At 58.3% G+C, this 104,040-nt stretch carries 97 protein-coding genes, 1 other RNA gene and 2 riboswitches (1 of these 100 running past the window's edge); of the genes, 48 read left to right on the top strand and 50 right to left on the bottom strand.

What is annotated here, in order from left to right:
* A protein-coding gene (locus ABJM11_RS18855; protein WP_348292521.1) for a zinc-dependent alcohol dehydrogenase family protein crosses the window boundary here: on the top strand, positions 1-824 show its 3' portion. It extends 307 nt beyond the left edge of the window; the window shows 824 of its 1,131 coding nt (coding positions 308-1,131); its start codon lies off the left edge, out of view; it ends in the stop codon at positions 822-824.
* 36 nt (positions 825-860) lie between these two features.
* Entirely contained in the window at positions 861-1,280 is a 420-nt protein-coding gene (locus tag ABJM11_RS18860) for a thioesterase family protein (protein WP_348292523.1), read from the top strand.
* A 66-nt stretch (positions 1,281-1,346) separates the two neighbouring features.
* On the opposite strand, the gene purD is transcribed toward ABJM11_RS18860, so the two are convergent.
* The 10 genes from purD to ABJM11_RS18910 all read right to left on the bottom strand — a co-directional run bounded on the left by purD (position 1,347) and on the right by ABJM11_RS18910 (position 12,272).
* A complete protein-coding gene (gene purD / locus ABJM11_RS18865; RefSeq protein ID WP_348292525.1) occupies positions 1,347-2,642 on the bottom strand; it encodes a phosphoribosylamine--glycine ligase in 1,296 nt (431 codons plus the stop codon).
* A 21-nt stretch (positions 2,643-2,663) separates the two neighbouring features.
* Positions 2,664-4,244, bottom strand: a complete 1,581-nt coding sequence (gene purH, locus ABJM11_RS18870; RefSeq protein WP_348292527.1) for a bifunctional phosphoribosylaminoimidazolecarboxamide formyltransferase/IMP cyclohydrolase — start codon at positions 4,242-4,244, stop codon at positions 2,664-2,666.
* Between the two features lie 85 nt (positions 4,245-4,329).
* Positions 4,330-4,647: a DNA-binding transcriptional regulator Fis gene (fis, locus tag ABJM11_RS18875; protein ID WP_250089262.1), complete on the bottom strand. Its 318-nt coding sequence runs from the start codon at positions 4,645-4,647 to the stop codon at positions 4,330-4,332.
* Entirely contained in the window at positions 4,644-5,642 is a 999-nt protein-coding gene (gene dusB, locus ABJM11_RS18880) for a tRNA dihydrouridine synthase DusB (RefSeq protein WP_348292529.1), read from the bottom strand. Before dusB ends, fis begins: the two co-directional genes overlap by 4 nt.
* Positions 5,643-5,858: 216 nt before the next feature.
* The gene (locus ABJM11_RS18885) at positions 5,859-7,070 is read right to left on the bottom strand and encodes a DUF3426 domain-containing protein (protein ID WP_348292531.1); all 1,212 of its coding nucleotides are present in this window, start codon (positions 7,068-7,070) and stop codon (positions 5,859-5,861) included.
* 62 nt (positions 7,071-7,132) lie between these two features.
* On the bottom strand, positions 7,133-8,029 hold the full coding sequence (gene prmA / locus ABJM11_RS18890) for a 50S ribosomal protein L11 methyltransferase (RefSeq protein ID WP_348292532.1): 897 nt from the start codon (positions 8,027-8,029) through the stop codon (positions 7,133-7,135).
* 38 nt (positions 8,030-8,067) lie between these two features.
* Positions 8,068-9,414, bottom strand: coding sequence for an acetyl-CoA carboxylase biotin carboxylase subunit (accC, locus tag ABJM11_RS18895; protein WP_348292534.1), 1,347 nt, complete (start codon positions 9,412-9,414; stop codon positions 8,068-8,070).
* Between the two features lie 16 nt (positions 9,415-9,430).
* The gene (gene accB / locus ABJM11_RS18900; RefSeq protein ID WP_348292536.1) at positions 9,431-9,892 is read right to left on the bottom strand and encodes an acetyl-CoA carboxylase biotin carboxyl carrier protein; all 462 of its coding nucleotides are present in this window, start codon (positions 9,890-9,892) and stop codon (positions 9,431-9,433) included.
* Between the two features lie 27 nt (positions 9,893-9,919).
* On the bottom strand, positions 9,920-10,360 hold the full coding sequence (gene aroQ / locus ABJM11_RS18905; RefSeq protein ID WP_348292538.1) for a type II 3-dehydroquinate dehydratase: 441 nt from the start codon (positions 10,358-10,360) through the stop codon (positions 9,920-9,922).
* A 298-nt stretch (positions 10,361-10,658) separates the two neighbouring features.
* Positions 10,659-12,272 (bottom strand): diguanylate cyclase, encoded by a 1,614-nt coding sequence (locus tag ABJM11_RS18910; protein WP_348292540.1) that lies wholly within the window; start codon positions 12,270-12,272, stop codon positions 10,659-10,661.
* A 198-nt stretch (positions 12,273-12,470) separates the two neighbouring features.
* On the opposite strand from ABJM11_RS18910, the gene ABJM11_RS18915 reads away from it, so the two are divergent.
* On the top strand, positions 12,471-14,459 hold the full coding sequence (locus ABJM11_RS18915; protein WP_348292542.1) for an EAL domain-containing protein: 1,989 nt from the start codon (positions 12,471-12,473) through the stop codon (positions 14,457-14,459).
* 110 nt (positions 14,460-14,569) lie between these two features.
* Positions 14,570-15,622 carry a DUF2333 family protein gene (locus ABJM11_RS18920; RefSeq protein ID WP_348292544.1) on the top strand — a complete coding sequence of 351 codons (1,053 nt, stop codon included), beginning with the start codon at positions 14,570-14,572 and terminating at the stop codon, positions 15,620-15,622.
* 82 nt (positions 15,623-15,704) lie between these two features.
* Here the strand turns inward: ABJM11_RS18920 and ppa are convergent, their stop codons facing one another.
* The 3 genes from ppa to rpiA form a co-directional block, all read right to left on the bottom strand.
* Positions 15,705-16,232 (bottom strand): inorganic diphosphatase, encoded by a 528-nt coding sequence (gene ppa, locus ABJM11_RS18925; protein WP_348292546.1) that lies wholly within the window; start codon positions 16,230-16,232, stop codon positions 15,705-15,707.
* A 94-nt stretch (positions 16,233-16,326) separates the two neighbouring features.
* A complete protein-coding gene (locus ABJM11_RS18930) occupies positions 16,327-17,466 on the bottom strand; it encodes an acyl-CoA dehydrogenase family protein (protein ID WP_407070015.1) in 1,140 nt (379 codons plus the stop codon).
* A 236-nt stretch (positions 17,467-17,702) separates the two neighbouring features.
* Entirely contained in the window at positions 17,703-18,383 is a 681-nt protein-coding gene (gene rpiA, locus ABJM11_RS18935) for a ribose-5-phosphate isomerase RpiA (RefSeq protein WP_348292551.1), read from the bottom strand.
* A 142-nt stretch (positions 18,384-18,525) separates the two neighbouring features.
* On the opposite strand from rpiA, the gene ilvA reads away from it, so the two are divergent.
* Both ilvA and ABJM11_RS18945 read left to right on the top strand, forming a co-directional pair.
* Positions 18,526-20,061: a threonine ammonia-lyase, biosynthetic gene (gene ilvA, locus ABJM11_RS18940; protein WP_348292553.1), complete on the top strand. Its 1,536-nt coding sequence runs from the start codon at positions 18,526-18,528 to the stop codon at positions 20,059-20,061.
* Positions 20,062-20,250: 189 nt separating this feature from the next.
* Positions 20,251-20,418: a hypothetical protein gene (locus ABJM11_RS18945; RefSeq protein WP_348292554.1), complete on the top strand. Its 168-nt coding sequence runs from the start codon at positions 20,251-20,253 to the stop codon at positions 20,416-20,418.
* Here the strand turns inward: ABJM11_RS18945 and ABJM11_RS18950 are convergent.
* The 6 genes from ABJM11_RS18950 to ABJM11_RS18975 form a co-directional block, all read right to left on the bottom strand.
* Positions 20,393-21,076, bottom strand: coding sequence for a 5-formyltetrahydrofolate cyclo-ligase (locus ABJM11_RS18950; protein ID WP_348292555.1), 684 nt, complete (start codon positions 21,074-21,076; stop codon positions 20,393-20,395). The genes ABJM11_RS18945 and ABJM11_RS18950 overlap by 26 nt on opposite strands.
* Before the next feature lie 3 nt (positions 21,077-21,079).
* Positions 21,080-21,259, bottom strand: a non-coding RNA gene (gene ssrS, locus ABJM11_RS18955) — 6S RNA.
* 64 nt (positions 21,260-21,323) lie between these two features.
* Positions 21,324-21,620 carry a cell division protein ZapA gene (locus ABJM11_RS18960; protein ID WP_348292557.1) on the bottom strand — a complete coding sequence of 99 codons (297 nt, stop codon included), beginning with the start codon at positions 21,618-21,620 and terminating at the stop codon, positions 21,324-21,326.
* Entirely contained in the window at positions 21,620-21,826 is a 207-nt protein-coding gene (locus tag ABJM11_RS18965) for a TIGR02449 family protein (RefSeq protein ID WP_007153200.1), read from the bottom strand. The genes ABJM11_RS18960 and ABJM11_RS18965 overlap by 1 nt, the downstream gene beginning before the upstream one ends.
* A 102-nt stretch (positions 21,827-21,928) precedes the next feature.
* Positions 21,929-23,203, bottom strand: coding sequence for an ABC transporter permease (locus tag ABJM11_RS18970; protein WP_348292558.1), 1,275 nt, complete (start codon positions 23,201-23,203; stop codon positions 21,929-21,931).
* On the bottom strand, positions 23,200-23,913 hold the full coding sequence (locus ABJM11_RS18975) for an ABC transporter ATP-binding protein (RefSeq protein ID WP_348292653.1): 714 nt from the start codon (positions 23,911-23,913) through the stop codon (positions 23,200-23,202). The genes ABJM11_RS18970 and ABJM11_RS18975 overlap by 4 nt, the downstream gene beginning before the upstream one ends.
* Positions 23,914-24,064: 151 nt before the next feature.
* On the opposite strand from ABJM11_RS18975, the gene ABJM11_RS18980 reads away from it, so the two are divergent.
* Complete coding sequence (locus ABJM11_RS18980; RefSeq protein WP_348292654.1) at positions 24,065-24,541, top strand: DUF3299 domain-containing protein; 477 nt, start codon at positions 24,065-24,067, stop codon at positions 24,539-24,541.
* Here ABJM11_RS18980 and ABJM11_RS18985 read toward each other — a convergent pair whose 3' ends face one another.
* Positions 24,542-25,135, bottom strand: coding sequence for a DUF2796 domain-containing protein (locus ABJM11_RS18985; protein ID WP_348292559.1), 594 nt, complete (start codon positions 25,133-25,135; stop codon positions 24,542-24,544).
* Positions 25,136-25,276: 141 nt separating this feature from the next.
* Here ABJM11_RS18985 and ABJM11_RS18990 point away from each other — a divergent pair, with 141 nt between their 5' ends.
* From ABJM11_RS18990 to ABJM11_RS19010, 5 genes are read left to right on the top strand one after another with little or no spacing between them, the layout of a single operon-like run.
* Positions 25,277-25,873, top strand: a complete 597-nt coding sequence (locus ABJM11_RS18990) for a UPF0149 family protein (RefSeq protein WP_348292561.1) — start codon at positions 25,277-25,279, stop codon at positions 25,871-25,873.
* A gap of 25 nt (positions 25,874-25,898) precedes the next feature.
* Entirely contained in the window at positions 25,899-27,221 is a 1,323-nt protein-coding gene (gene pepP / locus ABJM11_RS18995) for a Xaa-Pro aminopeptidase (RefSeq protein WP_348292562.1), read from the top strand.
* A gap of 2 nt (positions 27,222-27,223) precedes the next feature.
* The gene (ubiH, locus tag ABJM11_RS19000; protein ID WP_348292563.1) at positions 27,224-28,504 is read left to right on the top strand and encodes a 2-octaprenyl-6-methoxyphenyl hydroxylase; all 1,281 of its coding nucleotides are present in this window, start codon (positions 27,224-27,226) and stop codon (positions 28,502-28,504) included.
* Complete coding sequence (locus tag ABJM11_RS19005; RefSeq protein ID WP_348292564.1) at positions 28,497-29,720, top strand: UbiH/UbiF/VisC/COQ6 family ubiquinone biosynthesis hydroxylase; 1,224 nt, start codon at positions 28,497-28,499, stop codon at positions 29,718-29,720. The genes ubiH and ABJM11_RS19005 overlap by 8 nt, the downstream gene beginning before the upstream one ends.
* Before the next feature lie 52 nt (positions 29,721-29,772).
* Positions 29,773-30,687, top strand: a complete 915-nt coding sequence (locus ABJM11_RS19010) for a DUF808 domain-containing protein (protein WP_348292565.1) — start codon at positions 29,773-29,775, stop codon at positions 30,685-30,687.
* Position 30,688: 1 nt separating this feature from the next.
* On the opposite strand, the gene ABJM11_RS19015 is transcribed toward ABJM11_RS19010, so the two are convergent.
* From ABJM11_RS19015 to ubiE, 9 genes are all read right to left on the bottom strand, one after another.
* Positions 30,689-31,408 (bottom strand): 16S rRNA (uracil(1498)-N(3))-methyltransferase, encoded by a 720-nt coding sequence (locus tag ABJM11_RS19015; RefSeq protein WP_348292566.1) that lies wholly within the window; start codon positions 31,406-31,408, stop codon positions 30,689-30,691.
* Positions 31,405-32,199, bottom strand: coding sequence for a twin-arginine translocase subunit TatC (gene tatC / locus ABJM11_RS19020; RefSeq protein ID WP_348292567.1), 795 nt, complete (start codon positions 32,197-32,199; stop codon positions 31,405-31,407). The genes ABJM11_RS19015 and tatC overlap by 4 nt, the downstream gene beginning before the upstream one ends.
* On the bottom strand, positions 32,196-32,651 hold the full coding sequence (gene tatB, locus ABJM11_RS19025) for a Sec-independent protein translocase protein TatB (RefSeq protein WP_348292569.1): 456 nt from the start codon (positions 32,649-32,651) through the stop codon (positions 32,196-32,198). Before tatB ends, tatC begins: the two co-directional genes overlap by 4 nt.
* Before the next feature lie 10 nt (positions 32,652-32,661).
* Entirely contained in the window at positions 32,662-32,901 is a 240-nt protein-coding gene (tatA, locus tag ABJM11_RS19030; protein WP_348292571.1) for a Sec-independent protein translocase subunit TatA, read from the bottom strand.
* A 100-nt stretch (positions 32,902-33,001) separates the two neighbouring features.
* Positions 33,002-33,331 carry a phosphoribosyl-ATP diphosphatase gene (locus ABJM11_RS19035; RefSeq protein WP_348292573.1) on the bottom strand — a complete coding sequence of 110 codons (330 nt, stop codon included), beginning with the start codon at positions 33,329-33,331 and terminating at the stop codon, positions 33,002-33,004.
* Complete coding sequence (gene hisI / locus ABJM11_RS19040) at positions 33,324-33,761, bottom strand: phosphoribosyl-AMP cyclohydrolase (protein ID WP_348292574.1); 438 nt, start codon at positions 33,759-33,761, stop codon at positions 33,324-33,326. The genes ABJM11_RS19035 and hisI overlap by 8 nt, the downstream gene beginning before the upstream one ends.
* Before the next feature lie 14 nt (positions 33,762-33,775).
* The gene (gene ubiB, locus ABJM11_RS19045) at positions 33,776-35,425 is read right to left on the bottom strand and encodes a ubiquinone biosynthesis regulatory protein kinase UbiB (protein ID WP_348292575.1); all 1,650 of its coding nucleotides are present in this window, start codon (positions 35,423-35,425) and stop codon (positions 33,776-33,778) included.
* Entirely contained in the window at positions 35,422-36,063 is a 642-nt protein-coding gene (locus ABJM11_RS19050; RefSeq protein ID WP_348292577.1) for an SCP2 sterol-binding domain-containing protein, read from the bottom strand. Before ABJM11_RS19050 ends, ubiB begins: the two co-directional genes overlap by 4 nt.
* Positions 36,063-36,854 carry a bifunctional demethylmenaquinone methyltransferase/2-methoxy-6-polyprenyl-1,4-benzoquinol methylase UbiE gene (ubiE, locus tag ABJM11_RS19055; protein WP_348292655.1) on the bottom strand — a complete coding sequence of 264 codons (792 nt, stop codon included), beginning with the start codon at positions 36,852-36,854 and terminating at the stop codon, positions 36,063-36,065. Before ubiE ends, ABJM11_RS19050 begins: the two co-directional genes overlap by 1 nt.
* Positions 36,855-36,992: 138 nt before the next feature.
* On the opposite strand from ubiE, the gene ABJM11_RS19060 reads away from it, so the two are divergent.
* Positions 36,993-37,271 carry a polyhydroxyalkanoic acid system family protein gene (locus tag ABJM11_RS19060; RefSeq protein WP_348292578.1) on the top strand — a complete coding sequence of 93 codons (279 nt, stop codon included), beginning with the start codon at positions 36,993-36,995 and terminating at the stop codon, positions 37,269-37,271.
* A gap of 15 nt (positions 37,272-37,286) precedes the next feature.
* On the opposite strand, the gene ABJM11_RS19065 is transcribed toward ABJM11_RS19060, so the two are convergent.
* Both ABJM11_RS19065 and ABJM11_RS19070 read right to left on the bottom strand, forming a co-directional pair.
* Positions 37,287-38,036 carry an FFLEELY motif protein gene (locus tag ABJM11_RS19065; protein ID WP_348292579.1) on the bottom strand — a complete coding sequence of 250 codons (750 nt, stop codon included), beginning with the start codon at positions 38,034-38,036 and terminating at the stop codon, positions 37,287-37,289.
* Positions 38,037-38,109: 73 nt separating this feature from the next.
* Positions 38,110-39,033, bottom strand: coding sequence for an alpha/beta hydrolase (locus tag ABJM11_RS19070; RefSeq protein ID WP_348292581.1), 924 nt, complete (start codon positions 39,031-39,033; stop codon positions 38,110-38,112).
* 339 nt (positions 39,034-39,372) lie between these two features.
* On the opposite strand from ABJM11_RS19070, the gene ABJM11_RS19075 reads away from it, so the two are divergent.
* From ABJM11_RS19075 to ABJM11_RS19090, 4 genes are all read left to right on the top strand, one after another.
* Entirely contained in the window at positions 39,373-40,767 is a 1,395-nt protein-coding gene (locus ABJM11_RS19075) for a WS/DGAT domain-containing protein (protein WP_348292583.1), read from the top strand.
* 181 nt (positions 40,768-40,948) lie between these two features.
* Entirely contained in the window at positions 40,949-42,052 is a 1,104-nt protein-coding gene (locus ABJM11_RS19080; protein ID WP_348292584.1) for a porin, read from the top strand.
* A 252-nt stretch (positions 42,053-42,304) separates the two neighbouring features.
* Entirely contained in the window at positions 42,305-43,474 is a 1,170-nt protein-coding gene (gene nosP, locus ABJM11_RS19085) for a nitric oxide-sensing protein NosP (RefSeq protein WP_407070019.1), read from the top strand.
* Entirely contained in the window at positions 43,452-45,713 is a 2,262-nt protein-coding gene (locus tag ABJM11_RS19090) for a NahK/ErcS family hybrid sensor histidine kinase/response regulator (RefSeq protein WP_348292657.1), read from the top strand. The genes nosP and ABJM11_RS19090 overlap by 23 nt, the downstream gene beginning before the upstream one ends.
* Before the next feature lie 4 nt (positions 45,714-45,717).
* Here ABJM11_RS19090 and ABJM11_RS19095 read toward each other — a convergent pair whose 3' ends face one another.
* Positions 45,718-46,398, bottom strand: coding sequence for a response regulator transcription factor (locus ABJM11_RS19095; protein ID WP_150991671.1), 681 nt, complete (start codon positions 46,396-46,398; stop codon positions 45,718-45,720).
* 265 nt (positions 46,399-46,663) lie between these two features.
* Between ABJM11_RS19095 and ABJM11_RS19100 the strand changes: the two genes are divergently transcribed.
* The 5 genes from ABJM11_RS19100 (at position 46,664) to ABJM11_RS19120 (ending at position 51,898) form a co-directional block, all read left to right on the top strand.
* Positions 46,664-47,689 carry an ABC transporter substrate-binding protein gene (locus ABJM11_RS19100; protein ID WP_348292586.1) on the top strand — a complete coding sequence of 342 codons (1,026 nt, stop codon included), beginning with the start codon at positions 46,664-46,666 and terminating at the stop codon, positions 47,687-47,689.
* The gene (locus tag ABJM11_RS19105) at positions 47,686-48,462 is read left to right on the top strand and encodes an ABC transporter permease subunit (protein WP_348292588.1); all 777 of its coding nucleotides are present in this window, start codon (positions 47,686-47,688) and stop codon (positions 48,460-48,462) included. Before ABJM11_RS19100 ends, ABJM11_RS19105 begins: the two co-directional genes overlap by 4 nt.
* Positions 48,455-49,129, top strand: a complete 675-nt coding sequence (locus ABJM11_RS19110) for an ATP-binding cassette domain-containing protein (RefSeq protein ID WP_348292589.1) — start codon at positions 48,455-48,457, stop codon at positions 49,127-49,129. The genes ABJM11_RS19105 and ABJM11_RS19110 overlap by 8 nt, the downstream gene beginning before the upstream one ends.
* Before the next feature lie 91 nt (positions 49,130-49,220).
* Complete coding sequence (locus tag ABJM11_RS19115) at positions 49,221-51,299, top strand: DUF2235 domain-containing protein (RefSeq protein ID WP_348292590.1); 2,079 nt, start codon at positions 49,221-49,223, stop codon at positions 51,297-51,299.
* Positions 51,296-51,898 (top strand): DUF2931 family protein, encoded by a 603-nt coding sequence (locus ABJM11_RS19120; protein ID WP_348292592.1) that lies wholly within the window; start codon positions 51,296-51,298, stop codon positions 51,896-51,898. The genes ABJM11_RS19115 and ABJM11_RS19120 overlap by 4 nt, the downstream gene beginning before the upstream one ends.
* A gap of 59 nt (positions 51,899-51,957) precedes the next feature.
* Here the strand turns inward: ABJM11_RS19120 and ABJM11_RS19125 are convergent, their stop codons facing one another.
* The 4 genes from ABJM11_RS19125 to ABJM11_RS19140 are packed head-to-tail and all read right to left on the bottom strand — an operon-like array spanning position 51,958 to position 55,658.
* Positions 51,958-52,761 (bottom strand): ABC transporter permease, encoded by an 804-nt coding sequence (locus ABJM11_RS19125; protein ID WP_348292594.1) that lies wholly within the window; start codon positions 52,759-52,761, stop codon positions 51,958-51,960.
* 1 nt (position 52,762) lies between these two features.
* Positions 52,763-53,485, bottom strand: a complete 723-nt coding sequence (locus tag ABJM11_RS19130) for an ABC transporter ATP-binding protein (RefSeq protein ID WP_348292595.1) — start codon at positions 53,483-53,485, stop codon at positions 52,763-52,765.
* Positions 53,482-54,456, bottom strand: coding sequence for a YVTN family beta-propeller repeat protein (locus ABJM11_RS19135; protein ID WP_348292597.1), 975 nt, complete (start codon positions 54,454-54,456; stop codon positions 53,482-53,484). The genes ABJM11_RS19130 and ABJM11_RS19135 overlap by 4 nt, the downstream gene beginning before the upstream one ends.
* 32 nt (positions 54,457-54,488) lie before the next feature.
* Positions 54,489-55,658 carry an ABC transporter substrate-binding protein gene (locus tag ABJM11_RS19140; protein WP_348292598.1) on the bottom strand — a complete coding sequence of 390 codons (1,170 nt, stop codon included), beginning with the start codon at positions 55,656-55,658 and terminating at the stop codon, positions 54,489-54,491.
* Positions 55,659-55,835: 177 nt separating this feature from the next.
* On the opposite strand from ABJM11_RS19140, the gene ABJM11_RS19145 reads away from it, so the two are divergent.
* Together ABJM11_RS19145 and ABJM11_RS19150 are read left to right on the top strand one after the other, a co-directional pair.
* The gene (locus tag ABJM11_RS19145) at positions 55,836-57,047 is read left to right on the top strand and encodes a HAMP domain-containing protein (RefSeq protein WP_348292599.1); all 1,212 of its coding nucleotides are present in this window, start codon (positions 55,836-55,838) and stop codon (positions 57,045-57,047) included.
* Between the two features lie 25 nt (positions 57,048-57,072).
* On the top strand, positions 57,073-57,729 hold the full coding sequence (locus ABJM11_RS19150; RefSeq protein WP_348292600.1) for a response regulator transcription factor: 657 nt from the start codon (positions 57,073-57,075) through the stop codon (positions 57,727-57,729).
* Between the two features lie 2 nt (positions 57,730-57,731).
* Here the strand turns inward: ABJM11_RS19150 and ABJM11_RS19155 are convergent, their stop codons facing one another.
* Positions 57,732-58,385, bottom strand: coding sequence for a pentapeptide repeat-containing protein (locus tag ABJM11_RS19155; RefSeq protein WP_407070020.1), 654 nt, complete (start codon positions 58,383-58,385; stop codon positions 57,732-57,734).
* Positions 58,386-58,465: 80 nt separating this feature from the next.
* Complete coding sequence (locus tag ABJM11_RS19160) at positions 58,466-60,325, bottom strand: methanol/ethanol family PQQ-dependent dehydrogenase (RefSeq protein ID WP_407070016.1); 1,860 nt, start codon at positions 60,323-60,325, stop codon at positions 58,466-58,468.
* A 363-nt stretch (positions 60,326-60,688) separates the two neighbouring features.
* Here ABJM11_RS19160 and pedF point away from each other — a divergent pair, with 363 nt between their 5' ends.
* The 3 genes from pedF (at position 60,689) to ABJM11_RS19175 (ending at position 64,063) form a co-directional block, all read left to right on the top strand.
* Complete coding sequence (gene pedF / locus ABJM11_RS19165) at positions 60,689-61,117, top strand: cytochrome c-550 PedF (protein WP_248181419.1); 429 nt, start codon at positions 60,689-60,691, stop codon at positions 61,115-61,117.
* 47 nt (positions 61,118-61,164) lie between these two features.
* The gene (locus tag ABJM11_RS19170) at positions 61,165-62,097 is read left to right on the top strand and encodes a transporter substrate-binding domain-containing protein (protein ID WP_348292603.1); all 933 of its coding nucleotides are present in this window, start codon (positions 61,165-61,167) and stop codon (positions 62,095-62,097) included.
* A gap of 190 nt (positions 62,098-62,287) precedes the next feature.
* Positions 62,288-64,063, top strand: coding sequence for a PQQ-dependent methanol/ethanol family dehydrogenase (locus tag ABJM11_RS19175; protein ID WP_348292604.1), 1,776 nt, complete (start codon positions 62,288-62,290; stop codon positions 64,061-64,063).
* 83 nt (positions 64,064-64,146) lie between these two features.
* Here the strand turns inward: ABJM11_RS19175 and ABJM11_RS19180 are convergent, their stop codons facing one another.
* The 3 genes from ABJM11_RS19180 to ABJM11_RS19190 all read right to left on the bottom strand — a co-directional run bounded on the left by ABJM11_RS19180 (position 64,147) and on the right by ABJM11_RS19190 (position 67,143).
* Positions 64,147-64,932 (bottom strand): ABC transporter ATP-binding protein, encoded by a 786-nt coding sequence (locus tag ABJM11_RS19180; RefSeq protein ID WP_348292605.1) that lies wholly within the window; start codon positions 64,930-64,932, stop codon positions 64,147-64,149.
* Complete coding sequence (locus ABJM11_RS19185) at positions 64,932-65,747, bottom strand: ABC transporter permease (protein ID WP_348292607.1); 816 nt, start codon at positions 65,745-65,747, stop codon at positions 64,932-64,934. Before ABJM11_RS19185 ends, ABJM11_RS19180 begins: the two co-directional genes overlap by 1 nt.
* Before the next feature lie 66 nt (positions 65,748-65,813).
* A riboswitch (guanidine-I (ykkC/yxkD leader) is annotated at positions 65,814-65,927 on the bottom strand.
* A 184-nt stretch (positions 65,928-66,111) separates the two neighbouring features.
* Positions 66,112-67,143, bottom strand: a complete 1,032-nt coding sequence (locus ABJM11_RS19190; RefSeq protein ID WP_348292609.1) for an alpha/beta fold hydrolase — start codon at positions 67,141-67,143, stop codon at positions 66,112-66,114.
* Positions 67,144-67,302: 159 nt separating this feature from the next.
* Between ABJM11_RS19190 and glnT the strand changes: the two genes are divergently transcribed.
* The gene (gene glnT / locus ABJM11_RS19195) at positions 67,303-68,661 is read left to right on the top strand and encodes a type III glutamate--ammonia ligase (RefSeq protein WP_348292611.1); all 1,359 of its coding nucleotides are present in this window, start codon (positions 67,303-67,305) and stop codon (positions 68,659-68,661) included.
* A gap of 181 nt (positions 68,662-68,842) precedes the next feature.
* Here the strand turns inward: glnT and ABJM11_RS19200 are convergent, their stop codons facing one another.
* The 5 genes from ABJM11_RS19200 to ABJM11_RS19220 form a co-directional block, all read right to left on the bottom strand.
* Positions 68,843-69,454, bottom strand: a complete 612-nt coding sequence (locus ABJM11_RS19200; protein ID WP_348292612.1) for a TetR family transcriptional regulator — start codon at positions 69,452-69,454, stop codon at positions 68,843-68,845.
* A 222-nt stretch (positions 69,455-69,676) separates the two neighbouring features.
* The gene (locus ABJM11_RS19205; RefSeq protein ID WP_348292614.1) at positions 69,677-70,744 is read right to left on the bottom strand and encodes a putative urea ABC transporter substrate-binding protein; all 1,068 of its coding nucleotides are present in this window, start codon (positions 70,742-70,744) and stop codon (positions 69,677-69,679) included.
* 64 nt (positions 70,745-70,808) lie between these two features.
* Positions 70,809-74,444: an urea carboxylase gene (gene uca / locus ABJM11_RS19210; protein WP_348292616.1), complete on the bottom strand. Its 3,636-nt coding sequence runs from the start codon at positions 74,442-74,444 to the stop codon at positions 70,809-70,811.
* Positions 74,435-75,073: an urea amidolyase associated protein UAAP2 gene (locus tag ABJM11_RS19215; RefSeq protein WP_348292617.1), complete on the bottom strand. Its 639-nt coding sequence runs from the start codon at positions 75,071-75,073 to the stop codon at positions 74,435-74,437. Before ABJM11_RS19215 ends, uca begins: the two co-directional genes overlap by 10 nt.
* Positions 75,074-75,085: 12 nt before the next feature.
* Entirely contained in the window at positions 75,086-75,811 is a 726-nt protein-coding gene (locus tag ABJM11_RS19220; RefSeq protein WP_348292618.1) for an urea amidolyase associated protein UAAP1, read from the bottom strand.
* Between the two features lie 58 nt (positions 75,812-75,869).
* A riboswitch (guanidine-I (ykkC/yxkD leader) is annotated at positions 75,870-75,994 on the bottom strand.
* Positions 75,995-76,368: 374 nt separating this feature from the next.
* On the opposite strand from ABJM11_RS19220, the gene ABJM11_RS19225 reads away from it, so the two are divergent.
* The 12 genes from ABJM11_RS19225 (at position 76,369) to ABJM11_RS19280 (ending at position 88,548) form a co-directional block, all read left to right on the top strand.
* Complete coding sequence (locus tag ABJM11_RS19225) at positions 76,369-77,889, top strand: aldehyde dehydrogenase family protein (protein WP_150990242.1); 1,521 nt, start codon at positions 76,369-76,371, stop codon at positions 77,887-77,889.
* A gap of 336 nt (positions 77,890-78,225) precedes the next feature.
* Positions 78,226-78,297 (top strand): pyrroloquinoline quinone precursor peptide PqqA, encoded by a 72-nt coding sequence (gene pqqA, locus ABJM11_RS19230; protein WP_007153157.1) that lies wholly within the window; start codon positions 78,226-78,228, stop codon positions 78,295-78,297.
* 53 nt (positions 78,298-78,350) lie between these two features.
* Positions 78,351-79,280 (top strand): pyrroloquinoline quinone biosynthesis protein PqqB, encoded by a 930-nt coding sequence (gene pqqB, locus ABJM11_RS19235; RefSeq protein ID WP_348292619.1) that lies wholly within the window; start codon positions 78,351-78,353, stop codon positions 79,278-79,280.
* The gene (gene pqqC, locus ABJM11_RS19240; RefSeq protein ID WP_348292620.1) at positions 79,277-80,032 is read left to right on the top strand and encodes a pyrroloquinoline-quinone synthase PqqC; all 756 of its coding nucleotides are present in this window, start codon (positions 79,277-79,279) and stop codon (positions 80,030-80,032) included. Before pqqB ends, pqqC begins: the two co-directional genes overlap by 4 nt.
* A complete protein-coding gene (pqqD, locus tag ABJM11_RS19245) occupies positions 80,032-80,307 on the top strand; it encodes a pyrroloquinoline quinone biosynthesis peptide chaperone PqqD (RefSeq protein ID WP_348292622.1) in 276 nt (91 codons plus the stop codon). The genes pqqC and pqqD overlap by 1 nt, the downstream gene beginning before the upstream one ends.
* Positions 80,304-81,458, top strand: a complete 1,155-nt coding sequence (pqqE, locus tag ABJM11_RS19250; RefSeq protein ID WP_348292624.1) for a pyrroloquinoline quinone biosynthesis protein PqqE — start codon at positions 80,304-80,306, stop codon at positions 81,456-81,458. The genes pqqD and pqqE overlap by 4 nt, the downstream gene beginning before the upstream one ends.
* A gap of 376 nt (positions 81,459-81,834) precedes the next feature.
* Entirely contained in the window at positions 81,835-83,334 is a 1,500-nt protein-coding gene (locus tag ABJM11_RS19255) for a prolyl oligopeptidase family serine peptidase (RefSeq protein ID WP_348292659.1), read from the top strand.
* A 50-nt stretch (positions 83,335-83,384) separates the two neighbouring features.
* On the top strand, positions 83,385-84,548 hold the full coding sequence (gene ercA / locus ABJM11_RS19260) for an alcohol dehydrogenase-like regulatory protein ErcA (protein WP_348292625.1): 1,164 nt from the start codon (positions 83,385-83,387) through the stop codon (positions 84,546-84,548).
* A complete protein-coding gene (locus ABJM11_RS19265) occupies positions 84,532-86,283 on the top strand; it encodes a NahK/ErcS family hybrid sensor histidine kinase/response regulator (RefSeq protein ID WP_348292626.1) in 1,752 nt (583 codons plus the stop codon). Before ercA ends, ABJM11_RS19265 begins: the two co-directional genes overlap by 17 nt.
* Positions 86,284-86,332: 49 nt before the next feature.
* A complete protein-coding gene (locus tag ABJM11_RS19270) occupies positions 86,333-86,617 on the top strand; it encodes a hypothetical protein (RefSeq protein ID WP_348292627.1) in 285 nt (94 codons plus the stop codon).
* Positions 86,618-86,644: 27 nt separating this feature from the next.
* The gene (locus ABJM11_RS19275; RefSeq protein WP_348292629.1) at positions 86,645-88,021 is read left to right on the top strand and encodes a class II fumarate hydratase; all 1,377 of its coding nucleotides are present in this window, start codon (positions 86,645-86,647) and stop codon (positions 88,019-88,021) included.
* A 44-nt stretch (positions 88,022-88,065) separates the two neighbouring features.
* On the top strand, positions 88,066-88,548 hold the full coding sequence (locus tag ABJM11_RS19280) for a CDP-archaeol synthase (RefSeq protein WP_348292631.1): 483 nt from the start codon (positions 88,066-88,068) through the stop codon (positions 88,546-88,548).
* A gap of 10 nt (positions 88,549-88,558) precedes the next feature.
* Here ABJM11_RS19280 and ABJM11_RS19285 read toward each other — a convergent pair whose 3' ends face one another.
* Positions 88,559-89,533, bottom strand: coding sequence for a metallophosphoesterase (locus ABJM11_RS19285; protein ID WP_348292632.1), 975 nt, complete (start codon positions 89,531-89,533; stop codon positions 88,559-88,561).
* A 144-nt stretch (positions 89,534-89,677) separates the two neighbouring features.
* Here ABJM11_RS19285 and chrA point away from each other — a divergent pair, with 144 nt between their 5' ends.
* The 3 genes from chrA (at position 89,678) to msrB (ending at position 92,054) form a co-directional block, all read left to right on the top strand.
* Entirely contained in the window at positions 89,678-90,871 is a 1,194-nt protein-coding gene (chrA, locus tag ABJM11_RS19290) for a chromate efflux transporter (RefSeq protein ID WP_348292633.1), read from the top strand.
* Between the two features lie 96 nt (positions 90,872-90,967).
* Positions 90,968-91,615, top strand: a complete 648-nt coding sequence (msrA, locus tag ABJM11_RS19295; RefSeq protein ID WP_348292635.1) for a peptide-methionine (S)-S-oxide reductase MsrA — start codon at positions 90,968-90,970, stop codon at positions 91,613-91,615.
* Positions 91,616-91,625: 10 nt separating this feature from the next.
* Positions 91,626-92,054: a peptide-methionine (R)-S-oxide reductase MsrB gene (msrB, locus tag ABJM11_RS19300; protein ID WP_348292637.1), complete on the top strand. Its 429-nt coding sequence runs from the start codon at positions 91,626-91,628 to the stop codon at positions 92,052-92,054.
* 42 nt (positions 92,055-92,096) lie between these two features.
* Here msrB and ABJM11_RS19305 read toward each other — a convergent pair whose 3' ends face one another.
* Complete coding sequence (locus ABJM11_RS19305; protein WP_348292639.1) at positions 92,097-93,068, bottom strand: calcium/sodium antiporter; 972 nt, start codon at positions 93,066-93,068, stop codon at positions 92,097-92,099.
* 239 nt (positions 93,069-93,307) lie between these two features.
* Here ABJM11_RS19305 and mqo point away from each other — a divergent pair, with 239 nt between their 5' ends.
* The 5 genes from mqo (at position 93,308) to ABJM11_RS19330 (ending at position 100,878) form a co-directional block, all read left to right on the top strand.
* Entirely contained in the window at positions 93,308-94,789 is a 1,482-nt protein-coding gene (gene mqo, locus ABJM11_RS19310; RefSeq protein ID WP_348292641.1) for a malate dehydrogenase (quinone), read from the top strand.
* Positions 94,790-94,941: 152 nt separating this feature from the next.
* Positions 94,942-96,174 (top strand): carboxylate--amine ligase, encoded by a 1,233-nt coding sequence (locus ABJM11_RS19315; RefSeq protein WP_348292643.1) that lies wholly within the window; start codon positions 94,942-94,944, stop codon positions 96,172-96,174.
* 53 nt (positions 96,175-96,227) lie between these two features.
* Positions 96,228-98,252, top strand: a complete 2,025-nt coding sequence (locus ABJM11_RS19320) for a hypothetical protein (RefSeq protein ID WP_348292645.1) — start codon at positions 96,228-96,230, stop codon at positions 98,250-98,252.
* Between the two features lie 32 nt (positions 98,253-98,284).
* Complete coding sequence (locus ABJM11_RS19325; protein ID WP_348292646.1) at positions 98,285-99,955, top strand: acetolactate synthase large subunit; 1,671 nt, start codon at positions 98,285-98,287, stop codon at positions 99,953-99,955.
* A gap of 50 nt (positions 99,956-100,005) precedes the next feature.
* On the top strand, positions 100,006-100,878 hold the full coding sequence (locus tag ABJM11_RS19330; RefSeq protein WP_348292647.1) for a hypothetical protein: 873 nt from the start codon (positions 100,006-100,008) through the stop codon (positions 100,876-100,878).
* A 9-nt stretch (positions 100,879-100,887) separates the two neighbouring features.
* Here the strand turns inward: ABJM11_RS19330 and ABJM11_RS19335 are convergent, their stop codons facing one another.
* Both ABJM11_RS19335 and ABJM11_RS19340 read right to left on the bottom strand, forming a co-directional pair.
* Positions 100,888-101,487, bottom strand: coding sequence for an exopolysaccharide biosynthesis protein (locus tag ABJM11_RS19335; protein WP_348292648.1), 600 nt, complete (start codon positions 101,485-101,487; stop codon positions 100,888-100,890).
* A 1,157-nt stretch (positions 101,488-102,644) separates the two neighbouring features.
* Entirely contained in the window at positions 102,645-103,970 is a 1,326-nt protein-coding gene (locus ABJM11_RS19340) for an IS1182 family transposase (protein ID WP_053113971.1), read from the bottom strand.
* Positions 103,971-104,040 lie beyond the last annotated feature (70 nt).

Raw genomic sequence — 104,040 nt, forward strand, 5'->3', positions numbered from 1 at the left:
CACCTTGCGCAGAAGGCCGTCCGGCCCTGTGCGAGCCGGCGGCAAAAACCAACAACGCCGGTACCCTGGTCAGCGGTGAACACCGGCTGCATCGGGCAGATGGCACCCCGGTTAACCACCACCTGGGGGTGTCCGCCTTTGCCGACCATGCGGTGGTGTCGCGGGATTCGCTGGTCAAGATCGATGCTGATCTGCCGCTGCACCACGCGGCCCTGTTCGGTTGCGCTGTACTGACGGGTGTGGGGGCTGCGATTAACTCGGCGAATATCAAGGCGGGCCAGACTGTCGCTGTCATCGGCTTGGGTGGCGTTGGTCTTAACAGCGTGTTGGGGGCGTTGGTGGCAGGCGCCGGTGAGGTGATTGCCATTGATCTGGATGACAGCAAACTGGCATTGGCCAAAGAGCTCGGCGCCACCCACGCCTTTAACTCCCGTGAAGAAGGTTGTGTCGACAGGATCAAGGCACTGACCAATGGCGGTGTTGACTGTGCCATTGAAATGGCCGGGTCTGAAAAGGCCCTGGAATTCGCCTACCAGATCACTCGGCGCGGCGGAACCACGGTCACGGGCGGCCTGGCCCACCCGGAAAAGAAGGTGTCTATCCAGCAGGTCAGCCTGGTGGCAGAAGAGCGCACGCTCAAGGGGAGCTATGTCGGTAGCTGTGTGCCGGTTCGCGATCTTGCCCGTTATGTCACCCTGTTTCGCCAGGGCAAATTACCGGTGGACAAATTGCTCAGTGACACCCTGACGCTGGATGAGATCAATGACGGATTCGAGAAACTGGCATCCGGTAGGGCCGTTCGTCAGGTTGTGCTGTTTGATTAGGCCATAACGCCATAAAACTGGTAAACGGAGACATCTGTGGAACGAGATGAGTTCGGTGTTTTTTACCCTATCACCACCCGGTGGATGGATAATGATATCTACGGGCATGTGAATAACGTGACCTACTACTCCTACTTTGACACCACCATCAACCGCTACCTGATCGAGGTTGGCGGTCTGGATATCAATAACGCGCCAGTGGTTGGCTACGTGGTCAGCTCCAACTGCCAGTTCAGGAAACCGGTGGCCTATCCGGACGCGCTGGACGCCGGGCTGAGGGTCATCAAGATTGGCAACAGCTCAGTGACTTACGAGCTGGGTCTGTTCAGAGGCGGGGACTTGGAGCCGTCTGCGCTTGGTCAGGTTGTCCACGTGTTCGTTGACCGGGAACAGAATCGGGCCGTTGCGATCCCTCAAAATATTCGCGAGGCGCTTGAGCGCATTCTGGTTTCCTGACTCCCCCTCGAGAGACCAGTCACTGAGAAGCCCGGCGAGACCGGACTTCTCAGTGATATTCTGACATCAGTCACTGGCCGCATTTTCCCGGGCGATGGCCCGATAGGCTATGTCCTTACGGAAGAAGGCGCCTTCCCACTGAATGCCTGCGGCGACCCTGTAAGCGCGTTGCTGGGCTTCAGTAACGGTCTTTCCAAGGGCTGTGGCACAAAGCACGCGGCCACCGTTGGTAAGAACCTGCTCGCCATTTAGACGGGTACCGGCATGGAACACTTTCTCCCCGTCGGCTTCCCTCTCGGGTAGCCCGGCAATAACGTCCCCTTTGTTGTAGCTGCCGGGATAGCCGCCCGCTGCGAGCACAATGCCTACGGCCGGGCGGTCGTCCCAGTCTGAGCTGCACAGGTCGAGTTTGCCGTCGATCGCGGCGCCGCAGAGCTCAACCAGATCGGATTTCATCCGCAGCATGATGGGCTGGGTTTCCGGGTCGCCAAAGCGGCAGTTGAACTCGATCACCCTGGGTGCGCCCTGGGTATCGATCATCAGGCCGGCGTAGAGAAAGCCTTTGTAAGGATGACCTTCGGCAGCCATACCGCGAACGGTGGGATAGATGACTTCATCCATGATGCGCTTATGGACATCAGCTGTGACCACAGGAGCCGGAGAATAGGCCCCCATGCCACCGGTATTGGGGCCGGTATCACCGTCGCCCACGCGCTTGTGATCCTGTGAAGTGGCCATCGGCAATACGTGCTCACCATCGACCATGACGATGAAGCTGGCTTCCTCGCCGTCCAGGAACTCCTCGACCACCACACGGCTGCCGGCGTCACCAAACGCGTTTCCGGCCAGCATGTCGCGAATGGCGGCTTCGGCTTCTTCCAGGGTCATTGCTACGATAACACCTTTGCCGGCCGCCAGGCCGTCGGCTTTAACGACGATAGGCGCACCCTGCTTGCGTACATAGGCCAGAGCCTGATCGACATCCGTGAAGTTACCGTAAGCTGCGGTGGGGATTTTCTGACGTTCCAGGAAGTCCTTGGTAAAGGCTTTGGAGCCTTCCAGTTGAGCCGCGCCGGCGCTGGGGCCGAACACCCTCAGGCCACGCTCCTCAAACAGGTCGACAATGCCGGCCACCAGAGGGGCCTCCGGCCCTACAATCGTCAACCCAACCTTGTTGGCGGCGGCAAAATCCGCCAGGCCGTTGAGGTCCATCACGTCGATGTTGATGTTTTCCAGGCCCGGCTCGCGAGCGGTGCCGGCATTGCCTGGTGCGACAAACACCCGGTCTGCATCCGGGGACTGGGCGGCTTTCCAGGCAAGGGCGTGTTCGCGGCCGCCGGAGCCTATGACGAGAATGTTCATGGTCGGTTCCTGTCTGTCGGATTAATGCCTGAAATGACGCATCCCGGTAAAGACCATGGCGATGCCATGCTCGTTGGCCGCATCAATGACTTCCTGGTCCCGCATGGAACCACCCGGCTGGATAACGGCGGTGATACCGGCCTGTGCGGCGGCGTCGATACCATCCCGGAACGGGAAGAACGCATCGGAAGCCATCACCGAGCCTTTCACTTCAAGGCCCTCATCGGCGGCCTTGATGCCGGCAATCTTCGCGCTGTAGACCCGGCTCATCTGGCCAGCCCCAACACCAATGGTGCGGCCGGCCTTGGCGTAGACGATGGCATTGGATTTCACATACTTGGCCACTTCCCAGGCAAACAACAGGTCATTCAGTTCCTGCTCGGACGGCTGGCGCTCGGTAACGACCTTGACGTCTTCCATGGCCACCATGCCCAGGTCACGGTCCTGCACCAGAAGGCCGCCGGTCACGCGCTTGTAATCCATGGATTTCGCGCGCTCGCCATCGAATTCGCCGCAGGCCAGCAGGCGCACGTTCTTTTTGGCGGCCACGAGTTCCACAGCCTCCGGGGCTACGGTCGGGGCGATGATGACTTCCACGAACTGGCGGTCGATGATGGCTTTTGCGGTTTCGGCGTCCAGCTCACGGTTGAAGGCAATGATGCCTCCGAAAGCCGATGTCGGGTCTGTGGCAAAGGCCAGGTCGTAGGCCTGCCGTATATCCGCGCCAATCGCCACACCGCAGGGATTGGCATGCTTGACGATAACGCAGGCGGGGTCGGCGAAAGGCTTGACACACTCAAGTGCCGCATCGGTATCGGCCACATTGTTGTAGGACAGCTCCTTGCCCTGCAGCTGTTTGGCGGTGGCAATACAGGCTTCCCGGGGATGACGCTCGGTGTAGAAAGCCGCCCTCTGGTGCGGGTTTTCGCCATAGCGCATGTCCTGAACCTTCACGAACTGGCTGTTGAAGGTGCGGGGAAAATCCGCGTTGTCGTTGTCGGCGGTGCGTCCGCCCAGGTAGTTGGCAATAGCGCCGTCGTAGCCGGCAGTGTGTTCGAAGGCTTTCACAGCGAGATCGAAACGGGTCTTGTGGGTCAACTGGCCGTCGTTGGACTCCAGTTCTTTCAGCACGCGGCTGTAATCCGACGTGTTCACCACAATGGCGACATCATTGTGGTTCTTTGCGGCAGCCCGCACCATGGTAGGCCCGCCGATATCGATGTTTTCAATCGCCGTTGCCAGGTCGCAGTCCGGTTTCGCTACGGTTTCCTCAAAGGGGTAGAGGTTCACAACGACCATGTCGATGGGGGCAATGCCGTGCTCTGTCATCACCGCGTCGTCAGTGCCGCGCCGCCCGAGGATACCGCCGTGAATTTTCGGATGCAGGGTTTTGACGCGGCCATCCATCATCTCCGGGAAGCCGGTGTGGTCACTGACCTCGGTGACAGGGACCTGGTTTTCTTTCAACAACCGGAAGGTGCCACCGGTGGAGAGCAGTTCGATGCCGCGATCGGTCAGCGCACGGCCGAATTCTACGATACCGGTTTTATCGGACACGCTGATCAGCGCGCGACGAACGGGGGTATTAGCCTGATTTGCCATGGGTCACTTATTTCTGCTGGGTATGAACGAATGAAGGCCTCGCGAATGTTGTCCGGGAGGCCCTCGTTTCAATCGGGTAGCTGGATTATAGCAGACCGTACTGCTTAAGCTTCTTGCGCAGGGTGCCGCGGTTCAGGCCGAGCATGGTCGACGCCTTGGTCTGGTTGTTACGGGTATACTTCATCACCTGCTCCAGCAGCGGTGCTTCCACCTCGGACAATACCAGCTGGTAGACCTCGGTAACCGGTGCGCCATCAAGCTGCGCGAAATAGTTTTTCAGCGCAACTTCCACGCTGTCACGCAGGGTAACGGTGTTGCCGCTGCTGTTCACCGTCTGCAACTGATGAATGTCATCGTTGGCGGGTGCTGTCAGATTGTCATTAGCCAAAGTCTCAGCCGTCATGCTGCGAATACCTCTCTATTTCGTAAGCCTGCAAAGTACTGTTGAATACTGTCTTTCTGCTCCAGCGCGCAGTCTATGGCGTTGAAGCGTTTGCGGAATCGTTTGTCTTCGTCGTGGGACTGCAGGTACCAGCCCACATGTTTCCTGGCGATGCGCACGCCCATGGTTTCGCCATAGAACCCATGCAGTGCTTCAAGGTGCTCGCTGAGCACCTGTTCCACCTCGTCTATCGGCGGTTCAGCCAGATGCCTGCCGGTTTCCAGAAAATGCAGAATTTCCCGGAAAATCCAGGGCCTGCCCTGGGCGCCACGCCCAATCAGCAAACCATCGGCACCGGTATGGCTCAATACATGCCTCGCCTGTTCCGGCGAGGTGATATCACCGTTGGCAAACACCGGGATTCCGACCCGGGATTTAACCTCGGCGATGGTGTCGTACTCCGCTTCGCCCTTGTATGCGTCAGCCCGGGTGCGACCGTGGATTGCCAGGGCCTGAATGCCGGCATCTTCCGCCATACGGGCAATCAGCGGTGCGTTCCGGTGTTTGCGGTCCCACCCTGTTCGCATCTTCAGGGTTACCGGGATGTCCACAGCGGCCACAACAGCTTCCAGAATCTCCCGCACCAGGGTTTCATCTTTCATCAGTGCGGAGCCGGCGGCCTTGTTACACACTTTTTTAGCCGGGCAGCCCATATTGATATCGATGATCTGGGCGCCGAACTCGGCATTCAGTCTGGCGGCATTGGCCAGCATGTCAGGGTCGCCGCCGGCAATCTGCACCGACCGGGGCTCGGGTTCACCCTGATGGTTCATCCGCGTTCGTGACTTGCGTGTGTTCCAGAGTTTGCTGTCCGCAATGACCATTTCCGAGACTGCCAGCCCGGCACCCATGCGCCGACAGAGCAGGCGAAAGGGACGATCAGTTACACCGGCCATGGGCGCAACGATCAACGGATTGGGCAGGGTGTACGGCCCGATTTTTGCCGTTGGCAGCATGGTCTGAGTCCGTGTTACAGCGGGTTGAGCAAACGCCGGATCTGAATGATTGCTCAATAAGTAACCGATTCTGATCCGAAGGGCGGTAATGATACCGCTGGGAGAGATGCTATTGAAGGGGCGAAGTGATGAAAAAGTTGATTATTTTTCGTTCTTTCTGGTTGACTTTCAGGCAATTCGATGGCGGTCCCCACTCTTTGGCAAGTGAGGACCCGCTTACTCCGGATTGGCGCGAAAGGCGATATTGTAGTTCACCGCGTCCCTGCCCGGGTCCCGGATATTAATGACGATTCGGACCGGCGTATCCGTTGGCATGGCCTCCATTTCCCGGCCCTCGCCGGCCAGATATTCGTCCGGCGCGAAGATGCTCTGGGCGACCACATCCCCATTCAGGTTGGAGAAGGTCAGGGCAATGGCCGGAAAAGGCTGTTCGAAAGCCGCCCGGTTGATGATGACGGCGTCGACCACCAGTTGGTTGCGGTTCTCGGGGTTCGTTCTTACCACCAGTTTGCGGCTCTGAATGGCGTCAACGTTCACAAGCGGCTTCAACTCGCACCCGACGATCTCGCAGCCTTTTTCATAGAAAGGGCGCAGTTCAGGTATTGACGACAGGCGACCGAACTGGAACCAGGTGACCTGGGCCACCAGAACGCCGATCAGTGCCAGCACCACCAGTGTCCAGAGTGTTGTTCTGAGGCGGCCGCCGCCGTTGTCGCCAACGGAAACAGGTTCTCTGCGAAGATTGGTATAGGGGGATCCTGCCGCCGTCATGGGTTCGTCAACAAAGAATTCGTCAGATTCCTCCGTCGGTTTCAGGCTCAGATCTTCCTCTTCCCGATCCGGTGTTGTCCTGGTGTGCTGGGACTGCGACGGCGTCTGTTCTTCCCGGAATTCTTCCTTTTCCACTGGAGAATCGGCTATCTGAGGCTCTGGGAGCTCCTCAGGCTGCTTCTCAACCGGCCTGGGGGCAGGCTCCTGGTTGGGTGACGGTGTATCGTCAGAGAGCATTGCCTCCGCCCAGCTTTCGTCTATTTTTTCCTGGCTGTCGTCGTCTTCCGTCTCGAAACTGCCGCTCTTGCTTTCATTGACGGTACGGAAACTGTCACTCAGTTCATCATCGGAAAACGTCAGCTTGGTACCGGCGTAGGGACCTTCAGCTGCATCTTCTTCCGGATTGTCGGCGAAAATCAGGTCGTCATCTGCGGTAAAGTTCTGGTTGGCTCGGTGATCCTGTTTTTCAGCCGTCTGGGAAGGGGGTGTTTTTTCTGCGACGGATGCACTGCCACTGACCTGGTGTTCCACTGCATTGAAGACCGCCATGCAGTTGCCGCAACGCACTTTGCCGCCGGCTACGCTAAGCTGGGCGTCGGTCACCCGAAAGCGGGTTTCGCATTTCGGGCATCGTGTCTGCAGGCTGCTCTGGGTCATGCTTCATTCCTGTAAGCGACGTCGCTACGAGTCACGGAGTTTAGTAGGTTCAGCCGTTTCCGTCACCTGTCGTTGCGCCGTCCTGTGAGCCGTATCCACTCTTCACGCTGTTCCGGTTCGTCCATGACAAACCAGGGTTCGTAAGCTTCCATGACTTCCCTGGCCTGGTTGGAAAGTATGCCGGACAACACGATATCGCCACCCGGTTTCACCTTCGCAGACAGCCTGGGCGCCAGGCCGATCAGGGGCTGGGCAAGAATGTTGGCCAGCATGATATCAGCCATCGCATCGGGTTCATCCGCGGGCAGGAACAGATCAAGCCGGTCTTCTTCAACCCGGTTGCGGCGCGCATTTTCGCGGCTGGCTTCCAGTGCCTGGGGATCGGTGTCAACGCCGATGACATGATCAGCACCCAGCAGCAGGGCTGCAAGGCCAAGAATGCCCGAGCCGCAACCGTAGTCGATGACCTGACGGGACATGATGTCATGGCCGTCCAGCCATTCCAGGCAAAGGGCCGTGGTGGGATGGGTTCCGGTGCCAAAAGCCAGCCCCGGATCCAGTAGCAGATTGGCCGCGCGGGGGTCAGGAGCGTCGTGCCAGCTGGGCACGATCCATAACCGCTCGCCAAAACGGAGTGGCTTGAAGTCCGCCATCCACTCGCGTTCCCAGTCCTTGTCTTCCACCAGGGTGACGTCGATGTCTGGCAGCGATTGTTGTGTCTGCTGGTGCCAGGCATCCTTTACCGCGGCGCAAAGCTCTTCGATGTCCCGCTCGGAGCCGAACAGCCCGGTCACGCTGGTCTGGTGCCACAGCGGCGTGGTGCCGGGGTCTGGCTCATACAGTGGCTGATCGGCGGCATCTTCCATGGAGACGGCTTCCGCGCCTATCTCCATAAGCAGATCCTCTAGCTGATCCGCGTTGTCGGGATCAGCCGGGATCTGTAATTGTATCCAGGGCATGTTGGTGTCCTGTCGGGTAGACGAATTTGCTGAGCGGGTCAGTCCCGTATCAGCTTCTCCAGATAATGAATGGTGAAGTCTACCTGTTTGAAACCGCCATCGCGTACCAGTTTCCGGTGCAGCGCCTGATTGGTCTTGATGCCCTCGACAAGCAGTTCGTCCAGCGCGTTCTTCATGCGGCGACGGGCAATTTCCCGATCATCGCCCCAGGTGATCAGTTTGGCCACCATGGAGTCGTAGAAGGGTGGCACGGTGTAGCCGCTGTACAGGTGCGAATCCACCCGGATGCCGTTGCCCCCGGGGGCATGGAAGTGCTTGACCTTGCCGGGGCTGGGCACGAAGGTTTTCGGATCCTCGGCATTGATACGGCATTCCAGTGCGTGGCCGGAAATCTTGATGTCGTCCTGGGTGTATTGCAGGGGCAGGCCACTGGCAATGCGCAGCTGCTCGCGAACAATGTCCACGCCAGTCACCATCTCCGACACCGGATGCTCCACCTGTACCCGGGTGTTCATCTCGATGAAGTAGAAGGCGCCGTCCTGGTACAGGAACTCGAACGTGCCGGCCCCCACATAGCCGATTTTCTTGCAGGCATCGACGCAGGCCTTCAGTGTTATTTCCCGTGCTTCCGGGTCGATATTCGGTGCGGGTGCTTCTTCCAGTACTTTCTGGTGCCGGCGCTGCATGGAGCAGTCCCGGTCGCCCAGGTGAATCACGTTGCCATGGGTGTCCGCCAGAACCTGGACCTCCACATGGCGGGGGCGCTCCAGGTATTTCTCGAGGTAAACCGTGGCATCGCCAAAGGTGTTCTTTGCCTCGCTCTGGGTGATCTGCACGCTTTTCAGCAGCGCTGCCTCGGAATGAACCACCTGCATGCCACGGCCGCCGCCACCGGAGGCTGCCTTGATGATCACCGGGTAGCCGATTCTCCTGGCCACTTCCAGAGTGCGCTCGTCATCATCGGTGATTGGGCCATCGGAGCCCGGAACAGTGGGAACACCGGCTTCGATCATGGAATTGATGGCCGAGACCTTGTTACCCATAAGGCGAATGGTTTCAGCCCTGGGGCCGATAAAGCGAAAGCCGCTTTTTTCCACCTGTTCGGCGAAATCGGCGTTTTCCGCAAGAAATCCATAGCCGGGATGAATACCGACGGAATCCGTAACTTCCGCTGCGCTGATGATCGCGGGGATGTTCAGGTAGCTTTCAGTAGCGCTGTTGGGGCCGATACAGACAGATTCATCCGCCAGGCGCACATGCATCAGCTCGCGGTCAATCTGCGAATGGACGGCCACGGTCTTGATGCCCAGCTCCTTGCAGGCTCGCAGGATGCGCAGGGCGATCTCGCCGCGGTTTGCGATCAGAACTTTTTCTAACATAGCCATGAGGGTATCACCGGGTTCAGGAAATGATGATCAGTGGCTGGTCGAATTCGACCGGCTGCCCGTTCTCTACCAGGATCTCGGCGATGGTACCGCTCTTGTCCGCCTCGATCTGGTTCATCATCTTCATGGCTTCCACAATGCACACCACGTCACCGGCCTTAACCGACTGCCCGACTTCCACGAACGACTTGGCCGTGGGTGAGGGCGAACGGTAGAACGTGCCTACCATGGGCGATTTCACGGCGTGGCCGGAGGGTTCCACCGGCTTGGCGGGTTCGTCGGCTGCCGGCGCGGACGGCTGCGGGTATGACCCGGGCTGCGGCGCCGGAGACGGGTACTGGGCCATGTACTGCGGTGCGGCCAGTTGTTCGCGACGGCGGGAGATACGAACGGAGTCATCACCCTCGTGAATCTCCAGCTCTTCGACGTCGGATTCCTCCAGCAGCTCGATAAGTTTCTTGATCTTGCGAATGTCCATAGTCAGTCCGATCCCGTTTAATCAGTTCTATCGATGAATTCGTTGCAGGGAAGCTTCGAGTGCGAGGTCGTACCCCTGGCTGCCCAGCCCGCAGATAACGCCTTCGGCGATATCGGAAAAATAGGAGTGATGGCGGAAAGCTTCCCGCGCATGCACGTTGGAAAGATGTACTTCAATAAACGGAATGCCCGATGCCAGCATGGCATCCCGCAGCGCAACACTGGTGTGGGTGAATGCCGCCGGGTTGATAATGATGAAATCCACCCCTTCCGATCTGGCTTCATGTATCCGCTCAATCAGCTCATATTCCGCGTTTGACTGTAAATGTAGCAGGTGATGGCCACTTTCGGCGGCTTTCCGGTGTAATCGTTCATCAATGTCGGCCAATGTCTCATGCCCATAGACCTCGGGCTCGCGGGTACCGAGCATGTTCAGGTTGGGTCCATGGAGGACAAGTATAGTCGCCATGATTGCATCTGCCTTGCTGACTTATTTACAGGATCGCCGACTTTAGCGACATTTTCAGCCAATGGTGCGTGCTTGAGGCCTTCAGATCAACACTTTTTGACATTCCGCTTTGTGTCGAAAAGTATCCCGGCAACAAGAACCCGTTCTTCTCCGATTGCGCGCCTATTGTCGTGAACGATGAGAAAGAGCGCTATAAGACGTTGGTTTCATGTTCGGTTTTTGCCGTATGCGGAAACGGCTGGAGACTTTGCCAGAGGTTTCTTTGGGGTGGTGCGCCATGACGACTGAGCAGGGGTGCTCAGTCGCCGGCAGCCGTAACGCAGTTCCGTCCCTGTTCCTTGGAGCGATAAAGCGCCCTGTCCGCCCGTTCACACAATGCCTGGGAGGTGTCGCTCTTCCAGGCGGCAACACCGCAACTGAAAGTGACGTTGAACTCCCTGTCACCGGCGGGCTGAAGCAGTTCAGAGAAGCGTTCACGGATTTCGTTCAGAACGTTGCGGGCGTCACTTTCGCGGGTGTCCGGAAGAATAATGGCGAACTCCTCGCCACCATACCGGCCTATGTGGTCGGTCTTGCGCAGGCGCTGTTTCAGGAACATCGACAGGCTCCGGAGTACGCGGTCGCCAATGGGATGGCCGAAGGTGTCATTCACTTTCTTGAAGTAATCGATGTCGATCATCGCAAAGCACAGCGGCTGGTCTTTCTGCCGGCACTTCACGATCTCCTGGTCCAGCAGGTGCAGTGTGTGGGTGTGGTTGAACAGGCCGGTCAGACTGTCGCGGATCATCAATGCCAACAGCGAGCGGGCACGCCGGCCCCGATTGTGAATGGTGGCGATCAGATGTTTGGGATCTATGGGTTTGGTGAGGAAGTCATCACCCCCCAGGCTCATGGCATGGAGTTGCTTGCTGACGTCTTCTTCGGCAGAGAGGTAAATAATGGGAACGCTGTGGAAGCGGTCCTGCTGGCGAATGACCCGCGCGATCTCCATGCCGGTGCAGCCGGGCATGTACATGTCCAGAATAATGATCTCTGGCGAGAAAGATTCCAGTGCATGGATGATGTCCATGGGGTTGGTGATGATATGGGCGTTCATCCCGGCTTTCTTGAGCACTGTTTCCATGAACTTGGCCTGGGCGCGGGAGTCATCCAGTACCAGGACCTTGTAGGGTTCTACCGTGTTGCCGTGTGTGTAGGTTTCGATCTTCTCGATCAACTGCCCCGGGTCGACTGCCGGATAGAAAAATTCCTCGCCACCACAGCGGGAAGCCCGCAGCCGGGTTTCAATGGTGCCATCCTCATCGCTCATGAAAATAATGGGAATGGGGGTGTCGTGACGCTCCTGAAGGCGTTCGATAGTGGCGATGCCGCTAAGTGGTTCGCCACTGTAGTTGACGTCCATCAGGATGGTTTCGGGCTTGTGGAGGGCGCAGGCTTCTATCAGTTTTTCCGACGTGTGGAACGCGGACGCGCGGAAACCGAAAAACTCAAGCTGGCGAATAAGCCGGCCGGCCATTTCCTCGCTGGACAGCGCGATATAGACCGGGGTGCGGCGGTATTGCTGGGGCGCTTCGCTGGCGGTCTGGTCTGTGCGCCGGAGGGTGCACCTGGAGAGCTGTTCAATGGCATCCTGGAGTTTGCGGTCAAGGCCGTCCGGCAGCGCCTCGCCCTCGGGCCACTCGCCAATAAGCTCGAACACTTTTTGCCCGGAGTCCGCATGGCTCTCCATTTCGAAGCGTTTGGCATAGCGAACCAGTTTGTCAGCCGCTCTGGCAAAATCAGACCTGAACGCGGCAGACTCGCTGATGTCTTCGTGGACCTTCTGCCAAGTATCCAGGACAACGCGCGCCTGGGTCGTGACGCGGCGAGCAAAGTGCTGCCTGAGTTTGTCTTTCTGGCTTTCGTCGTTCATTGTGCTCCGGCCTGTATTTTTTCGTTCCTGGCCGCCCGTCTCCAATACAGGCAGATATTTTCAACATTAGTCGTTTTGCAGAGTCTATAGTGTTTAATGTTGTCGGCGTAGGTGACTCTATGTAAATGTTTGTCAACTATGCGGCGCAGGTCACATCAGCTCCCCGGTAACCGATACTCCAGGCAGGGGTTGCCTCTTATGGCACGGATGCAGGAAACAACACAATTCGCCCGGCAGCAGGGAGTGATCACCCTGCGCACCCTGCTTTTGCTGTTTACCGGTGGGCTGTTGCTGCTCGTGCTGGTTGCCGCCGTCAGCGTGAGCTTCGATCGTTTCCGGGATTACATGACCGACCAGCTTCGCGGGCACTCACAGGATGGCGCCACTGCTGTCGGTCTCTCCCTTTCCAATGCTATCGACGGCCGCGACCCCGTGGCTGCTTCGTCCCTCATTGATGCCGTGTTTGACAGTGGTCGTTACCTGTCAGTGGTTTACCTTGATAACGAAGGCGAGGAAATTGCGGGCAGGGAAACATCCCTTCGTGATGTCCGTGCGCCAGCCTGGTTTGTCTCTCTGGCCGACCTGCCCCTTCCCGCCGGAGAGGCAGAGGTGGTGCGTGGCTGGAGCCGGCTGGGCAAGGTCAGGGTGGTCAGCCATCCCGGCCGTGCCTATGAGGATCTCTGGAAGGTAACTCTGCGTACTATCGCCGGTTCTGTGCTGGTTGCCGGCGTTGGCTTGATAGGTCTGTACTGGATGATGACCCGCCTCCTGCGACCACTCAGGGCTGTGGAAATACAGGCCAGGGCTCTTGGGCGGCGTGATTTCCGGCGCAGGGTTGATAACACGTCCACCCGTGAGCTTAATCAGGTTACTCATGCCATGAACCAGATGGCGGATGACCTTGGCCAGTTGTTCGAAGGCCAGGCCAAGCTTATTCAGCATCTGCGCAAGGTCAATAACGAAGACAGCGTGACCGGGCTGGCCAGCCGCCGGGCGTTCGAGCAGAGGCTCAAGGTGGAGGTGGAATCCGAGGAGCGTGCTGCACCGGGGGTATTGTTCCTGCTCCAGCTGGCGGATTTTGCCCATTACAACCAGAGCTATGGGCGCGAAGAGGCGGACCGTCTGCTTGTCAGCATTGGTGACGCCATTGGTGCTTTTACCCGCCGTCATAGTGACTCCTTTGCAGGGAGACTGAATGGTGCCGGGTTTGCCGTCTTTCTGCCCGGCGTTTCCCGGGCAGACGGTGTGATATGGTGCCGCCAGTTGTTGGAGGAACTTGATGGCATCTATTCCGACTTCTCGGCACCGATGGTCGCTTCGGTTCACGCAGGTATTGCCCAGGCTGCCGGCAACAGCAACGTCCGTGATCTGATGGCTGCGGCCGACGAGGCACTTCGGCAGGCCCAGGCGGAAGAGTCGTCCGCGTGCCATGCCGCCGACACCGACCGGCTTGAGCACTACAACAGCGAAACCTGGCGTGCGATTATCAAGCAGGCTGTCCGGGACGGCAGGTTGTCGCTCTGGCTGCAGCCAATGGTTCGCGAAGGTGACAGCGAGGTGCTGTTCCACCAGGTGTTCTCCCGCATGAAGACGCCCGACGGCTGGGTCAAGGCAAACATCTTTGTGCCCATGGCAGAGCGTTTTGGCCTGACCCCTGATATTGACCGCTGGGTTCTGACACGTTCCCTCGCGTTGCTGCGGGAGCGAACAGGGGAACGGCTGGCCATGACCCTGGGGTTGGTGTCGGTGGCCAGCGACGACTTCCGGAAGGAGCTTCTGGGGCAATTGACGAAGGCGGGGCCGGAACGCCAGCGGTTGCAGATCGGAGTATCCGAGCATGCTGTGCATCATCACCGTGTTCAGGTGGGGCTTCTGGTCCGCGCCCTGAACCGCCTGGAGGTGCCGGTGATCGTCGACCGCTTCGGGGTTGGCGGCGTGCCATTCAGTTACCTGAGGAATCTGAGATTCCAGGCGCTGCGTATTGATAGCAGCTTTATTCACGATATCGACACCCACGTGGATAATCGGTTCTATCTTGAATCCGTGGCCACCATCGCGCGCAGCAGGGGCGTGAAGGTTTACGTTACCGGTGTGGAGACAGAGAGCGAGTATTCAGCGCTGGGTGGAATCGGTATTGACGGCGCTATGGGTTACCATCTGGGGCGCCCGTTTGAGGCGGGGCGCTGATACTGGCTTCGGCGCCGCAAATTGCATATGGCCCGCCTATGCGTCATGGTAATTGAAGCTCTCAGGTGGGCTGGCCAGAACCAACGACAGACCAGGGGAAAAAACAACCAATGTCAGGAAAAATCAGACAGTACTTCAGTGATCGCAAAGACGACCTTCGGGATTTCTCCGGCGGTGGCGGGGTTGTCGGCAAATTCATCCTGGCTGTCCTTGTCGTCTATTTGCTGGTTGCGCTGGTGCTGGGAATGATCTGGAGCAGTGAGCCGGATGTGTTCTCGGTTCGGGAGCATACACGGACAGTTGCCGATAATATGCAACGTGAGCCCGTTACCGGTTTCGCGACCACAGTGACCATGATTCGTGTGGCAGAAACGTTGCTCGACAAGCCTGGAGGATACGTTTCCAACGATGTAGCCCCGCCAGGGCTCTGGCTGGACAACATGCCCAACTGGGAGTTTGGGGTGCTGGTGCAACTCCGCGACTTTTCCCGCGCCATGCGCCGGGACATCAGCCGCTCCCAGAGCCAGTCGGCTGAGGATCGGGACCTGGTAATTGCCGAACCTCAGCTGCACTTCGACAGCGGCAGCTGGGCGCTTCCGTCCACCGAGGCTGAGTACCGCCGCGGCATCCAGGCGCTTTACAGCTATCTCGACCGTCTGTCACGCCCGGATCGGCCTGACGCCCAGTTCTTTGCCAGGGCCGACAACCTGGCCAACTGGCTGGGGGACCTGGAAACCCGGCTGGGCAGCCTCTCCCGTACCCTGGGGGAAAGTGTCGGGAAGGCGTCGGTATCTGATTCCGTTTCCAACATTAACCCGGACGACCCCCTTTCCGAAGATGTAACCGGTGAAGACGTCAAAACACCCTGGACCGAAATCGATGATGTGTTCTATGAAGCCCGGGGCAGTGCCTGGGCCCTGTTGCACATTTTCCGCGCCATTGAGGTGGACTTCCGCAAGGTTCTGAATGACAAGAATGCTCTGGCCAGTGCCAAGCAGATAATTATCGAACTGGAAGGTAGCCAGGGCGAAATGTGGAGCCCGGTGATTCTGAACGGAAGCGGTTTCGGCGTTTTGGCCAACCATTCACTGACCATGGCAGCGTACCTGTCCCGCGCCAGTGCCGCGATCAGCGATATGCGGGACTTGTTGACTCGGGGTTAATGCAGAAAAGTGTCATGCCATAAAAAAACCGGGCCCACTTTAGCTGAGCCCGGTTTTTCATGTTTGCCCGAAAGCGCCGGTTTTAGCCCTTGTAGGCGTTCACGGCTTCTTCGATAGCCTTCTTGGCTTCAGCCGCGTTGCCCCAGCCCTGCACCTTGACCCACTTGCCTGGCTCAAGAGTTTTGTAGTTCTCGAAGAAATGATGAATCTGGTCCCGCAGAAGCTCCGGCAGGTCATCAATTTCCTTCACGTCCTTGTAGGAGGTGGTCAGTTTGTCGTGGGGCACGGCAATCAGCTTGGCGTCACCGCCGGCTTCGTCTTCCATGTTCAACACGCCAACCGGGCGACAGCGAATAACAGAGCCCGCCTGTACCGGGTAGGGAGTTACAACCAGCACGTCGATAGGGTCGCCATCGTCGGCCAGAGTGTGGGGGATGAAGCCGTAGTTGGCCGGGTAGAACATTGGGGTAGCCATGAAGCGATCTACCAGCAGCGCGCCCATGTCCTTGTCCAGCTCATACTTGACCGGAGAGCTGTTGGACGGGATTTCGATGGCCACGTAGATGTCTTCTGGCGGGTTCTTGCCAACGGGGATGTTGTCGAAGTTCATGAGCGATCCTTCCTGAAGTGCGTTTAACTGCGTTGAAAAAGTGGGCGCAATTATACGGGACTATGGTGTGAATCGAAACTAAACGTTCGTCTTCCTACAACCCCATCTGCTTCCCGATCAATTCCTTCATAATCTCATCGGTACCACCGCCAATCGACAATATTTTCGCATCCCGATACAGTCGCTCGACCACCGACTCCCGCATGTATCCCATGCCGCCGTGGATCTGGACGGCTTCGCGGGTGACTTTCTCGCACACCTCTACCGCAAAGTTTTTTGCCATCGCCACCTGCTTGACCGGATTCTTGCCGGCCTGCATCAACGCGGCACAGCGGTAAGTGTATTCCCGCGCCACATCCACCTGGGTAGCCATGTCCACCAGCTTGTGGCGTGTTACCTGAAAACCTTTGACCGGGCGGCCAAACGCTTCCCTCTGACCGGCCCAGGCCATGGCGGCTTCCAGAGCAATTTCCGCGGTCATGTACGCCATGATGGACAGACTCAGGCGCTCGAACAGGAAGTTGCTCATGATCGCAATAAAGCCGGCATTTTCGGCACCGATAAGACGGTTAGCGGGAACCCGACAGTCTTCAAAAAACAGTTCTGCTGTGTCGCTGGCCCACCAGCCCATTTTGCGAAGTTTCTTGCCCGTGGAGAAGCCCGGCATGTCGCGGTCTATGAGCAGCAGACTGACGCCACCATGACCGTCACCACCGGTGCGCACCGCCACCGTATAATGATCGGCACGCATGCCGCTGGTGATAAAGGTCTTGCTGCCATTGACGACGTAGTGGCCACCGTCCCTGACGGCCCGCGTCTTGATGTTCGCAACGTCAGAGCCGCCACCCGGTTCGGTAACGGCCAGCGCGGCAATCTTCTCGCCCCGCAGGACCGGCGGCACAATCGCTTCCTTCACCTCCGGCCGTGCCCACTTCGCCACCGGAGGCAGGCCGATATCCAGCGACCCCAGGCCCGCTACCAGGCCACCGGAGGTGGAGCGCATCAACTCCTCGGAAACGGCGACCTTCATGAACACATCGCCTTCACCGATGCCGCCCAGGCTTTCAGGGAACCCGACACCGAGAATTCCAGCGTCCCCGGCCTGCTTGTAAAGTTCCCGGGGAAACTCACCGGCCTCTTCCCAGTCGTCTATGTACGGCAGAACGTGTGTGGCAATAAACTTACGGGCAGTCTGACGAACCTGCTCGTGGGTATCATTGAAATAATCAGACACGGAAAACTCCCTATGATCGGAAATCATTGGAAGCAGTCTCACTTATATTGAAAAACCAAGCAAGCGCTTGGTAAATAGAAGGCCCGAAAAGAGTCAGGGCCGCGGAGAGGTGGGCTTATCAGGGGACGTCAAAAACATGGATGTTTTTGTCGAGCGTACATGGACGTATTAACAGCGTGCCCCTGATAAGCCCACCTCTGCGTGGCTTCCCCCGAGCTCAAGATCCTCCCAGAAAGTCAGCTGTCCTGACGGGAAATACTCTTGACGCCATCCTTGGTACCGAGCAACAACAAATCCGCAGGCCGACGAGCAAACAGCCCGTTGGTAACAATGCCCACAATGTTGTTCAGCTCCTCTTCCACCTGAATCGGCCGGGAAATATCCAGATTATGGATATCGATAATGATATTGCCGTTGTCCGTCGTGAACCCTTCGCGGTAAACCGGATCGCCACCCAGCTTCACAATCTCTCGGCCAACATAGCTGCGAGCCATGGGCACCACCTCTACCGGAAGCGGAAACTCACCCAGGATGCCCACCAGCTTGGACTCATCGGCAATACAGATAAACGTCTTGGATACCGCCGCCACGATTTTTTCGCGGGTGAGGGCGCCACCGCCGCCCTTGATGAGCTCCAGGTGCTCGTTGGTTTCATCGGCACCATCCACATAGAACTCAAGGGGCGCGGCACTGTTCAGGTCGTATACCGGAATGCCGTGACTCTTGAGCCTATCTGCCGTGGCATCGGAACTGGCGACCGCACCGTCAAAGTCATTCCGTATGCTCGCCAGCAGGTCGATAAAGCAGTTGGCAGTGCTCCCGGTACCTACGCCGATAATGCTGTCCTGGTCCAGATGGGGCCTGATGTGGTCCAGTGCCGCCTGTGCGACGGCTTTCTTCAGTTCGTCCTGATTCATCAAGGGAGCTCCGGTGTTTTCGGGAAATGGTCACAGTGATCGCCATTATAGCGCTTCCGGGCGGCCTGCTTATAGACGGAACCCCGGCAAAGTTTCTACACTGTCCGTTTTCCCAACGAAACATCAACCTCCGGACGGAACCATGCCGCAACGCTACATAAAGAAAATCCTTGATGCCCGTGTCTACGACGTGGCCATCGAGACTCCGCTGACCGAGGCCCGCAGCCTCTCCAAGCGCTTTGGTAACAATATTATGCTCAAGCGCGAAGACCTTCAGCCGGTATTTTCTTTCAAGATTCGTGGCGCCTATAACCGAATTGCGCAGCTTTCGGAGGAGCAGAAAGCCAAGGGCGTGATTTGCGCCTCCGCCGGCAATCATGCCCAGGGCGTGGCCCTGGCCGCCAAGAACCTCGGCATCAAGGCGGTGATCGTGATGCCCCAGACCACCCCCGAGATCAAGGTGCGTTCGGTACGTGACCATGGTGCCAGGGTGGTGCTCAAGGGTGATGCCTTTGACGAAGCCGCAGCCCACGCCCAGGAACTGATCCAGAAACACGGCTACACCTACATCCCGCCTTACGACGATCCGGACGTGATCGCCGGGCAGGGCACGGTGGCCATGGAAATCATGTGGCAGTTTGGCAAGCCCATTCACGCCATCTTCATCTGTGTCGGTGGCGGCGGGCTGATTGCCGGCATGGCGGCCTACATCAAATACCTGCGCCCGGAAATCAAGGTAATCGGTGTTGAGCCGGAAGACTCCAACTGCCTGCAGGCGGCAATGAAAGCCGGCAAGCGTGTAGTGCTGGATGAAGTGGGTATTTTCGCAGACGGTGTGGCCGTCAAGCAGATTGGCAAGTATCCGTGGGAGATCTGCAAGGACCACGTGGACGAGGTGATCACCGTATCCACCGATGAAATCTGTGCCGCGATCAAGGATGTCTTTGAGGACACCCGTTCCATCGCCGAACCGGCTGGTGCACTGGGTGTGGCGGGCATCAAGAAATACATCGAGAGGGAGCAGGTCGAGAACGAAAACCTGATCGCTACCTTGAGCGGCGCCAACATGAATTTCGACCGCCTGAGATATATCTCCGAGCGCACCGAAGTCGGTGAAAAGCGCGAAGCTATTCTTGCGGTGACCATTCCGGAGAAACCGGGCGCGTTCAAGACCTTCATCAATGCCCTGCACAAGCGCAGCATCACCGAGTTCAACTATCGCTATGCGGACGCCACCAATGCCACCATTTTCGTTGGCATCCAGATCCAGGCCGGTGGTCACGGCCGCGAAGACCTGATCCGGGATCTCCGTGAAACCGGCTATTCGGTGATCGACCTGACCGACAGCGACCTGGCCAAGCAGCATATCCGCCACATGGTGGGTGGCCATGCGCCAAGCATCACCAATGAAAAGGTCTTCCAGTTCGAGTTCCCGGAACGTCCGGGTGCCTTGTTGAAGTTCCTGATGTCGCTGGGTACCCGCTGGAACATCTCCATGTTCCACTACCGCAACCACGGTGCGGCTTATAGCCGTGTTCTACTGGGGGCGCAGGTGGAAGACGACGAAGTGAAAGACTTCGAGAAAATGCTCGACAAGGTCGGTTTCCGCTACGAGAACATGACTGATAACGAGGCCTATCAGTTGTTTCTGGGGGCGGGTAACAGCAAGTCTTCGTAGCCTGGTGCAGGCACCCGGGAGAGACCTTCCTCCCGGGTCCAGTAAATCCCGGAGAATCTTACGTAAGTTTAACCTGTCAAAAATTGTAAAACTGAGGATAGGTGTTAGTCTTTCGTCTAATTCTTGAAAACAAGATTAGCCAACTGATTTAGATCGATTTTACTCTTTCGAATACCGGAGACCCCCATCATGGACCGCAAGCCCGATATCATTCGGTCGATCGTGCTGATTTTTGCTGTTGGTCTTGTGATTACCGGCTTTACGTCGCTCCAGGCTTCGGAGGATGGGCCTGCGGCAGTATCCAGTGCAGAGGGAATCGGTAACCTGACCGTTATGGTTCCGGACATGCAGGACTGAACCGCTCTAGGCCTGCTTTCCGGCTTTTATCTATCCGATAATGCCTCTCATCAGTAACGACGCCGTGCAGGGGTATATCCCAGGGCTCCAGCGGTAACTCCGATACTTTCTGACATTCATGGGCCAGCCCTATCAGCTTGGGCGCCAGCCGCGGCCGGACGCGTGTAAACGCGAAGGTGCGATCATAGAAACCACCGCCCATTCCAAGCCTGCCACCGAATTCATCAAACCCTACCAGTGGAAACAGCACCGCATCCAGAGCCCAGGGCGGCCGTCTTAGTCCCTCGTGGAAGGAGGGTTCCGGGATGCCAAATCGGTTGGCTGTGAGTGTTGTATCGTCAGTGAAGCGGCTGAACACCAGTCTGCCATGGTGAACCGGATGCAGAACCGGAAGGTAGAATCGAACACCGCGTTGGCGGGCTATGTGGGCATAGACCCCCGGGTCGATTTCGCCGTCGTTGGGCAGATAGATTGCCACATGGCGTGCGCGGTAGAGGTCAGGGTGTCGCAGCAGGTTCAGGGCGAGCTGTTCGGCAGCAATCTGCTGTTGTTGTGCAGAAAGAGCCCTGCGTTTTCGTCTGAGAGTCTTTCGGAGTTTACTGCGTGATGGTGAATCCGGGTGATCTTCAAAAGGCTGGGGGGAGATAACGTTGGTCAAAATAAGCTTCCCGGGCTGCCGTTATCGGATGTGGCCCTTGAACCCAAAGTTCAAGGTCGGTGGCCGCTGTGACATATTAGGCTTTCCCCGTTAGGGGACGTGCTCACAATGCCCTGAAGTAGCCACCTGGGTAGTGCGCATCGGCTCGAGGACGAATCCGACCAGCGAACAGCCCAGGAAGTTGTTCTTATTATACGGGCATTGCCGGGGCTGATTGCAACACCTGAATCGGACCTGTGTGTAATGCCTAGTTGCCGGAGCTTTCGCCCAGGGCTGTATCCAGTTTCTCGTCCATGGCGTTGAGAATCGAGCTGGCGGCGCTGGACATGGTATCCCGTTCCAGTAAATCGTGGGTGATGTTCAGCGCTGCCATAACTGCGATGCGCTCGGTGCCAAAGACTTTGCCACTGGCGCGGATCTCCCGCATTTTTATGTCCAGGTGCCTGGCGGCCTGTAAGAGGGCGTTCTGCTCTTCCTCTGGGCAGGCGACCAGGTATTCCTTGTCAAGAATCTTGACTTCGACGGTTGTCGGCTGCTGTGGCATCAGTGGTGCTCCAGGGCCCGGAGGCGTCCTATCATGGCTTCGATCTTGTTTTTGGCAAGATCATTCTTGTGCATGAGCTGCGCCCGCTCGCGGTTCCAGTCGTCCTGCAGCTCGCGCAGCATCGCGTTGTCACGCTCCAGTTTGCGACAGTGTTCGATCAGCCTGTCGAGTTTGTCCGCCAATGCCTGTAGTTCGGACTGTTCCATGAGTCGTCCAACGCCTGTGTCAAAGAAGTGAACTAACTATAAGTGTGGACTGCAAGCTGGTCAATTTACAGGGATGTCATCGCACACGATGCGTGACGTCCGTCACTCCGGTGCCACATGCCCAAGCCCCTGTTTACGGCTGCCACGCCATGCCTGGAGGGCAGGAATCAGCCCTACAACAAAGGCAGCGAAGGGAACACTGGCAATAATCAGCCATTCCGTTCCGTTGAGCGGCCGCAGGCCAATCTGGACGCCCCAGGTTTCCAGCAACCAGGGGCTGAGCGCTGCGATGCCGGCAGCGCCGACGAACACGGCAATGACGCAGGCCGAGACCGCCAGAACCACGCACTCGATAACGTGAAGGGTTGCAATCAGTATCGGCGAGGCGCCGGTGGCCCGGAGTATGGCAACTTCCTGTCGTCGCTGTACCTGCAGTGTCAGCAATACCGCAATAAGCCCGATCAGGCTGGTAACCACCACAAAACCGGTGATGCCCAGCAGCGCATTCTCGAACTGCCCCATGATTCGCCACAGCTCGCTGAGTGCCACTCCCGGCAGAACGGCGGAAAGCGGTTCATCCCGGAATTCGTTGATTTCGCGCTGTACCTGGAACGTCAGTACCTTGCGTTCGATGCCCACCAGAGCAGCGGTAATACTGTCTGGCGTCAGGTCCCGTTCCAGGGCCTGTTCAGGCGTCACGGTGCGGCCCGGGATGGCGACACCGGACTCCCAGCCGATGTGGATGGCCTCCAGGCCTTCCAGGCTGACGTAGACTGCCTGATCCACTGGGGTTCCGGTCGGAGACAGCACGCCGGTAACGGTAAATGGCGTGTTCCTGTGATTCGAAAAGCTGGTCCTGCCGCCGCCGTGAGAAAGGACGATGTCGTCACCCAGCTGGTGATCATGCTTGCGGGCCACCTGAGCCCCCAGTACTACTTCGAACACATCGCTGAACCATGCACCGTCGTGCAGTTCGGGTTTCTGGTCGCGACCGTAGCGGAAATATTCGGGGAACTCCGACGTGGTTCCTACCACCCGGTGCCCGCGGTAACTGTCACCCAGGGAGATGGGCACCAACCAGTCGATGCGTTGGTCGTTCTGCAGTTTCTGGTAGGTGCTCCAGCGAATGTTGTTGGTGGCATCACCGATGTGAAAAATGGTGTACAGCAACAGGTTCAACTGGCCGCTGCGGGCGCCCACGATAAGGTCGGTGCCGGAGATGGTGTTGGTAAACGAGTGCTTGACCTCGGTGCGTAGATATTGAACACCCAGCAGAAGGGTGATGCTCAGCGTCAGTGTCAGAGTCACCAGGGCCAGGACTTTGCGCCGGTGCCAGAGACTTGCCATTGCCAGTGAGATTGCCAGCCGGAGGTTCATTCGGTCACCTCCAGGGAAAGCTGGCGGTCAAATAGTCCCGCCAGGCTCTGGTCGTGACTGACAAAAACCACGGAGGAGTGTTTTTCCGCAGCCAGTCCGAGTAACAGTTCGATAAAGCGGTCGCGGTTGTCGCTGTCCAGGGCGGAAGTGGGTTCATCTGCCAGGATCAGTTCAGGGCCGCCGGTCAGTGCCCGTGCGGCGGCTACCCGTTGCTGTTGGCCAACGCTCAGGCCGGTTACCTTGCGCTTCCAGTGAATCGGGGGAATGCCAAGGGCGGTGAGCAGGGCTTCCGCTTCTTTCCCGGGGTGGGGCCGGGCCCGGTCGCGACGCTTGCTGGAAAGCCGGCATGGCAGCATCACGTTCTCGAGGGTGGTCAGGTAGGGCACCAGGTTGAACTGCTGGAAGATCACACCCATGTGATCGGCCCTGAAGCGGTCCCGCTGACCGCTTGTCAGCCGGGGCAACTCTGTGCCGAGCAAGCCCAGCGTGCCTGAAGCCGGTAAGATCAAACCACCCATCAGGCTCAGGAGTGTACTCTTTCCGCTGCCACTGGGGCCGCGAACAAACAGGTGCTCACCGGTATTCAGGGTGATGTCCGGGTATCTGAGCGGTGGCTGGGTGTTATCCCATTGGAAGCTCAGATTGCGGAGGCAAAGTACCTGCCGGGTGGTTGCGGAACTATCCGATGGCAAGTCTGTCTTGCTGGTCATGTCAGGCATTGGTCATCCGGTGTATGATTCCTGCATTGTCTCGGGAGTAATCAATTTCATGGTTCATAATGTTAAGGCTGGTGGACAGCGGAAGCGACTCGCGGTTCCTCTCTCGGTAATAGCGGCCCTGGTGTTCACCGTAGCGCTGAGTATGGTCACAACGGCCAATGCGAACGAGGCCACGGCCGAGATTGACTGGCTCGAACTGATGCCGGCGGAGGATCTCAATCTGCTCGAAAATATGCCGGAAGTCACCCACGAAGGCGATGGCCCCGCCGCGTTGCCGGACGAAATCATGACTGGCCGGGTCGTCCCGGAAATGGAGGGCCGGTCCGGCCGCATTCCCGGCTTCGTGGTACCGTTGAAAACCACTCAGGATATGCGCATTCTCGAGTTTTTCCTGGTGCCGTATTATGGCGCCTGTATCCATGTGCCGCCCCCGCCCCCGAACCAGATTATCCATGTGAAGTACAAGGAAGGCTTCAAACTGGAGGCCCTGTACGATCCGGTCTGGATAGAAGGCACCTTGCAGATTGAAAGAACCGAGAACGATGTTGCCTCGTCTTCGTACTCCATCACTGCGCAAAGCGTAACGCCCTATGAGGCTGACGACGAGGGAGTGTACTGATCAGTTATCGATGGTGAATCTCCGGCTGGACGACCTCAGCCGGGCGCTGCCCTGGCCCGATTCGCTCACCCATTCGACAGTGAGTTCCTCCAGATTGTTGAATTTTCCCATCAGCACCGAGGTGAGTTCACGGCTTGTGACCAGGCCTTCACATGTCAGTTGTTGGGAGACGTCGTATTCCCGGTGTGTTGCTTTTTCATGGTCTTCGTGGTGTGCGTGACCATGATCCTCTTCCGTATCCTCGCCCCCGAGTTGGACTGCGGCATCTGTAACGCGGCAATTGGCAGTAGCGGTGTTTACCAGTGGGGTGGTATTGAGCCACTGCCTGATCTCTGTCAGCCGGTTCCGTTCTTCGTCAGTGTGCGCTTCATGTTCAAAGCCGACGAGGTTGTAGGCAGGCGAAGTGAAGATCAGGTCAATGCTGTTTTTCTCCACTGCTATCTGTAACCGGGCATGACCATGTTCGTGTGCACCGGGATTATCAGCGGCATAGGCGGCGGGCAGACTGCTCGCCGCCAGCAGGTAGCCCATAGCCAGGGCCCGGCGTGTTCCGCTGGTGCCTGATCTCAGTGCGATGGTTGTCGGGATTGGCATGAACCAGTGCTCCGTCTAGATATTGATATGTTATAACATAATTTACTCTATCCGCGCCGGGAATCAAGAGGGCAAGTGCCTTAATACGGCCTGAATGCTAGGATAGGGCCTTCATTCATTGATACAGGATCGTCCCGTTTCATGTCCGAAACCGACACCTCCAATGCCCGTGCTGTCGCCTTCGAGCGCTGGGCAAATGTGTTCACGGCCCATAAGGCCTTCAGCCACCCTTCGGAACTTCATGGTGCTCTTTGTGGCCGACTGGCGGCCGGCTCGCGTATAGACGAAGGAGAGTGGTTGGCAATGGTCTGCGAGCACATGGGGCTGCCAGCCACTGCCACGGATGAGTCCGACGAGCTCCGCGAGTTCATGGCATCGGCTTACGACCAGACTCTCGAGCTTATGAAAGCCACCGATATGAGCTTTCAGCCACTGTTGCCTGATGACGACTACGCCATTGAGCAACGCCTGGAAGCGCTGACCTCCTGGGTGCGTGGTTTTCTGGAAGGGATGGCGCTTTCAGCCGGGGAAGCCCTGGGGGAAGCACCGGATGAAATTCGCGAGTTGATTGAAGATATGGTGGCGATCAGCCAGGTCGCTGACGATGACGAGCCGGATGACGAAAGCGAGCAACAGCTAATGGAGATTGTTGAGTACGTGCGGCTGGGGGCGCTTGCGGTGTTCACCGAATTCAACCCGCCCGAAAAGCCGTCGCCGAAAACACCAACGCTGCACTGAAAACGCTACAATTGTGGGAGAAACCATGGCCTCACTGATACCCGTCAAGGAATTCAACGATCGCCGTCGCAGGCTGATGGAACGGATGGCATCGGACAGCATTGCCATACTGCCCGCTGCACCTGAACGGGTGCGTAACCGGGATGTGCTGCATCCATTCCGCCAGGACAGCGATTTTCATTACCTGACCGGGTTTGATGAACCGGATGCGGTTCTGGTGCTGATCCCGGGCCGGGAGCATGGCGAGTCGGTGCTGTTCTGCAAGGAACGGAACCCCGAGAAAGAACTGTGGGATGGCTTCCTGGCCGGCCCAGAAGGCGCCATTGAAAAATTTGGCCTCGACGACGCCTTCCCGGTCTCCGACATCGATGACATCCTGCCGGGCATGATTGAAGGCCGCAGCCGGGTTTATTACCCGCTCGGCAAAGACCACAACTTTGACGCCAGGGTTATGGACTGGGTGAAGGTTATTCGTAGCAAGGTCCGTTCCGGCGCCCACCCTCCTGGCGAGTTCGTTGCCCTTGAACATCTGCTTCATGACTTGCGACTCTATAAGAGTCCGGCCGAAATAAAGGTCATGGCGCGGGCCGGGGAGATCAGTTGTGAGGCCCACAAACGTGCCATGAAACGTGCCCGCAAGGGCGGTTTTGAGTACAACCTTGAGGCCGAGCTGATTCACATCTTCATGGACAATGGTGCCCGTTCCACCGCGTATCCATCCATTGTTGGCGGCGGCCAGAATGCCTGCATCCTGCACTATATCGAGAACAGTGCGCCATTGAAGGAGGGTGACCTGGTTCTGATCGACGCCGGGTGCGAGCTGGAGTGCTACGCCTCCGATATTACCCGCACCTTTCCGGTCAGCGGCAAGTTCAGTGATGAGCAACGGGCGCTTTACGAGGTGGTGCTGGCAGCCCAGTACGCCGCTATTGATGAAGTGCGTCCCGGCAATCACTGGGACCACCCCCATCAGGCCGCGCTGAAAGTGCTCACCCAGGGGTTGATTGATCTCGGCCTGCTTAAGAACACCACGGTGGAGCAGGCCATCGAGGATCAGGCATTCAAGCCTTTCTTTATGCACCGCACTGGCCACTGGCTGGGCATGGACGTACATGATGTCGGCGACTACAAGGTGGGCGACGCCTGGCGCCAGCTTGAGCCAGGCATGGCGCTGACCGTTGAGCCGGGGCTGTACGTGGCCCCGGACAACACGGATGTGGATGAGAAATGGCGTGGCATTGGTATCCGCATTGAAGATGATGTAGTGGTTACGAAAGAAGGCTGCCGGGTACTGACCGATGCCGTGCCCAAAACCATCCCCGAGATTGAAGCACTGATGGCTGACTGACCGTGAACCAGCTCGATACCGATATCATCATTGCCGGCGGAGGGCTGGCGGGAGCCACACTGGCGCTGGCGTTGGCGAGAACGCTGCCGCAGCTGCGGGTAACGGTGGTGGAGGCCTTTCCATTGTCCGCAGAGGCCTTGCCGGAGAGCTATCAACCCAGCTATGACGCCCGGTCCACGGCGCTTGCGTGGGGGTCGCGGCTGATATTTGAGGAACTGGGGTTGTGGCAGCGACTCTCCGAACACGCCACGCCCATTCGTCGCATCCATGTCTCAGATCGCGGGCATTTTGGTGCAACACGCCTGAATGCGACTGATCACCGGCAGGAAGCCCTGGGTTATGTGGCGGACAATCGCTGGATGGGTTTGTGTTTGATGCGGGAGCTGCTTCGGACCGACGTAGCGTGGGAAGCTCCGGCGGAAGTGACAGGTATGCAGCCGTTGCCAGAGGGTGTCCGGGTCACACTGGACTCACAAGAGGGTGGACGGGAACTGACCGCCCAGTGTCTGGTGGTGGCAGACGGCGGCCGTTCCGGGTTGCGGGAAAAGCTCGGTTTCCGGGTTGATGAGCAAGCCTACGACCAGCATGCCCTGATCGCCAATGTCACCACGGCCAACAGCCACGACTACACCGCCTACGAACGCTTCACCGACGCCGGTCCGATGGCACTGCTGCCCCATGGTTCACCCACACGCGCCGGACAAACCGCGGCCCTGGTATGGACACTGGACAGCGAAGCCCTTGATGACCTGCTGAGCCTCAGTAATGACGACAAGTGCCATCGCCTGCAACAACGGTTTGGCTGGCGGCTGGGACGGTTCATCCGCATCGGCGAGTGCAGCCATTACCCGCTGACCCTGAAAACAGTGGACGAGTCCATCCGCCCCGGCGTTGCGCTGGTGGGCAATGCCGCCCATACCCTGCACCCGGTGGCGGGTCAGGGCTTTAACCTGGCCCTGCGTGGGCTTATGGCCCTGGTGGAGCAGTTCCGGTTGGCCACAGAGAGGGAACAGGCCCTGGGCAGCCTGCCGGTGCTGAAAGGCTATCAGAACCGCCACCGCCAGGACTGGCAGCAGACGGTACGGTTTTCCGACTCCCTGATCCAGCTGTTCGGCACTCACGTGCCTCTGGTGGCCACCGCCCGTGATGCCGGCCTGATGGGGCTGGATCTTTTGCCCGGCGCCAAGCGCTGGTTTGCCCGGCAGGCCATGGGACTGGGCGGTCGCCGCGCCGAAATCCGCGCGCCCGGGAACCACTCCACGGAGCGTAACCATCATGAATGATCAGCCGCACTTCGATATCCTGGTGGTTGGCGGGGGTATGATCGGATCGGCCCTGGCGTTAGGGCTCTCGCGGCAAGGCTGGAGTGTAGGGCTGGTAGAAGGCAGCGACCGCAAGACACTGCTGAAAGGCTCCGCGCCGGTCGAGGATGTGGACGGGTTTGATCCGCGTGTCAGCGCGATTTCGGTCGCCAGTCAGCGTTTACTCGAACAGCTGGGTGTGTGGCCGGATATCGCCGCCGGGCGCCACTGCCCCTACCAGACCATGACGGTCTGGGATGGCGACGGCACTGGCCGTATTCAGTTTGAAGCGGCCGAGCTCAGGGCTGCGGCACTGGGCACCATCATTGAGAATCGTCGCATCGTGCGGGCCTTGTTCACGGCCCTGGCTGACAGCAGTGTCAGGTTGATTGACGGCGCCAGGGTCACCGGCTGGTGGCAAGACGGGAACGAGCGCGGCATTCGCCTTGAAGATGGCTGCACTCTGGCAGCGAGTCTGGTAGTGGCCGCTGACGGTGCCCATTCCCGCATGCGGCAATGGGTGGGGCTACCAACCCGGGAGTGGGATTACGGCCAGCAAGCGATCGTATGCACCGTAAGAACCACCCAGAGCCACCGTTTTACCGCATGGCAACGGTTTTCCCCTACCGGGCCGCTGGCGTTCCTGCCGTTACTGACGGAATCCGGTGACGAGCATTTCTGCTCGATTGTGTGGTCTCAGGACACCGAAGAAGCCCGCCGCCTGATGGCGCTGGAGGACGAGGCCTTCAGGGCGGAACTTGAAAGCGCCATTGAGCGCGAACTGGGGTCGGTTGAGGTAGTGTCGCGCCGATACACCTTCCCGCTGCGTCAGCGCCACGCCAAGGATTACATTGCCAGCGGATTCGCGCTGGTGGGTGACGCGGCCCATACTATCCATCCCCTTGCAGGGCAGGGCGCCAATCTGGGTTACGGCGATGTCCATGCTTTGCTCGATGAGCTTTTGCGGGCCAGACAAGCGGGTATTGATCCAGATAATGCTCTGGTGCTGGCTCGCTACCAGCGTCGCCGAAAGGGCGATAACCTGGCCATGATGGCGGCCATGGAAGGCTTCAAGCAGCTGTTTGGCCGTGATGAGCTCGCTGTGCGTTGGCTGCGCAATACCGGAATGCGCTGGCTGAATCAGCTTGGCCCTGTCAAGAACCGCATTGCCGCGGAGGCCATGGGACTGGACGTTTGATAAAGGATTTCCTGGTTAACCCCCTCGCAGTCGGATCACAAAGGAATGGACTATGGCTGGCAGCAGTCTTCTGGTATTGATTGATGACATTGCAACGGTCCTGGATGACGTTGCGCTGATGACCAAGGCCGCCACCAAGAAAACCGCCGGCGTACTGGGGGATGATCTTGCGCTCAATGCCCAGCAGGTGACCGGAGTGAAACCTGCGCGGGAGTTACCGGTCGTTTGGGCAGTGGCCAAGGGGTCCATGATCAACAAGGCCATTCTGGTCCCCGGGGCGCTTGCCATCAGCTTTTTTGTGCCCTGGCTGGTCATTCCCCTACTGATGCTGGGTGGGGCCTTCCTGTGCTTCGAGGGCTTTGAGAAACTTGCCCACCGGTTCCTGCACCGGCAGGAAGTCGAGGACCACAACGCTGAGTTACACGAAGCCCTTAAGGACCCCGCTGCAGACCTGAAATCTGTTGAAAAAGACAAGATCAAGGGCGCCATTCGCACAGACTTTATCCTTTCCGCTGAAATCATTGCGATCACCCTGGGGACCGTCAGCAGCCAGACCATTGGTATGCAGTTTCTGGTGCTGACCGTGGTGGCTGTAATGATAACCGTCGGTGTCTATGGCCTGGTGGCTGGCATCGTAAAACTGGATGATGGCGGCCTTTACCTGAGCCGCAAAGACAGCGCGTTGGCTCAACGGCTTGGAAACGGGATTCTCTGGCTGGCGCCATGGATGATGAAAACCCTGTCTTTACTGGGCACTATTGCCATGTTCCTGGTGGGTGGCGGCATTCTTACCCACGGGCTGCCTCCCGTGTATGACGCCATTCATCACTTTGCGGAAGGTGTTGGCGGAATCGCCGGGGGCATTGTTCCGGTGGTTGCTGACGGCCTGTTCGGAGTTGCGGTGGGTGCGCTTCTGGTGGCGGTGATCACACCCGTTATGAAGCTTTGGAAAGGGCGTTCAGCCTGATTTATCCACAGGCGTCGAACAGGCGGCTGACCAGTACCGGCACCGCCGTTTCCACTCTCAGAATGCGCCTGCCCAGGTGTACCGCTTCGCAGCCGGCCTCAACCAGCTTGTCCACTTCGTAGGGAATGAACCCGCCTTCCGGGCCGATGCACAGGGTGGTGGGCTGGTTGATGTGAACAGGGCAGGGGGTATTGGTTGCCGGGTGGGCGACCAAAGCGCGGGTGTTTTTCAGCAACGCCGGTAATTCATCTTCCACGAATGGCTTGAAAAGCTTGCGGATGTGGACCCGGGGCAAGACGGTATCCCTTGCCTGTTCCAGGCCTAGCACCATGTTTTCCCGCAGGTTTTCGTCTGACAGCCAGGGCGTCTGCCAGAAGCTTTTTTCCACCTTGTAGCTGTTGATCAGCCAGATGTCCTTGGCGCCGAGCGTGGCACAGGTTTGCAGCACCCGGCGGAACATTTTCGGCCTTGGCATGGCCAGAACCAGGGTAAGGGGGAGCGGTGAGGGTGGTGGTTCGATCAGTTCCACCTGAAGCGTTGCCCGGGTGTCGGTGAGCTGCAACACGCGGCCGGTGCCGATATCGCCGTTTACCAGGCCCACCGGTACCAAGTCCCCCTCGGCGGCCTTCAGTACAGAATGCAGGTGGGCCAGACGGCGCCCGGTCAACACCGCCTGGCCATCAGCGGCAAAGTCTTCCGAGAACAGTAACGCCAGGTTCATTCGCCGGAGGTTTCCGAGATGTCCGGGTCCGCCACTTCGCGCCTGGCCAGGCGGCCGAACAGAATGCCCAGTTCGAACAGTAGCCACATGGGTACGGCCAGCAGCGTCTGGGAGATGATGTCCGGCGGAGTCAGCAACATGCCGATCACGAAGCAGCCCACCACAATATAAGGACGCTTCGCTGCAAGGTCTTCCGGGGTGGTGGCGCCGGTAAGGATCAACAGGATGGTGGCAATGGGTATCTCGAAGGCAATGCCGAAGGCGAAGAACATTTTCAGCACGAAATTCAGATAACTGGTGATATCCGGCAGCTCAACAATGCCTTCTGGCCCAATGGCGGTAAAAAAGCCGAATACCAGCGGGAAAACCACGTAATAGGCAAAGGCAGCCCCCAGGTAAAACAGGATGACTGAAGTGAACAGTAGCGGAAATGCGAGTTTTTTCTCATGGGCATATAACCCTGGCGCAATAAAGCTCCACAGCTGGTAGAGGATCACCGGAATAGCCACAAAAACCGCCAGTACCAGTGCGAGTTTCAGGGGCGCAAAAAACGGAGCAGTAATGTCCGTGGCGATCATGGTCTGGCCGACCGGCAGCAGGTCCCGCAGGGGCTGTGAGATCAGCAGGTAGAGTTCATTGGCGAACGGGTAGATGGCGGCAAAACAGATGATCACCGCCAGCACCATCTTCAGCAGACGATTACGAAGTTCCAGCAAATGCTCTATCAGCGGCATTTCCGGTTGGGCTTCGTCGGCGCCTTGTGTGTTCTTGCCGTCAGGCTGGGTAGTCATGAACGATGTTCCGGCGTGCTGCCCTGTTGTGTCGGGATGTCTTCGTCTGTGGAAGCCTGTCCGGAGCCATTGGCCGACGACGGATCTTCACCTGGCTCAATGTCGGGTTTTGCAGGTTCGTTGACGCGCCGGGAGGCGGGTGCGGGCCGGTGCGTGGGTTTCTCGTCGTCGGAGAGCACCAGGTGCTCGTACTTTTTGGCCTCATCCAGAGCGCCGCGGACGGATTTCTGGACATCGCCCAGGCCTACATCGCCAGCTTTGCGCAACTCTTCCCGTAACTCTTCCGCTTTCAGCTGACGGTCAAGCTCCGAGGAAAACTGACTGACCATGCGCCGGGCGCCACCAATCCAGCGCCCGGCCGCCCGTGCTGCGGTCGGCAGGCGCTCGGGGCCGAGAACCAGTAACGCGATAATGCCGCAGATCAGCAGCTCGACGAAGCCGATATCAAACATTCAGCCAGTCTCAGCTGTGGGACTTGTCCCGTGGCTTTTCTTCGGCGCTGGCCTCATATGGCCTGGCGTCGGCCTTCTCTTCTTCGATAGCGTCCGGGTCAGCGTCCTTCTTGTCTTCATCATTCATGGACTTTTTGAAACCACGAATGGCACCGCCCAGATCGCTACCGATGTTGCGGAGTTTCTTGGTTCCGAACAAAAGAATAACAATGCCGAGTACGATTAGGAGTTGCCAGATACTGATGCCCATGCCGGGACCCTCGTTTCAATGTTTCTGTTACGGTTGATTGTACGCCACATCGGGGGAGATCCGGAAACCCTCTTCAGAGGTATCACCCGTGCTATTCAGGTTATTGCCCCCGGGACGCTTTTTCTTCCAGGCCTGAGAGGTCGAAACGGCTGGCCAGCTCGTCCAGGACCTCTTTCGGCCCCAGGCCAAGCCGCGACAGCATAACCATGCTGTGAAACCAAAGGTCTGCGGTTTCATAGACCACCTCCCGGGTTTCGCCGGAGTGCTCGGCATCCTTGGCGGCAAGCAGTGTCTCGGTGCATTCTTCCCCGACCTTTTCCAGAATCTTGTTGAGCCCCTTCTGATGCAGGCTGGCAACGTAGGAGGTCTCCGGGTCGGCGTCCTTTCGGGCTTCCAGCACCTGGGCCAGTTTTTCCAGAACATCATTCATTGCGGCTATCTCCCTGCTTGTTGCCGTATATTGCGCCGGGATCACGGAGAACCGGGTCCACACTTGCCCACTCGCCGTTTTCCAGCCGGCGGTAGAAGCAGCTGCGACGTCCTGTGTGACAGGCGATGCCGCCTTTCTGTTCAACCTTGAGAAGAATGACGTCTTCATCGCAGTCCAGGCGGATTTCTGCCACCACCTGCTGGTGGCCGGAGGTTTCCCCTTTGCGCCACAGCTTTCCCCGTGACCGGGACCAATACACCGCCTGGCCCTCCTCGGCGGTCAGCCTGAGGGACTCGGCGTTCATCCAGGCCATCATCAGGATATCGCCAGTGGCGGCGTCCTGGGCAATGGCCGGCACCAGCCCATCCGCATTCCAGCGGATTTCGTTTAACCAGTCAGGCGTTTCGACTGTAGCTTCTGAATCTTGCATTTATATGACTTCCATCAGTTTTTTCGTCTGCCGCCGGCAATCAGCCAGGTAGCCGCGGCCAACAGTGCCCAGCCGTGGGCGGGCATGGCCTGCGCAATGGTGACCAGGTCGTGATCGATGCTCAGCCAGGCGACCCCTGCCAGTGCGGCTGCCGCCAGCCCTCTGCGCCAGCGGCGGTCGGCACGGGCACGGTTTTCGCGGATTTGTTCCAGTGTAGCGCGGCTGGCCTGGTCGTTGGAGCCCGATTTGCGCAGCTGTACCAGAGCGTCGTGGACCAGTTGGGGCATCTCGGGCGACTGTTCAAGCCAGGCCGGGAGATGTGACTGCAGGGACTTGATCAGGCCTGAAGGGCCGATGCGCTTACGCATCCAGGTTTCCAGGAAAGGTTGTGCCGTGCTCCACAGGTCCAGGTCCGGATAGAGCTGGCGGCCCAGGCCTTCCACGTTCAGCAGTGTTTTCTGCAGCAGGACCAGTTGTGGCTGTACCTCCATGTTGAAGCGGCGGGCGGTCTGGAAAAGCCGCAGCAGGAAGTGGCCAAAGGAAATATCCTTCAGGGGTTTTTCAAAAATCGGCTCGCAGACGGTGCGTATGGCAGCCTCGAATTCATTGACCCGGGTCTCAGGGGGCACCCAGCCGGACTGGATGTGCAACTCCGCGACCTGGCGGTAATCACGGCGGAAAAACGCCAACAGGTTGCGGGCCAGATAGCTCTGATCGTCCGGGGCGAGGGTGCCGACGATGCCGAAATCAATCGCAATGTATTTCGGGTCTGCCGGGTTACTGACATCGACGAAAATATTGCCCGGGTGCATGTCCGCGTGGAAGAAACTGTCGCGGAAAACCTGGGTGAAGAAGATTTCGACGCCCTTTTCCGCCAGTACCTTCAGATCCACGCCGGCCTCTCTGAGTGCCGGAATGTCCGCGATGGGGATGCCATGAATACGCTCCATCACCAGCACCGACTTGCGGGTGTAATCCCAGTCGATGGAGGGAATGTAGATAAGCGACGAATTCTCGAAGTTGCGGCGCAACTGGCTGGCATTGGCAGCTTCCCGCTGCTGGTCCAGTTCGTCGTGGATGGTGGAGTCGTAGTCCGCCACCACTTCTACCGGATGCAGCCGCCGCCCTTCGGACCAGTAGCGTTCGAGCAGGCCGGCCATCATATACAGCAGTGCCAGGTCCTGGCGGATAACCCGTTCAATGCCAGGGCGTATGACCTTGACGACGACTTCCCGCCCATCCCGCAGGGTAGCGGCATGCACCTGAGCCACCGACGCGGAGGCCATTGGCTCACGGGAAAACTCTGCAAACAGCTCTGCCACCGGCGCACCCAGTGATTTTTCTATAATGCCCTGGGCCACTTCACCGGGAAAAGGGGGAACACGGTCCTGCAGGTTCTTGAGGGAAAGCGCCATATCGTCGGGCAACAGGTCCCGTCGGGTGGAGAGAATCTGGCCAAACTTCACGAAGACCGGCCCCAGTTCCTCAAAAGCCAGGCGCAGGCGGTCCCCCCTGTCGAGCTTTGGTTTCGGGAAAAGGTGCCAGGGTGCCAGCAGGAAGAACAGCTTCAGCGGCAGGGGCAGCTCCGCCAGCGGCAGAAAGGTATCCAGCCGGTAACGGCAGAAGACCCAGGCAATGCGAAACAGGCGTTGCAGGCGCGTCACGGCGTCTCCGGTTGGTCTTTTTTATGGGATTTTTCCAGCCGTTCGACCCTGGCTTCCAGACGTTCGGCCTGCAGGTTCAGGTGGTCGATATCGCTGAAGGTGGCTTCCAGCTCCCGACGCCCCGGCAGGCTGCGGCTTTCCTCGTGGATGTACTCTTCAATATTGGCATTCAGGGAGCCAAAGGCCTGCCTGCTCCAGCGCACGGCACCACGCATGCGCTGACCGATAAAATGCGCGGGCACATCGCCGATATGGGCGGCCATGGCTGCTTCCCAGTCGGGGTCGAGCTGGTCGATGGCACGCTGGAACTGGTGCGCCAGTGCGGTGTCGCCGCTCACCTGAACACGCCCTTCACTGAATACCCGGTCATCACCGGTTGCCAGGGCCACGAAGGCCATGGGCCGTCCGGACAGTACCAGCGCCGGAGATTCCGCAGGTCGGCTGGCCACCTGGACCCTTCCCGTCACCTGTTGCTGCAGCACCAGTGTAAGCCCGGGCCCGTCCAGCGAAAACTGTACCGGCCCTGTCAGCGCGGCCATCAGCGCCTGCTTTCCCGCCGGGTCCAGTTCGAGAGCGCGGTTGAGGGCATTCTCGATGATGGCGGTAATGGCAGACATCAGGGTAGGGCCGGGAAACATCAGGGCTTGATTCCCACGTGCAGGGCGACCACGCCGCCGGTCATGTTGTAGTACTTGCAGTTTACCAGGCCGGCTTCTTCCATCATGGCTTTCAGGGTGTCCTGGTCCGGGTGCATGCGGATGGACTCGGCCAGGTACTGATAGCTGTTGGAATCGCCTGCAATCAGCTGGCCCATCAGCGGCAGGGCGTTGAAAGAGTACACGTCATAAGCCTTGCTGAGTAACGGGTTGGTTGGTTTGGAGAACTCCAGCACCATTACCTTGCCTCCGGGTTTCAGCACGCGGGTCATGTCCCGCAGAGCCTGGTCCTTGTCAGTGACGTTGCGCAGCCCAAAGGCAATACTGACGGCGTTGAAGCTGTTGTCCGGAAACGGCAGGTGTTCGGCATCCGCCTGTACATATTCAATATTGCCGGCGTAGCCCCGGTCCATCAGTCGGCCGCGACCCACCTGCAGCATGGAGGCGTTGATGTCGGCGAGCACGACCTTGCCGGTGGGGCCCACCAGGTCAGAGAATTTCATGGTCAGGTCGCCGGTGCCCCCGGCAATGTCCAGCACCTGGTGGCCCTTGCGCACGCCGGACAGTTCGATAGTGAAGCGCTTCCAGAGGCGGTGGATTCCCATGGACATAAGGTCGTTCATCAGGTCGTACTTGCCCGCCACTGAGTGGAACACTTCCGCGACCTGGCCGGCTTTCTGACTTTTAGGGACATTGCGAAAGCCAAAATGGGTGACGTCGTCCTTCGTGGCCTCCTGCTTTGGCCGCGTGGCAGTCGGTTGTTGCTCGCTCATGCCGTTTTCCTGATGTTCGCTCATGGCTGGGTCCTGTCAGAATCTGAACCCCGTATTCTAACGACTGCGGGGGTGGCTACAAGTTTAATGCCGCCTTACACTGTAAAACGTACCTTAATTTCCGGAGAAACCCGATCCATGTCTGTTATCGATGTCCACCGCGCCCATTCCCTTGATAAAGATCATGCCCGCCAGGCGGCGGAAACCCTGGCCGAGGATCTGTCGAAGCAGTTCGATGTGAACTATCAATGGGAAGGGGATCACCTCAGGTTCAAACGCAGTGGAGTGAAGGGTCATCTCAACATTACCGATACCGATCTCCACATCCACCTGGAACTGGGCATGTTGTTGCGGCCGTTCAAGGTCCGCATTGAGCAGGAAATCCATTCCCAGCTGGATCAGATACTGAGCGCCTGAACCGGCCTGGTGCGATTAAAGGTCGCCTGGCAGCTCGAAAGGCTCCGGGTGACCCTTCAGAATGTTGTCCAGAACCTTTTCCTCGCGCGCGACCAGACGGTCGATGAGCCGTTCCACATCCTCCATCTTGCGGAAGGCGGAATAGCCCCGTCGCAGGAAGCTGTGCAGGTCGCTCAGATCTGCCATTTCCGCAGGTGTCCGGCTTATGGTCAGCAACCAGCCCAGGGTGCGGTTGCGTACATATCGGTCCAGTTGCCGGCCAACATCCGCAACCAGGGTAATCTGGCGTTCGCGATGCTCCAGGCGCTGGCTACGGCGAAATAGCCGACAGTAGTCGTCTGCGCTCAGGGACGCGGGGGCAAGCCCGTGTTTGTGGCAGAGCTCCACCAGTTCCAGGTCCAGTTGCTGGGTGATCAGGTTCAGCTCCACCAGTCCGGCAAAAGTGTCCAGCAGGTGGTCCGGCAACCACTTCACCATTTTCGGGAAAACCCGGTCGATGTTGTCGTCACGCCGGGTCATGCCGGCAGGTGCGTAAAGATCGGTAAGCAGAAATTCCAGGCCAGTGTGATAGCCGGGATGCCGGTACAGATCTTTATGGGTGGATTTCAGTCGCTCTGCCTGCCAGTCGGCGATCAGGAACGTATGATCCAGCAGGGGGTGAGCGGCCTTGTGCTGGCGGAAGTCATGGTAGTCCAGCAGTGTTTGCTGCAAGCGGCGGGCGCTGTCTGAATGGACGCTGGTGCTGACAAGACGCTCACGATACATGAGGGTGACGCTCCACTGAACCTGGATTGGAAACGCGCCAGTTTAGCGGAGCAGAGCCCTTTGTGCAGCAACCTCAGCCCTGTGCTGCCTTGGACAGGGTTTCGAACCCGGGTACCCATTCCTTGCTGTCGAGAGTGATGAAGTGGCTGGGGGCCTCGGTTTCAACGATACGCATGGTTGTCGGGCTCTGGCGCGCACTGGCCAGCATGGCCTGGCGATCGAGGATGCGGTCTACTGCGGGGATCAGGAAGGTGCCATTGCGGATGTTGCTGTAGACACTGGCATCGGTTCGCTCCATCCACGCCATCAGGTCTTCTATGTTGCGGACGATGGTCAGGTGGTCCTTGGTGGCGGAGAACAGCTTGGCCAGCAACTGTTTTTTCCGGGGATTCATGCGGCCGAAAAAGGTCTGGCCGTAAGCAGACGAGGGTGCGCTGTTGATCAGGCGGATCAGCCAGGGCCACATGCCGTGACTCACCGGTTCCAGTATTGCTGTTACCAGAGCGGAAAGCCGGCCATCCGGCAGCACCGGCGCTTCCAGCACCACTTCGACATTTTCGTACAGTTCCGGCCATTGCCGGATGGCCTCAAGAATGACTGCGCCGCCGCGGGAATGGCCGTGCACGCGGACATTATCGGTAGCTGGAAGGTTGGCCAGCGCCTGGTTGAGAATGCAGGCGTCGTATTCGATGGTTCCATCCAGGTACTTGATGGGTACTTCCCAGTCCGGGGATTCGGGCGTCACGCCATTGACGGGAATATGGTAGTTGCTGCAGGTGAGCAGTATCAGCTCGGTTGTGGGTGCTTCATAGGCCTGGGTGAAGTAGCAGTGATTTTCCAGGAAGCCATGAACACCGATCACGGTCTGCTCTGCCTTGCCGCTGTGATTGCGAACCGAAACCGCCCCGGTGCCCACGCGATAGACACGGCCGGAGAACATCTCGGAGTAGGCGCTCTCAATAGGTTTTATCAGTTTGCGTACATGGCTCGCTTTCATAACCGCTCTCCTCCAGCACCCGTTGTTTGCGTTCGGTTGGTCTTGAAGGGTGCTGGTAATTCAGTTGTACCGCTTTATGTCGCCACATATATTGGCACTGGTTACCATTTTTACGCCCAGCTGCGGCCAATAGACTTTTGGCTAAAGGGCGTAAAGACACCTCGGGTGCCTCATAACCATTTCACTAATGCTTATTCCCAGTATAGAGGTGATGGGTTGTAGGCGTGTAACATTTTGTAATCCCATCACCGGGACCTTATATGGAGCCGCCCGTGCTTGTCTGGCACAATGCTGGGTCGTTCATCCATTTCTTGCTGCATTTGCCGGGGACAGTCAGGTTTGAGTCAAAAGGAATCGCATCTGCTGCTGCCCGTGGATTCAGCATGGCTGGCCCTGGAACGTCCGGAAAACCCCATGACCATTACCGTCATGCTGCGGGTGGAGGGGCTGACGGAAGCCCGGTTTCGGGAATTCCTGAAAATATACTGGCTGGCCTGGGCGCGTTTCCGTTTTATGCCGGTGTGCCGCGCCCCGGGCTGGTGGTGGGAAGAGGACCCGGTGTTCTCGTTGCACCATCATCTTGAAGTGGTCCCTGGTGAGTTTGACCATCGGGCGTTACAGGAGTGGGTATCCGCCCGCCTGAACGAGCCCCTGCCGGATTACCGGCCGCTCTGGAAGTTCTGGCTGTTACCGGATGCCGAAGGCGGCGCTGCCCTGTTGCTGCGAATGCACCATTGTTACGCCGACGGGCTCTCGCTACTGGGTGTTTTCGAGCGCCTTTGCCCTTCCTCTCCACAGCAGGCGCCTGTGCTCTATGGCGCACCGGAACAGGCCGACACAGGCCGTTGGAGCCGCGCGGCCAATGCCTGGTTGCGTGAGCTGATCGCCGATGCGCCCCCAGCACCCGGCTCGGCTCAGGAAGGCGGCATTCCCGGCAACGGTGGCACACCCGGCCGCAACGCCCTGGAGCGGGCCACCTGGAAAAGTCTGAAACTGGTGAACGAACTCAGCCACTTCCTGGTGGAACCGAAGGACACGGCGTCGTCCCTGAAGCCATCATTGCTGGGGCGGCGCCAGTGCCGCTGGTCGCCTCCGGTGTCACTTGAACGTTTCCGCCATATCGCACGAGTTACCGGCGTTACCATCAACGATGTGCTGCTCAGTTGTGTGGCTTCAGCCGTCCGCAAGCGGCTTGTGGCCGATGACACCGACATGGATGAGGCGGTGCTACACGCCGCAGTGCCGGTGGATATCCGCAGCCGCCTGCCGGAGGACATCAAGCCGGAACCCGGCACATTGGGTAATTACTTCGGCACCGTTTTCGTGCCTCTGCCAGTTGATGGTGAGAGTTCGCTGGAACGGCTTTTCCGTATCAAACATGAAACCCGCAAACTCAAGAAAAGCTGGCAACCTGGCCTGTCCTGGGCCCTGACCGGCAGTGCCTCGCTCATACCCGAAGCCTGGCGCCAGCCCGTCGCTGACCTGTTCTACCGCAAGGCCACTGCGGTGGTGTCGAACGTGCCCGGTACACGGGATGAACGCTACCTGGCCGGTTGCCGCATCCTGGAACAGATGTTCTGGGTACCCCAGGCCGGCGATATCGGGCTTGGAGTCAGCATTGTCAGCTACGCCGGCCAGGTCCAGTTCGGTGTGGTGGCTGACGAGGCCGTTATGGCCCACCCCGAAAGGTTCCTGGAAGACTGCCTGCAAGAGCTCGATCTCTTCCCTTCCTGACAGGTCGTAATCCCAAAGTTCAGTTTTCGCGGCCTCCTAAAAGATCAGAAAACCTGCCCCCTTGGCGCATTTCCCACTCCCGCTGCTTCATCGACCATTGAATTCAGGCGAGAGAGTGCGCCTGAGACACGGGTTATCACCCGTTGCTCAACACCCAGATTCAACAAAAACCGGGGGAATTATGAACAACAACAATTTCAGAAAGTCAGGGCTCGCTTTAGCAATGGTTGCCGCCATGGGGGCTAGCGCAGGCGCCAATGCGGCGATCGAAGTTTACAGCGAAGACGGTACCAGCTTCTCGGTGGACGGCTATTTCAACGCGTTCTATGTGAACCGTGACGACAAGCTGAATGACGTACGCAACTCGGACGTCAAGATGGGTTTCCTGCCCAACACCATCGGTTTCAATTTCAGCAAAGAGATGGGTGATCTTACCCTGGGTGGCCGGTCTTCTTTCTGGTCCACTATCAACGACAGCCTGCAGTCACCCACCGACACCGCTATCGACGTGCGCCAGCTTTACGCCACCGTGGACGGGTCTTTCGGCCAGGTTCTGATTGGTAAGGATTTTGGTTTGTATGCCCGGTCCAATATCTTCCTGGACGAAATCCTCATGGGCTTCGGTTCTCCGGGCGCGGCAACCGGTGTTTCTTTCGGCAATATCCGTACCGGTTACCCCTATCCGAATCCGTCTGCGCAGATCACCTACCGGACTCCGGATATGGGTGGCCTGAAGGTCGCTGCCGGTATTTTTGAACCTGCCGATACCACGCCGGGGGCGCAATCCGAGCAGTCGGCACCCCGTTTTGAAGCGGAGCTGACCTATGCTGCCGATCTTGGTGGCGTGGCGTTGACCGGTTGGCTAAACGGTCGTCATCAGAGTTCAGAGAATGCGACCACGGAAATAGACAGCCAGGGCGTGGGCTACGGTCTCAAAGCCTCGGTGGCAGGTCTTTCGCTAACCGCATCGGGCTTTACCTCCGAGGGTGATGTTCCGGTATTGATTACAGATGCGGCCCTTGCATCGGAAGAGGATGCCGACGGGTACCTGGTGCAGGGTTCCTATACTCTGGGCGCCAATCGTTTCGTGGTCTCCTATGGCGAAACAGACTCTGATCAGGGCGATTTCGAGACTGAAAACACCTCCTTTGCGGTATTTCATGACGTGAACAGCAACTTCAAGCTGGTTGGCGAATACAACATGTTTGAGCAGACCGTAAAGTCCACCGGTGGTGATGCCGCAGAATTCGATACCCTGGCGCTGGGTGCTGTCATCACGTTCTAAGCGTTATTTGATGGGGGGAGTCTCTCAAATGCTGGGACGGATTCCTGGCGTGCGGAGGCCACTCCTAAGACTAAAGTGCCGGTTTGCTTCCCTGCAAACCGGCAGCGCTGACAGGCATTGATCAGGGAGGTTATTAAATCAATGGCTTACGATCATTTTGGCGCGCCCATTAAAAGCACTGAAGTCGCATTGGCTCCGTTTGCAGAAGCCGTAGAATCGGTACAAAGCCATACGGTTGCGGAGCGCGCCTTCATGAAGCCAGCCACCACGTTGCCTGCAGTCAGGGTAGCCAGTTCCGACGCACGTGACCCCATGTTGGCGGCCACTTACCTTGCCAGCCAACTCAGCCACGATAATCTTGGTTGTGTCTTGTTTTTCTGCTCTGCTGAATACGATCTTGAACGCCTGGGTATGGCGCTGGAGCAGGTGTTTTCGGGGATCCGGGTCAGCGGTTGTACGTCTGCTGGTGAAATCACCCCGGAAGGTTATGGCCGGGGCTGCATTACTGCCATAGGATTTGATTGTCGTTATTTTTCCATCGACTATGCGCTGATCAGTGAACTGAACAGCTTTACCCTGCAGGACGCCCAGAGTGTGATAGACGGCCTTCTGACTACCTGCCGGGATGCCCGCCTGGCGCCCATCAAGGGCAACACCTTTGCCATCACCCTGCTGGATGGTCTGTCGAGCCGCGAAGAACTGGTGCTGGCTACCCTCAATGCCGCCCTGGGCACCATTCCCCAGTTTGGCGGCTCGGCCGGTGACGATGAACGGCTGGCCAATACCCATGTTTTCTTCGATGGCCGGTTCCACACCGGTGCTGCCACTGTGATGCTGGTGAATACGCCGCTGGATTTCCGGGTGTTTTCCACTCACCACATGGAGGCCCGAAACGAGAAGCTGGTGGTCACCGATGCTGATGCCAAGAGCCGCACGGTTTACGAGTTGAATGCGGAGCCAGCAGCGGAAGCCTATGCCCGGGCAGTGGGTGTGAGCGTAGAAGAACTGGACCGTAAGGTTTTTGCGCTGCGGCCCATGGGGGTACGGATTGGTGGCCATTACTTTGTCCGCTCGGTGCAGCGTGTGAATGCCGACAAGAGCCTGACGTTCTACTGTGCCGTCGAAACCGGCATTGTCATGACGGCCATGGAGCCCGGGTCATTGCTGGACAGTGTGCGCACCCAGATTGAAGCCTCAGAGCGAGTGGTGGGGCCACCCCTGGTCACCATCGGTTGTGACTGTTTCCTGCGGCGCCTGGAGGCGGAACTGACCGGTGTGGCGGATGAGGTGTCCGGGTTTCTCCGGCACCACAAGGTCATCGGTTTCAATACCTATGGTGAGCAGTTCGATGGTATGCATATAAATCAAACGTTCACGGGGGTGGTGATTGGCCAGCCTGATGTCGGATACGGTCATAACTGAGGCTGACGCTGAAAGCAGCAGGGAGCAGCGTATTGCTGAACTGGAGGCGGAGAACGAACGCCTGCGGAAAATCCGGGATGCCCTGATTGTGCGGGTGGAATCCGGCTCAGCTCACAAGCCGGAGCCCTATGCGGTGTTCGAGCATTCGGTGGTGCTGGCGGAACAGGTGCGCGAACGTACTGAAGCTCTCAACCAGACCATGGACGAGCTCAAGGGCAGCAACAAGGCCCTGAGTCGTGCCCGTGAAGAGGCTGAAACAACCCGCCAGCGCCTGGTGGATGCCATCGAAAGCATCGCCGACGGCTTTGTCCTCTTTGATCATCAGCACCGCCTGGTTCAGTGTAATAGCCGGTTCCGCAGCTACTGGCAGCACTCCGGTGTGGAAGTGCCGCCCACTGGTGCCTCCATCGCTGAAGTGAAGGAACAGGCAGTCAGGTCCGGGCTGGTTGTGGAAGAGCATGTCAACGCCTCGTCAGAGGGTGTGGTTTTCCTTCTGGCCAATGATCGGTGGGTCCAGATGACCGAACGGCCGACCCGGGAAGGGGGCCTGGTGGTACTTTATTCGGATATCACCGACGTCAAGAACAGCGAAATGGCACGCCGCATCAAGGCGCTCGAGGAAAGTGAGCGCTGGATACGGGTGGTCACCGATCATGTACCTGCGCTGATTGCCTATGTCGGCGCCGACATGACCGTGCAGTTCTGTAATAAGGTCTACGAAGCCTGGTACGGCCGCCATGGCGAATCTCCGCTGGGCAAGCACCTGCAGGAAGTCCACCAGCCTGAGCTTTATCAGCGGCTTCTGCCCCATGTCGAGAAAGTGCTGAAGGGCAGCAGCGTCAATTTTGAGTTCGAGGAAACCAACGACACCGGGGAGTCCCGCTACATGCTCCGTGCGTACGTGCCCAATGTGGACACGGAAGGACAGGTGACCGGTTTCTTTGTGCTGATCCGGGATATCACAGACCGCCGCAAAACCGCCCTGGCGCTGGAGCAGGCCTACGACGACCTGGAGCGGCGGGTAAAGGAGCGCACTGCGGCACTGACCGGGCTGAACAACCAGCTGCGGCAGGAAATAGACGAACGGGCGGCGGTAGAGGCCAGGCTGCGGGATGCCAAGATGGATGCCGAGCGTGCGAATCTTTCCAAAACGAAGTTCCTGGCTGCAGTGAGTCACGACCTGTTGCAGCCTCTGAACGCTGCCCGACTGTTCACCAGTGCCTTGCTGGAACACTCCTTCGGCCCCAAGGCTGAGGGGCTTGTTCGCTCGGTCAGTACGTCCCTGGACGATGTGGAAAACCTGCTGGGCACCCTGGTGGACATTTCCAAGCTGGACGCCGGCGTGATCAAGCCAGATATCATGGCGTTTGACCTGCGGGATCTGCTCAATAATATTGCGAGGGAATTTCGTCAGATGGCGATGGCGGAAGGGCTAACCCTGGACTTTGTGGCTTCATCAGCGATCGTGGAGTCCGATTCGCAATTGCTGGCGCGAATTCTCCGTAACTTCCTGACCAATGCCATCCGTTACACCGGTGAAGGGCGAATCCTGTTGGGCTGTCGCCGGCGTGCTGGTCATATACTGCTGCAAGTGTGGGACACCGGGCCGGGTATTCCGGCGGACAAACTCACCGAGATATTCCAGGAGTTCAAACGCATCCGCCCTGCCGGAGCGCAACCGGACAAGGGGCTCGGCCTGGGCCTGGCGATTGTGGACAAAATTTCCCGAATGCTGGGCCACGAAGTGACGGTGTCCTCGGTGGAGGGCAAAGGCTCGGTCTTCAGTGTAAAGGTGCCGACAGGGAAGTTACTGCCCAAACGACCGACGCCGGATAGTGAGCGGGCTGTTTCAACCCACAACGGCCTCGGTGGCGCCAGAATCTGGGTCATTGATAACGATCACGCCATCTGTCAGGGAATGCAGACTCTACTGGAAGGCTGGGATTGCCAGGTGATTTCTGCCGTTTCGCTGGAAGATCTGGAGCGCCAGCTGGACCCGGCCTCGAGCCAGGTGGACCTGATTCTGGCGGACTACCACCTGGACAACGACGAGAACGGCGTGGATGTTGTAGCCAATATCAACGGTCGCCGGCACTGCCCGGTACCCGTGGTAATGATTACGGCCAACTACACCAATGAGCTGAAACAGTATATTCGTGAGTTGGGGTATGTGCTGATGAACAAGCCGGTCAAGCCGTTGAAGTTGCGGAGTGCGTTGAATCACCTGCTGAGGGGGTGACCTCCTACCGCTTCAGATACTGACTGAAATCCACATCACTGGCGGATAGAATCGCCTGCACCCGGTTATGAACCCCGAGCTTGCGCAATATCGCCGACACATGGGCCTTCACCGTGGTCTCGGCAATGTTCAGGTTGTAGGCAATCTGCTTGTTGGACTCGCCCTTGGACATGCGTTCCAGCACCAGCAACTGGCGGCGGGTGAGGGAGTTCAGCAGTTCCGGTGAAATCGGGTTGTCCTCGTGGCGGCTACGGCGATTGCTGGTGCTTTCCTTACCGGTACGGATGATATCCGAAGGCAGGTAGACGTTGCCGTTGAGGATCTGCTGGATGGCTTCAGTCATCTGGGCGCGGGGCGACGATTTGGTAATGAATCCGCAGGCGCCGTAGGTGATGGCCTGGAGCACAACCTGTTTGTCTTCCTCCGCAGACACAATCACCACCGGAATGGTGGGGGCCTCGTTACGCAGGGATATCAGACCGTTCAGGCCATGCATGCCGGGCATGTTCAGATCCAGCAGGATAAGATCGAGGTCGTCATTCTCGCGGGTAATCTCCAGGGCACTGTCCAGGTCCGCCGTTTCGATGATTTCACTGCCGCTGAAGCCTGATGAGATCACGCTGCTGATGGCTTCACGGAAAAGCGGGTGATCGTCGGCGATCAGGATCTTGTAGGCGGGTTCCATCGATGGCTCCACCGGTTTATTGTCGTTATGTGGGGTTGTTTCCGATGCATGATAGCGCTTTTCGGAAGAGAGTGCGGCATCGAGCTCATTAAGCATAGCGGCCTCCTGTTCAGAGAATCTCCGGAATCGGAATCGACCCTCTGGTTATTATTGTGATGGTTTCATTACACGCTATCTGCGCCTCAGGTTGAATGCGACCATCGCACCAAAAAACAGGCACCAAAGTACTATTCTTGCACGGCGGCGGGCTTCGTATCGTGGAAGGATGAACCTACAACCAATAACAACGTCTGTTCCCGAGCTAGTCGCTGCCAGCGCGCGCTCCGTCCTGCTGGCAATGTCGGCCCTGTTGTTCGTCTTTCTGCTGACAGACTTCGCCCACGCCAGTGACAGAGCCCGGGCGCCACTGCCAGTGCTGTCCGTCAGCGTGTTGCAATTCGGCACCGCACACTGGGAACTGGACCACGTACTGCACCAGGGGCTGGACCAGAAAAACGGCTATCGCCTCGAACTGAAGCTGGTGGCCAATCTTCCTGCTTCCCGCCTGGCCGTGACCAGCGGATCGGTAAACGGCGCTGTCGCCGACCTGCTGTGGGCGCAGGCGCGTTTCCAGGCGGGAACGCCCTACCGGTATGTGCCCTTCTCCTCCCGGATTGGCGACATCGTGGTACCAGTGGGCTCTGACATTCACTCCGTGTCCGATCTTGCCGGCAAGCGCATTGGCGTTGCGGGCGGTCCGGACAGCAAGGGCTGGATACTGCTTCAGAATGTGGCTGACCAACAGGGCATCAGCCTGAATCAATCCGCCGACGTCCAGTTCGCGGCCCCGCCACTACTGAGCCAGGCCCTGAAACGGAAGCAGGTGGACGTGATTGTTACCTACTGGCATTTTGCAGCCCGCCTGAGAGGGGAGGGAGGCTGGCGCTCCGCCTTTGGCATGGCAGACTTGCTGACCGCCCTGGATCTGGACCGGGCCCTGCCCGTGTTGGGGTATGTGTTCCCGGCGGATTGGGCCCAAGAGCATAGCCCTCTGATTGATCGCTTTGCCGCTTCACTGCATCAGGCGAAGGCGGAACTGGCGCACGACGAAATACATTGGCAGCGGTTGCGGCCACTAATGGGCAACCCGGAAGACGGAGTGTTTGAAGCCCTGCGTGAAGGTTTTATTGCCGGTACCCCTGCGCCCCAGACTGATCAGCGGATTGCCGATCTGCATCGGCTGCTCGAACTAACCGGTGCCGATGCGGACAAGGTGATGACGGCGGACCTGTTCCACCGGAGGCCGCTGTGAGCAACCTCTTCGGTCGCCCGCCGGCCTGGAGCTACTGGGTGGTCCTGCCGTCGTTTGTCCTGCTCTGGGGGCTGGTTGCCTGGTTCCTCAAAACCCCTTTGTTACCCACACCTCTCCACGTTCTCGATACTCTTATCCGGGAATCTGCCTCTGGCGAACTCTGGCATCATCTGAGTGCCACCCTCGGTCGCGTTATCGTGGCGTTTATCCTGTCCATGCTTCTTGGTACTGCGACCGGCGTTGTCATGGGCCGCTCAAAAACCACCAATGCACTGTTTGACCCCATGCTGGTGCTGCTGCTCAACCTGCCGGCGCTGGTGACCATCATCCTGATGTACGTCTGGTTCGGCCTGGTGGAAGTGGCTGCGGTGATGGCCGTGGTGATCAACAAGGTGCCCAATGTAGCGGTGACCGTCCGTGAGGGCGCGCGAAGCCTCGATTATCGGCTGGAAGAAATGGCAACAGTTTACGACTTCACCCGCTGGCAGCGGTTTCGTGACGTCTGGGTGCCGCAACTCTTTCCCTATTTGATGGCCGCCACCCGCGGTGGGCTTGCCCTGATCTGGAAAATCGTGCTGGTGGTGGAGTTGCTGGGCCGCTCGGATGGCATTGGCTTCCAGCTGCACCTGGCTTTCCAGATATTCGACGTAGCCGCCATTCTCGCCTACAGCCTGGCATTTATTGCAGTGGTCCAGCTCATCGAGCTGATCATCCTTCAACCCCTTGAACATCGTTCCAGCCGCTGGCGCCAGCCGGAGGCTACCCATGCTTGAACTGCGAATCGCAGGGCGCAGCTATGGTCAACCGGTGCTGGGGGAGGTGTTTGCGACCATTGAGCGGGGGGATCGAATCTGTCTGCTGGGGCCGTCCGGTATTGGTAAAACGACTCTGCTGAATGCGATTGCGGGGCTTGATAAAACCATTCCTGCGGAAGCCATTATTGGTCGAGAAAAACTGAAGGTGGGTTACCTGTTCCAGGAGCATCGACTGCTGCCCTGGCGCACACTGAGCTCCAACCTCCAGTTGGCCGGTGCCACGCCCCGGGAAGCGGAAGTCCATCTTGCCAGTGTAGGGCTGGAGGGATATGGCCATTACCTGCCGGACCAGCTTTCCCTGGGGATGGCGCGGAGAGCTGCGCTTGCGCGTTGCCTCGCTGTAAAACCCGACTTGTTACTGCTGGACGAGCCTTTTGCCTCGCTTGATCCGGTAATGGCTGGCGAATTGAAAGTATTGATAGCCGGGCTTCTCGACTCCAATCCGGGCATGGCGATGATCTGCGTGACGCACGACGGTGGGGATGCGGAAATTCTGGCCAATCGGTTGTGGTATCTGGATGGCAGGCCGGCCCAATTGCAGTGGGATGATGTGGTTGGAGAGCCTCGGCTGCTCAACGCCCTCCTTGGCAAGTTGCGAGATCCAGAGGGGTTTGGTCTGGTTTGATTGCAGAATCGTGACACTCGAATTGTTGCGTATGCAAAACATCGGCTAACATGGCCGGCTTGTCTCTTACCGTCAACAAGGAGTGCTGACGATGGGCTTTTTGGACCTGGTCCCGGTCTGGGACTTGAAGGCCTACCACCTTCCCCGTATTGAATCCCCCTTTATTGGCGCCAGTATGGCCAGGCGTCTTGTGCAAGCCGATGGCAGTATCGTCCCCTCAAACGTGGCATCGACGATTCGTGCTGGTTCCAGTGCCAGCAACGACCTGGCTGATATCGTCTACCAGGCAGTCGCCGACTGTCGGTTGATGCTTGTTCATACCGGTTCGGATCGACCCTTGTCGCCCATAGTTGCCTGGCAGGCGGACGAGAGCCTCCCTGTTGGCGGTCGCTGGCGGATAAACGGTAGCGGAATCAGTTCCCCCTACGGAATCAGTAAGGCCGTTGAAGAACTGAATGCTTGCGACATTACCCCGGAAAAACTGCGGCAGTATCATCCCCATGGCATTGGTGGGTTGGGGGTGGGCCTGTTTTCGGCAAACTACCGCCAGTGGGAGCGGTCCGAGCAGGCGTCGCAAAGTGGACCGGCGGATCACCGCCTGAGCTTGCCCCTGGGTGCAGCAGCTTCGGTGGCTCCGCTGGAGGCTGCCCCTGTAACCGAATTTGCCCGGACTGATCCGCCCCAAAAAACCCCTCGGAAAGTGCATTTGGAAGTTGGCATATTCACCGACGGCACCATGAACAACGCCGCCAACGCGCAGTCTTTTGCAGAGCAGCTGGAGCAGGAGTGTCTGATTCCTTATGAAAACGATGAGATTAGTCGGGATGAATGTGAGTGGCGGATGGGCTTGTTGATGGGCGACAGTTACGCCAACGCTGCTACGAATGTGGCGAAGCTGCGAGATATGTACATGGAAGGTGAGCAGGAGTCTGACGGGAGCATAACTTATCAGCGGTACGTCTACGCCCCTGGCGCAGGTACCAAGACGGGAGATAGTGACAAATGGTATGGCGCGGCTACTGGTATGGGCGAAGCGGGAGTCATTCAGCAAGTCAACTACGCCTTTTCACGACTGGTATTGCGGGTGAAGGAGGACCTGCAAGGCCAGGCCATCGACAGTTTGACGGTCGATCTTTTCGGTTTCAGCCGCGGAGCAGCGGCGGCTCGCCACGCAGCCCATGAGGTCAACCAGGGAAAGAGCGGGCTGCTGGCCCAAAGGTTTGCGGAGTACGGTATTCTCTGGCCAGAAAGGGTGGAAGTACGTTTCGTGGGATTGTTTGATTCCGTAGCAGCCATTGTTAACCCATTCTCCGGTGACCTGTTTGCTCACAACGACCGAAACCATCCGGTGAAGCTGTATCTGGATCCTGGCAAAGTAGGTCATGTGGTGCACCTGACCGCCGCGCACGAGCACCGAAAGAACTTTGCCCTCAACAGTATCAGGAACCGGGATGGAAGCCTTCCGACCAACTTCAGGGAAATTACGCTACCGGGCGCCCATTCCGATATTGGTGGGGGCTATGGCGACCGCCAAAGGGAAGAGGTGTTATTAAGTCCGATGTTGCCGGTGCCCAAAAATCGACTGAGGTGGCCGGAGAAAACCGCAGAGTGGGACAACCTGGAGGCCCAGAAGCAACAACTGACAGTGGAAGGCTGGATTGGTCCCTATAACCTGCCGGTACGGCAGTCGGATCAGGCGCAGGCGTGGCCGAAAGACCTGGGCTCTGAAGGGCCCGCGCGCCTGGAAATTATCACTCAGCGCTATGATCATCCAGCACCGGATGGCCGGGTTGATCTGGCGTTGCGGATGCTACGAGAGGTGCGTGGTGAATATTCACGAGTGACTATGCGGCTGATGTATGGTTTGGCGGTTGAGAAGGGTGTGCCGCTGGGTGAAATCGATCCCACGGATGACACCGTTTCAGTGCCCAGCGAACTGGCACCCGTCCTCGAACAATTTGTGGAGCAGGTGGCTCAGGGCGAAAACCATCCATCGCTTGATCCTGAACAAATGGATTTATTACTACAGTGCTATATCCATCACTCGGCAAACTACAACAGCATTGAGACTCAGGTTGCGGGAGCGCCCGCGAAGCTCGGGGTGTTGTTCCCTCATGCCCCCGCGTCTTCCGGCGAGCGCCTGGTATATCCTCAGAAGGAGGGAGAATGATGATCCGTAAGGCATTGGCTCTCAGCATTGCCGTTATAGTGCTAGTGGCCAGCGGTTGTGCTACCTCGCCGGAAGAGAAAATCCCCTGGAGTATAAAAATCGTAGCTCCCAAACATTACGATATCTGGGGCGTGAATATGTTCCTTGAGAAGACCGGGGAAAGGAGTTGGCGTGCTCCAGTCGGCTACGTTGGTTGCTGTTGGAAGGGTCCGCGGGGCCCCAGTGGCTCGCACCACGGTCTTGACCCCTTTCCTGAATTGATCCTCATTCACTGGTTCTCCTTCGCGGAGCAGAAGTATTACGTCAAGGTGATCAAGGTGCCGCCGGATCTGCAGGATCGCATGCGGGAGCCGGCGACCTACAAAACGCAGGTGGATGTGCGGTCGGGACCTCGCCACACCATGGCCGTCGGCCTGGCACCCGGAGGCACTGTGGTTGTCTGGATCATGAATCAGATCGGCAACGAGATAGAGGTGATGCGGATGCAGGCCTCTGAGGGGCCAGGGGATCCCTCCGATTTCACTGAGCGCACGAAAGGTTACCTAAAACGGCACGGCGACTACCTCGAAGAACACGGCATACCAACGGATGGTTGGTAGTTTGCCAAAACCACTCATCACAAGAGAGTGCGGCTACCCGCCTGCTGAGGACACCCCGGTCAGGCGGGGTTGGTCCCCAGTATCTTCGTCCGCTGGGGCCGGAACCCGGCCGTGGCCAGCAATGCCAGAACGACTGTCACGGTGGCGGTAATGCCATACGCCACCGGATTCCACTCCAGGTACAGGGAAAACCGGATCGCCTCCACCGCGTGGGTGAATGGGTTGAACTGGCAGATCCAGTACAGCCAGGGGCTGGCCTCGTTCATCCGCCACAGCGGATACAGGGCGGATGACATGAAGAACATGGGGAAAATGACAAAGTTCATTACCCCTGCAAAATTCTCCAGTTGTTTGATCCAGGTTGCGATCAGCAGGCCCAGAGCGCCGAGCATCAGGCTGGTTAATATCAAAGCGGGCAACACTGCAAGATAGCCCCACAGCGGCGGCTCCACATCCACCACCAAGGCCAGCAGCAGGAATACATACACCTGCCCCACTGACACCACACCCATGGCGAGCAGCTTGGTCACCAGCAGGAAAGGCCGCGGCAACGGGCTCATCAGTAGCACCCGCATACTGCCCAACTCCCGGTCGTACACCATGGACAGTGCCCCCTGCATGCTATTGAACAGGATGATCATGCCGCACAGCCCGGGGGCAATGTAGGTTTCGTAGGTGATGTAGGTCTGGTAGGGCGGAATGATGGAAATACCCAGCACTGCCCGGAAGCCGGCGGCAAACACCACGAGCCACAGCAGTGGACGCACGAGGGCGCTGGCAAAGCGGGTGCGTTGCTGCCAGAAGCGTAACCACTCCCGGGTCTGGATGCCCACGAAACAGTGCCAGTAATGCGCAGCTTTCATCTCAACCGGCTCCTGTCAGGGTGTGGAAAGTTTCCGCCAGGTCACGGGTGCCTTCGGCTTGGCAGATGTCATGCCCCGCGCCGTCGGCCAGCAGTTTTCCTTCGTGGAGGATCAGCACCCGGTCTTCGGGGCGAACCTCTTCGATGAGGTGGGTGGCCCAGAGTACGGTCAGACCATCGGAGTCACAGAGCATGCGTACGTGATCGTTCAGCCCCCGGCGGCTGGCCACATCCAGCCCCACCGTGGGTTCATCCAGCAATAGCAGGGAAGGTTCATGGAGCAGGGCGCGAGCGATTTCGATCCGTCGGCGGTGGCCGCCGTTGAGTTTTCGCACCGGCTCGTTCGCCCGTTCAAGCAGTTGGAAACGGGTCAGCTCGCGGTCGCCCCGCACCCGGGCCTCTTTGCGTGACAGGCCATGAAGCGCAGCGTGATAGAGCAGGTTCTGACGCACGGTCAGGTCCAGGTCCAGGGCATTCTGCTGGAACACCACGCCGATTTTACGCATGGCCTCGGCGGGTTGTTTCTTCAGGGATTGGCCGGCCATGAGGATGTCACCCTGTTGCAGCGCGAGCAGACGGGTCAGCAGACCGAACAGCGTGGATTTGCCGGCGCCATTGGGCCCCAGCAGGGCATGAAAACCGCCGGAGGTCAGCGCGAAGCTGACCTCCCTGAGCACCGGCTTGTCGCCGTAGCGAAAGCTGAGGTTGCGGGCTTCAATGGTCATGAAGTGGGATCGATGACCACACCCCAGGGGAAGCGGCCCACCTTGATGGACTTGATCACCTTCAGCTCTTCCACGTCGATGACCGATACATCGCTGGACACGCCGTTGGTGGTGTAGAGGTACTTCTCGTCCTTGTCCAGGTCCAGCTGCCAGACCCGGGCGCCGACCAGAAGGTAATCCAGGACTTCATAGGTCTTAGCATCCACCACCGCGACGTGGTTGGAGGGGCCGAGGGCCACGAAGGCGTACTTGCCATCCGAGGTGAGCTCGATGCCCACCGGTTGTACCCGATCCTGGGGCACGCCCTTGATCTTGAAGTCGATCTGTTTGATTTCTTCTATGGTGTCCACGTCGAAAATATGTACGGTTCCGCCGATCTCTGCCGACGCCCAGGCAATCTTGCTGTCTTTGGTGAACTCCACGTGGCGCGGGCGCTGGCCTACCACGGTGTTCTTCTCGATTTCGAAGGTTTCGGTATTGATCCAGTGCAGCATGCTGGAGGTTTCGCTGGTATTCACCGCCCATTTGCCGTTGGGGCTGACCGCCATGCCTTCCGGTTCCACGCCCACATCAATCTGGGCCAGAACGTCCTTGGTTTCCACATCCACCACGGTGACGATGGCGTCGTCCTCATTGGCGATGTAGAGATGGCGGTTGTTGGGATGCAGGGCAAACTGCTCGGGATCTTCGCCGGAGGGCAGGGTGTCGACAATTTTGCGGGTAGCCAGGTCCAGTACCTGGACGGTGTCGTCGTCGCTGGCGCAGATATAGAGTTTCGTGTGGTCCTTTGATAGCAGGATGCCCCTTGGCCGTGCCCCTACCTCGATGGTGTCCACCACTTCATTGGTCTCGGTATCGATCACCGAGAGGGTGTCATCCTTCTCGTTGGATACGTAGGCCAGGCTTGCCAGCGCAGGGCCGGACAGGCCGATGGCCGCTGCCAGGGCCGCAATCTTGAATGCATTTTTCATGGTCAGTGTTCCTTCTTGTTGTTCAGTGGGGGTCAGTTGATCTGGCAGTCACTCTCGGGCCTGTCGTAGCCCAGGGTGTCCAGTTCGGAATCGGGATGCAGGAAGCCTTCCAGCGGTGGCGTCGCAACCAGGCCCTGGGGATGAACCAGGGGAACTGGCTGGCGGAGCTGCCCGTTCCAGGGCCGGTATGTCAGCTTGCGGCCCTTGAAGGCGGCGAGTTGGAAGTCATCGGAAAACAGGTATTCGCGAATATTTGAATGGCCCGCTTCACTGAGCCCGGTCACAGTGGTGCCGATGGAGCGGACAGCGGCCCAGGCGGCATAATCCTCACTGTTCATTTCGCGACCCGCCAGTTCCCGGAAACGGTTCTGTAACTGCGCCGCGCCCCAGGCTTCGACCACCCGGTGCCAGGCTTCCGGGCCCATGCCCTGGGTGCCTACTACCGGGCGCGGCAGCCAGGTATTGAACGGCACGTACTCCCCGAAATCGCCACGCACGTCGGCAACTACCACGGCGTCATAATCACTCGCCTGGGTGAATGCGGGCAGTTCTTTGGAAGCCGTGCGGCGCAGGTCCGAATCGAAGGTCCAGGGCTTGTCGGCGATGATGTCCAGGCCAAACCGTTTGCTGGCGCGGCGGAAGGCGTCGGCCCAGGCCTTGTCCTGGTCCGTGGGCCCGGTAATCAGGAACACTTCTTTCCAGCGTCGCATACTCAGCCACTGGGCAAGGGCATCGGTCAGCATGGCGTAGGAGGGAATGGTGTGCAGAACGTTGGGCTGGCACTCGCTGATTCGCAGGTCATCGTCAGAGGCGCCGGCGTTGAACAGCAGTGCCTTATCACCGGCCCGCTTTGCCATGGCCTGCAGTGTATCCGCGGGAACGCGGGTCACCAGCAGATCAATGCCCTTCTCCAGCATGCCGTCCAGAGCGGCCATGGCGCCTTCTTCATTGCTGGCCATGACGGGTTCCAGGGCATAGCTCTGGTCGAGGAACTTGCCGGTGGCGTTGTTATCCGAAATTCCCAGTTCAGCGCCCCGCAGACCAGCATCTTCCGGTTCCGGGGTGACATTGGAAAGCACGGGGCCTTGGTCAGGTACCCAGTGAATGTAGCCGATCTTTACGTCGAGAGCTGCCGCTGAAACCGGTGCCAGTAGCCAGCCGCAGAAGACCGAAGCAATCAGTAGCCTGCCTTTAAGATCCATAGTGCGGTCCCCTCTCTGAATATTTGTTGTTCTTGGGTTCAGCTTAGAGAACGTGGAAACGCGCTGAAATATTCAGAAAGTAGGAAACTGCCGGTACTAAAGAACTATTCCCGGGAATTTTTACACCGTTAGCATGAAGTCGAGGCAATTTTCTTCAGGCAGAACGGGACTCCAATCATGAGGGCATACAGCCGGGTGGCGTTATTGATGCTGGCAGTATTTGCCCTGGTTTATGGTGTCGGGGCCTTTTTCTACCTGAAACAGGCGAGACTGGATGTTGCCCGTGAACTGGATGGGATATCGACGCTGGCGGGCATGATTGGAGCGCCGGAAGAGGTTGGCCCGGAACTGATTGCAGGCCTCCGACACTTGCGCCCGTTGTCGGATGAGAGCGTTGCCGGTGGCGGTGGCGACGTCCCTTTCTGGTTTATTCGCGCCCTGGGGGCCGGCGAGTCGAGTGGACTTCCGGTCATCGGAGGCTGGCAGGTGGACCCATACGACGAAGTAGAGGAAATCTGGGAAAACTTTGTTCTGGTGTCGCTGGCTTTCGGCATCGGTATGCTGCTGTGCTTTTCAGCGTTATTCCTGGCAATGCGCCGGCTGACAGAGCCGCTGCGGCGCATCGGCAAGGCCATGGACGACATTGGTGAGGGGGAGGGTTCTCCACGCCTGCCACGGCAGTCAATAACAGAACTGGATCAACTGGTGCAACGGTTCAACACCATGGCAGAAGCGCTGGAGACCGAACAGAAAACCGTTGCCAGATTACTGAACGAACTTCTTGAGCTTCAGGATCGTGAGCGGGCACACATCGCACGGGTGCTTCATGATGATCTTGGCCAGTATATTACCGGCATTCGCGCCCAGGCTCGCGGCTGGCTCTATGACCCGGAACTGAATGAGCGCCAGAAGGATCAGGCGAAGGAATTGGCCGAACACTGCGAGACCGTGCAACAGCATTTTCGTCACCTGTTGCAGGATCTGCATCCTCTGGTCATGGAACAGCTCGGACTGGGGTCCGCCATTCATCATCTGGTGGACCAATGGCAGCAACTCAGTGGCCTTACCTGTGAACTCATGGTGGATGAACGCCTGCCCGAACTTACCGGTGAGAAACAGACCCATCTGTACCGGTTTGTGCAGGAAGCACTGAATAATGTCTCAAGACATGCGGCCGCAACCAAAGCCATATTGGGTGTGACTGCGAAGCCCCGTGTGCTGCAGGTCGAGATTCGCGACAACGGAATTGGAGCTAACAACCTCTCGGCCAGAGCTGGTCTCGGGCTCCGGTCCATGTGCGAAAGGGCACGCAGCCTGGGCGGTAAAGCCGAGTTCTTCAGCCGTTCAGGTCAGGGCACCAGGGTGTGTCTCACCATTCCCCTGAGCTGACAATCCGAAGCCCGGAGAAGCGCCGATGAAGCTGATCATTGTTGACGACCACCGCGTGGTAAGGCAGGGAATCTCCAGCCTGCTGCGAAGCATGATGCCTGGCCTGGAGATAGTCGAGGTTGAAACCGGCCAGGCTGCCATCGCCGCCTGGGCGGAACACCGCCCGGACCTGATGCTGCTGGATATGGGGCTGCCGGATATCTCCGGGCTGGAAGTGGCGCGGCGGATTCGTCAGCGCTGGCGTGGTGCCGGCATTCTGTTTTTTACCATGCATGATGAGCTGCCGATGGTGAAGCAGGCGCTGGAGGTTGGTGGCATGGGGTTTGTGTCCAAGAACTGCGCGCCGGAGGAGCTTGCCGAAGCGGTAAAGCGGGTGGCCGCTGGTGAACCCTACATTGAACATCCGATTGCCACTCGCCTGGCAATGAACCAGGAACGTCCCGTGGATCACCGGCTAAGGGATATGACCCAGCGAGAAATGGAGGTGCTGCTGATGTATGCCCGGGGCGAGGATATTCAGGGCATTGCCAATCGCCTTTGCGTCAGCAGCAAAACCGTTTCCAATCACCTGGCGATGCTGAAGGGCAAACTGCAGGTGAGCTCGTCCATTGAGCTTATCCACCTGGCGGTTGATGCCGGGCTTGTCCGCTACGGCCAGTTACCGGAGCGCCCTCGGGCCTGAGCTCACCAGTCAAAGGGGCAGGCTGTGCAGCCTTCCATAAAGGTGTTTACAAAGGTTGCATAGTGAATGCGGGTGCCTCGCATATCGGCATCCGCCAGGCTGGCATTACCTAATTTGGCCTCCTGGAGGTTGGCACCGACAAGGCTTGCTCCCTCGAGATTGGCCTTGGGCATCCAGGCGATCTCGAAAGTAGAATAGTCCAGAACAGCCCCTTTCATGACGGCACCGGAAAAGCGCGAGAAGTCGAAGTTGCCGCCACTGAGATCCGCCCCCGAAAAATCCGAACCCTGAGCGAACAGGTATTCTGCCTGTGCTCCACGCAGGTCTGCCCCGGTGACATTGGCGCCGCGCATGGAAGCACGGTAGAGGTTCACTCTCAGGCCGGTTACCCTCTCGAGGTTGGCTCCATCGAGTCGTGCGCCTCGCAGGTTGCTGTGATTGAGTGTGGCCCCTTCAAGATTGGCGTCTTTGAAGTTAGCGGAGTGTAAATCCATGTTTGACAGGTCTGCACCGCGCAGGTCAGCGCCCGGACAGGTCGTTTCGGGCTGCAGCCTGCAGCCGTTGATAACTGGCACATCTTCGATATCTGCAAGATAGTCGGCGGCTGCCAGTGGCAGGCTTGCAGCCATCAGGCTGATAAGCACGTGTGGTTTCATCATCGAGTCCCTCCAAATACCCATTTGCGGGATGTTGAAAAAAGCCCGGCGCAAGGCGCCGGGTCAATGCCGGGTAGGCTTTAGCGGGAGGCTTGTGACCAGGAGGGCAGTTTGAAGGCCCAGAAGGACCCACCCTGGGAAATTGGCTTGGTCAGCTCCGCCATGTCGCCGCCCCAGAGCGGGACTGCGCCACCGTAGCCGGAGACCACGCCAATGTACTGTTCACCATCCATTTCCCAGGTGATCGGTGATGAAATAATCCCCGACCCTGTCTGGAAGGACCAGAGTTCCTCGCCGGTCTTTGCGTCAAACGCCTTGAAATAACCATCTCCGGTGCCGGTGAAGACCAGGCCGCCCTTGGTGGTCAGCACGCCTGCCCAGAGTGGCAGCTTTTCCTTGTGTTCCCATTCCACTTCTCCGGTAAGCGGGTCCATGGCCCTGAGGATGCCAACGTGATCGTCGTACATGCGTTTGATCCGGAATCCCTGTCCGAGATAGGCCGCACCTTTTTTATAGGTAACCTCTTCCGTCCAGTAGTCCTCTTTCCAGTGGTTGCCCGGAATGTAGAACAGACCAGTGTCCTGGCTATAGGCCATGGGGTTCCAGTTTTTGCCGCCCAGGAAGGGGGGTGAAACCTCAATGGCTTCGCCCTGGGTCTCGCCCGGTTCAAGGGGCGGTGGGCGCTGGCCTTCTGCTTCTACCGGGCGTCCGTCTTCGCCAATGCGTTCCGCCCAGGTGATGTTGTCTACGAACGGAAAGGCGTTGATATATTCCCCGTTTTCCCGGTTCACCAGGTAGAAGAAGCCGTTGCGGTCGGCATGGGCCGTGGCCTTCACGGTTTCTCCGTCATCCTCGTATTCGAAAAGCACCAACTCGTTATTGCCGGAGAAATCCCAGGCGTCGTTGGGTGTGTGTTGATAGAACCACTTCACCTCCCCTGTGGAAGGGTCAACGCCCACCTGGCCGGAGGTATAAAGGTTGTCGTAATCCTGGGGGTCGCCGCCCGGCGAGGTGCGTTTCCAGGTGTTCCAGGGAGCGGGATTGCCTGCCCCGATAATGATGGTGTTGGTTTCAATGTCAAAGCTGGCACTCTGCCAGGGCGCGCCGCCACCGTGACTCCAGGCTTCCACCTTGCCGGTTTCGGTGTCGGGATCGTCAGGCCAGCTTGGGGCGTCGGGATTGCCGGTCGGAGTACTTTTCTCGCCGTTGAGGCGGCCATAGTGTCCTTCCACGAAGGGGCGCATCCAGACTTCCTCGCCGGTGTCCGGGTCCCGGGCAAAGAGCTTGCCTACAACACCGAACTCATCGCCCGAAGACCCGTGAATCAGCAGTACCTTGCCAGTCTTCTGGTCCTTGATCAGCGTCGGTGCGCCGGTCATGGTGTAGCCTGCCTGGTGGTCCGCGAACTTTTCCCGCCAGGCGACTTCACCGGTGTCCTTGTTCAGGGCAACGATGCCGGCATCCAGGGTGCCGAAGAAAACCTTGTCACCGAAAATGGCAGCGCCGCGGTTTACCACATCGCAACAGGGCCGTATACCTTCGGGAAGTCGGTGGCTGTAATCCCACACCTTCTTGCCTGTTCGGGCATCCAGGGCAAAAAGGCGGGAATAGGAGCCGGTGACGTAAATCATGCCGTCGTGAACCAGTGCCTGGGACTCCTGGCCCCTTTGTTTCTCGTCGCCGAATGAGAAGGAGTAGGCGGGCACCAGGCGTTCAACGTTATCGGTATTAACCGTTGTCATCGGGCTGTACCGCTGTGCCTTGGGCCCTATGCCGTAGCCGAGAACATCTCCGGTGGTTTCGGCGTCGTTCTTGATGTCCTCCCAGGTGACGTCTTTTGCGTTGGCCTGCAAGGAAAAGCTTCCGGCAGTGCCCACTATCACTGCCAGGCTAACCGCTCTGGCAATGGCCGACTTGTGGTGTCTTGGTTTCATGTTCATTTTTCCCCTTGGTTTTTGTTGTCATTCACGCGTCTGAGTCGCGTTGACGGTCAGAGTATTAGCCCGCAGCGAACACGAAGGCGACGGAAAAAATCATGAAAATATCGGGAAAAAGTCGATAAAAACCGGGAAAAGTTCCCGTCAGGCTTGCGTGTGGTTGAAACGTGGCCAATTTCTCACGATCGCTTCGTAGCCTCGTGCTTTGGCGCCGCTTCTGCTCGCCTACTACCAAGGAACTAGAACGAAGGCGCCAAAGTGGCATTCTGATCGGAATGGCGTGTTCCTAGACTTGAATCAGGTAGCTGGCAATGCACTTACAACTAATGGCCAGCGCACGGAGATTCAAAACAGAGGTATAACAACATGTCAGTTTCTTTTTCATTAAAGGCCCTGGTTGCCGCCGGCCTGCTGGCGACGGCTGGTTTTGCCATGTCGCATGGGGATGTTACCCCCCAGGAAGTGGACACCGGTGACTTACCCAATCTTGGCAAGGAAGCGCTGACAGAAAATCCATTCAGAGAGGGAAATGAGCACGGCGACAAGCATGCCGAGGCCGTCAAGGTGGGCAAGAGCGGTTACGCAGGAAACTGCGCGGTTTGTCACGGTATTGAAGCCATGTCCGGTGGACTGACTCCTGACCTGAGGGAATTGACGGAATGGGATGACGAGTATTTTATCGGTCGTGTCATGAACGGCACCGGGCGAGGCATGCCGTCGTTCAAGGACAACCTGGATCAGACCGCCATCTGGGCCATAAAGACCTACATTGAGTCGGTCCCCCAGCCTGAATAAAGGGTAAAGCGCATTCTTCAAGGCTGGAATTTCCGGGAGGTGAGTTTATGAAGTCAGCTTTGCACGCACTGATGCTGGTACTGCTGCTGGTGGGCGCCAGTCAGGTGCAGGCTCAACAGTCCCGCAGTCTGATTCCGGACCGAACCCTGGATATCGTGCAGGACTCAGGCTATCTGAATGTTGGCATGTACAAAGACTTTCCACCCTATTCCTATGAGGTCGATGGTGAGGCCAGAGGAGTAGATGCAGACCTGGGTCGCCGGATCGCAGAAGGGCTGGGTGTGGAGTTTCGGCCCTACTGGATTATCCCGGATGAAAACCTGGGTGACGATCTGCGTAACCATATCTGGAAGGGGCATTACCTGGCGAAAACCCGCATAGCGGACATCATGATGCGGGTGCCCTACGACAGTACCTTCAAGTACATGCGGGATTCCACCGGCGAGATGATCAACGAGCAGGTGGTGTTTTTCGGGCCCTACCAGCAGGAGCGCTGGCAGATTGCCTTTGATACCAACCGCCTGGACGGCGTTGAGACCGTTGCGGTGTTTCAGTACCACCCGATCGGGGTGGAGATCGACACTCTCCCGGCTACCTATTTGACCTCTGCATTTGGCGGACGGCTGAGGAACCAGGTTCATCATTATGCCAACGTCGGTGAAGCGTTCCATGCCATGGATCAGGGTGAGGTTGCCGGCGTGATGGGTATGCGCGCGGAAATTGAACACCAATTGGCGGCCCATGAAGACAAGGGCTTTGCCAAGGCAGGGAATGGCTTCCCAGGCATGACCAAACAGGTCTGGGACCTGGGCCTGGCAGTGCGCCATACCCACCGCGCTCTTGGCTATGCCATCGGGGCGATTGTGGACGGCATGGTCAGATCCGGAGAATTGGTCGAGCTCTATGCCGACCACGGACTGTCCTATAGTCGACCCGGGTACTACGACGAAATTCTTGGCCCCGATGAAAATGGGGAATAAACCGTTACTGCCCTTCGAGCCCGCCACGTGCGGGCTTTTTTACGCAGGTCTTACTACCAAGTGATGAGAAAACCTGTCCTGGCGGTTAATTGTTGGGATTGCGGGTGAGGCCAAGAATGGGGTTTAGAGGCGGGAAGACTTCCCGGTTCACTGGACATACTGACAACAAGAGACTTTGGAGAGCGCAACCATGAGATCTAATCCGTTCGGTAAACAGTTTACCGCCAGTGCCCTGGCGCTGGCTGTATCCCTGGGGGCCCATGCGGTCACCGATGAAGATATCCTGAATGACCATAACACCGTTGACGACATCGTAAGTTACGGTATGGGCGTGCAGGGCCAGCGTTTCAGCCCGATGGACGCCCTGAACACAGACAACGTGAAGTTCCTTCAGCCGGCATGGGCGTTCTCTTTTGGTGGCGAGAAACAGCGGGGGCAGGAATCCCAGCCACTGATCAAAGACGGCGTTATGTATGTAACTGCCTCCTATTCCCGTGCCTATGCAATTGATGCGCGTACCGGCGAAGAAATCTGGCAGTACGATGCCCGACTTCCGGATGGCATCATGCCCTGTTGCGACGTGGTCAACCGGGGCGGTGCCCTGTACGACGACCTGTTTATTTTCGGCACCCTCGACGCCAAGCTGGTTGCCCTGAACAAGGAGACCGGCAAGGTAGTGTGGATAAAGAAAGTGGCGGATTACCAGGCCGGTTATTCCATGACGGCTGCTCCGCTCATCATCAAGGGCAAGCTGATTACCGGTGTGTCCGGAGGCGAATTCGGTATTGTCGGTAAAGTCGAAGCCCGGGATCCGAAGACGGGCGACTTGCTCTGGATGCGCCCTACGGTGGAGGGCCACATGGGCTATGTTTACAAAGATGGCAAGGAGATTGAAAACGGTATCTCCGGTGGCGAAGCCGGCAAGACATGGCCTGGCGACATGTGGAAAACCGGTGGCGCCGCAACCTGGCTGGGTGGCACCTATGACCCGGATACCGACTCGCTGTTCTTCGGCACCGGTAACCCGGCCCCGTGGAACTCTCACCTGCGTCCGGGTGACAACCTGTTTTCATCCTCACGCGTCGCCATTGATCCGGATGATGGCAGCATCAAGTGGCACTTCCAGACCACGCCCAACGATGGCTGGGATTACGACGGTGTCAACGAGCTGATCTCTTTTGATTACCAAGAAAACGGCAAGACCGTCAAGGCAGCGGCCACTGCCGACCGTAACGGCTTCTTCTATGTGCTGAACCGTGAAAACGGCGACTTCATTCGTGGCTTCCCCTTCGTGGACAAGATCACCTGGGCTACAGGCCTGAATGAGGACGGTAGCCCGATCTACAACACCGAGAATGGTCGCCCGGGTAACCCCGCCGATGTCGACGGTGAAAAGGGTGAAACGGTCGTTGCCTTCCCGGCGTTCCTGGGTGGCAAGAACTGGATGCCCATGGCCTACAGCCAGGACACCGGCCTTTTCTACGTGCCTTCCAATGAATGGTCCATGGACATCTGGAACGAGCCGGTTTCCTACAAGAAGGGTGCGGCCTACCTGGGGGCGGGCTTTACCATCAAGCCTGCAAACGATGACTTTATCGGGGTACTGCGGGCAATTGATCCGAAAACCGGTGAAGAAGTCTGGCGCTACAACAACACGGCTCCGCTGTGGGGTGGTGTACTGGCCACAGCCGGTAACCTGGTCTTTACCGGTACGCCTGAGGGCTACCTGAAAGCGTTCGATGCCAGGACCGGTGAAGAGCTCTACAAGTTCAATACCGGCACCGGTATTGTCGGTACGCCCGTGACCTGGGAAATGGACGGTGAGCAGTACGTGTCCATCTCCACTGGCTGGGGCGGTGCGGTACCGCTCTGGGGTGGCGAAGTGGCCAAGGTGGTCAAGGACTTCAATCAGGGTGGCACCGTATGGACCTTCAAGCTGCCGAGCGACCGTGTCGCCGGTAACTGAGCAACTGTAATTACCCTTTTATCGGGGGTTTCCGGGGCTGCCTTCGCGCAGCCCCTTTTTTATGGACGTTTCTGTCGGTCTGCTCAGGCAGCCTGATGGCGGGCAGTCTCGGCAACCGCCTCGTTGATGTCGTCGAACAGTTGGCTGTCGGCCTGGCCAATGGGCAAGTCGTAAGTGATTGTCGCGCCAAAGGCTTCAGGGTCATGGGGATCACGACGAACCTTGTCAAATACCAGCAGGCGGGTACCCAGATAGAAGCCTTCCTTCAGGTCATGGGTAACCATGAAGATCGTGGTGCCCGTCTCCCGCCACAGTTTCAGCAGCAGATCGTGCATGTCCTTACGGATACCCGGGTCCAGCGCTCCAAAGGGCTCATCAAGCAACAGCACGCGCGGTCGCATGATCAGCGACTGGGCAATGGCCAGTCGCTGTTGCATGCCACCTGAAAGTTCATGGGGCCATTTGTTGGCAGAGGCCTCCAGGCCAACCGAAGCCAGCATGGCATCCACCTTTTCCAGGGCGGTACGCCGAGCACTGCCAAACAGTTTTCCGAGCCAGGGCTTCTGCTCCAGCTCCAGGCTCATCAGCACATTCTGGCGTACCGTCAGGTGTGGGAAGACCGAGTAGCGCTGGAACACGATGCCGCGGTTCCGGTCAGGTTCCCCGGGAAAGGCCTCGCCCTCAAGCAGTAACTGACCGCGGCTCGGGGATTCCTGCCCCAGGAGCATTTTCAGAAAGGTGGACTTGCCGCAGCCTGAAGCGCCAACGAGAGTACAGAATTCACCCTGTTTCACGCTCAGGTTCAGGTTTTCCAGCACCACCAGATCACCATATTCTTTCCAGAGATTATCAACCGTTATAAAGCTCATCAGTGGCCTCCTGCATTGTACCAAGGAAATAACCTGCGGTTGGCAAGGCGCAGGCACTGGTCGATAACAATGGCCAGAATGGTGATCCAGATGACATAGGGCAGGATCACGTCCATGGCGAGGTAGCGCCGCACCAGGAAGATGCGATAGCCCAGCCCTTCAGTGGAGGCGATCGCTTCTGCTGCGATCAGGAACAGCCATGCCGGGCCAAGACTGAGGCGCACCGAGTCGATCAGGCGTGGCAATACCTGGGGCAGTACCATACGGGTAATCACTTGCCAGGAGTTGGCGCCGAGAGTCTGGATCTTGATCAGTTGCTCGCCTGGAAGCTCCCGCACCCGCTGGGCCACATCCCGCATCATGATGGGTGCCGTGCCGATGACGATCAACATGACCTTGGAGAGCTCCCCCAGGCCGAAGACGATAAACAGAATAGGTAATACCGCCAGGGGCGGAACCATGGAAAGCGCGGACACCAGTGGTGCAAGGTTGGCCCTGATCAGGGGCAGGGCGCCATTCAGGACACCGATCACCAATGCCAGAGAGGCCGCGATAGTCACCCCGATTCCCAGGCGCTGAAGGCTGGCGGTGGTGTCCTGCCACATCAGGTAGTCCCCACTGCGGCGATCCTCCTGAAAGGCCATGCGATCCACGGCAGCAGTCATCTGCTCCAGTCCGGGAAGCAATTTGTCATTGGGGTTGTCTGCCAGGCGCTCCTGGGACGCAAGACTGTAGATCAGCATGATCACCAGGAAGGGCAGCAGGCCGAGCAAAGTGGCGGAAACCCGTCCTGGGTGGCGGTTGATCATTCGCATAGGTTGTCTCCTCTGGTCACACAACACGGCAAGTCCATCGCGGGCAACGGCATCCCTTGCGATTCAGTCTCCCGGGCTTTTGTCCCGCCGTGTAACCTCCCAGAGGTCGGTAACTCTCGGACCAGCCATCCGGGCTGATGGTGGAAATCTGCCCGGACCGGAACCCTAGTCACCCATTGTATTCATTGTGTTCGCCGCACGCTTCGCGGTGTTGTCGTGAACGGGTCGGGGTTTCTTAAACCGTTTGTCCATACCAGTGCAGATGGCGTGCCAGCTTGGTAAAACGGGCACAATCGGGGCGATCCGGGCTGATCGGGAGCGAATTAATGCACCATTGATGTGCATGTCAGGTGTGAGTGCACAGTCAAGGGCCCTTCGTGTCGAGCAGCGATTGCGCAGCGGCAAGAATCTTCTGGTGACTCCGGGTTTCCCTGCCAGCACCGCCGGCAATATGCCCCCAGTCAGAAATCAGGGGGGCAAAGGTGGCTCCCGGCATTTGCCGGGCATCCTGCAGTGCATCCTCGACCGTGAAGTAGAGGTCGGTACTGCCAGGCATCACCCGGGTCGGCATGGTGAGCGAAGCGAGTGCGGCCTTGTAGTCACCTTGAAACACCGGGTTGTCACTGATGTCGCCACGCTGCCAGGTGCCCAGCACAGACAGCAGGTTATTGGCATCCTGGCCCAGATGGTCATCCTCCCAGAAGCGCAACAGAGCCTCGATGGAATCGAATCCCAGGTCTCGCCAGAGCTCGTGGCGGAAGAACGCCTGGGAATAGGCCCAGCCTGCGTATACCCGGCCAAATGCCTTGAGCCCGCGCCGTGGCGGTCGCTGGTAACGGCCCTCCTGAAAGGTCTGGTCACAGGTGAGAGCTGCTTTAACCCCTTCCAGAAATACCCGGTTGTGGGGGGTGCAGCGTGCGGTGCAGCAGGTGGCCAGCACCCCACGAACCTTGTCCGGAAACAGGCAGCCCCACTGTAGCGCCTGCATACCGCCCATGGACCAACCCATCACCAGAGCAAGGCTTGCGCCACCGAACACATCGTCCACCAGGCGTTTCTGCAGCATCACATTGTCGTAAAGGCTGACTGCGGGAAAGTCGGGGCCAGCCTGCTGCCCCCGGGTATTCGACGGCGATGAAGATTCTCCGGCACCGAGCATGCTGGGGATGACGATGCAGTACCTGTCCGGATCCAGCGGACTGTCACTGCCAACCCAGGGATGATTGCCTGGGGCTGCACCACCATAGTACGTGGGCAGCAGGATGAGGTTGTCTTTTGGTGCGTTCAGCTCCCCGATCTGGTGGTAGTGCAAGCGGGCAGAGTGCAGGGTTTCACCGCTGGAAAGGGGCAGGTCTCCGGCCTCAAAATCCTCTTCAAGCCGTTGCTTGTCAGTCATTTATAGCCTCTCTGATCATGCGGGTTCCAGGCTCTCGAACCCCTGCTTTGAAAATATATATACACGCTGGCATGTATGTTGAATGACAGAAGCGTTGAAAGAAACGTGCCAGAAAACACATTGATCACCCGCACTGTCGGGGAACAGAGAGGAAACAGGATGACTGACCTGACCAATACCCAGGCCCTGAAACAGAAGCTGGCGGATGCCGGCGTCAAATACGCCATTGCCAGCTATGTGGATATCCATGGCATCAGCAAGGGCAAGTTTGTGCCCGTTGCCCACCTTGGCCAGATGATGGAAGGTTCCGAGCTATATACGGGGGCTGCCCTGGACGGTGTGCCCCAGGACATCTCCGATGACGAAGTGGCGGCGATGCCAGATGCTGATGGCCTTGCCATCTGCCCCTGGAACCGAAAGCTCGCCTGGTTCCCGGGTAACCTCTACCTCAACGGAAAGCCTTTCGAAGCCTGTTCCCGCAATATTTTTCGTCGACAGCTGGAGGCGGCTGCCGGTATGGGTTACCGCTTCAATCTGGGTATTGAAACGGAGTTCTTCCTGTTCCGGGATACCGAAGATGGCGGCTTTGCACCGTTGAGTGACCGCGACAACCTGGGCAAGCCCTGCTACGACCCACGCACTCTGATGGATAGCCTGCCCATTGTGGATGAGTTGGTGGACGCCATGAGTGAACTGGGCTGGGATGTGTATTCCTTCGATCACGAAGACGCCAACGGTCAGTTCGAAACCGATTTCAAATACGCCGACGGCCTGACCATGGCCGACCGCCTGGTGTTCTTCCGCATGATGGCCAACGAAATCGCCCGCAAGCACGGCGCCTTCGCCAGCTTCATGCCCAAGCCCTTCGCCGACCGCACCGGCAGCGGCGCCCATTACAATATGTCCCTGGCAGACACCAAAACCGGTAAGAACCTGTTCGAGCCCGACGGCGACGACCTGCATAACTGTGGCATCAGCAAGATCGCTTATCACTTCACTGCTGGTGTACTGAAGCACGGTGCCGCCATCAGTGCCGTTATCGCCCCCACGGTAAACAGCTACAAGCGCCTAGTCCGCCAGGGCAGTATGTCCGGCTCCACCTGGGCGCCGGTATTCATGTGTTACGGCTCCAACAACCGCACCAACATGATCCGCATCCCGGGTATGGGAGGGCGTATTGAATGCCGCGCGGCAGACATTGCTTGTAATCCCTATCTCGGCAGCGCCCTGATTCTGGCCGCCGGCCTGGAAGGCATTCGCGAAGGCCTGGAGGCCGGCGCACCCCACCACGAGAACATGTACAACTACAGCGACGCGGAAATCGCCGAGCGTGGCATTGAGTATCTGCCCCGCAACCTGGGTGAGGCGGTGGAGGCTTTCGAGGCAGATCCGCTGGCCAAAGAGGTGTTCGGCGAGGCAATGTTCAAAAGCTTTGTGGAGTACAAGAAAGGAGAGTGGGAGAGCTATCACAACCATGTGTCTGAATGGGAAGTTGATCGCTATCTGAAGATGTTCTGATCGGTTTTTGGCGGTTTTACTCTGACCGCGCTGGCGGGTGGGAGCCCTTTCAGGGGCACGCTGTAAATACGTCCCTGTACGCTTGACGAAAACATCCCTGTTTTCGACATCCCCTGAAAGGGCTCCCACCCGTCAGCGCTACCATGCAGTTGCCTGCAACCACGAATGGCGCTGTCTTTCGCTACTTCTTCCCGAGCAATGCCCAGAACTGCCGCTGAAAAAACGGCGTTTCCCGTTTAAGTGAAAACAGTTTTGGCGCAAACAGCCACGTCTGGGTAATGCCCATCAAATAGGTGTAACTTAGCAAGCCCAGGTCTTTGGGGTCTTCTTCCGTTGTGATCAAACCTTGCTCAACCGCCTGCCCCACCAAATCCCGGAACAACCCGATAATCGACTTCGTCAGCGCCCGCTCCCGTTTCAGTGTCCGGCTCATGGCGTCGGTCAGTTCGGTCTTGTTCAGCAGAATCTCGAACGACTGTCGGTATTGTCTGTTATTCGCCAGCAGCCCCAGCCATTGTTCGATAAACCGGTCCATCGCCTCTATTGGCGTCTCCCACATACCTGCGCATTCCGCCACCAACGCTTCCAACGGTTCCTGGGAATAGGCAAGCACCGCTTCGTACAGGTCATCCTTGTTCTGAAAATGCCAGTAAATCGGCCCACGGCTACAACCGGCTTCTTTGGCAATACGGCTCAAGGTGGTGAGTGAATAGCCGTCCCGGCTAAACAGTCTCAATGCAGCTTCCAGAACCGTCTGGCGCGTTTTCTCAGCATCTTCCTTGGTACGACGCATGAACTTTTCATTCTCCAGTCAACTGTGCTGCACGGGGTTGGTGTGGGGAGGTCTTTCCAAAACTGTACGGAGCCATGGATGGCGGAGTCCAAGCGCCCCAGGGATGGGCCGAAGGAGCGTGTTTTGGAAATACCTCCCCACACCAACCTACTCCCAGGCCCACAAAAAAGGGCACGAGTAATCGTGCCCTTAGCTGCCAATCAAGGCAAGCAATGACCAGATCTAGATCTCGTTGTCAGCAGCCATCTGCATGAAGCTATCGTTAAACCGCAGCTTCACATTGCTCGAGTCGCCCATGATGGAACCGTCCGGAAACTCGATGCCAACGAAGTCCGGGCTCATGGCACCCTGGCCCAGCAGCCCCTTTTCATACGAGAACTGACGAACGCTGTCCATCGCCTCCCGGGCTTCCTCGCTGCGGATAAACTCCACCGAATTCTCCGGCTTCCAGAACATCTTCATGCCCGCCAGCTGCGCCTCGTAACCAGCCTGGTCGGTGCCTGAAATCTCTCCGAGAAACGCCCGGGCCTCCTCGCCCTCCTCAGAGTCCGAGGCCAGGATGCTCATGGTTTCATACCAGGCGCCCACAAGGGCTTTGCCCAGCTTGGGGTTGTCTTCCAGAGTCTCGGAATTTACCAGGGTCAGATCCTTGATGTGGCCCGGAATCTGGCTGGAATCAAACAGCGGTGTCACGCCAGGGTAGTTGGAAACTTCTGTCAGCAGCGGGTTCCAGGTAGTCACGTGGCGAACATCGTCGGTCTGGAAAGCAGAAACCAGGTCCGCGTCGGATATGTTCACCACGCTGATATCCCGCTCCTCCAGGCCAACGGTATCCAATGCCCGTACCAGCAGGTAATGGGACACCGACAGTTCCACCAGGTGAACCGTCTCGCCCTCCAGCTCTTCAATGGAGGTTGCGTCCTTGGAGACCAGGCCGTCATTGGCATTGGAATAGTCGCCAACAATCAGAGCGGTGGTATCCAGGCCCGAGGCGGCCGGAATCGACAGGCCGTCCATGCTGGTGGCCACCACGCCGTCAAACTGGCCGGCGGTGTACTGGTTGATGGACTCGATGTAGTCGTTGACCTGTACGATGTCCACCTCGATGTCGTACTTGTCGGCCCACTTCTTCATGATCCCGTAGTCTTCGGCATACTGCCAGGGCACCCAGCCGGCGTAGATGGTCCAGGCGATGCTGAAGGAATCCTTTTCCTCGGCAAGAGCAGCCATGGATAGGGACGCGGTCAGCAGGCCGGCCGCCAGGCGTTTGCTCAGGTCAGATGTTTTCATGGTGTCTCTCCTCGGGCGATGCCCGTGTTGGTAGATCGGGTCTTTTATTTCAACGTTGCTGGCATTACTCGGTAATCTCCTCGACGATCACCACCGGCGTTCCCGGTGAGACCGCCTGGCCCGCTTCCCGTCGCACATCCACCACGCGGCCGGCGACCGGGCTCAGTAGTTCGATTTCCATCTTCATGGATTCCACCACCGCCACCGGGCGCTGTGCCTCGATGGTATCGCCGGGCTTGACCAGGCATTCCCAGAGGTTGCCTGCCACGTGGCTTTCCACCGCATGCTGGCCGGCGGGGAGGTTGGCGAAGTCGTCTTCGCCGGTATCCTCGATCGGTGCCTCGGAACTGAAGTTGATCTGGCCCGATTCGATCCAGCGTTGCAGCTCCTCGTCGAAGGCCTGCTTGCGCTTGTCGGTGAAGGTCTGGATCTCGTCGTTGTTGTCCGCCAGGAACCGTTCGTAGTCCTTCAGGTTGAAGCGGGTTTCCTCGACGCGGATCGGGTAGTCGCCGTTGGGGAAGTCCCGGCGGATCTGTTGGAGCTCTTCAGCGCTGACTTCGTAGAAACGCACCTGATCGAAAAACCTGAGCAGCCAGGGCTTGCCTTCCTCGAAGAAGTCCGTGGTGCGGTAGCGATTCCACATCTGCAGGGTACGGCCGACAAACTGGTAGCCACCGGGCCCTTCCATGCCGTAGATGCACAGGTAGGCGCCGCCGATGCCCACGGAGTTCTCCGCGGTCCACGTGCGTGCCGGGTTGTATTTGGTGGTCACCAGTCGATGACGAGGGTCCAGCGGTGTGGCCACCGGAGCGCCCAGATACACGTCGCCCAGGCCCATTACCAGGTAGCTGGCATCGAAGACGGTCTTCTTGACCTCGTCGATGCTGTCCAGCCCGTTGATGCGGCGGATGAATTCCAGGTTGCTCGGGCACCAGGGGGCGTCCTTGCGCACCGACTGCATGTATTTGGCGATGGCGGTCTGGCAGGCTTTGTCATCCCAGGACAGGGGCAGGTGCACGATGCGCGCCGGCACATCCCATTCCGGCTGCTTTTCCAGTTCCTTTTCCGCGCTGATCAGCACGTCCAGCAAGGTGCGCTGGTTCAGTTTCTGGCTGTCGTAATGCACCTGCAGGGAGCGGATGCCCGGGGTCAGTTCCAGAATGGCGTCGTGGTTCTGTTCCCGCAGCCACAACATCAGGGCGTGGGCGCGGAAGCGCAGGCGGATATCCAGTTCCATGGGGCCGTATTCCACCAGCACGTAGTTGTCGCCGGCGGCCCGGTAGACCACACCGGTTTCGTGCTCGGTGTTGCTGAGCGAATCCAGAATCGGGGTTTCCGGTTTGATGGGCGTGATATAGGCGGTGGCTGCAGTCAGGGTGGCCACGGATTCATCCAGGGCTTCCCGCAGGGCAACCGCCTGATCCTGACTGACCGGCACAAACCGCACCTTGTCCCCGGCCTTGAGCTGGCCCAGTTTCCAGAGATCGGCGCTGATAACCGTGACCGGGCAGACGAAGCCGCCCAGGCTGGGGCCATCGGGGCCGAGGATTACCGGCATGTCGCCGGTGAAATCCACGGTGCCGACTGCATAGGCGTTGTCGTGAATGTTGGAGGGGTGCATGCCCGCTTCGCCGCCGTCGCTGCGGGCCCATTCCGGTTTCGGGCCGATCAGGCGAACGCCGGTGCGGCTGGAGTTGTAGTGGATTTCCCATTCACTGCTGAAAAAGGTGTCGATGTCCTGGCCCGTGAAATAGTCCGGCGCTCCGTGGGGGCCATAGGTCACGTGGAGCTTCCAGGTTTTGCCGATGGTCGGTTTCAGCTCGTTGGGCAGGGTGGTGGCATTAACCGGACTGGTGTTGCTTAACCCCAGTACATCTCCCGCCAGCAGGGCGCGGCCACAGTGGCCGCCGAACTGCCCCAGGGTAAAGGTACTGCAGGAGGTGAGATATTGCGGGCAGTCCAGGCCGCCACGGAACAGCACATAGGCCCGGGCACCATCGCCGGTGGTGGCGCCGAGTTTCAGGGTGGCACCGGCGGGTACGTCAATCACTGTCCAGAAACCGACCGGCTCATCGTTCAGGGTGGCGTCCAGCGGCGCGCCGGTGAGCACAATCTGGGTGGCCCGGTTAAAGCTGAGCACCGGCCCTTTGAGGGTGATTTCCAGGCCCGGCGCCTTTTCCGGGTTACCCAGTAGCCGGTTACCAAGCCGGAACGAGTAACTGTCGAAGGGCCCCGAGGGTGGCACACCAATTTCCCAGTAGCCGATCCGCCCCGGGTAATCCTGAATCGTTGTCATTGTGCCGCCACTGAGCACATCCACGGTCGCTGGCTGATAGTCGAATTCATTGAGAGTGCGGGTGAACAGGCGGCCTTCCACAAATCGTGAGTCGTCCAGCACCTGGCGCACGTACTTGAGGTTGGTCTCAATGCCGTAGAGCAGGCTCTCGTCGAGGGCCTGCATCAGTCGCTGCCGGGCCGATTCCCGGTCCTGCTCATGCACGATCACCTTGGCGAGCATGGGATCGTACAGGGGCGACACTTCCGTGCCCGGCTGTATCCAGGTATCGATACGCAGGCCGTTGTCCTCGGGCCAGACAACATTGGTGAGCAGGCCGGCCCCGGGCTGGAAATCCTTGTTGGGATCTTCAGCATAGATGCGCGCCTGGATGGCGTGGCCGGAAGCGGTGAGGTTACCGCTCAGGTTGTCCAGATCGGGCAGGGTGCCGGCCCCGAGTTCCACCATCCAGCGTACCAGGTCCATGCCATATACCTGTTCGGTCACGCCGTGCTCTACCTGTAGGCGGGTATTCACTTCCAGGAAGTAGAACTCGGCGGTATCCGGGTCGTAGATAAACTCCACCGTTCCGGCGCTGCGGTAGGCAATGCTTTCGCCAAGCTGGCGGGCGGTGACGTGCATGCGGGTACGGACGTCGTCGGTCAGGCCTGGCGCTGGCGCTTCCTCGATCACCTTCTGGTTGCGGCGCTGGGCGGAGCAGTCCCTTTCCCCCAGGGCCAGCACCTGACCCTTACCGTCGCCGAAAAGTTGCACTTCGATATGGCGGGCGTGTTCCACGAATTTTTCCAGGAATACACCGCTGTTGCTGAAGTTGTTCTGGCTCAGGCGCTGGACAGACTCAAAGCTTTTGTTTAGATCGTCCGGGCCGTAACAGCGGGACATGCCAATGCCGCCCCCGCCGGCGGTGCTCTTCAGCATCACCGGGTAGCCGATCTCGTCCGCGGCTTTCAGGGCCTGATCCAGATCCGTCAGCAGACCGGTGCCGGGCAGCAACGGCACGCCGGCATCTTCCGCTAGGGCACGGGCGGTATGCTTGAGGCCAAACTGCTCCATCTGCTCCGGCGTCGGGCCAAGAAAGACCACACCCTCGGCGTCACAGCGGCGGGCAAAATCGGCATTCTCGCTCAGGAAGCCGTAACCCGGATGAATGGCGCCAGCACCGCTCTTGCGGACCACCTCGAACAGCTTGTCCTGGTCCAGGTAGGTGGCCGCGGCCGGGCCCTCGCCCAGTGAATACGCCTCGTCTGCCTGGCGCACGTGCAGGGAATCCGCGTCTGCTTCGGCGTAGACCACCACGGACGTGATACCCATCTCCCGCAGGGTGCGGATGATCCGGCAGGCGATGGCCCCGCGGTTGGCGATCAGGACTTTGTCGAACGTGTTGCAGGTGCCGCTCAGTTCCATATCAACACCTCGATCGGTGTCGGGTTCCAGCCGTTGCAGGGGTTGTTCAGCTGTGGGCAGTTGGAAATCATCACCAGCACGTCCATCTTTGCTTCCAGCTCTACGTACTTGCCGGCGTCGGAAATGCCGTCGGCGAAGGTCAGGCCGCCATCGGCAGTGACTGGCACGTTCATGAAGAAGTTGATGTTGTGGGTGATGTCGCGCTTGGTCATGCCCAGCTCTTCATGCTCGGTCACCGCTACCAGCCAGCTGTCACGGCAGGCGTGCATGCACTTTTTCTCAAGGGCGTAGCGGGTGGTATTGCTCTCCGCTGCGCAGGCACCACCGAGGGTGTCGTGGCGGCCGCAGGTGTCGGCAGTGATTTCCAGCATTACGTTGTTTTCCGAGGACATCAGTTTCGAGCCGGCGGTCAGGTAAACGTTGCCCTGCTCGCGGATGGTGTCCACGGCGCTGTAACGCTCGGTGGGGTTGTGGGCGTTATAGAACAGGGTGTCGGCGGCCTGGTTGCCTTCCAGGTCCAGAATGCGAACGGTCTCACCGGCTTTCACCACTTTCAGGAAATACTCGCCTGCCGGTACGGTTTCGCGGAAGACGGCGTTTTCGGGTTTCAATGCGCTTTGCTTGATCATGTCCGGCCTCCGTTACTGAAACAGGTGGTAAAGGGCAGTGTTGGCGAAGGCCCGGGTGGCCTCAGGCGACGAGAGCTTGCAAAGGTCTGCATCGCTCACGGGGCTCGCCTTGAACAGCTGGTAACGCAGGGGGTGGCTGGGGTACTCGCTGGCCGGATTCATCGGGTGCGGGCAGGTGTGCAGCACCACGATGGTGTCCATTTCGAAGCGCAGGTCGACGGTGGCGCCAGCGTGGGACGCATCGCTGACAAGAGTCATGTTGCCCTCGTCATCGGTCTTGACCTTGCTGAACCAGTTCAGATTGGCGGTCAGATCCTTCTTGCCCAGGCCATACTTGGCCAGCTCATTCAGAAAGCTGCTGAATCCGTTCCGGTGGTAGTGGTTGTGGGCTTGCTGATAGGTCTTTTTGCCCCACCGCTTTTCAACCAGCTCGGCATTGCAGGTGCCGCTGACGGTATCGTGCCAGCCCATGTCGTCGCGAATGATGGAGGCAAAAACACGGCCCATATCCGAAAGCAGTACATGGCCCCGGGTAAGCTTGAAGGTATGTTGGTTTTTCAGGGTATCCGGCATGTTGTACCTCTCGAGAGGGTTCTCGGGGTTGTACATCAACATGCCGACATTGGCACCGCCGGTTTCGTCAATCAGGCGCAGCACGTGGCCGCGGCGCATGATGAAGGACCAGTGGGATCCGCCGGGAATCAGATCGTCGTAGAGGGGGGCTGCTGTTTGCAACATGGCCTTTTCCTCCTGGCTGGGAGTTTCAAAAAAACGAGAGGCGTCAGTAACTGAACGATCCTCCCGGGCTTTTGTCCCGCCGTGTAGCCTTGGAAAAGGCCGTCAACTCTCGGACCAGCCACCTGTCTTGCCTCGCATTTGCATCGCTACGAGGAACAGGCCGGAACCCTAGTTGACCATTTGTCAGATTGTCGCGCTTTGATTGTGGTTTCAGTAACCGACTTCTCGCTGCGTACTCTGAGCGTTGCAGAGTCCGTGCCAATTAATAAACGGCTGTTTCCACGGGGATTTTATTTTTGAAGCCGACAGTGGCTGCTTTCTGGCAGGGCGCGCGCACCGTTTTTGTGCGTAAGGCGGGACGTTTGCGGTGCAGTATTCTATTGGTGTGAACTGACCGGGAAGGCGGCAGTAAGGCGGCCCTTATGCCATCTACTACCAAGGGAGGAGTTTTTCACCTCCATCGAATCATTCACCTATCCGGCGAGGGGGTCTACATTGAGTGGGTAAACGCGAAAGGCCGCGTTGCCCTTCGACAAACACAACAAGAGGTCGAGACCATGATCTACGCACAACCAGGAAAGGAAGGCTCCGTCGTCTCCTTCAAACCCCGTTACGAAAACTTTATTGGTGGTGAGTGGGTCGCTCCCGCCAAGGGCCAGTATTTTGAAAACATCACCCCGGTTACCGGTGACGTGATCTGTGAAATTCCGCGTTCCACTGCCGAAGATATCGAGCTGGCGCTGGACGCCGCCCATAAGGCCGCGCCGGCCTGGGGCAAAACGTCTACCACCGAGCGTTCCAACATTCTGCTGAAAATTGCAGACCGCATTGAGCAGAACATCGAGATGCTCGCGGTTGCTGAAACCTGGGACAACGGTAAGGCAGTGCGTGAAACTGTTAACGCCGACCTGCCGCTGGCAGTGGATCACTTCCGCTATTTCGCCGGGTGTATCCGTGCCCAGGAAGACACCTCCAGTGCCATCGACAACAACACCGTGGCGTATCATTACAATGAGCCCCTGGGCGTTGTGGGCCAGATCATCCCCTGGAACTTCCCGCTGTTGATGGCGGTCTGGAAACTGGCGCCCTGTCTGGCGGCGGGTAACTGCACCGTGATGAAGCCTGCCGAGCAGACGCCAGCCAGTATCCTGATCCTGATGGACCTTATTGGCGACCTGTTGCCACCGGGTGTGGTCAACATCGTGAATGGTTACGGCATTGAGGCCGGCCAGGCCCTGGCTACCAGCAAGCGCATCGCCAAGATTGCGTTTACCGGCTCAACCCCTGTGGGTGCCCATATCCTCAAGTGCGCCGCCGAGAACATCATTCCCTCCACAGTGGAGCTGGGCGGCAAGTCCCCCAACATCTACTTCTCCGATGTCATGCAGGCCGAGCCGGAATTCATCGACAAGTGCGTGGAAGGCCTGGTACTGGCGTTCTTCAACCAGGGTGAGGTGTGCACATGCCCATCTCGCGCCCTGATCCAGGAAGACATGTACGACGAATTCATGGCCAAGGTTATTGAACGCACCAAGGCGATCAAGCGTGGTAATCCGCTGGATACCGATGTGCAGGTGGGTGCCCAAGCCAGTAAAGAACAGTTCGACAAGATCATGTCCTATCTGGAAATCGGCAAACAGGAAGGTGCGGAAGTGCTGACCGGTGGTGGCCGCGAAGAGATGGAAGGCGAGTACAACAACGGCTTCTATGTTCAGCCTACACTGCTGAAAGGCAAGAACGACATGCGAGTGTTCCAGGAAGAAATCTTCGGCCCGGTGGTGGGTGTGACCACCTTCAAGGACGAGGAAGAGGCCCTGGCAATTGCCAATGATACCGAGTTCGGCCTGGGTGCCGGCCTGTGGACCCGTGACATCAACCGTGCCTATCGCATGGGCCGTGCCATCCAGGCGGGCCGTGTATGGACCAACTGCTACCACCAGTATCCTGCTCACGCAGCTTTTGGCGGTTACAAGAAATCCGGTGTTGGCCGTGAGAACCACAAGATGGCGCTGGATCATTACCAGCAGACCAAGAACCTGCTGGTCAGCTACGACATCAACCCGCTGGGCTTCTTCTGAGTCTGGCAAACCAATGACTGTTGTGCCCGGGCCTATCCACACAGGCCCGGTAGCGAGTCCGCATAAGGATGTGCATTTTCTTCCCCGGTGACTGGCTGGGGGTACGTGGGTTTTCCTGCCATTGCTTTGGCCCTTCCCAGGGCCTTTTTTTGTTTTAGCTGCTGCACTTTTGAAGATGGTCCGAAAGGATGAATTCCTGCACCCACGCCAGTCGAAAATCAGTGCCAAAGTACCATATTTGCTCCTCCTTGGACTGGGTAGGATTGAGAGTGAGTTACCGGAAAGCCGGCTAACGGATCCTGAATGCCACAACAATCATCACAAGAGGAAAGCATCATGTGGACCAAACCAGCCTATGAAGACCTGCGGATCGGGTTCGAAGTCACCATGTACTTCGCCAACCGCTGAGAAAAGATGGCCAGCCCAGTTGCGCTGGCCATTCTGTTTCAGGAGTTCCCATCATGCAGATTCGTATCCTTGGCTCCGCGGCTGGAGGTGGCTTTCCCCAGTGGAACTGCAACTGCGCCAATTGTGACGGTTTCCGTAAAGGTACCCTGAGCGCCACCGCCCGTACCCAGTCCTCCATAGCAATCAGTGAGGATGGTGTCAGCTGGATTCTCTGTAACGCCTCCCCGGATATTCGTGCACAGCTGGCTTCGTTTGACGCCATGCAGCCGGCCCGGGCCCTGCGGGACACCGGTATCGGTGCGGTGCTGTTGATAGACAGCCAGGTGGATCACACCACCGGCTTGCTGATGCTGCGGGAGGGCCTGCCACTGGATGTGTGGTGTACCGGGCAGGTGCATGAAGATCTCAACAGCGGGTTTCCACTATTCCGCATGCTTCAGCACTGGAACGGTGGCCCACAATGGCGTGAAGTGCCGTGCACCGATCGGCAGTCCTTTACCATACCCTGCGCACCCTCTCTGCGTCTGACGGCTATTCCGCTGCTCAGTAACGCGCCACCGTATTCGCCACGCAGGAACAATCCGCATCCCGGTGACAACATCGGGCTGTTTATCGAAGACACCCGCAGTGGTGAAACAGTAATGTACGCGCCGGGCCTGGGCCAGCCGGATGAACAGATCCTGGAATGGATGCGCAAGGCCGACACCCTGCTGGTGGATGGCACTGTATGGCACGACGATGAAATGCTGCGTTGCGAAGTGGGCACCCGCACCGGCCAGGAAATGGGTCACCTGGCCCAGAGTGGCCCGGGCGGCATGATCGAGGTGCTCGACACCATGCCGGCGAAGCGGAAGATCCTTATCCACATCAACAACACCAACCCCATTCTGAATGAGGACTCGCCGGAGCGGGCTGTGCTGGCAAAGCACGGTATCGAAGTCTCCTTTGACGGAATGCACCTGGACATGGCGGTGCCCTCATGAATGCCATCGCGACCCCGGTTATGAACCGCGAGGATTTCGAACAGGCCCTGCGGGCCAAAGGCCGGTATTACCACATCCACCATCCCTATCATAAAGCTATGTACGGCGGTGCCTGCACGCCGGAGCAGATTCGTGGCTGGGTGGCCAATCGTTACTACTACCAGATCAATATTCCCCGCAAGGATGCCGCCATCATGGCCAACTGTCCGGATGCCTCCGTGCGTCGGTTATGGCTGCAGCGGGTGCTGGATCACGATGGCCACACTGATGACGAAGGCGGTATCGAAGCCTGGCTCAGCCTGGCGGAAGCGGTGGGGCTGACCCGTGAGGAAGTGAACGATCAGCGCCATGTGCTGCCCGGTGTCCGTTTTGCCGTGGATGCCTATCTGAACTTTGCCCGACGCGCGACCTGGCAGGAAGCGGCCTGTTCCTCACTGACTGAACTGTTCGCGCCGGAGATTCACCAGTCCCGGCTCGACAGCTGGCCCCAGCACTATCCCTGGATCAGGACTGAGGGCTATGTCTATTTCCGCAAGCGGCTGGCAGAGGCACGTCGGGATGTGGAGCACGGCCTCAGCATTACGCTGGATCATTTCACGACAGCGGCACAGCAGGCCCGTGCGCTGGAAATTCTGCAATTCAAACTGGATATCTTATGGTCGATGTTGGATGCCCTGACTATGGCTTATCAGCACCAGACGCCACCGTATCATACCGTCACCGACCAGCCAGTGTGGCACCGGGGGCTGTGATGGCGGTGGGTATGAAGCAGATACCGAAACTGCGCCCGGGGTTCCGCTTTCAGTGGGAGCCGGCCCAGAATGCCCACGTATTGTTGTACCCGGAAGGCATGGTGCGGTTGAACGACAGTGCGGGTGCCGTATTGAAGGAAGTGGACGGCCAGCGAAGCGTGGCTGACATTGTGGCAGTCCTGGAGCAACAGTTTCCGGATGCGGGATCCCTGGCGGGCGATGTCAGCGATTTCCTGAACGATGCCCAGCAGCAACACTGGATTCTGTTCTCATGAATAGCCATCACGCCATGCCTGCAGGTGACCGCCCCGGTATTGGCCCGCCGCTCTGGTTGCTGGCGGAGCTGACATACCGCTGCCCGCTGCAGTGCCCCTACTGCTCCAATCCGCTGGATTTTGCCCAGGCCGAGCAGGAACTCACCACCGAGGAGTGGGTGCAGGTGCTGCGCCAGGGCCGTGAAATGGGCGCGGCGCAACTGGGCTTCTCCGGCGGCGAACCGCTGGTGCGCCAGGACCTCCCGGAGCTGATTGCCGAGGCGCGAGAGCTGGGGTATTACACCAACCTGATCACGTCGGGGCTGGGGCTGACGGAAGCCAAGGTAAATGCTTTTCAGGACGCCGGTCTGGATCACATCCAGGTGAGCTTCCAGGCCTCGGACCCGGAGCTGAACAATGCCGTAGCCGGTTCCCGCAAGGCCTTCGACCAGAAACTGGCCATGGCCCGTGCGGTGAAAGAAGCGGGTTACCCCATGGTGCTCAACTTCGTGATCCATCGACACAACATTCACCAGATGGAAGACATCATCAGCCTCTGCGAACGGTTGGGTGCAGACTATGTAGAGCTCGCCACCTGTCAGTATTACGGCTGGGCTTTCGAGAACAGGGAAGGGCTGATGCCGTCCAGGGCGCAACTGGAGAAAGCCGAAGCGGAAGTGAATTCCTCCCGCAAGCGCCTGGGCGCCAGCGGTTCGGCCATGAAACTGATCTTTGTTACGCCGGATTACTACGAGGAGCGGCCGAAGGCCTGCATGAACGGCTGGGGCAGCCTGTTCCTCACCGTGGCGCCGGATGGCACCGCCTTGCCCTGCCACAGCGCAAGACTGCTGCCTGTCGAATTTCCCAATATCCGCGAATCCTCGCTACACTCCATCTGGTATGACAGCCCGGGTTTCAATCACTACCGGGGCGATAGCTGGATGCCGGAACCCTGCCGTTCCTGTGACGAAAAAGACAAGGATTTCGGCGGTTGCCGGTGCCAGGCCTACCTGTTAACCGGCAATGCCGACAACGCCGACCCGGTGTGCAGCAAGTCGCCCCACCACGACCGCATCCTCGCCGCCCGCAAGGCGGCGGACCACGCCACTGCCGGGCTGGAGGAGCTGACCTATCGTAACGCCGACAACTCCCGGTTGTTCTTCCGGGGCTGATACGCCAGATCGGTCGTCATCCCTGCCGCTTTCCGCAGAGCAGGCCTGCGCAGCGTTTACCCAGCGAGGAGCGCTGACGGCATCCCGGGCGGGCATATTCTGGCTGGAGTTTGACCCGGCCAGTGGTGGCATCCGGCTCAGAAAGGCTGTTCCCCATGGCTCTCAATGGGTAACTCCTCCACATTTTGCCGTTCGCAGCCAGGTCAACGGGTATGGTGGTGGAGCGTTATGCGCAGGGCCAGACGACCTGTTTGCGGTAGAAGCGACTGGCCAGCAGATTCACCGTATCGACCCGGGCACCGGCACTACCAAAGCGCTAACGCAGGACCCGGACGCCAGCTTCGGCGGGCTGGTCTGGGACCATCATTTGCACCGTGTGCTGGCCGTTCGCGAAAGCATGGGGCGCCAGCAGTTGGTGGCGGTCCAGGCCGATAACCGGCTCCGGCCTCTTCACGACAGTGAGGACTTTTATAGCGCGCCGGCAATGTCTGACAGTGGCGCACGTATTGCCTGGGTGAGCTGGTCCCTGCCGGACATGCCCTGGGTGGCCTCGCTTCTCTGGACAGCGCATGTTGCTGCAGACGGCAAGCTGATCCAAGCGCGGTGCTGGCCGACGCCTACAGACGGCTGCGTGCAGCAGCCTGTATTTGATGGTGAAGAGCTGCACGTGCTGTCGGACCACGAAGGCTGGTGGCAGCCGTGGCATGTTTCCTTTGCGGAAGGGCGGGCTAACTGGACCTGCCTCGATGCCATGGCTGCGGATCATGCCAGTGCGCCCTGGCAACTGGGGGAGTGTCACTACTGTGCTCTGGGACAGGGTGGATGGGCGCGGGTGCGTTATGTTTCAGGGGTCGGGGAGCTATGGCTGAAGGTGTATGCTGACGCCCCATCTGTGAGGGTCGGCCGGGCCTATACTGACTTTCGTCACCTGACGGTCTTCGACGGCAAACTTTATTGCATTGCCCGCTCGGCCTCCCGGCTCGATGCGGTGTTAGCTGTGAATCCTGAGACTGGCCATGTCCACACGCTTGCCGGGGGTGAATGCCCGTTCCCTGATAGGCCAGTGGTCACGGCTGAAACCTTCAGGATTCCACCTTCGGAGGGGGTGCACCAAGAGGTCAGTGGATTCCTGTATCCGCCGGTCCAGGGCGGGCGGAAGAGTGCGCCTCCACCATTAATCCTGATTGCCCACGGCGGGCCCACCTCCACCGCGTGGCCGGTTTTCAATCCGCAGGTGCAGTTCTGGTGCCATCACGGGTTCGCGGTGGCGGAAGTGAATTACCGTGGCAGTGCGGGATTTGGCCGGGATTTCCGCCTGGCCCTGGCGGGTAATTGGGGCCAGGCTGAGGTGGAGGATATGGAACGGGCGGCCGATTACCTGGTGGCTGGTGGCCGCGCTGATGCCAGTTGCCTGTTTGTCCAGGGCCGCAGCTCTGGCGGATACACTGCCCTGAGGGCGATGATTCACAGCCGGCGTTTCCGGGCCGGTGCCAGCCTGTTTGGAGTCAGTGACCCTTCGCGCTTGCGGGAGGTGACACACCGCTTCGAGTCAGGTTACCTGGATTGGCTGCTGGGATCGCATGAGGCGTTTCCCGGGCGCTGGCGTGAGCGCACACCCGTTTTGCAGGCCCATCACATACGCGGGCCGATGATCTTCTTCCAGGGCGGGCAGGACCGGGTGGTGGTGCCGGAACAGACTAGGACGATGGTGCGTGTGCTTGAGCAAAACCGACAGCCCGTTGAGCTCTGGTGGTTCGAGGAGGAAGGCCACGGCTTCCGTCAGCAACACAACCAGATTACATTGCTGGAGAAACTGCTGGCGTTCTATCAGAGGCACGGCCAAAAGTGCGATGATGGCGGTAAACAGTTCAGGTAAACTTGAGCTGGATATAACAACAACAGACAGCATCGCTGAAGAGAAGGCTCATGAGCTACGACATTTCCGCTCTGCGCAAGTTTGTTTCCCCCGAGATCGTTTTTGGTGCCGGCTCACGCAAGGCCGTGGCCAACTTTGCCAGCAACTTCGGGGCCCGCCATGTGTTCCTGGTGTCAGACCCGGGTGTGGAGAAAGCCGGCTGGGTTGCGGAAATCGTGGATATTCTGGTGGCGGCGGGCATTCGCGTAACCGTGTTCACCGGGGTGTCCCCCAACCCCAAAGTGGATGAAGTGATGGCGGGCGCCGAGCTTTACCGGTCCAACGAGTGTGACGTGATCGTTGCCATTGGCGGTGGCAGCCCCATGGACTGTGCCAAGGGTATTGGTATTGTTAGCGCCCATGGCCGGAACATTCTCGAATTCGAGGGCGTGGATACCATTACCTCGCCATCACCTCCGATGATCCTGATCCCAACGACGGCTGGCACGTCCGCCGATGTCTCCCAGTTTGCGATCATTTCCGACCCCAACCGTCGCTTCAAGTTCTCTATTATCAGCAAGGCAGTGGTGCCGGATGTATCGCTGATTGATCCGGAAGTAACGGAAACCATGGATGCCTACCTGACCGCCTGCACCGGTGTCGATGCCCTGGTGCACGCTATCGAGGCCTTCGTTTCCACCGGCAGCGGGCCGCTGACGGACACTAACGCGCTGGAAGCTATCCGGCTGATTAACCGCAACCTGGAACCGCTGGTGCAGAACACCACCGATGTTCAGCTGCGGGAGCAGATCATGTTGGCTTCCATGCAGGCGGGGCTGGCCTTTTCCAATGCGATTCTGGGGGCAGTGCACGCCATGTCCCACAGCCTGGGCGGCTTCCTGGATCTTCCCCACGGGCTTTGCAATGCCTTGCTGCTGGAGCATGTGGTGGCCTATAACTACACCTCCGCTGAGGACCGCTTCAAGAAGGTGGCCGAGGCCATGGATATTGACACTCGGGGCATGTCTAAACCGGTGATCAAGCAACGCCTGATGGAGCGGATCATCACCCTGAAGCGGGCGGTTGGGCTGGAGGCCAAGCTGGCCAAGCTGGGCGTGACTCCGTCCGACATTCCCTATCTGTCGGGGTTCGCGTTGCAGGACCCCTGCATCCTGACCAACCCGCGCAAGTCATCTCGCCGTGATGTCGAAGTCGTGTATGAAGAAGCCCTCTGATTCCAGCGATGCCGACTACGACATCGGCGACCTGCTCGGTCTTGGCAGCCAGTCGGTACGCAAGAACTATTACCCGGCATTGCAGGCTCGGATAGACGAGCTGGAGAAAGAGCGCAACCGCTATAAATGGCTGTTTGAAAACGCCCTTCACGGTATCTTCCAGGCCAACCTCAGGGGCGGTTTTGTGGCCGCCAACCCTGCGATGGCCCGTATGTGCGGCTATGACAGTGTCGAAGACCTGATAACCCGGGTTATTCGCCTGCGTGAGCAGCTGTTCTGCAGTTCCGGGGAATTTGATGTTATCCGCCAGGAACTGCTGGATCACGGTAGTCTCAGCGCCCGGGAAGCCCGGCTGAGGCGCGCGGACAACACGCCCGTGCATGTTGCCATTACACTGCTGAGGCGCCCCGACCTTGGTCCGGAAGTGGTGGAAGCCTTTGTTGCAGACATCACCGAACGCCATCAGGCCAGGGAAAAGCTGCGCCAGCTCAATGTCAATCTGGAACGCCGCGTAGAGGAGCGTACCGACGAACTGCAGAACGCCAATGTAGTGTTGCGCTACCAGATCGAGCAGCGGGAGAAAGTGGAGCAGGAGCTTGTTGTGGCGGTAGACGCCGCGCGGCAGGCCAATGAAAGCAAGGACAAGTATCTGGCGGCGGCCAGCCACGACCTGCTCCAGCCCCTGAATGCCGCCCGCCTGCTGGTCTCCGCCCTGATGGACAGCAACCTGCCGACGGACGAAAACCGGCTGGTGCATCGGGTTCAGCGCTCCCTGGAAAGCGCAGAAGACCTGCTCGCGGATCTGCTGGATATCTCAAAGCTGGATCAGAAAGCCATGCAGCCGGATTATGTCCTCACCGACATCGGGGAGTTGATGCGTGGTCTGGCCCAGGAATTCGAGCCCCTGGCCGAGAACGCAGACCTGAATTTTCGACTGCGGGCAGGCGCCGGCAGCGTCTGCACCGATTCAAGAATGTTGACACGGATTCTCAGGAACCTGTTGAGTAATGCTTTTCGTTACACCACCGAAGGCGGGATTCTGTTCGCAGCGCGCAAGCGTGGCCCGAACCTGGAAATCGGGGTGTGGGATACCGGTGTCGGAATCGAACAGGAAAAGCTTGAGGACATTTTCCGGGAGTTCCACCAGATATTGCCCAAAGGGGGCAGCCGTCAGGGGGTTGGCCTGGGCCTGGCTATTGTCGACCGCATGGCAAGGGTGCTGGGTTGTGAAATTCGGGTGGATTCTACCTACGGCAAGGGCTCCTGCTTCAGCGTCCTCCTGCCCCTGACGACTATTACAAAGGCCTCTTCCGGTCACCGGAAATCGGAGTTGCCGGTCTCTTCAGTCGCGTCTTTTGGGGGGCTATGCGTTCTGGTCATTGATAACGAAGAACCGGTGCAGGAAAGCATGCGGGCATTGCTGGAACGTTGGGGTTGCCGGGTAGTGACCGCGGGAAGCGCGGCGGCAGCCATTAACCAGGGCCACGACGCGGACATCATTCTTGCGGATTTCCACCTGGATGACAATCTGACCGGGTGCGAGGCGGTCCATACGGTGCGTCGTCACTTCGATCGGGATATTCCCGCTGCGGTCATCACCGCCGACCGCAGCGATGATACCCGGCGCCTGATCACATCCCAGTACCTGCCCATCCTCAACAAACCGGTAAAACCCAACCGTCTTAGAGCGCTGATTACCAGCCTGGCCACATCCCTGAACCCCGAGCGGAAATGACGGTCTACACTCTATTCTGTCAACGATGGTTTTGTCAGGAGAGAGAGTTATGTCCGTTTCCGAGAATTCCCTTACCAATCACGAAGTGACGGTGTGCCTCTCTGGTGGCGCGATACTGGGACCGTTCAATGCCACCTGGTCCAGGGACGAGGGCGGCGACGTACGAGAGCTGGTGCGGGAGTATGACGGTTACCTGCAAGGTGAAAAACAGCGCCGGTTCAAGTTTCATCTGCACGACACCTACACCAATACGGTTCATACCCTGATTCTGAATTTTGATCAGGTTACCGGCATTTGCGACCATGTGAGATTGAAGTCGCCGATCAACGAATAGTCGACTCTGGCTGATAAGGAGAGTGTCATGACCATATTCAGGACGGAAAAAGACAGCCTGGGCGAAGTCCGTGTTCCCGAAGAGGCCCTGTGGGGAGCCCAGACCCAGAGAGCCGTGGAAAACTTCCCGGTCAGTGGCTTGGCAATGCCTCATGCGTTCATCGCTGCAGTTGTCCGGGTAAAGCAGGCAGCTGCCGATGCCAATGCAAGCCTTGGGCTGCTGGACAACAAGGTACGTGACGCGATTGTCGCGGCAGGCAATCGCATACTGAATGGCGAATGTACCGACCAGTTTCCGATTGACCGTTACCAGACCGGGTCTGGCACCAGCACCAATATGAATGTGAACGAGGTGATCGCGGCACTGGCGGCACAGGAAGGGGTCGAAATCCACCCCAATGATCACGTCAACATGAGCCAGAGCTCCAATGACGTTATTCCAACGGCGATCCATATCAGTGCGCTCACCGGTGTTCACGAACGGCTGATACCGGCATTAACCCATCTGTGCGGAATTATTTATGAGCGGGAGGCAACGTTCTCCGAGCAGGTCAAAACCGGCCGTACCCATCTGATGGACGCCATGCCGGTCACTTTGGGCCAGGAATTGCGAACCTGGCGGGAACAGTTGCTGGCCACAGAAAAGCGGCTGGCCGCGGCAGCGGACGATCTGCTCCTGGTTCCCCAGGGGGGAACCGCGGTAGGCACGGGTGTGAACGCGTTGCACGAGTTTCCGGAGCAGTTCGTCAAATTTCTGAAATCCAACACCAAGTTCCATTTCCACTCGCTGGAGCACAAGTTTGTCGGGCAGAGTGCGGTTGATGCCCCCGTTGCGCTGTCGTCCCAGCTCAGGGGCCTGGCGATTGTGCTCACAAAAATTGCCAATGATCTGCGCTGGATGAACAGCGGCCCCATTCATGGGCTGGCGGAAATCAGTCTGCCCGCATTGCAGCCAGGCAGCAGCATCATGCCTGGTAAGGTTAACCCGGTGATACCCGAGTCGGTGGCCATGGTGGGTGCCCAGGTCATGGGTATGGACAGCAGCATTGCTATTGCCGGTCAGTCCGGCAATTTCCAGCTGAATGTGATGTTGCCACTGGTAGGCGCCAACCTGCTGGACATGATTGAGCTGCTGACCAACGCGTCCACCATTCTCGGTGAAAAGGCTATTCGCGATTTCACAGTGAATTCTGATCACCTGAACGCAGCGGTAGGCAAGAACCCGGTTCTGGTGACGGCGCTGAATCCGGAGATCGGTTACAGCCTCGCCTCTGATATTGCCAAAGAAGCCTATCAGAGCGGCCGGCCGGTTATCGACGTTGCTGAAGAGCGCAGTGGTCTTGACCGTAACAGGCTGGAAGAGTTGATGGATCCGCTGAAACTCACCAAAGGCGGCGTGTCCTGAAAAGGCGACGTTCCCCGGATGACATCTGACAGAGGCAGAGCTGTTTGCTGATTTCTCTCGAGCTCTTCGTGATGCTGGTGCTGGCAAACGGGGCACCGGTGGTTGCCGCCCGGATACTCGGCCGCCGCTGGTCGCGCCCTGTTGACGGTGGCCGGCTTTGGCGGGATGGACGTCCGCTGCTCGGGGACAGCAAAACCTGGCGAGGGATTGTTTCCGGGACGCTCGCCTGCGGTCTGTTCGCACTGTTTATCGGGGCAGGGCTGCTGTTTGGCGTGCTGTTCGGGTTGCTGGGGCTGATCGGAGATATGATGAGCAGCTTTATCAAGCGCCGTGCCGGGTTGAGCTCCAGTGCCCGGGCCCTCGGGCTGGACCAGATTCCCGAGGCGTTGTTGCCTATGATTCTGGCATGGTACTGGCTGGAACTGAGTGGGTTTGTCGTGGTCAGTGTGGTAGTGCTTTTTACCATCTCCAATATACTGTTGTCGCCGCTGCTGTACCGGCTGGGCATTCGCCACCAGCCCCACTGAGCAGGTTCTGCTAGTCTGGCCCGCCGGTGAGGGTATGCAACGTAACTTCGGGTGGGCAGTTCAGGCGAACGTTGACTACTGACGTGCCCGTTCCGGGAGAGGTATACCCCTGCATGCCGTTTCGGCGCCAGTAACCGCGGCCCAGTTCCCGTGGGCAATCGGAATCCAGGGTGACGGGGATGCCCCCGGGCAGGCAGATCTGCCCGCCGTGGGTATGGCCACAGAGGAAAACGTCGTAGCCGGCGTGGGCCGCTTCCCGCCAGATCTCGGGGGTGTGGCTGAGTAACAGGCTGATGGCGCCTGCGGGAATGTCGTCGCCGGCCTTGTGCAGGTTGTGAACCTTGTAGAAGTGCGCATCGTCCACGCCTGCGAGGTAGAGTTTGTCGTCCCCTCGTTGCAGCACGGCATGCTCGTTCATCAGCAGGTGATATCCCATATCTTCGAGGCCGGGTACCATGCGCACACTGTCGTGATTTCCCAACACTGCATAGGCCTTGCCTCGAATGGCGGCCCGTAACCGTGTCATGCCCTCCATGGCATCCTCAATCGGCCCCCAGGTCTGGCGTCGGTAGTCACCTGTCAGCACGCACAGGTCGTACTCCAGTGGCGCAATCCGGTTAATCACCGCCTGCAGGTTGGCCTCGTCCATATCCACATGGAGGTCGGTCAGTTGCAGGATGCGGTAACCTTCGAACGCGGCGGGAAGGTCGTTGATGTGGAAGCGGTTATGGACTGTATCCAGGCGGCGGCTGTTGGCCTGCCCACGCCGGAACAGCCCTGCCAGTTTCAGGCAGGTACTGATAAACCGGGGCGCGGAAGTGATATTCTCGAGGTGGAACGAGTGCCGGTCAGGTCCGAAAACCTTTGACTCTGCTTCCTGTTCGATTCCCAGGCGTTGTCGCGCATGGACCGGGCCAAGCCGGAGGCTCAGCCGATACTCCAGCAGCTCATCCTGATTTTCTGGTGTATGGGCCCGAGCGGTCATTGTCGATCCTGTTGGTTGTAGAAAACGGTTCTGTCACGATCCGGTCAACCCGCTCCTTCATTATGGTTGGGTATGGGAGTGATGCAACCGGAACGTCATAATGTTCATACATCTTAATTCACGCTGTTAAACACAGAGAGTTCCATGTCCAGGGGTGTCTGCTCCAAGAATGACTGTGCCGGGGCGTTACCTGCCTGGCATATATTTTTGCTGTTTTTGCGGCTTGGTCTGACCTCGTTCGGTGGCCCGGCTGCTCACCTCGGGTTCTTCCATGAAGAGTTTGTAAAGCGCCGTCGCTGGTTGTCGGATTCCGCCTATGGCGAAGTGGTGGCGCTGTGTCAGTTGCTGCCCGGCCCCGCATCCAGCCAGGTAGGCCTCACTATCGGGTTTCTTCAGCGAGGCTACAGTGGCGCAGCAGCGGCCTGGCTTGGTTTCACCTTGCCCTCAGCCCTGGTGATGACTCTGTTTGCCCTTGGTCTCGGCCTATGGCCTGGGGCCGGGACCGGTGGCTGGGTCACCGGTCTTAAGCTGTTTGTGGTGGCGGTTGTGGCCCAGGCTGTGTGGCAGATGGGCCGCAACCTGTGCCCGGAAGGCCCCCGGCTATCCATTGCCATGCTGGTGGCGGTCCTTTTGCTGTCGGTCGGCGCAACCTGGATGCAGATTCTCGCCCTGATTATCGCCGGGGCCGCTGGTGCGGTACTGAAACTGCCCCAGCAGCAGTCCGCGGAGGCGCTGACCATACCCGTGCAGACACGCCACCCCCTGGTTTTCTTTGTGGTATTTGTTGTGCTTTTAGTGCTGGCGTTTCTCCCCATGGCCCAGGGGTCACTGGGCTGGGTTTGGGCGGAGTTGTATCGTGCCGGCGCCCTGGTCTTCGGCGGTGGCCACGTCGTATTGCCCTGGCTGCAGGAAGGCTTTGTTGCCACTGGAAATATGCCGGCAGACACCTTTCTGGCCGGTTACGGGGTGGCCCAGGCCATGCCTGGGCCACTGTTTTCCTTCTCCGCATTTCTTGGCGGCATCGAAAACGGTTGGGCCGGTGCTGTCGTGGCGGTTGTTGCGGTCTTTCTGCCTGGAACCTTGCTGGTGTTTGCCGGTCTTCCCCTGTGGTCCTATATTCGCGAACATGGAGGTGTGCGCGCAGCGCTTGCGGGGGTGAATGCAGGTGTTGTCGGGTTGTTGCTGGCAGCACTTTATGATCCGGTCTGGACGTCTGCCGTACATAGTTCGGGCACAATGGCGTTTGTGTTTCTGGCCTGGGTCAGCCTCGCTGTATGGCGGGTGCCCGTCTGGATTCTGGCGCCCGGAAGTGCGCTGGCAGGGTTGCTGCTCTTCTGATCAGAAGAGCAAAGGTGGATAAACCGGGTCAGTAAGGCCACACTTGAACGTAAATGTAATTGCACAATCGGTAATGACTCAGAGGCAGACGCTGATATGTCGACATCCTGTAATATTCCGGGCCTGAACGTTCCGAAAAGCCGTTTCCCCGACCCTGAACACGACTTGCCCCCGGGGAATTCCCGCGAGCAACACATAGTGCTTGGCGGTGGCTGTTTCTGGTGTGTAGAGGCGGTTTTTCTGGCAGTGAATGGTGTTTCCAGTGTCGAGTCCGGCTATGCGGGCGGTCGTCCCGATACGGCGAACTATGAAGCGGTATGCAGTGGGCAGACCGGTCATGCGGAAGTGGTCGATGTCCGATACGATCCGCAAACAGTCAGCTTCGGGGAAATCCTCAAGGTTTTTATGTCAGTGGCTCACGATCCCACTCAACTGAATCGGCAGGGTAACGACCGTGGCACTCAGTACCGTTCCGCGATTTTTTATGAAACCGAAGACCAGAAGCGGGTAGCAGAAGCGTATCTTCGTCAGCTTGATTCAGCTGGCGTCTACGATGACCCTGTGGTGACCAGTCTGGAGCCGCTGGAGGCATTTTATCCTGCGGAGGCGTACCACCAGAACTTTGCGGCCCGCAACCCTTACCAGCCGTACATCATGGCAGTTGCGGCGCCAAAGATGGAAAAGCTTGTGGACACATTCGGTGACCGGCTCAAACCCGGTTATACCGGCAATGATATTGCCTGAGGAGGCTGCTATGAGCGTTTCTGCTGCAGGTTACGACCTGACACCGCTGACATCAGAACAGATCAATGAGAAGGCCGCCGGCCTCTCGGAAGAAGAGCGCAGGGTGTTGCTGGATCATGGCACCGAGCGGCCCTTTTGCGGCACGCTGCTGGATAACAAGAATCCGGGCGTGTATTACTGCCGGCTGTGTGAGTTGCCGCTGTTCAGCTCGGATTCCAAGTTTGATTCAGGCACCGGCTGGCCCAGCTTTTTTCAGCCTTTCGACACGGATCATATCCGCTACCTTGAAGACAGCAGCATGGGTATGACCCGCACAGAGATCCGCTGTCCGCGCTGCGATAGCCATCTGGGGCACGTATTTCCCGATGGTCCGCCACCCACAGGGCAGCGCTACTGCCTGAATTCGGTGGCCATGGTGTTCCGGGAGAATCAGGACTGATGTATCACCAGGCAAACCAGATCGGTTCTGGTTTGCCGTTGTTCAGCGAATAACGGTAGACACCAGATAGCTGGCGTAGCCAATATACACCAGCAGAAGTAACAGGCCTTCGGGCCGGGTGATGATCCGGGGCTTGCCGGCAAAGCCAAAGCTCATCACCAGAAGGCCTATGGTGAGGGCTGTCATCAGGCTCCAGTCGCGGTACAGCACTTCCATATCCACGGCCAGCGGCTCAATGCTTGCAGCCAGTCCGACAACCGCCAGAGTATTAAAAATACCCGAGCCCACAATGTTGCCGAGTATCAGGTCATGCTCGTTTTTCTTGACCGCCGCCAGGGCAGATGCGAGTTCAGGGAGCGAGGTGCCGATGGCGACAATCGTCAGTCCAATGACCAGGTCGCTGACGCCGAGGCTCTGGGCAATATATACCGCGCCCCAGACCAGCATGCGCGAGCTCACCAGCAGCAGGACCAGACCAACCACCAGCCAGATCAGCGCAATTTTCAATGGCATCGGATGGGCCACAAGCTCGGCGTCGGTCTCGCCTGTCAACGAGTCCCCTTTGCCCTGGATTCCCTGGTATATGGACCAGCCCATTACCATGGCAAACACTGCCAGAAGCACCCAGCCATCAAGCCGGGTCAGTTCGCCGTCGATCAGCTGGTAACCGGCGATGGCGGTGAGAGTCAGCAGCAGTGGCAGTTCCTTGCGTACGACCTGTGAATGCACGGCGATGGGAGCGATGACAGCAGTAAGTCCGACAATCACGGCAATGTTGGTGATATTGGAGCCGTAGGCATTACCCAAAGCCAGCCCCGGGTTGCCGTCCAGGGCCGCCATGGCAGACACGGCCAGTTCTGGCGCTGAGGTGCCGAAGCCAATGATCACCATGCCGATCAGCAAGGACGGCATGCCAAGATGCTTGGCGGTTGCTGCCGCCCCCTCAATAAACCGGTCGGCGCTCCACACGAGAAGAATCAGACCAGCGATGATTGCTGTAAATGCCAGTAACATAAAGTAGCCCTGATAATGAAAGCCGCCCGGTATGAGACTAAAGTGGCGGTGATATCGTCAACCTCAGGCGCAAGAATGAAAGAGCGCCGGGCGCGCGCATTTTATACGTTTGGCCGGCGATTGATAATCGCAATTTATTATCCGTTGAAAAAACGGGATAATCGCGCCACACATTCAGACAACCCTTCTGCTGATCGTGGACGGGTTACAGGCTTTTATACTAGCTAGGATGATAACCAATGGCCGTTAGACAGGCAGATGTAGTGCTGGTCGGCGGTGGCGTCATGAGCGCTACCCTCGGCATGATGCTCAGGCAGCTTGATCCTTCCCTGGACATCGTCATGGTGGAGCGTCTTGATCACGTGGCCCATGAAAGCACCGACGGATGGAACAACGCAGGTACCGGGCACGCCGGCTACTGCGAACTCAATTATACGCCGGAAACCGAAGATGGTGACGTTACTATCGACCGGGCCCTGAAAATCAATGCCTCGTTTGAGGTCTCGCTGCAGTTCTGGTCATACATGGTCGAGCAGGGCATATTGCCGGAGCCCAAAACCTTCATCAACCGTACACCGCACCAGAGTTTTGTCTGGGGCGAAGACGGGGTGAAATTCCTCAGGCGTCGGTACGAAAAGCTCAGTGCTCACCATCTGTTCCGGGAAATGGAATACACCGACTCCCCGCGGGATCTGGAAGAGTGGATGCCGTTGGTGGTGAACAACCGTGACCCGATGCAGAAGGTGGCCGCCACAAGAATCAAGCATGGTTCCGACGTGGACTTCGGCTCCCTGACCCGTAGTATGGTGGAGTACCTGCAGACCACGCCGAATTTCGAGCTGATGCTTAGCAGCCCTGTACATTTCCTTGCCAAGCGGGACAACGGCCGCTGGAAGGTGCGGGTAAAGAACCAGAAAACCGGTGAACTGACCAAGCTGGAGGCCGGCTTTGTCTTTCTGGGCGCTGGCGGTGGCGCCCTGCCGATGCTGCAGAAGTCCAACATTGACGAATCGAAAGGCTATGGTGGTTTTCCGGTCAGTGGTCAGTGGCTGGTCTGCCAGAAGCCGGAAATCGTTGAGCAACATCACTCCAAGGTTTACGGAAAGGCCCCGATCGGCGCTCCGCCCATGTCCGTGCCGCATCTGGATACCCGCATCATCAATGGTGAGCCGGCGTTGCTTTTCGGTCCCTTTGCGGGATTCACCACGCGCTTTCTGAAGCAGGGCTCAGTGTTTGACCTGTTCGGGTCGGTTAGCTCCACCAACCTGTTTCCCATGCTGTCTGTCAGCCGGACCAACATGGACCTGACCCGCTACCTCATTGGCGAAGTCTTCCAGTCCCACAGTGACCGCGTGGCATCACTGCGCAACTACTTTCCGGATGCACAGGAAGAAGACTGGCGCTTGCAGGACGCCGGCCAGAGGGTGCAGATCATCAAGAAATCACCGGATGGCGGCGGAAAGCTGGAATTTGGCACCGAAATTGTCGCGGCGAAAGACGGCAGCCTCGCGGCCCTTCTGGGTGCTTCGCCCGGGGCGTCAACGGCCGCCCATGCCATGATCGATGTGATCGAACGCTGTTTCCCGGAACGGATGAAAACGGCCGAGTGGCAGGAGCGCATGAAGGTACTGGTACCTTCCTATGGTCAGTCGCTGGTAGATGATGAGCAATTGCTCAATAAAGTGAGGGAGCGGACCCTCTCCACCCTGAAATTGGGGTAATATTCCCAAACGATCTAAAAACGACAGAAGCGCTGACAGCACTGGCTTAATCGCCCGTGGGGTCAGCGCTTTTTGCGTATCAGATGCCCGATCCGGTTGCGATTTGTAACTAAACCGTTACGTTATAAATACACACCCAAAGGAGAAGGCATATGAGCGAGCACAAGTTCGATTCGAATAAAGGTTATGTTGCACTCCTGGGCTGGAGCCTGAACGCGATAGAAGCCGCGGACAAGTTTGACCGCCGTTATGTAGTCGTCGCCCCTGACTGGGCCGAGGCCTACTGCAAAGAACACGATATTCCCTATGTTCCCTGGAATTTCGAACGCCTGAACGACCGTTCTGTGGAAATCGCCCAGACCCTCAAAGAGATGGGCGTGAATGTGGCGATTCCGCTATTCGAGGAAACCGTGGAGTGGGCCGGTGCCATCAACTCGGTACTGATGGACCAGCCCAAACTGTTTGGCCAGTCCCTGTTGCTGCGGGACAAAGCGCTGATGAAGCGCCGCGCCCAGTTGGGCGGAATCCGGGTGGGTATCTTCGAGGAAGCCCATGATCGGGAAGACGTTATCCGCTTCCTGAAGCGTGTAAACCAGACGCTGCTGAAACTCGACGGTGACCCCAACGACCCGATTCACCTGAAGGCCTTCGACAAGGCCGGTTGCCTGGGCCACCGGGTTATCCGTACACCGGATGAAGTGGATACCATCCCCGATGAAGAGTTTCCGGTGTTGATGGAATCGCACCTGGACGGCTGGGAGTTCGCGGTTGAGGCCTGGATTCACAACGGCAAGATCGCATTTCTGAACATCTCCGAGTATGTCACCCTGGGTTACTCCGTATTCGTTCCCGCTACTCCGGACCTGGAGAAGTATCGAGAACAGATTACCCGTGAGATCGAAAAACTGATCAAGACGTTCGACATCGAATTCGGGTTTATTCACCCGGAATACTTCGTGACCAGCGACAGTACCATGTACTTTGGTGAGGTGGCGTATCGGCCGCCGGGCTTCAAGGTGTTCGAGCTGCTTGAACGTGCCTATGGCTTCAACGCCTACCAGGCATTGATCATGACGTTTGACCCGAAAACCACTGATGAGGAAGTCAAAGCCTTCTTCCCGAAAGAGGTGGTGGATGCCACGGGCTATGCTGGCTGTTTCGGTGTTTATCCGCGTCGTCGCGTTGTCAGCAAGCTGGAAATGCCAGAGGAGACCGAAAACCACGAGTATTTCGAGTCTCACGAACTGACGCCGCCAATGGAAGAAACCGTCACCAAGCGTACCGCGTTCGGTACACACTGGGGCCTGATCTACTTCTTCGGTGAAGACCCCTACGTGATGAGAGATTTGCTGAAACATCAGGAAGAACTGGATTTCTATGTATAATTCCACAAGGAATTAACAACAACGGGTCTGGTCCAGACCCTGAGGAAGACAGTTTGAGCAACTCCGACGCTGGAAATCCGGCACCTGTCGTCAATTTCGATAAGCTGGTGCAGCGGCTGGATGATGCAATCACGGCTCTCGATGAGAGCCGTAGTTTCGCCAAGGCCGGCAAGCTGCCCCGGCTGTTCGATATCGTTCGCCGGGTCCTGCTTCAGCCGGGGGGGTGCCTTGCGGTCCAGGAACGCGCCGAGCGATTTGAAAAAGTTGGCGTTTTCTGGGGAACCGACTGGGCAGACCCCTCCATTCTTTTGCCTTCGCTGACAACCCACTCCCTGCAGAGCCCCCAAGCCGACACGGTTATCATCGAAGCACTCAGCGAACTGAGGTTGCTGGCGGTGGCTCATGGCGATTATCTGCACGAGTCGGTATCGGCAGAGCAGGCGCATCACTACCTGACCCAGGTGCTGGCAATCAATCTGAATATGCTGTTTGGTGAGTCCGGCGAGGCCGAACGGGAGCAGGGTAAACTCGCACTGATCAGCCGCGCGGTCGTGCAGCACGTCGCCGCACAGATCGGCTATGAGCATGTGATCGACCGGCTTATCGAAGAAATCTGGCGAATACTGCAACAACGACCAATCCAGGTAACCAGTGTGCGGCAGATGATTACCCAGATCGCTCTGTGCAGGGTAGACCCCAATGTCGATCTGGGTGGCGCGGGCCAGGGCGCCGAGCGCCTGATATCGAGTCTTTACGGGCCAACACAGGCGTGCCGGGAAGACCCGGGCATTCCGGTGTACGAGGAACGCCTGCAATCCATGGATTCGGGCGCCCTGCAGAGTGAAGCGACCGGATTTGCCCGCTCCATGCACGACACTGGCCTGGTATCGCCCTATCACGCTGCCTTTGTGCGCTACATCCTGGAAAAGCAGGACTCCATGCTGACCGAAGCACTGGGCCTGTCCAGTACCGGCCGCGACTGTCTGTTGTGCTACAAGGACCTGGTGAACGAACTTGTCAGCGAAGGCGTGTATCCGGAGACGGCGCAGGGTCTTTATGGCCTGGCGCTGATGCTGGAACGGGGCATTCTCTATCAGCCGCCACTGGCCCCCGCGCTCTGGCGCCAGGCCCGGTTGTCCATATGTCCGGAGGCGCGTGACCGTATACAGTTGGCCTACGGCTACCAGCCCCAGCCCAAAGCCTGGCTGATACAGGGTGTACTGAACATGCTGGGCCAACCTCTTGGCGTGGGCCAGGGCAACAACCCGACGTGTCAGTCTGCGCGTGCCCTGTCCATGTGGGCCTATAACGATCCGGACTACCTGCTGCAAATGGTCGCCTGGGCCGCGCGTGACAACGAGATCATGATGCACTTCGAGGGGCAGCCAGTGTCCTCGGCAGCCAGCCAGGGTGGCGTTGCCTCGGAAGTGACACTGGATCTGGACCCGGTCTCGCTGGTTGTAGTGCCACACCTGGACAGGATCTATGCCGAAATGGGCCGCATGTGCATCGGCCGGCAGGGCGATCCACACCAGTGGGTAAACCCTGAATTCCATGGCTGGTCGGCCGGGCGGGGCTTTCGCATCAATGTGGACGTGGCAACGGGGCAACTGGAGGACCTGGAAACCTTCCTGCGGTATTTCTACGCCAGTTACCATCCGTACTACAACGGCAACCAGCCGTTGATCCACCCTCAGCCTGCTGGCGTAGCAGTTACTGACAGCGCTGCCAGGTTTATTGGCTGGCACGCCATTACCATACTTCGTGTCACCCTGGACCCGGACGACATCATGCGGGTGTATTTCTTCAACCCGAACAATGACAGTGGCCAGAACTGGGGTGACGAGGTGGTGGTCAGCACGGCAGGCAAAGGCGAACGGTTTGGCGAGGCATCCCTGCCCTTTGAACAGTTCGCCTCACGGCTGTACATTTTTCACTTCGACCCTCTTGAGCGCGGTGAGCCTGCGGAGGTTGGCGAGGATGAGCTGGAACGGGTGATCGGCCGCGTTCACCGCAGCTGGGGCCGTGACAGGCTTCCCGCTGACGCGTTCCAGGCAGAACCGCCACAGGGAGGGTGACTCCAGACAATCCATCCAGCACGGGAGAGAGGATGACCGCACAGGCCGATAACCGCCGGAATGGTGCCGAATTGTTTGTTCATGCCCTGGAAAACGAAGGTGTTCGCTATATCTTCGCGGTACCGGGTGAGGAAAACCTGGACCTTTTGGAGGCCCTGCGTGAATCCAGCATTGAACTGATACTCAACCGCCACGAACAGGCGGCCGGCTTTATGGCCGCCACCTATGGGCGGCTGACCGGTCGGGTGGGTGTTTGCCTGTCGACCCTCGGCCCCGGGGCCACCAACCTGGTTACGGCGGCAGCCTATGCCCAGCTTGGTGGTATGCCAATGATGATGGTCTCCGGGCAGAAGCCCATCAAGTCATCCAAACAGGGGTTGTTCCAGATTCTGGATGTGGTGGACCTGATGCGTCCGCTTACCAAGTACACCCGTCAGATCAGCAACGCCAACACCATTCCCGCGAAAGTACGGGAAGCCTTTCGGCTGGCCTCTGAAGAACGTCCGGGTGCAGTTCATCTGGAGTTACCGGAAGACATCGCCTCGGAAATGGCGGATTCCGACACCCATATCTTCGAGCCCAGTGACGCCCGCCGGCCTTCGGCCAGTACCAAGAGCCTGGATGCCGCCTGCGATATGATCAGAAAAGCCAGGCACCCCCTGATCATGATCGGTGCCGGCGCTAACCGGAAACGGGTCTCTCAGGCACTGATCCATCTGGTGAATGTCACCGGTATTCCGTTTTTCACCACACAGATGGGCAAGGGCGTGGTGGACGAGCGTCATCCCCGTTATCTGGGCAACGCCGCGCTCTCGGCCGGCGACTTCGTGCACTGTGCCATTGACCATGCCGACCTGGTGATCAACGTGGGGCACGATGTTGTCGAGAAGCCTCCCTTCTTCATGAAGCCGGGCGGCAAGCAGGTTATCCACGTGAACTTCAGCGGCGCGGATGTAGACCCTGTTTATTTCCCGCAGCACGAAGTAGTGGGAGACATCGCCAACAGCGTGGAATACCTGGCGGAGCGTTGTGGCCAGTGTTCGGGCCATGATTTCAGCCGGTTTATGGAAGTGAAAGCCTCCGTGGACAGCCATCTGGCCGAAAAGATTGATGACAGCCGCTTCCCCATCATCCCTCAGCGTATTGTTCACGACGTGCGCCAGGTAATGCCTGAGGATGGCATCATCGCGCTTGATAACGGTATGTACAAACTCTGGTTCGCCCGTAATTATCCGGCGTACGACAACAACACCGTGCTGCTGGATAACGCCCTGGCATCAATGGGCGCTGGCCTGCCCAGTGCCATGATGGCGGCCATGCTGTATCCGCACCTGAAAGTCATGGCGGTATGCGGCGACGGGGGGTTCATGATGAACAGCCAGGAACTGGAAACCGCGGTGCGGCTGAAGCTCAATCTGGTGATACTGATCATCAACGACAATGCCTACGGCATGATCAAGTGGAAGCAGTCCCAGGAAGGCTTCACTAATTTCGGGCTGGATTACAACAACCCGGATTTCGTGAAATACGCGGAGGCCTATGGCGCCGCTGGCCACACCATCACACGCACAGAAGACCTTCTGCCCACCTTGAAAAAGGCACTCACTGCAGGCGGCGTGCACCTGGTCAATGTGCCTGTGGATTACAGTGAAAACCGTCGCGTGTTTGATGAAGAATTGGTAAAACTGACCTGCAATCTGTAGCCGGTGTAGTATTATCCGCTCTGAATTGACATCAGTTTGAGGGCGAGTGGATGCGTTACGCGTGGTTGAAGGTGGCGGTGCTGTCGTTGGTGATGGCTGTTGCGGCCGGGTGCAGTAAACCGGAAACACCCCAGGAAGTCGCCGCGGAGTTCTGGCAGGCCATGGCGGAAGACGACGCGGATGCCGTCGCCGACCTGTCGACGCTTGCCGATCCCTCTGCCTTCGACGGTTATGCCCGGGACTGGTTTGAAACCGTTCCAGACTTTGGGCGGATTGTTATTGAAGAACACGAAGCCACCATTGTCACCCGCTTACCCTCCGAAGACGGTGCTTCCGGTGAGCGCCTGGAAGTGATGACCTATCTTGTGCAACAGAATGGTGAATGGCTGGTTGATTATGATCGCACTGGCAAGGCCATCATGAACCCGTCACCGCTGGATGGCCTGATGGGTGAGATCAACAGGCTGGGCGAGCGTCTTTCGGCGACCTTCAGCCAGTCCTCCGACGACCTGACCCTCCAGATGGACGCAATGGCCCGCGAGTTCCGCGCGTACTCGGAGCAGGCAAGCCGCAAGGCCGAGCAGGCCATTGAAAGTTATGGCCGTGCCCTGCAGGCGTTTATGGAAGAGCTCGAGAAGTCCGTCGAAGAAGCTCTGGAAGAGAATCAGCAGGCTCCCGCCCGTGATCGCAGTGCCTTGCAGCAGACCGCTGCCGACCTCAACCAGAGCAGCGACAGGCTTGATGAGCCGGATTTTGACGCCTTTGCTGACAGCTCCCGAGCACTTGCTGAAGCGGGCGCCCGGTTTTCGCAGTTGAGCGATGAGGCCTTCGCAAGCTACCAGCAGACGTGGGAGGCCAAGCTGGAGAAAATCCGAGCACGAACCCGAACCTTTTTCGAAGATCTTGAACGCAGTGCGCAATAACCTGTGGGCCTAGCCCATCAGGCCGGTAATCACAAACCATCCGGTCAGCAGTGTAAGCGATGTTGCCACAATGGCCAGTAGCCCGTCCCGAGCCACAATACCCAGCCCGAACGCCATCAATGCACCACCAGCACCATTGGCGGTAAAGGGCACCACTTCCATTGCCGGCATTGCCAAGGCAACCAGAATGCAGATAACCGCCATAACGTAAAGCCCCGGGCCGTCTACCAGTATAACCAGCCGCGGGCCCGTCCACCGGTCCAGAAACCTCGCCGGCTTTTGCAGCCAGTCCAGCCCCTTCAGCAGCTTGTCCCGTGGAACAGAGCGTTGGGAAATCCATGAGGGTAACCATATGGAACGGCGCTGGAATAAAAGTTGGCCAAGTGTGAGTACCACGATCATCCCAAGAATCGTCGGAACACCGGGAATATCCCCGATCAGTGGTGCAATGGTGACCAGACCGGCCAACAACACCACCGGGCCGAAAGACCGTTCGCCCACACCATTGAGGATATCGCGCACCGTCACCTGCTCAGTTCCCTCTGCCGACTCGCGGATCTGGTTCAGAAGCTGTTCCATGTTCGTGGCGTCGTTGTCGTTTCTATGCATGCTGCCCACCGCAAATCCATCAGGGTTGCATTGGATTATATAGGCACCGGCGGGCTGTAATCGACAAATGTCACCTCTGATAAAAGGCCGGGCTTTTCAAGCGTTACTGGCATGAAATGCTGAAAGGGCATGAGGGGCTGGCCAGGCCAGCCGTTCTTTAAACAGCAGATGAAGTAGGCATGCCGGGGTATACAACCGCAGCATTGCTGTACGCGAGGCATAAAAAAAGCCCCTGAAATCAGAGGCTTTCTTCTCTTTGGTTGGGACGGCGACAACTTAAATGATGATTTATGTAATTGAAAAAAAAGATTTTTAAATTTTTATTTTTTTATGTGCCCCCAAAGTTGCCCCCTAAATACTCTCGTCATGCACTGGATTTAGCATGCAGAAATGCCAACGCCCAAGTCTAAAATGCCCTTTGAATGAAGATTGTTCATGAAGGCGCCGATAGGGGCAGAGTAAAAGACATGTGCGAACGCAGGATGATTTAGGTCACTATCCGTGGTGTCATAGAGAATGTCTGCTAACGGCGTAGCATCGTCGAGGCCTATTCTCACTATTCCCAAGTGTAGACTCATCGGTTGTACTTTCTCTGCCAAATGGAGGCGTACTCGCGACAAAATTTGAGGCTGGCCTTTCAGCAAGTCATTTAGTTCATAAGTCATGTACGCGGACAGCTTGAGATATCTTGTGCTCAGGGTTAGTCCCGGTGAGCTTTCCCCAGTCTGTTGATAATAGAGCTCCAGTATCTTAGCTAGGTATTCAGCCGTTGTGATTCCGGATCTGTGCAGTGTATCTGGTGAAGTTCTCAAATCATTGTGGGCAGCTACTAAAAGCAGATGTGGTGTGAACGGGGGATAATCACCAATTGGATCCGGTAAAGCCACTTGCGTCAATGAAGGTGGGCTGTCAGGAGCAAGTTGCACTGGAGTATTTGGTCCGTTGTGGACAACTTTAAGTCTCGCGCTAGGAGTCTGCGCGGCAGAAACGTTTTGAGCCCTCGTTTCCGCCAGACCGGATCATTGTCTGGCCGGAAGGAGTGTTCGCGATATCGGATCGGCTCCATCATCGCTTTCGATCCAGCCAGTTAACCGGTTAAAAGGGGCATCGCAGGGCCCCAGCTGTACCTACCGTGAGCCAAAGGCTGCCTCAGCGACTTATGCCAGCCTCATCAGTGAACTCATGCGCCTGAGATTGAGCGACAGACAGACAAGATCCCATTCACCCTGCACCGCCTGAAGGCCCCGCAAGCCGAACTGCCGGAAGCCCAGGACATTCTTGATCCAGCCATTCACCGCCTCAACCATGTGCTTGCGCTGAGCGTAGACTGCTCGCCCCTCCGCCGTGGTAAGCTTCTCCTCCATGCGGGCCGTCGCCGGGTACCGGCTCGCGTTTATATCTCCGGTTTTTTTGCCTTCCCGGCGCAGCGAGACGTAGCCATCTATGCCTTTTGTCTCCAATGCCTGCAAGTCTTCCTCTTTGCGATAACCCGCATCAGCCAGACATTGGCCTGGGTAACTTCCCAGAGTTTCTTTTACCTCGCCCAGCAGCGGCACCAGACAGCCGTTATCACTGGGGTTGTTACCCTGGCGGTTGCCCACGATGATCTGGAACTCGCCATCCACGGCCAGTTGGCCGTTATAGCATTGCTGGAACCCATCATTCGTTTTCATGATCCGGCTTTGGGGGTCGGTAAAGTTACTCTGAGCCTTGTCCTCCGGAACTCCATAATCTCTCTTGAAGTTCCGGCCACCCTTGGGTGAGCGGCGATCATCGTCTGGATGCCGGCCTTTGGCCTCATCTTGCGTTTTTTGATCCGCTTCCAGTTTCTCCTTCGCTGCCCGGATCTTGTCCAGCCGCCCCTGACGGTGCTGAAGCTCTTCGGGTAACTCGTCGCCCCGCTGATCCGGGCCAAACTGTTGGTCTTCCGATTCATCCACACGGCGAGCCTGGCCACAAAGCTCATCAACCTCTTTTGACAGACGGGCTTCTTCCTCCCGCATGCGGTCATAGCTCATGGCCTTGTGCTTACTGGCGTTGGCCCGGACCTTGGTGCCATCAATCGCCAGCGTACCGAGAGTAACCAATTCCGCTTCCTGGGCGATCCGGACCACCTGAATAAATACGGCCTTGAACGCAGCCAGGTGTTGCTTGCGAAAATCGCAGATAGTGCGGTGTCTGGGGAAATTGCCAGCCGCCAGGACCCGAAGGGCGACATCTTCTTCCAACTTCCGGGCGATCTTTCGTGATGAAAACACGCCGGTCGCGTACGCATAGATCAACACCTTCAACATCATCCGCGGATCGAAAGGCGAGTTGCGCCGACCGCTCCCTTCATACCGGGCGTAGAAGGCACTCAGATCCAGTTCCTCGACCACGTCACTGATGAAATAGGCCAGATGCCCTTCGGGCAGCCACTCGTTCAGGCTCGGGGGAAGAAGCAGTTCCTGATCAGGTGAATAGGGGCGGAAGGTGGTTCCCATCGGATTCTCCGGTGCTGAAGAATTTTTACGTATTATGCCAGAAGGTGGCTCCTGCCGCGCAGACTCCTAG

The sequence above is a fragment of the Marinobacter sp. genome, from assembly GCF_039977835.1.
Lineage (GTDB): Bacteria > Pseudomonadota > Gammaproteobacteria > Pseudomonadales > Oleiphilaceae > Marinobacter.

Bases quoted from the DNA above. Each gene is read 5' to 3' on its own strand.
- ABJM11_RS19170 (WP_348292603.1), top strand. From the start codon at position 61,165: ATGAAGTCAGCTTTGCACGCACTGATGCTGGTACTGCTGCTGGTGGGC.
- tatB (WP_348292569.1), bottom strand. From the start codon at position 32,651: ATGTTTGATATCGGCTTCGTCGAGCTGCTGATCTGCGGCATTATCGCG.
- ilvA (WP_348292553.1), top strand. From the start codon at position 18,526: ATGCCGCAACGCTACATAAAGAAAATCCTTGATGCCCGTGTCTACGAC.
- ABJM11_RS18975 (WP_348292653.1), bottom strand. From the start codon at position 23,913: ATGACCAGCAAGACAGACTTGCCATCGGATAGTTCCGCAACCACCCGG.
- uca (WP_348292616.1), bottom strand. From the start codon at position 74,444: ATGGAACTGAGCGGCACCTGCAACACGTTCGACAAAGTCCTGATCGCC.
- ABJM11_RS18920 (WP_348292544.1), top strand. From the start codon at position 14,570: ATGTCAGGAAAAATCAGACAGTACTTCAGTGATCGCAAAGACGACCTT.
- ABJM11_RS18965 (WP_007153200.1), bottom strand. From the start codon at position 21,826: ATGGAACAGTCCGAACTACAGGCATTGGCGGACAAACTCGACAGGCTG.
- ABJM11_RS19015 (WP_348292566.1), bottom strand. From the start codon at position 31,408: ATGAACCTGGCGTTACTGTTCTCGGAAGACTTTGCCGCTGATGGCCAG.
- prmA (WP_348292532.1), bottom strand. From the start codon at position 8,029: ATGCCCTGGATACAATTACAGATCCCGGCTGATCCCGACAACGCGGAT.
- ABJM11_RS19215 (WP_348292617.1), bottom strand. From the start codon at position 75,073: ATGATCAAGCAAAGCGCATTGAAACCCGAAAACGCCGTCTTCCGCGAA.
- fis (WP_250089262.1), bottom strand. From the start codon at position 4,647: ATGACGGCTGAGACTTTGGCTAATGACAATCTGACAGCACCCGCCAAC.
- ABJM11_RS19010 (WP_348292565.1), top strand. From the start codon at position 29,773: ATGGCTGGCAGCAGTCTTCTGGTATTGATTGATGACATTGCAACGGTC.
- ABJM11_RS19065 (WP_348292579.1), bottom strand. From the start codon at position 38,036: ATGTATCGTGAGCGTCTTGTCAGCACCAGCGTCCATTCAGACAGCGCC.
- ABJM11_RS19305 (WP_348292639.1), bottom strand. From the start codon at position 93,068: ATGTTACTGGCATTTACAGCAATCATCGCTGGTCTGATTCTTCTCGTG.
- ABJM11_RS19120 (WP_348292592.1), top strand. From the start codon at position 51,296: ATGATGATCCGTAAGGCATTGGCTCTCAGCATTGCCGTTATAGTGCTA.
- chrA (WP_348292633.1), top strand. From the start codon at position 89,678: ATGTCCAGGGGTGTCTGCTCCAAGAATGACTGTGCCGGGGCGTTACCT.
- ABJM11_RS19190 (WP_348292609.1), bottom strand. From the start codon at position 67,143: ATGACTGACAAGCAACGGCTTGAAGAGGATTTTGAGGCCGGAGACCTG.
- ABJM11_RS18990 (WP_348292561.1), top strand. From the start codon at position 25,277: ATGTCCGAAACCGACACCTCCAATGCCCGTGCTGTCGCCTTCGAGCGC.
- ABJM11_RS19200 (WP_348292612.1), bottom strand. From the start codon at position 69,454: ATGCGTCGTACCAAGGAAGATGCTGAGAAAACGCGCCAGACGGTTCTG.
- purD (WP_348292525.1), bottom strand. From the start codon at position 2,642: ATGAACATTCTCGTCATAGGCTCCGGCGGCCGCGAACACGCCCTTGCC.
- pepP (WP_348292562.1), top strand. From the start codon at position 25,899: ATGGCCTCACTGATACCCGTCAAGGAATTCAACGATCGCCGTCGCAGG.
- ABJM11_RS19175 (WP_348292604.1), top strand. From the start codon at position 62,288: ATGAGATCTAATCCGTTCGGTAAACAGTTTACCGCCAGTGCCCTGGCG.
- hisI (WP_348292574.1), bottom strand. From the start codon at position 33,761: ATGCAAGATTCAGAAGCTACAGTCGAAACGCCTGACTGGTTAAACGAA.
- glnT (WP_348292611.1), top strand. From the start codon at position 67,303: ATGACTGACCTGACCAATACCCAGGCCCTGAAACAGAAGCTGGCGGAT.
- ABJM11_RS19140 (WP_348292598.1), bottom strand. From the start codon at position 55,658: ATGGATCTTAAAGGCAGGCTACTGATTGCTTCGGTCTTCTGCGGCTGG.
- ABJM11_RS19270 (WP_348292627.1), top strand. From the start codon at position 86,333: ATGTCCGTTTCCGAGAATTCCCTTACCAATCACGAAGTGACGGTGTGC.
- ABJM11_RS18910 (WP_348292540.1), bottom strand. From the start codon at position 12,272: ATGAACGACGAAAGCCAGAAAGACAAACTCAGGCAGCACTTTGCTCGC.
- dusB (WP_348292529.1), bottom strand. From the start codon at position 5,642: ATGCTGCCAACGGCAAAAATCGGGCCGTACACCCTGCCCAATCCGTTG.
- ABJM11_RS19335 (WP_348292648.1), bottom strand. From the start codon at position 101,487: ATGCATAGAAACGACAACGACGCCACGAACATGGAACAGCTTCTGAAC.
- ABJM11_RS19095 (WP_150991671.1), bottom strand. From the start codon at position 46,398: ATGGAACCCGCCTACAAGATCCTGATCGCCGACGATCACCCGCTTTTC.
- ABJM11_RS19080 (WP_348292584.1), top strand. From the start codon at position 40,949: ATGAACAACAACAATTTCAGAAAGTCAGGGCTCGCTTTAGCAATGGTT.
- ubiE (WP_348292655.1), bottom strand. From the start codon at position 36,854: ATGAGCGAGCAACAACCGACTGCCACGCGGCCAAAGCAGGAGGCCACG.
- ABJM11_RS19340 (WP_053113971.1), bottom strand. From the start codon at position 103,970: ATGGGAACCACCTTCCGCCCCTATTCACCTGATCAGGAACTGCTTCTT.
- ABJM11_RS19150 (WP_348292600.1), top strand. From the start codon at position 57,073: ATGAAGCTGATCATTGTTGACGACCACCGCGTGGTAAGGCAGGGAATC.
- ABJM11_RS19285 (WP_348292632.1), bottom strand. From the start codon at position 89,533: ATGACCGCTCGGGCCCATACACCAGAAAATCAGGATGAGCTGCTGGAG.
- ABJM11_RS18980 (WP_348292654.1), top strand. From the start codon at position 24,065: ATGGTCACAACGGCCAATGCGAACGAGGCCACGGCCGAGATTGACTGG.
- ABJM11_RS18970 (WP_348292558.1), bottom strand. From the start codon at position 23,203: ATGAACCTCCGGCTGGCAATCTCACTGGCAATGGCAAGTCTCTGGCAC.
- ercA (WP_348292625.1), top strand. From the start codon at position 83,385: ATGAGCTACGACATTTCCGCTCTGCGCAAGTTTGTTTCCCCCGAGATC.
- ABJM11_RS19145 (WP_348292599.1), top strand. From the start codon at position 55,836: ATGAGGGCATACAGCCGGGTGGCGTTATTGATGCTGGCAGTATTTGCC.
- rpiA (WP_348292551.1), bottom strand. From the start codon at position 18,383: ATGAATCAGGACGAACTGAAGAAAGCCGTCGCACAGGCGGCACTGGAC.
- ABJM11_RS19050 (WP_348292577.1), bottom strand. From the start codon at position 36,063: ATGTTTCCCGGCCCTACCCTGATGTCTGCCATTACCGCCATCATCGAG.
- ABJM11_RS19125 (WP_348292594.1), bottom strand. From the start codon at position 52,761: ATGAAAGCTGCGCATTACTGGCACTGTTTCGTGGGCATCCAGACCCGG.
- ABJM11_RS19135 (WP_348292597.1), bottom strand. From the start codon at position 54,456: ATGAAAAATGCATTCAAGATTGCGGCCCTGGCAGCGGCCATCGGCCTG.
- ppa (WP_348292546.1), bottom strand. From the start codon at position 16,232: ATGAACTTCGACAACATCCCCGTTGGCAAGAACCCGCCAGAAGACATC.
- ABJM11_RS18945 (WP_348292554.1), top strand. From the start codon at position 20,251: ATGGACCGCAAGCCCGATATCATTCGGTCGATCGTGCTGATTTTTGCT.
- ABJM11_RS19155 (WP_407070020.1), bottom strand. From the start codon at position 58,385: ATGAAACCACACGTGCTTATCAGCCTGATGGCTGCAAGCCTGCCACTG.
- ABJM11_RS19325 (WP_348292646.1), top strand. From the start codon at position 98,285: ATGACCGCACAGGCCGATAACCGCCGGAATGGTGCCGAATTGTTTGTT.
- ABJM11_RS19100 (WP_348292586.1), top strand. From the start codon at position 46,664: ATGAACCTACAACCAATAACAACGTCTGTTCCCGAGCTAGTCGCTGCC.
- ABJM11_RS18915 (WP_348292542.1), top strand. From the start codon at position 12,471: ATGGCACGGATGCAGGAAACAACACAATTCGCCCGGCAGCAGGGAGTG.
- ABJM11_RS19005 (WP_348292564.1), top strand. From the start codon at position 28,497: ATGAATGATCAGCCGCACTTCGATATCCTGGTGGTTGGCGGGGGTATG.
- ABJM11_RS19130 (WP_348292595.1), bottom strand. From the start codon at position 53,485: ATGACCATTGAAGCCCGCAACCTCAGCTTTCGCTACGGCGACAAGCCG.
- ABJM11_RS19060 (WP_348292578.1), top strand. From the start codon at position 36,993: ATGTCTGTTATCGATGTCCACCGCGCCCATTCCCTTGATAAAGATCAT.
- aroQ (WP_348292538.1), bottom strand. From the start codon at position 10,360: ATGGCGACTATACTTGTCCTCCATGGACCCAACCTGAACATGCTCGGT.
- pqqD (WP_348292622.1), top strand. From the start codon at position 80,032: ATGGCGGTGGGTATGAAGCAGATACCGAAACTGCGCCCGGGGTTCCGC.
- msrA (WP_348292635.1), top strand. From the start codon at position 90,968: ATGTCGACATCCTGTAATATTCCGGGCCTGAACGTTCCGAAAAGCCGT.
- ABJM11_RS19110 (WP_348292589.1), top strand. From the start codon at position 48,455: ATGCTTGAACTGCGAATCGCAGGGCGCAGCTATGGTCAACCGGTGCTG.
- ABJM11_RS18985 (WP_348292559.1), bottom strand. From the start codon at position 25,135: ATGCCAATCCCGACAACCATCGCACTGAGATCAGGCACCAGCGGAACA.
- ABJM11_RS19160 (WP_407070016.1), bottom strand. From the start codon at position 60,325: ATGAACATGAAACCAAGACACCACAAGTCGGCCATTGCCAGAGCGGTT.
- purH (WP_348292527.1), bottom strand. From the start codon at position 4,244: ATGGCAAATCAGGCTAATACCCCCGTTCGTCGCGCGCTGATCAGCGTG.
- ABJM11_RS19225 (WP_150990242.1), top strand. From the start codon at position 76,369: ATGATCTACGCACAACCAGGAAAGGAAGGCTCCGTCGTCTCCTTCAAA.
- ABJM11_RS19275 (WP_348292629.1), top strand. From the start codon at position 86,645: ATGACCATATTCAGGACGGAAAAAGACAGCCTGGGCGAAGTCCGTGTT.
- pqqB (WP_348292619.1), top strand. From the start codon at position 78,351: ATGCAGATTCGTATCCTTGGCTCCGCGGCTGGAGGTGGCTTTCCCCAG.
- pqqE (WP_348292624.1), top strand. From the start codon at position 80,304: ATGAATAGCCATCACGCCATGCCTGCAGGTGACCGCCCCGGTATTGGC.
- accC (WP_348292534.1), bottom strand. From the start codon at position 9,414: ATGGCTATGTTAGAAAAAGTTCTGATCGCAAACCGCGGCGAGATCGCC.
- ABJM11_RS19070 (WP_348292581.1), bottom strand. From the start codon at position 39,033: ATGAAAGCGAGCCATGTACGCAAACTGATAAAACCTATTGAGAGCGCC.
- nosP (WP_407070019.1), top strand. From the start codon at position 42,305: ATGAAGCCAGCCACCACGTTGCCTGCAGTCAGGGTAGCCAGTTCCGAC.
- pedF (WP_248181419.1), top strand. From the start codon at position 60,689: ATGTCAGTTTCTTTTTCATTAAAGGCCCTGGTTGCCGCCGGCCTGCTG.
- ABJM11_RS18885 (WP_348292531.1), bottom strand. From the start codon at position 7,070: ATGACCCAGAGCAGCCTGCAGACACGATGCCCGAAATGCGAAACCCGC.
- ABJM11_RS19220 (WP_348292618.1), bottom strand. From the start codon at position 75,811: ATGTTGCAAACAGCAGCCCCCCTCTACGACGATCTGATTCCCGGCGGA.
- ABJM11_RS19185 (WP_348292607.1), bottom strand. From the start codon at position 65,747: ATGCGAATGATCAACCGCCACCCAGGACGGGTTTCCGCCACTTTGCTC.
- accB (WP_348292536.1), bottom strand. From the start codon at position 9,892: ATGGACATTCGCAAGATCAAGAAACTTATCGAGCTGCTGGAGGAATCC.
- tatC (WP_348292567.1), bottom strand. From the start codon at position 32,199: ATGACTACCCAGCCTGACGGCAAGAACACACAAGGCGCCGACGAAGCC.
- ABJM11_RS19205 (WP_348292614.1), bottom strand. From the start codon at position 70,744: ATGAAAACATCTGACCTGAGCAAACGCCTGGCGGCCGGCCTGCTGACC.
- ABJM11_RS19330 (WP_348292647.1), top strand. From the start codon at position 100,006: ATGCGTTACGCGTGGTTGAAGGTGGCGGTGCTGTCGTTGGTGATGGCT.
- ABJM11_RS19315 (WP_348292643.1), top strand. From the start codon at position 94,942: ATGAGCGAGCACAAGTTCGATTCGAATAAAGGTTATGTTGCACTCCTG.
- ABJM11_RS19090 (WP_348292657.1), top strand. From the start codon at position 43,452: ATGTCGGATACGGTCATAACTGAGGCTGACGCTGAAAGCAGCAGGGAG.
- pqqC (WP_348292620.1), top strand. From the start codon at position 79,277: ATGAATGCCATCGCGACCCCGGTTATGAACCGCGAGGATTTCGAACAG.
- tatA (WP_348292571.1), bottom strand. From the start codon at position 32,901: ATGGGCATCAGTATCTGGCAACTCCTAATCGTACTCGGCATTGTTATT.
- ABJM11_RS18960 (WP_348292557.1), bottom strand. From the start codon at position 21,620: ATGCCACAGCAGCCGACAACCGTCGAAGTCAAGATTCTTGACAAGGAA.
- ABJM11_RS19180 (WP_348292605.1), bottom strand. From the start codon at position 64,932: ATGAGCTTTATAACGGTTGATAATCTCTGGAAAGAATATGGTGATCTG.
- ABJM11_RS19115 (WP_348292590.1), top strand. From the start codon at position 49,221: ATGGGCTTTTTGGACCTGGTCCCGGTCTGGGACTTGAAGGCCTACCAC.
- msrB (WP_348292637.1), top strand. From the start codon at position 91,626: ATGAGCGTTTCTGCTGCAGGTTACGACCTGACACCGCTGACATCAGAA.
- ABJM11_RS19035 (WP_348292573.1), bottom strand. From the start codon at position 33,331: ATGAATGATGTTCTGGAAAAACTGGCCCAGGTGCTGGAAGCCCGAAAG.
- mqo (WP_348292641.1), top strand. From the start codon at position 93,308: ATGGCCGTTAGACAGGCAGATGTAGTGCTGGTCGGCGGTGGCGTCATG.
- ABJM11_RS19265 (WP_348292626.1), top strand. From the start codon at position 84,532: ATGAAGAAGCCCTCTGATTCCAGCGATGCCGACTACGACATCGGCGAC.